Source organism: Flavitalea flava, assembly GCF_054461575.1.
In genome coordinates, this window is record NZ_JBTLQH010000010.1 from 115,344 (window position 1) to 202,210 (window position 86,867).

The 86,867-nt window shown below is 45.6% G+C and carries 74 protein-coding genes and 1 tRNA gene (1 of these 75 only partly in view); 38 read left to right on the forward strand and 37 right to left on the reverse strand.

What is annotated here, in order from left to right; genetic code table 11:
- A protein-coding gene (locus tag ACX0G9_RS11940) for a formylglycine-generating enzyme family protein (RefSeq protein ID WP_459065135.1) crosses the window boundary here: on the reverse strand, positions 1-889 show its beginning. 1,328 nt of this gene lie to the left of the window's left edge; 889 of the gene's 2,217 nt are visible here — the first part of the coding sequence; it begins with the start codon at positions 887-889; its stop codon lies off the left edge, out of view.
- A 157-nt stretch (positions 890-1,046) separates the two neighbouring features.
- Here ACX0G9_RS11940 and ACX0G9_RS11945 point away from each other — a divergent pair, with 157 nt between their 5' ends.
- The 8 genes from ACX0G9_RS11945 (at position 1,047) to ACX0G9_RS11980 (ending at position 15,756) form a co-directional block, all read left to right on the forward strand.
- On the forward strand, positions 1,047-4,346 hold the full coding sequence (locus tag ACX0G9_RS11945; RefSeq protein WP_459065136.1) for a S41 family peptidase: 3,300 nt from the start codon (positions 1,047-1,049) through the stop codon (positions 4,344-4,346).
- Between the two features lie 8 nt (positions 4,347-4,354).
- The gene (locus tag ACX0G9_RS11950) at positions 4,355-4,906 is read left to right on the forward strand and encodes an RNA polymerase sigma factor (RefSeq protein WP_459065137.1); all 552 of its coding nucleotides are present in this window, start codon (positions 4,355-4,357) and stop codon (positions 4,904-4,906) included.
- A gap of 162 nt (positions 4,907-5,068) precedes the next feature.
- On the forward strand, positions 5,069-6,226 hold the full coding sequence (locus ACX0G9_RS11955; protein ID WP_459065138.1) for a FecR family protein: 1,158 nt from the start codon (positions 5,069-5,071) through the stop codon (positions 6,224-6,226).
- Positions 6,227-6,246: 20 nt separating this feature from the next.
- Positions 6,247-9,576: a SusC/RagA family TonB-linked outer membrane protein gene (locus ACX0G9_RS11960; protein WP_459065139.1), complete on the forward strand. Its 3,330-nt coding sequence runs from the start codon at positions 6,247-6,249 to the stop codon at positions 9,574-9,576.
- 10 nt (positions 9,577-9,586) lie between these two features.
- Positions 9,587-11,038: a RagB/SusD family nutrient uptake outer membrane protein gene (locus ACX0G9_RS11965; protein WP_459065140.1), complete on the forward strand. Its 1,452-nt coding sequence runs from the start codon at positions 9,587-9,589 to the stop codon at positions 11,036-11,038.
- A 304-nt stretch (positions 11,039-11,342) separates the two neighbouring features.
- Entirely contained in the window at positions 11,343-13,553 is a 2,211-nt protein-coding gene (locus ACX0G9_RS11970) for an isoaspartyl peptidase/L-asparaginase (RefSeq protein WP_459065141.1), read from the forward strand.
- A 195-nt stretch (positions 13,554-13,748) separates the two neighbouring features.
- Positions 13,749-14,399, forward strand: a complete 651-nt coding sequence (gene upp / locus ACX0G9_RS11975) for a uracil phosphoribosyltransferase (RefSeq protein ID WP_459065142.1) — start codon at positions 13,749-13,751, stop codon at positions 14,397-14,399.
- A 349-nt stretch (positions 14,400-14,748) separates the two neighbouring features.
- Positions 14,749-15,756 (forward strand): PorP/SprF family type IX secretion system membrane protein, encoded by a 1,008-nt coding sequence (locus ACX0G9_RS11980; protein WP_459065143.1) that lies wholly within the window; start codon positions 14,749-14,751, stop codon positions 15,754-15,756.
- A 74-nt stretch (positions 15,757-15,830) separates the two neighbouring features.
- Here the strand turns inward: ACX0G9_RS11980 and ACX0G9_RS11985 are convergent, their stop codons facing one another.
- Entirely contained in the window at positions 15,831-17,147 is a 1,317-nt protein-coding gene (locus ACX0G9_RS11985; RefSeq protein WP_459065144.1) for an ATP-binding protein, read from the reverse strand.
- Between the two features lie 212 nt (positions 17,148-17,359).
- Positions 17,360-17,974, reverse strand: a complete 615-nt coding sequence (locus ACX0G9_RS11990) for a DNA-3-methyladenine glycosylase (RefSeq protein ID WP_459065145.1) — start codon at positions 17,972-17,974, stop codon at positions 17,360-17,362.
- A gap of 94 nt (positions 17,975-18,068) precedes the next feature.
- Between ACX0G9_RS11990 and ACX0G9_RS11995 the strand changes: the two genes are divergently transcribed.
- Positions 18,069-18,827, forward strand: a complete 759-nt coding sequence (locus ACX0G9_RS11995; protein ID WP_459065146.1) for an EI24 domain-containing protein — start codon at positions 18,069-18,071, stop codon at positions 18,825-18,827.
- A gap of 104 nt (positions 18,828-18,931) precedes the next feature.
- Positions 18,932-19,711, forward strand: coding sequence for an SAM-dependent methyltransferase (locus ACX0G9_RS12000; protein ID WP_459065147.1), 780 nt, complete (start codon positions 18,932-18,934; stop codon positions 19,709-19,711).
- A gap of 97 nt (positions 19,712-19,808) precedes the next feature.
- Here the strand turns inward: ACX0G9_RS12000 and ACX0G9_RS12005 are convergent, their stop codons facing one another.
- The 3 genes from ACX0G9_RS12005 to ACX0G9_RS12015 form a co-directional block, all read right to left on the reverse strand.
- Positions 19,809-20,423 (reverse strand): BRO-N domain-containing protein, encoded by a 615-nt coding sequence (locus ACX0G9_RS12005; protein WP_459065148.1) that lies wholly within the window; start codon positions 20,421-20,423, stop codon positions 19,809-19,811.
- A 329-nt stretch (positions 20,424-20,752) separates the two neighbouring features.
- Positions 20,753-21,133: a hypothetical protein gene (locus tag ACX0G9_RS12010; RefSeq protein ID WP_459065149.1), complete on the reverse strand. Its 381-nt coding sequence runs from the start codon at positions 21,131-21,133 to the stop codon at positions 20,753-20,755.
- Between the two features lie 112 nt (positions 21,134-21,245).
- Complete coding sequence (locus tag ACX0G9_RS12015; RefSeq protein ID WP_459065150.1) at positions 21,246-22,640, reverse strand: M20/M25/M40 family metallo-hydrolase; 1,395 nt, start codon at positions 22,638-22,640, stop codon at positions 21,246-21,248.
- Positions 22,641-22,771: 131 nt separating this feature from the next.
- Between ACX0G9_RS12015 and bshA the strand changes: the two genes are divergently transcribed.
- Positions 22,772-23,902 (forward strand): N-acetyl-alpha-D-glucosaminyl L-malate synthase BshA, encoded by a 1,131-nt coding sequence (gene bshA, locus ACX0G9_RS12020; protein WP_459065151.1) that lies wholly within the window; start codon positions 22,772-22,774, stop codon positions 23,900-23,902.
- A 63-nt stretch (positions 23,903-23,965) separates the two neighbouring features.
- Here bshA and ACX0G9_RS12025 read toward each other — a convergent pair whose 3' ends face one another.
- From ACX0G9_RS12025 to porU, 6 genes are all read right to left on the reverse strand, one after another.
- Positions 23,966-25,282: a murein hydrolase activator EnvC family protein gene (locus ACX0G9_RS12025; protein WP_459065152.1), complete on the reverse strand. Its 1,317-nt coding sequence runs from the start codon at positions 25,280-25,282 to the stop codon at positions 23,966-23,968.
- 55 nt (positions 25,283-25,337) lie between these two features.
- Complete coding sequence (locus tag ACX0G9_RS12030; RefSeq protein WP_459065153.1) at positions 25,338-26,096, reverse strand: DUF4292 domain-containing protein; 759 nt, start codon at positions 26,094-26,096, stop codon at positions 25,338-25,340.
- Positions 26,097-26,348: 252 nt separating this feature from the next.
- The gene (dut, locus tag ACX0G9_RS12035) at positions 26,349-26,792 is read right to left on the reverse strand and encodes a dUTP diphosphatase (RefSeq protein WP_459065154.1); all 444 of its coding nucleotides are present in this window, start codon (positions 26,790-26,792) and stop codon (positions 26,349-26,351) included.
- Positions 26,793-26,816: 24 nt separating this feature from the next.
- Entirely contained in the window at positions 26,817-27,296 is a 480-nt protein-coding gene (gene ispF, locus ACX0G9_RS12040; RefSeq protein ID WP_459065155.1) for a 2-C-methyl-D-erythritol 2,4-cyclodiphosphate synthase, read from the reverse strand.
- Between the two features lie 232 nt (positions 27,297-27,528).
- Complete coding sequence (gene porV, locus ACX0G9_RS12045; RefSeq protein ID WP_459065156.1) at positions 27,529-28,704, reverse strand: type IX secretion system outer membrane channel protein PorV; 1,176 nt, start codon at positions 28,702-28,704, stop codon at positions 27,529-27,531.
- 180 nt (positions 28,705-28,884) lie between these two features.
- Positions 28,885-32,373, reverse strand: a complete 3,489-nt coding sequence (gene porU / locus ACX0G9_RS12050) for a type IX secretion system sortase PorU (protein ID WP_459065157.1) — start codon at positions 32,371-32,373, stop codon at positions 28,885-28,887.
- Positions 32,374-32,674: 301 nt separating this feature from the next.
- Here porU and ACX0G9_RS12055 point away from each other — a divergent pair, with 301 nt between their 5' ends.
- Both ACX0G9_RS12055 and ACX0G9_RS12060 read left to right on the forward strand, forming a co-directional pair.
- Positions 32,675-34,216 (forward strand): SUMF1/EgtB/PvdO family nonheme iron enzyme, encoded by a 1,542-nt coding sequence (locus tag ACX0G9_RS12055; RefSeq protein ID WP_459065158.1) that lies wholly within the window; start codon positions 32,675-32,677, stop codon positions 34,214-34,216.
- A 209-nt stretch (positions 34,217-34,425) separates the two neighbouring features.
- Positions 34,426-35,748, forward strand: coding sequence for a UDP-N-acetylmuramoyl-tripeptide--D-alanyl-D-alanine ligase (locus tag ACX0G9_RS12060; protein WP_459065159.1), 1,323 nt, complete (start codon positions 34,426-34,428; stop codon positions 35,746-35,748).
- A gap of 31 nt (positions 35,749-35,779) precedes the next feature.
- Here the strand turns inward: ACX0G9_RS12060 and ACX0G9_RS12065 are convergent, their stop codons facing one another.
- Positions 35,780-36,568 carry a hypothetical protein gene (locus tag ACX0G9_RS12065; protein WP_459065160.1) on the reverse strand — a complete coding sequence of 263 codons (789 nt, stop codon included), beginning with the start codon at positions 36,566-36,568 and terminating at the stop codon, positions 35,780-35,782.
- A 71-nt stretch (positions 36,569-36,639) separates the two neighbouring features.
- Between ACX0G9_RS12065 and ACX0G9_RS12070 the strand changes: the two genes are divergently transcribed.
- Positions 36,640-36,984, forward strand: coding sequence for a DHCW motif cupin fold protein (locus tag ACX0G9_RS12070; RefSeq protein WP_459065161.1), 345 nt, complete (start codon positions 36,640-36,642; stop codon positions 36,982-36,984).
- A gap of 77 nt (positions 36,985-37,061) precedes the next feature.
- On the opposite strand, the gene ACX0G9_RS12075 is transcribed toward ACX0G9_RS12070, so the two are convergent.
- Both ACX0G9_RS12075 and ACX0G9_RS12080 read right to left on the reverse strand, forming a co-directional pair.
- Positions 37,062-37,856, reverse strand: a complete 795-nt coding sequence (locus tag ACX0G9_RS12075; RefSeq protein WP_459065162.1) for a ferritin-like domain-containing protein — start codon at positions 37,854-37,856, stop codon at positions 37,062-37,064.
- A gap of 48 nt (positions 37,857-37,904) precedes the next feature.
- Complete coding sequence (locus ACX0G9_RS12080; RefSeq protein ID WP_459065163.1) at positions 37,905-38,621, reverse strand: ferritin-like domain-containing protein; 717 nt, start codon at positions 38,619-38,621, stop codon at positions 37,905-37,907.
- A 349-nt stretch (positions 38,622-38,970) separates the two neighbouring features.
- Between ACX0G9_RS12080 and ACX0G9_RS12085 the strand changes: the two genes are divergently transcribed.
- Positions 38,971-39,168, forward strand: coding sequence for a Sec-independent protein translocase subunit TatA/TatB (locus ACX0G9_RS12085; protein ID WP_459065164.1), 198 nt, complete (start codon positions 38,971-38,973; stop codon positions 39,166-39,168).
- Between the two features lie 20 nt (positions 39,169-39,188).
- Here ACX0G9_RS12085 and ACX0G9_RS12090 read toward each other — a convergent pair whose 3' ends face one another.
- From ACX0G9_RS12090 to ACX0G9_RS12110, 5 genes are all read right to left on the reverse strand, one after another.
- A complete protein-coding gene (locus ACX0G9_RS12090; protein ID WP_459065165.1) occupies positions 39,189-41,246 on the reverse strand; it encodes an FAD-dependent oxidoreductase in 2,058 nt (685 codons plus the stop codon).
- Between the two features lie 56 nt (positions 41,247-41,302).
- Entirely contained in the window at positions 41,303-42,985 is a 1,683-nt protein-coding gene (locus tag ACX0G9_RS12095; RefSeq protein ID WP_459065166.1) for an ankyrin repeat domain-containing protein, read from the reverse strand.
- Positions 42,986-43,008: 23 nt separating this feature from the next.
- The gene (locus ACX0G9_RS12100; protein WP_459065167.1) at positions 43,009-44,202 is read right to left on the reverse strand and encodes a hypothetical protein; all 1,194 of its coding nucleotides are present in this window, start codon (positions 44,200-44,202) and stop codon (positions 43,009-43,011) included.
- 53 nt (positions 44,203-44,255) lie between these two features.
- Entirely contained in the window at positions 44,256-45,038 is a 783-nt protein-coding gene (locus tag ACX0G9_RS12105) for a hypothetical protein (RefSeq protein WP_459065168.1), read from the reverse strand.
- Positions 45,039-45,293: 255 nt separating this feature from the next.
- The gene (locus ACX0G9_RS12110; protein WP_459065169.1) at positions 45,294-45,785 is read right to left on the reverse strand and encodes a carboxypeptidase-like regulatory domain-containing protein; all 492 of its coding nucleotides are present in this window, start codon (positions 45,783-45,785) and stop codon (positions 45,294-45,296) included.
- Positions 45,786-45,940: 155 nt separating this feature from the next.
- On the opposite strand from ACX0G9_RS12110, the gene ACX0G9_RS12115 reads away from it, so the two are divergent.
- The 4 genes from ACX0G9_RS12115 to ACX0G9_RS12130 are packed head-to-tail and all read left to right on the forward strand — an operon-like array spanning position 45,941 to position 48,512.
- Positions 45,941-46,450 carry a YybH family protein gene (locus ACX0G9_RS12115; protein WP_459065170.1) on the forward strand — a complete coding sequence of 170 codons (510 nt, stop codon included), beginning with the start codon at positions 45,941-45,943 and terminating at the stop codon, positions 46,448-46,450.
- A 38-nt stretch (positions 46,451-46,488) separates the two neighbouring features.
- A complete protein-coding gene (locus tag ACX0G9_RS12120) occupies positions 46,489-46,836 on the forward strand; it encodes a YciI family protein (RefSeq protein WP_459065171.1) in 348 nt (115 codons plus the stop codon).
- A gap of 34 nt (positions 46,837-46,870) precedes the next feature.
- The gene (locus ACX0G9_RS12125) at positions 46,871-47,209 is read left to right on the forward strand and encodes a YciI family protein (RefSeq protein WP_459065172.1); all 339 of its coding nucleotides are present in this window, start codon (positions 46,871-46,873) and stop codon (positions 47,207-47,209) included.
- Between the two features lie 55 nt (positions 47,210-47,264).
- Positions 47,265-48,512 carry an RNA polymerase sigma factor gene (locus ACX0G9_RS12130; RefSeq protein ID WP_459065173.1) on the forward strand — a complete coding sequence of 416 codons (1,248 nt, stop codon included), beginning with the start codon at positions 47,265-47,267 and terminating at the stop codon, positions 48,510-48,512.
- A gap of 18 nt (positions 48,513-48,530) precedes the next feature.
- Here the strand turns inward: ACX0G9_RS12130 and ppsA are convergent, their stop codons facing one another.
- A complete protein-coding gene (ppsA, locus tag ACX0G9_RS12135) occupies positions 48,531-51,134 on the reverse strand; it encodes a phosphoenolpyruvate synthase (protein ID WP_459065174.1) in 2,604 nt (867 codons plus the stop codon).
- Between the two features lie 278 nt (positions 51,135-51,412).
- Here ppsA and ACX0G9_RS12140 point away from each other — a divergent pair, with 278 nt between their 5' ends.
- From ACX0G9_RS12140 to ACX0G9_RS12180, 9 genes are all read left to right on the forward strand, one after another.
- Positions 51,413-51,982 (forward strand): RNA polymerase sigma-70 factor, encoded by a 570-nt coding sequence (locus ACX0G9_RS12140; RefSeq protein WP_459065175.1) that lies wholly within the window; start codon positions 51,413-51,415, stop codon positions 51,980-51,982.
- A 106-nt stretch (positions 51,983-52,088) separates the two neighbouring features.
- A complete protein-coding gene (locus ACX0G9_RS12145; protein ID WP_459065176.1) occupies positions 52,089-53,306 on the forward strand; it encodes a FecR family protein in 1,218 nt (405 codons plus the stop codon).
- A 241-nt stretch (positions 53,307-53,547) separates the two neighbouring features.
- On the forward strand, positions 53,548-57,045 hold the full coding sequence (locus tag ACX0G9_RS12150) for a SusC/RagA family TonB-linked outer membrane protein (RefSeq protein WP_459065177.1): 3,498 nt from the start codon (positions 53,548-53,550) through the stop codon (positions 57,043-57,045).
- Between the two features lie 18 nt (positions 57,046-57,063).
- A complete protein-coding gene (locus ACX0G9_RS12155; RefSeq protein WP_459065178.1) occupies positions 57,064-58,590 on the forward strand; it encodes a RagB/SusD family nutrient uptake outer membrane protein in 1,527 nt (508 codons plus the stop codon).
- Positions 58,591-58,613: 23 nt separating this feature from the next.
- The gene (locus tag ACX0G9_RS12160; protein ID WP_459065179.1) at positions 58,614-59,315 is read left to right on the forward strand and encodes a fasciclin domain-containing protein; all 702 of its coding nucleotides are present in this window, start codon (positions 58,614-58,616) and stop codon (positions 59,313-59,315) included.
- A gap of 25 nt (positions 59,316-59,340) precedes the next feature.
- On the forward strand, positions 59,341-60,333 hold the full coding sequence (locus tag ACX0G9_RS12165) for a hypothetical protein (protein ID WP_459065180.1): 993 nt from the start codon (positions 59,341-59,343) through the stop codon (positions 60,331-60,333).
- Positions 60,334-60,368: 35 nt separating this feature from the next.
- Positions 60,369-61,649, forward strand: a complete 1,281-nt coding sequence (locus ACX0G9_RS12170) for a DUF3472 domain-containing protein (RefSeq protein ID WP_459065181.1) — start codon at positions 60,369-60,371, stop codon at positions 61,647-61,649.
- A 168-nt stretch (positions 61,650-61,817) separates the two neighbouring features.
- Complete coding sequence (locus ACX0G9_RS12175; protein ID WP_459065182.1) at positions 61,818-62,156, forward strand: ArsR/SmtB family transcription factor; 339 nt, start codon at positions 61,818-61,820, stop codon at positions 62,154-62,156.
- Positions 62,153-62,665 (forward strand): SRPBCC family protein, encoded by a 513-nt coding sequence (locus ACX0G9_RS12180; RefSeq protein ID WP_459065183.1) that lies wholly within the window; start codon positions 62,153-62,155, stop codon positions 62,663-62,665. The genes ACX0G9_RS12175 and ACX0G9_RS12180 overlap by 4 nt, the downstream gene beginning before the upstream one ends.
- Positions 62,666-62,733: 68 nt before the next feature.
- Here the strand turns inward: ACX0G9_RS12180 and ACX0G9_RS12185 are convergent, their stop codons facing one another.
- Positions 62,734-63,522: an SDR family NAD(P)-dependent oxidoreductase gene (locus tag ACX0G9_RS12185; RefSeq protein ID WP_459065184.1), complete on the reverse strand. Its 789-nt coding sequence runs from the start codon at positions 63,520-63,522 to the stop codon at positions 62,734-62,736.
- 164 nt (positions 63,523-63,686) lie between these two features.
- Between ACX0G9_RS12185 and ACX0G9_RS12190 the strand changes: the two genes are divergently transcribed.
- Positions 63,687-65,078 carry a lipopolysaccharide biosynthesis protein gene (locus ACX0G9_RS12190; protein WP_459065185.1) on the forward strand — a complete coding sequence of 464 codons (1,392 nt, stop codon included), beginning with the start codon at positions 63,687-63,689 and terminating at the stop codon, positions 65,076-65,078.
- Between the two features lie 4 nt (positions 65,079-65,082).
- Here the strand turns inward: ACX0G9_RS12190 and ACX0G9_RS12195 are convergent, their stop codons facing one another.
- The 4 genes from ACX0G9_RS12195 to ACX0G9_RS12210 all read right to left on the reverse strand — a co-directional run bounded on the left by ACX0G9_RS12195 (position 65,083) and on the right by ACX0G9_RS12210 (position 68,998).
- Positions 65,083-66,144 (reverse strand): glycosyltransferase family protein, encoded by a 1,062-nt coding sequence (locus ACX0G9_RS12195; protein ID WP_459065186.1) that lies wholly within the window; start codon positions 66,142-66,144, stop codon positions 65,083-65,085.
- Positions 66,119-66,916, reverse strand: coding sequence for a hypothetical protein (locus ACX0G9_RS12200; RefSeq protein ID WP_459065187.1), 798 nt, complete (start codon positions 66,914-66,916; stop codon positions 66,119-66,121). Before ACX0G9_RS12200 ends, ACX0G9_RS12195 begins: the two co-directional genes overlap by 26 nt.
- A gap of 297 nt (positions 66,917-67,213) precedes the next feature.
- Complete coding sequence (locus ACX0G9_RS12205; RefSeq protein ID WP_459065188.1) at positions 67,214-68,215, reverse strand: NADP-dependent oxidoreductase; 1,002 nt, start codon at positions 68,213-68,215, stop codon at positions 67,214-67,216.
- Positions 68,216-68,230: 15 nt separating this feature from the next.
- Positions 68,231-68,998: an SDR family oxidoreductase gene (locus tag ACX0G9_RS12210; protein WP_459065189.1), complete on the reverse strand. Its 768-nt coding sequence runs from the start codon at positions 68,996-68,998 to the stop codon at positions 68,231-68,233.
- Between the two features lie 165 nt (positions 68,999-69,163).
- Here ACX0G9_RS12210 and ACX0G9_RS12215 point away from each other — a divergent pair, with 165 nt between their 5' ends.
- Together ACX0G9_RS12215 and ACX0G9_RS12220 are read left to right on the forward strand one after the other, a co-directional pair.
- A complete protein-coding gene (locus ACX0G9_RS12215; RefSeq protein WP_459065190.1) occupies positions 69,164-69,571 on the forward strand; it encodes a winged helix-turn-helix transcriptional regulator in 408 nt (135 codons plus the stop codon).
- A gap of 443 nt (positions 69,572-70,014) precedes the next feature.
- Positions 70,015-70,653, forward strand: coding sequence for a hypothetical protein (locus tag ACX0G9_RS12220; RefSeq protein WP_459065191.1), 639 nt, complete (start codon positions 70,015-70,017; stop codon positions 70,651-70,653).
- Here ACX0G9_RS12220 and ACX0G9_RS12225 read toward each other — a convergent pair.
- Positions 70,644-70,919: a DUF6596 domain-containing protein gene (locus ACX0G9_RS12225; protein WP_459065192.1), complete on the reverse strand. Its 276-nt coding sequence runs from the start codon at positions 70,917-70,919 to the stop codon at positions 70,644-70,646. The two genes, ACX0G9_RS12220 and ACX0G9_RS12225, sit on opposite strands and share 10 nt — an antisense overlap.
- A gap of 182 nt (positions 70,920-71,101) precedes the next feature.
- Entirely contained in the window at positions 71,102-71,365 is a 264-nt protein-coding gene (locus tag ACX0G9_RS12230) for a hypothetical protein (protein ID WP_459065193.1), read from the reverse strand.
- A gap of 511 nt (positions 71,366-71,876) precedes the next feature.
- On the opposite strand from ACX0G9_RS12230, the gene ACX0G9_RS12235 reads away from it, so the two are divergent.
- Together ACX0G9_RS12235 and ACX0G9_RS12240 are read left to right on the forward strand one after the other, a co-directional pair.
- Positions 71,877-72,788, forward strand: a complete 912-nt coding sequence (locus ACX0G9_RS12235) for an amidohydrolase family protein (protein ID WP_459065194.1) — start codon at positions 71,877-71,879, stop codon at positions 72,786-72,788.
- Positions 72,789-72,975: 187 nt separating this feature from the next.
- The gene (locus ACX0G9_RS12240) at positions 72,976-73,458 is read left to right on the forward strand and encodes a hypothetical protein (RefSeq protein WP_459065195.1); all 483 of its coding nucleotides are present in this window, start codon (positions 72,976-72,978) and stop codon (positions 73,456-73,458) included.
- 17 nt (positions 73,459-73,475) lie between these two features.
- Here the strand turns inward: ACX0G9_RS12240 and ACX0G9_RS12245 are convergent, their stop codons facing one another.
- The 4 genes from ACX0G9_RS12245 to ACX0G9_RS12260 form a co-directional block, all read right to left on the reverse strand.
- Positions 73,476-74,726, reverse strand: coding sequence for an RNA polymerase sigma factor (locus ACX0G9_RS12245; RefSeq protein ID WP_459065196.1), 1,251 nt, complete (start codon positions 74,724-74,726; stop codon positions 73,476-73,478).
- The gene (locus tag ACX0G9_RS12250) at positions 74,716-75,069 is read right to left on the reverse strand and encodes a YciI family protein (protein WP_459065197.1); all 354 of its coding nucleotides are present in this window, start codon (positions 75,067-75,069) and stop codon (positions 74,716-74,718) included. The genes ACX0G9_RS12245 and ACX0G9_RS12250 overlap by 11 nt, the downstream gene beginning before the upstream one ends.
- A 53-nt stretch (positions 75,070-75,122) precedes the next feature.
- Positions 75,123-75,914: an SDR family NAD(P)-dependent oxidoreductase gene (locus ACX0G9_RS12255; protein ID WP_459065198.1), complete on the reverse strand. Its 792-nt coding sequence runs from the start codon at positions 75,912-75,914 to the stop codon at positions 75,123-75,125.
- Between the two features lie 339 nt (positions 75,915-76,253).
- On the reverse strand, positions 76,254-76,751 hold the full coding sequence (locus ACX0G9_RS12260; protein ID WP_459065199.1) for an LIC_13387 family protein: 498 nt from the start codon (positions 76,749-76,751) through the stop codon (positions 76,254-76,256).
- A gap of 462 nt (positions 76,752-77,213) precedes the next feature.
- Between ACX0G9_RS12260 and ACX0G9_RS12265 the strand changes: the two genes are divergently transcribed.
- Positions 77,214-78,353: an ATP-binding protein gene (locus tag ACX0G9_RS12265; RefSeq protein ID WP_459065200.1), complete on the forward strand. Its 1,140-nt coding sequence runs from the start codon at positions 77,214-77,216 to the stop codon at positions 78,351-78,353.
- Positions 78,354-78,425: 72 nt separating this feature from the next.
- Here the strand turns inward: ACX0G9_RS12265 and ACX0G9_RS12270 are convergent, their stop codons facing one another.
- The 5 genes from ACX0G9_RS12270 to ACX0G9_RS12290 form a co-directional block, all read right to left on the reverse strand.
- Positions 78,426-78,992 carry a dihydrofolate reductase family protein gene (locus ACX0G9_RS12270; RefSeq protein WP_459065201.1) on the reverse strand — a complete coding sequence of 189 codons (567 nt, stop codon included), beginning with the start codon at positions 78,990-78,992 and terminating at the stop codon, positions 78,426-78,428.
- Positions 78,993-79,321: 329 nt separating this feature from the next.
- Positions 79,322-79,408: transfer RNA gene (locus ACX0G9_RS12275), tRNA-Ser, on the reverse strand.
- Positions 79,409-79,476: 68 nt separating this feature from the next.
- Positions 79,477-80,250: a TatD family hydrolase gene (locus tag ACX0G9_RS12280; protein WP_459065202.1), complete on the reverse strand. Its 774-nt coding sequence runs from the start codon at positions 80,248-80,250 to the stop codon at positions 79,477-79,479.
- Between the two features lie 347 nt (positions 80,251-80,597).
- On the reverse strand, positions 80,598-81,224 hold the full coding sequence (locus ACX0G9_RS12285) for a polysaccharide deacetylase family protein (RefSeq protein WP_459065203.1): 627 nt from the start codon (positions 81,222-81,224) through the stop codon (positions 80,598-80,600).
- 65 nt (positions 81,225-81,289) lie between these two features.
- On the reverse strand, positions 81,290-82,381 hold the full coding sequence (locus tag ACX0G9_RS12290; protein ID WP_459065204.1) for an ARPP-1 family domain-containing protein: 1,092 nt from the start codon (positions 82,379-82,381) through the stop codon (positions 81,290-81,292).
- 145 nt (positions 82,382-82,526) lie between these two features.
- Here ACX0G9_RS12290 and gltX point away from each other — a divergent pair, with 145 nt between their 5' ends.
- The 4 genes from gltX to ACX0G9_RS12310 are packed head-to-tail and all read left to right on the forward strand — an operon-like array spanning position 82,527 to position 86,785.
- Positions 82,527-84,083: a glutamate--tRNA ligase gene (gltX, locus tag ACX0G9_RS12295; protein WP_459065205.1), complete on the forward strand. Its 1,557-nt coding sequence runs from the start codon at positions 82,527-82,529 to the stop codon at positions 84,081-84,083.
- Between the two features lie 59 nt (positions 84,084-84,142).
- On the forward strand, positions 84,143-84,604 hold the full coding sequence (locus tag ACX0G9_RS12300; protein ID WP_459065206.1) for a cobalamin B12-binding domain-containing protein: 462 nt from the start codon (positions 84,143-84,145) through the stop codon (positions 84,602-84,604).
- Positions 84,605-84,624: 20 nt separating this feature from the next.
- Positions 84,625-85,446: an enoyl-CoA hydratase/isomerase family protein gene (locus tag ACX0G9_RS12305; RefSeq protein WP_459065207.1), complete on the forward strand. Its 822-nt coding sequence runs from the start codon at positions 84,625-84,627 to the stop codon at positions 85,444-85,446.
- Between the two features lie 16 nt (positions 85,447-85,462).
- Complete coding sequence (locus ACX0G9_RS12310; protein ID WP_459065208.1) at positions 85,463-86,785, forward strand: DEAD/DEAH box helicase; 1,323 nt, start codon at positions 85,463-85,465, stop codon at positions 86,783-86,785.
- Positions 86,786-86,867: the final 82 nt, after the last annotated feature.

Consider the following 86,867-nt stretch of genomic DNA (forward strand, 5'->3'; position numbering starts at 1 on the left):
CATTATAACCGACTCCATTAAAGAAGGCATATTGCAATTCGTCGGTCTTATCGATGGCCCAGCGGTTGGTGACATGAACCTGGTGCCGGGGTTCCAGCCATTTATAGACACTTACCCCGGGGCTATACGTATAGTCCCAATAATAGCCCCAGCTCATCTGATTCCATTCCGCCATTTTCAAATCCCTGATATTATTTTCCGGTTGCAACACGACGGCATATCCCAGGCTGTCACAGGCATTTCGGAATTCTTCGGTCACCCCGCCCATCGTATCTCCTATCAGTCCGTCCGCGTCCAATTCCTTCATTTCTTTAACCAGGGCAACCGGCATCGATAGCGCTATTTTCCGTGTACCATGATCCCAGTACATGATGGGAAAAAATACGCGCACACCCCTTTGTTTAAAATCAAGGATCATTTTCCTGACCCCTTCTATCCCCCCCGGCATGCCGGTAACCAGGTCATATTGGTTGCGGTCATCGATCCCGATATTGGGGTAGGTTGGCCAGATCAGTACGGCGTCCAATCCGCCATATCTTTTTTTCAGGTCATTCAGATATCTGTCCACTGTATATTTCCGTATAACAGGATCATAGAGAAAACGTTCGTGCGCCATTACCTGCGCATAAATAAAACAATCTTTCATCCAGCCGAGTTCCGGCCGAATGTACCCGCGGTCTGAATATTGGAGTTTTGTCTTTTGATCCGTCCTCCATTTTTTCATGCCTTCGAGCCAGGCCTCCCTAAGGACAGGAGTGGCAGGTCCCGCAAACAATTCTTTTAAATTTCCCTGGAATTCAGGGGAAGGGTTCTGAGCATGGAGACAGGTGCGGGAAATGACATTGAGCAGAAATAAGCCCAAAAAGGTCAACCGGATTACTTTTTTCATGCGTGTATATTATAAGGGTTAGATCATCGAAAAGTTGTCCAAATGACAATTGTTCTCAAATTAATCTTTTCCTTCGCATATTTATTTGCCTATTTTTATAATTATGCCTAAAGCCATCCCAAGAATGATAAACTAAACAATATTTTATTTTTTCCGTATGCGAAAAGGATGTCTTCTTTTATTGATTTTGATCAGTACCGGTCTGCTCCGGGCGCAGGAAAACCCGCGCTGGCTCAGATATTGCGCTATCTCCCCGGACGGGGGCACCATCGCCTTTGTATACCAGGGTAATTTGTATAAAGTTCCTGCCCGCGGTGGGAAAGCCATCCGCCTAACCTTGGATACCGTGTATAATTTTATGCCCGTTTGGAGTCATAACGGTAAATTCATCGCTTTTGCCAGCGACAGGTCCGGAAATTTCGATATTTATATCCTGCCTGTAACAGGAGGCGTGGCCAAACGGCTGACCTGGCATTCCGCAGACGAATTTCCCTATGATTTTACCCCGGATGATAAAGCTGTCCTCTTCGGTGCTACCCGAATGGATGCACCTGCAAACCGGCAATTCCCCTCTGAATCCTTGCGGGAATTATACCGGATTTCCGTTAGGGGAGGCCGGGCGGAGCAGATCCTCACCACCCCGGCAGAAATGGCGCGGGTCAGTCCGGATGGGCATTTTATCGCTTACCATGATCGGAAAGGGCGGGAAAATCTTTGGCGCAAACACCAACAATCTTCCATGGCCACCGATCTCTGGTTGTATAATACGCAGACCCATCACCATGCCAGGGTTACCTCGTACAAGGGCGAGGACCGCAATCCCGTGTTTGGGGCTTCCGGCAGGGAACTCTATTATCTTAGTGAAGAAAGCGGGAGTTTTAATGTTCATCTCCTGGTTCCGGATGAACAACTTTTCCATGATCAGCGCCTGTCCGACAAACAGGAAGACTCCCTTTTGCAAAAGGTCCCTTCTTCCCAAAATGAGGCATCCTCCCGCCAAATCACCTTTTTTAAAAAACATCCTGTCCGGTTCCTGAGCATCAGCCGGGATCAAACCCTCTGCTTCGGATATGATGGAGATATCTATCTGCAAAGAAAAAATGGGTCGCCTAAAAAAGTTCAGATCGGAGTAATACCCGAAAGACTGGTCGAAAAAAATAATCAGGAAACCAAAAATAATCAGGAAACCAAAGGTATAAAAACAATCCCAATCGGAGCAATAGACGAAATGGCGCTTTCACCATCCGGCGAAGAGCTGGCCTTTATCTTCCGCGGAGAGGTTTTTCTTTCCCGTATGAAAAGCGGCAAAAGGGGTGACAATACTATCCAACGGATCACCAACACGCCGGGCCAGGAAGCCGGGCTTAGTTTTTCCCCCGATGGCAAATCTTTATTATATGCCAGCGAACGGGCGGAAAGGTGGAGTATTTGTCAATCGCCCATTATTCGGGAGGCCGGTGATCAAAGCAGAGAAAATGATAAAAGTAGAGAAAGTGATCAAATCAGAGAAAGTGACCAAATTAAAGAAACGGCCCTGATCGCGAATGAAAAGGAAAATTACCAACCAAAATACTCCCCCGATGGAAAGGAGATTGCCTTCGTCGAAGACCGTACAACGCTGAAAATTTACAACCTGGCCACCCATGAAAGTCGAATTATCCTGGGCAGCGGTCAACTGGTCAGCAGAAAAGATAACGACCAGGTTTTTCAATGGAGCCCTGACGGAAAATGGCTGTTGGTGCAATTTGCCGAACCGGGTGCAGGGAACGATGAAGTGGGAATCGTAAGCACGGATGGAAAAGGAAAACTAATCAATCTGACGCATAGCGGTTTCAGCGATATTCATCCCCAATGGATAAGGGGAGGAAAAATGATCACCTGGCTTAGTGACCGAAACGGTCTTCACAGTTATGCTAACGGAAGCGTAAGTCAATATGAAGTTTACTGCTTGCCCCTCACCGACAAAGAAGGAAAAGAGATCCAAAAAAAGGAACCTGAAAAACTAAGCGCCCAGCCTTCCTTGTTAGCCGATGCGCTGGTAAATGCCGACGGTACTAAATTATTTTTTTTGGCCAGGTCAGAAAAAAAACTGGATCTGTGGGTGACAGATCTGCAAAAAAAACAAACCTCCTTATTAACCCCGCTTCAGGCCGAAGAGGCAACGATGCAATGGGATGCCCGGGAAAAAAATATTTTCCTGCTGGCGGATGGACATGTGCTGCGTATAAATACAGGAACACGGCCAATAGGAACAATCCAGACACCCGATACCATTTATCTTTCCGGCGAAATGAGCTTCCAGCCTGCCGCAGAACGAATGGCCATGTTCGACCATGTCTGGCGAACTACGCGGGAAACTTTTTATACACCGGGTTTGCATGGCGTCGACTGGACGGGGTATAAAAAAAGTTATCTGAATTACCTGCCTTTCATCAACAATAATTTCGATTTTGCCGAGATGCTCAACGAATTACTGGGAGAACTGAATGTAAGCCATACTGGCTGCACTTTTTCCAATCCCCGCAAAGACAGTGAAATAACCGCATCGCCGGGTGTCTTTATTAATTCAGCTTTTAAAGATACCGGACTACAGGTTGAAGAAATAATTCCAGGCGGGCCCCTGGACGATCCTTCTTTTTTTATCAGGAAGGGTTCGATCATCACCGCTATCGATGGCGAACCTGTTTTACCGGATATTGATTTTGCCTATTACTTCAATCATAAGGCAGGAAAAAAAATCATGCTCACTATCCGGGATAGTATCAGGGGAAATGATAATCCTGTTTACCGGCAGATTCAGATCACTGCCCTTTCTCCTGCTCAGGAAGAACCTTTATTATATAACCGTTGGGTGAAAAGGAATCAGGAGGAGACAGATAGTCTGAGTAAAGGCGAATTGGGTTATGTTCATTTGTACCGCATGAATGATGCCGCTTACCGTCAAACTTATGAAACCGTCCTGGGCAGGTACGCCGGACGCAAAGGGATCATCGTAGACACCCGGTTTAACCGGGGCGGTGATCTTGCCTCGGAATTGATCCAATTCCTCAGCGGCGTGCGGGTAAGGGATAATATGGCCGGTACTTTCCCGCTCAATAGCGAGCCCTCCTTCAGATGGACAAGACCATCCATCGTGTTGGCAGGCGAAGCCAATTATAGCGACGGACATTGTTTTGTCTATGATTACCTAATCCTGCGCCTGGGGAAATGGGTCGGCATGCCTGTACCCGGCAGTTGTACCTTTTTAACCGGGCAAACGCTGCAGGATCCCTCCCTTCATTGGAGCCTGGCTACCTGGGGGGTAAAGACCCTGCAAGGGAATTTTCTTGAAAATTACCAAACCGAGCCGGATATTCGTATCCGGAACACCATGGATGAGGTCAGTAGCGGTAGGGACCAGCAATTGGAAGCAGCATCCAAAGAATTAATGCAGGAATTAAAAGCCGGCGGGCAATAACACAGGTTATGACAGATGAAGAGTTGAACAGGCTTTATTGGGAACGTATGCGCGAAGGAGACAAGGAAGCCTTTTTCTCCCTCTATAATAATAATTATTTTCACCTGGTGCGGTTCGGTTTGAAGATTACTGCCAATGATGAATTGGTGAAAGATTGCGTAACCCAGCTTTTTTTCCAGCTATGGGATAAACACGCCAAACTTAATCCGGTTACCCAGGTCAGGCCTTACCTGTTCACGGCCCTCCGAAGAACTCTTTTTGACCAGCTTGCCTATCATTCCAAAACCGATGCTGCCATCAAAAGCCTCTCCGGCAAAGAAGATCCGAATGAGCTTTCCTACGAGGAGATCATCATTGGCGTTCAAAACGATGAAGAACTGAAAAAAAAACTGCATAAGGCGCTCGAGCAACTGACTCCGAGGCAAACCGAATTGATCCGCCTCCTCTTTTTTGAAGGTCTGACCTACGAACAGGTTGCCGCCCGAACGACCCAATCCGTCAAAACAGCTTACAATACCATCTACAACGCTATCAAATTACTGCGCTCGATTTTGAAATAGGCGATCTCCCGCCTCCTATACATATACAAATTCTGAAATAGATGCATTTGCCACTGAATATCAGAAATTCAGGCAGTCGGGATATTATTTTTTCAAAAAATTTTCAAATTCTTTGGGAAATTCCTCCGGAAACTCCGTCTGTATCCTAAAGACCCCTATCTGATGGACATTTCCAATTACACAACAGAGGATTTTGTTTGTGATGAATCTTTCCGGGATTATTGCACTGGCAGCGAGCCGGATGCTATTCAATTCTGGACAAACTGGATAAAAAACCATCCGGACAAACAAGCTGTACTGGAGGAGGCAAAAGCTCTTATTGCCATTCTAAACGCCAAACAGGGAAATCTCGTTGAACAAACCGACCAACTCCGTGACGGCGTTCAGCGGTATGAATTGCTCAGGCAAAGGTTAACCGCTCAAACGGTAACAGCAGGAGCAACCGTAACAGAAGGGGCAGCAGTAACAGAAGGAGCAAATGTAGCAAACGCAACAACCGGACTAAGAGAGGGTAATACTTCTCTTTTTAAGTACGCGACAGGTATCGCCGCCTCGCTCCTTGTAATTTCCATAACCGGTTATTTGCTGTTCTTCAGGAATAAAACGACGCCGTCATCCGATATTGCAGCTTCCCCCATTTCCTTTATCCAATCAGGAAACGAACCTCGCAAGACCGCCATGCTACCAGACGGCTCCGTCGTTACTTTACATAGCAACAGCAGGTTGACCCTGGCCTCAGGTTTCAACAAAACAAACCGGGAGCTGATCTTGTCCGGCGAAGCCTTTTTCGATGTGTCCCAGGATGCCTTGCACCCTTTCATCGTTCATACCGACCATGTAAACATCGAAGTGTTGGGTACCCTGTTCAATGTACAAGCCTATCCCGGGGATGCCCACACCGAAACCTCCCTGTTCAAAGGGAAAGTGGCCGTTTACGTCAAAGGTCATCCCGATCAGCGGGTAATTCTCCTTCCCAGTCAGAAATCAGTGATTGCCAACCATACAGAAAAGAAAGTACCTGTCACCGACACCGTTATCGCCGTGGTTCCACTCGCAGCAGACCCGGTCAGCCATAAGGCAAAGGAAATCGCCTGGGTACGCAATCGCATCAAGATCGTGGACGAGCCGCTGGAAACTATCGCAGCCCGTTTACAGGATTGGTACGGTATATCCATCATTTTTACAGACAATGAAGTGAAGGCCTACCGCTATTCCGGAACCTTTGAGAGTGAAACAGTGGTAAAAGCGCTGGATGCCCTGCAACTCTCCTATCCATTCAGTTTCCGTGTGGAAAATGAAAAGATTATTATTAGTAAATGATTTAAAACCAAACTAACAGCATGAAAACAAAGCTTATTATGAAGATGACTACGCTATTCCTGTTGGTAGCATGCGTCGAATTAAATGCAAAGGGGTTCGGGCAGACGAAGATCAGCCTGCAACTCCGGGAAACCAGCATCAGCCGTTTACTGGATGCCGTAGAAAAACAAACACCCTACCGGTTCGTTTATCATACAGGTACTATCCCCGAAGACAAAAAGATTACCATCACCGTCAGAAATGCCAGTCTTGATGAAGTGCTCTTAAAGGCATTCAGCGGTCTGCCCCTTACGTATACGCTTAAGGACGATAACCTGGTCGTTATCTTTTCTACAACGTCCCGCAGTGTTCCGGACAGAGTAATTAAAGGAAAGGTCACCGGTTCCGATAACGCTCCACTGGCAGGGGTATCCGTAAAAATTACCGGAACCAGCCTTGGAACGACGACTGATGCCAACGGAGGATACAGTCTCACCATTCCTGACAATGCCAGCACGATCGAGTTCTCGCTCGTCGGCTACCTGGAAAAGAAAATGGCAATTGGCCAGCAACAGGTCATTAATATAACCCTGGAAACAGCTGCCAAAAATCTGAACGAAGTAGTAGTGACCGGCTATACCGGTTATACACGCAATAAATCCGCATCAGCCGTAACTGTGGTGAATGCCGATAAAATCAATGAAGTTCCTATTGCTTCTTTTGAACAAGCCTTACAGGGACGTGTACCCGGGTTATCCGTATCTGCTGTTTCCGGCCAACCCGGTACCAGCGCCTCCGTTGTATTGCGGGGCGTAGGAACCATTACCGGAAGTTCTTCTGTTCTCTACGTAATGGACGGGGTACCCATCGAATCCAATGAATTCCAGGCGATCAATCCCGCCGATATCGAGTCGGTAACCGTATTAAAAGATGCGTCCGCTAAGGCACTATACGGATCCCGCGGATCCAACGGGGTCATTGCCATCACATCCAAAAAAGGCAAGTCGGGTAAAGTAGTTGTGGATTATTCCTCCCTCTACGGCGTCTCTACCCTGACCAATTCCAAGGTTACGATGATGAATACGGCACAGCGCAAAGAGTTCGAGGAAGGAATCGGATTGGAAACGGGTGCGGAAGCAGGCCCTTTCTGGACCTATTCCAAACAGAACCCCGACTATTCAACAAAGACTCCGGAAGAAAAAGCCCAGGCCGATCATATCGTCGATAGCCTGCTCACGGTAAATACCAACTGGAGAGATCTTTTCCTGCGTAAAGGCAGTTTTATGGAACAACAGATAAGCGCCAGCGGGGGTAATGAAAATATCCGTTTTTATTCTTCCCTGAATTATTTCAATCAACAAGGTATAGCCAGGACTACCGGTATGAAACGGTATACCCTGAAAAACAATATTGATTTTACTTCCGGGAGGCTGACGGGTAACCTGAACCTGAGCCTGGGAAATTCAAATTCCAATTTTATTCAGAGAGAAGGTTCTTCCAGCGGTCAGAACCCCCTGTCGGCGGTGTACTACGCCCTTCCTTATGAATATCCCTATGCCCCTGACGGCAAACTGGTGACCACCGGCGATGGCGCCGATTACCCGGTACTCGACCAGCGCGAAGGCAGCGATTCCTATGAAAGAATGCTGAATACCACGAACAAAGAAAATCAATTCAAGACCATCCTGGGTACCTCGCTCAGTTACAAACTACTTAATAATCTGGTTGCCAAAACCAGATTGGGCATCGATTTCAGTCACCGGTCATCGGAACTCTGGATCAATCCTGATTCCTATGCCGGACGCCGGGTCTCTAACGGCCGTCTGGGTTATCTTACCGAAGGATTTCTGGAGCGTTATTCCCTGGTCTCTACTTCCGGTCTTACCTATAACAATGTATTCGCCGGGAAGCACGAGCTGGAAGTTTCCGGCCTGTTCGAGTATTTGCAGAACAAATACAAATCCTTCGGTTATACCGGCTACGGGCTCGATAGCCGTTTGCCGCAAACGCCGGCGGGCATCGGCGATCCCGGAACCTATACACCGGATCTGACCGGGTCCAAAACCCAGAATGCCACGGTCTCTTATATCGCGCTCGCACGTTATACTTTTAATAACAAGTATACCCTAAACGGCAGCTACCGATATGATGGTTCTTCGACCGTCCCTTCCAAGTCCCGCTGGCATGGTTTTTATTCCGCAGGGGTTAGCTGGGAAGCAAAAAAAGAAAACTTTTTACAAGACGTCGAATTCATCTCCAATCTTCGTATACGTTCGAGCTACGGGATCACCGCCAGTCCTTTCGCCAACAATTTCGCCTACCTGCCCACCTTTACCCGTGCGTCCTATGGAGGGAACCCTGCGATCGTTCCCAATACTCCCGGTAATGCCAATTACGATTGGGAATATGCCAAGGAATTTAATATCGGATTCGATCTGGGTTTGTTGAAAAGTAACCGGATCCGGCTGACAGCAGAGTTCTATAACAGGATCACCTATAATCTCTTTTTCCCACGTACCGTTTCTGCCACGGCAGGTATCCCTTCAACGGATGACAACGATGCCAATACAATCCCCCTCAGTTCCGGAAAAATGCGCAACCAAGGGGTGGAACTTGATCTCCAGGGTGATGTGATCCGTAGCAAAGACCTCAGCTGGACAATCGGAGCCAATATGGCCTATAACAAAAATAAGGTGCTCGACCTGGGAGGAAATGATGAATTCGAATATGGCTATACGGGTATTATCCGCGTCGGTCTTCCATTCGGCGCACAATATGCCCCCAAATGGGCAGGGGTGGACCCGGCCAACGGAGATCCCTTGTATTATGACCGCGATGGAAAAAAGACAACCGACTATAATGCCTCTACCATGAGTGTTGCCGATTTTGGAACCTATATCCCCGTCATTACCGGGGGTTTTAATACCAATCTGACCTACAAAAAATTCTATATGAATGCCTTATTCGTTTTTACGGCTAAGGTTACCCGCTATAATAATGAGGATTATTATAATGAAAACCCCAGTTTCATCACCAGCAACCAATCCATCCGCCTCTTATACGACCGATGGAAAAAACCCGGTGACATCGCCATCCTTCCCAGGATCGACGCCCAACGGAATTTTTCATCCAAAGATTTCCAGGACGCCTCTTATCTGCGTTTCAGGAATATCAATATCGGCTATAATTTTTCCGGCCCTCTTATCGGCGGTTTAAAATATATACGGGGAATGAAGCTCTATGTACAGGCAGAGAATTTATACACCTGGACAAAATGGCGCGGCTTCGATCCCGAAAATGGCAACGAGTATGCCCGCTTCGCCTATCCTACCCCAAGAACCTATACACTCGGCCTGAATGTTAACTTTTAACTCTACTAGTATGAACCGGAATAATATACCGACCATTTTTTTTACAGCGCTGAATGCTGCAAAACGCCCCTTCTTTATCTTTTTACTGAGCTTTCTTTTCGTTGCCTGTAATAAACAACTCGATCTGAAACCTACCGATACCATCGACCCTTCCAAGGCGTTTCAAAAGGTAGACGATCTTAACCAGGGCCTGGTTGGGGCTTATGCCTCCCTCAGCTATCGTTCCAGTATTTATTTTACCTCTATTGTCACGGACGAATGTATGCTCCCTTCGGAAAACAATACCGGTTCGGGCGTCGCCACGCATAAATGGCAGTACGACGGCAGTTTCGATCATGACGGATGGGAAGGCAATTATGTAGCCATCGATCGCGCGAACCGTGTTCTCGCGGTCATGGACCAGGTAAAAGCCAAACCCGGGGAAGAAGCCCTGAAAACACAGTATAAAGGAGAGTTGCTGGCCTTACGGGCCTATTGTCACCTGGAACTGATCCGGAACTTCGCCGAAAAATATGAGCCTGGTGCCATGGGTGTTCCTTATATGGAAGTCTCCGAGATCAGCAGCCCCGCACGTCTCAGTTTCAGTGAAACCATGGCCAAGATCAACGCCGATCTTGTTCAGGCCAAATCCCTGATCCCAGCCTCTTTTGATGATAATACCCGGATTACGCTTGCCGCCGTTTCGGCCATACAGGCCAGGGTAGCTCTTTATGAAAAGAATTGGGATAACGCTATCACTTATGCGAAGGAAGCGATAAACGCACTCCCCCTGGCCTCGCAGTCTGATTTTGTACAGATATGGAAAGATCAAAGCAACAGCGAAGTATTCTGGAAATTAAAAAGAGTAACAGGCGATGAAACACTGGGCGACGTTTATACCCAGGCCGGCTACCTGGACGATCCTGCCGGTTCCCGTCTTTATTATGCCGCATCTTATAAACTGACCAACCTGTTCGACCAGACTAACGATATCCGTTTTGGGTCTTATATCACCATCGATGCAGGAAGGCTTGCCGCCGGCAAAACACCGAATGTCGTGGTGAAATATATGAGCGACGATGCCTCCAATCCGAACCTGGTTGACATTAAATTATTCAGAACCGGAGAAATGACGCTCATCCTGGCCGAAGCATACGCCTATAAAAACAATTTGCCCGCAGCCTCGGATGCGCTGAACGGTTTACGCGCCGCAAGGATTACCGGTTATACGGACGAATCATTCGCCGACCAGCAATCGCTGATCGATGCGGTCATCACCGAACGTTTCAAGGAGCTGGCTTTCGAAGGGCACCGGCATTTTGATCTGAGAAGATATAATCTGCCGATTTCCCGCAACCCGGAAGATGCGGTGAATGCCTTGGGCGCCGTGTTGCTGAAACCTACTGACGCTCAATATGTTTTCCCAATCCCGAACACGGAATTGCGGGCGAATAAGAATATGAAACAGAACGACGGGTACTAATATCGTGGCGCATTTTAAATAACGGAGCGAAGCGAACGTTAGGAACGAGGTGAAGCGAGGAACGAAGCTTTAACGAAGTTCGGCGCCATGATATTAGTACAAATTTGCGTCGCGACCGGGGGGCTGCCCCCCGGTACCCCCCGATGGGTGAGGACTTGCGTAGGTTTGAAGACATGGTGTTTGTAGAGAAATGGATATTTGTGGGGTTCATGTGGGGTTCATGTGAAATGGGTACTTGAGAAGACATTAATTTGTCAGGATTTGACGCATTTAGATTTTATTGGAGTAGATAAATTATTAGGAGATGATAACCGGAATAAAACGACAGCCTGTTTTTTTGAAGAGCGTGATTCTTTCGTTCTTCGCCTTTCTTTTTCTTCATTCGACTACCCAGGCGCAGGTTTCGTCAAAAGTTCCTTCGCCTGCAAAATCAACCGGCAAAATCCTAGCCGGGCAATCGACAGATAATGCTAATCCCGTATCAACCACTGGAAAACGAATCGCGTCCCTTGGTGTTACCGGCGATCCGACCGATGTAAAGACAAAGACCAGTGGCGGGGTAGCCCTGATCGGAGGAGGAGGTGACGTAGAAGGCGCCTTTAAATGGATGATCGACAGGAGCGGTGGCGGAAATGTGGTGGTAATCCGTGCTTCGGGAGATTACCTTTATAACGAGACCATTTATAAGCTGGGGAAGGTCAGGTCCGTTGAAACCTTGAGGATCGATTCAAGAGAACTGGCCAATAACGAAGAAGTAGCCCGGGTGATCCGGAACGCCGAAATGCTGTTTATTTCCGGCGGCGACCAATCCAATTACATGAATTTTTGGCGGGGCACCAAAACAAATGATGCTATCAATTACCTGTTGAATGTAAAAAAAGTGCCTGTTGGCGGCACCAGCGCCGGTTGCGCTATTCTTACCGGTCTTTATTACAGTGGGGAAGGCGGCAGCGCAACCGCGGAAATTCTGAAAAACCCTTACGATACCATCGTGAAATTGTATAATAACGATTTTCTGAAACCTCCTTATTTGAGACAGGTCCTCAGTGATCAGCATTATATCAAAAGGAACAGGCCCGGCAGGCATGTCACCTTTCTCAGCCGTATCATCACCGATTGGCATATTTTCCCCAAAGGAATTGCTCCGGATGAAAAAACGGCCGTATGCATTGACGAAAAAGGACAGGCGCAGGTATTTGGCGCAGGTAAAGCCTATTTTCTGCTCACCGATCCGGCACATGCTCCTGAAAGCTGTCAGCCCGGAAAACCGCTTCAATGGATGGCTGGTAATAAAGCGATCAAAGTATATGAATTGCAGGGAACCGAAACGGGCAATGGAAGTTTCTCGGTGGCCGATTTTTCCGAAACCAAAGCTAATGGAGGGAAATGGTCCTGGTGGTGGGTAGATAAGGGAGAGCTTGTTAAAGAAGGAGAAAACGGAACTGCGGCAATCATAACGGAGGGAGCCCCGGCAAAGACGAATACCGAGAGCGTTAAATATGTGATGGCCATACACGGAGGCGCGGGCACCTTATTGAAAAAGAATATGACCCCGGAAAAAGAAGCCGCCTATCGGGATGGTTTGCAAAAAGCGCTGGAAAAAGGATATTCCCTGCTTAAGGAAGGTAAATCCGGAATCGAGGCCGTGGAAGCGACTATCCGGATCCTGGAAGACAATCCCTTATTCAATGCCGGCAAAGGTTCGGTTTTTACGCACGATGGACATAATGAAATGGATGCGGCCATTATGAATGGCAAGACGCTTGCGGCAGGTGCGGTTGCCGGGGTTCGTACCATCCGCAATCCCATTACCGCTGCCAGGGCTGTCATGGAAAGATCGGAGCATGTACTGCTGACCGGAGCCGGAGCAGAACAGTTTGCTAAAGAAGCCGGATTGGAATTTGCCGACCCTTCTTATTTCCGTACCGGGCAGCGCTGGCAAGATCTGCAACAGGCATTGAAGGAAGACTCCCTCAAAACCGCAGCAGGACAGCCAATACCAGGACGCACACCAGCATCAAATTCCGTGTCCGATCCTCAGGCAACCATAAATTCCAACCTGCTGCCAAACGGGAAATTCGGAACTGTCAATGTCGATAGTAAATTCGGAACCGTCGGTTGCGTAGCCCTGGACAAAAACGGCGACCTGGCCGCAGGTACTTCCACAGGAGGCATGACCAATAAAAAATATGGCCGCATCGGAGATTCTCCCCTTATCGGAGCAGGCACCTATGCGAATAATGAAACAGTTGCTGTCTCCTGCACAGGCTGGGGCGAATTTTATATCCGCAGTGTGGTGGCTCATGACCTTTCCGCATTGGTAGAATACAAAGGGCTTTCCGTCAGGGAAGCAGGTAGAACGGTGATCGGAAAAATGGGCAGACTGGGCGGTGACGGAGGCCTGATCGCCCTCGATAAGAATGGTCATCTTTCTATGCCTTTTAATACGGAAGGGATGTACCGGGGATGTGTAACTGAAGATGGAAAGATCGAGATTTATATTTATAAGGATTAGGTTATTCCTAAGGGGATGATGAGTAGCACTGCTTTGGATCAAAATTTCCTGAAAATCTCTCCCATTTTTGGACTGTAGATGGATTCACCGGGGTGAAGGCCCGTCAAATCGGTTCCTACGATAAATTTAATCCCCGAAAGGGGTTCCTGAGCCGTTTTTTAATGTAGGTTTGTTCCGTCAAATATACTCTTCGATATGGTCGTAAACCTAAGTGAGGAATATTCCCTCCTATGCAACTGGATCAGCGAGATCCGCGATGTGGACATCCAGGCAGACCGGATGCGTTTTCGCCGGAACCTGGAACGAATTGGGGAAGTCGCTGCTTACGAGATCAGCAAAACACTGGCTTTCGAAGAAAAAGAAATTCAGACCCCGCTGGGAATGGCTTCGGCCAAATTGCTCCGCGATCAGCCCGTAATCGCTACTATCCTCCGCGCCGGACTGCCCCTGCACCAGGGTCTGCTGAATTTTTTTGACAAGGCCGACAACGCTTTTATCTCCGCCTATCGCAAACATCAGCGCGACGGAAGTTTCGAGATCAGCCTGGATTACGTGTCCTGCCCGGAACTGGAAGGACGGGTCGTGATCATATCCGATCCCATGCTCGCTACCGGCGCTTCGTTGGTTAAGACCATTCAATTCCTGCGGGAAGAAGGACATCCTTCCCAGATTCATGTCGTTGTTGCCATCGCCTGTACCGTCGGGATCGAATACGTGCTGCGCAGCGAGCCCAATTGCCGGATCTGGTGCGGTGATATCGATGATGAACTTACTGCAAAAGGTTATATCGTTCCAGGATTAGGCGATGCCGGAGACCTTGCGTTCGGAGTTAAGGTACAAATGTGACCCTTTCATTTAATATAAGCGTTTCTACCATAAGATGTGGTTGAATTTACAGATATGTCGTATTCATTTTGAACCACTTATAAAAAAAAGACCGATTTTTACCCGGCAGTTGGCAGGTTTCATTTTTTTTGTCTATTTTTCGACAATATATCCTCTAAATCCTTGTTGACAGCCAACCGTTAGATCATTTTTCACGTCTTATTACTTAGTGCCGGCAGACTTGTATAATTCTGCAAACCTGTATTATTCTATTGATAACGAGAGACCTTAACTGTTTATGACAACCACGTCGCAAGAATCCCAAAAAAAGGCAAATAATCCGGTAAGGAAAAGAGGGACACTTCTTCTATTGCTAGGCATATTTTTGCTGGGAGAAAATTCCATGGCCCAGGATCCGGGATTTTCACAATTTTTCGCCTCCCCGCTCACACTGAATCCCGCACTAACCGGTAAATTCAATGGAGTAGTCCGCGTAGCCGGTAATTATCGAAATCAATGGCCAACCATCAATAACGCCTTTATCACTTCGACCGTTTCGGTGGATGCCCCTATCATGAAAGGGCGCCTTCCCGATAACGATACATGGGGCATCGGGCTGATGGCCATGACCGATAGGACATCCAGCGGCATCCTGACCAGTAATTTCCTTTCCTTTTCTACGGCCTATCATAAAAGCCTGGACGAGGACGGGCTACACCAGCTAGGCGTTGGCTTTCAAGGTTCTTATGCCAACAAAAGTCTTGATGGCACACGTCTTACCTTTGAAGATGGGCTGCAATTAGACGGCACCTGGCTGCGCTCCCCATCCGAACCGATAAATTCCCAAATGGTCAATGTTCATTATTTCGATATGAATTTAGGTGTTCTCTATAATGCCTCGACGAACGGGAACAATAACTACTATTTCGGCGCCTCCGCCTACCATCTTAACCACCCCAAAGAGTCTTTCCTGGGTGTCGATACGATCAATGTTCCTACCCGGGTCACCGCTCATGCAGGCGGTTATTTTCCTGTAACGGGGACCTCCAGCACCATCTATTTCAGCGGCATGTTCAACTCCCAGGCCGGAGCGCATGATTTTGTCCTTGGAGGCGCCTGGCAGGTCAATGCCAATAACGACGAAACAGATCCGGTAAATTTTTATGCCGGCATGTGGGCCCGGTTCAGCAATGTTACTGATGCGGTCATTCCCTATGTTGGGCTGGACTATGGCAGCTTTAACCTGGGTCTGACCTATGATGTGAATGTCTCCTCCTTAAAAACTGCATCTCAGAGCAGGGGCGGTATCGAACTCTCGTTGATCTATATTAAAAAAGCTTCCGATGGACGCAAGGGCGTGCCTTGTCCGAGATTTTAGGGGATGTTCTCTGGAATTTTCTCCGACCTTCTTACAGTTTTCCCGACTTTTTTCCTGACGCCTTTTTCAAGTGATCAGGAAAACTTTAAAAGTCTTTCCGTATAATCGATCATAAATAAGGGGATATTGAGCAGACCCTCGTCTTTTTTGAGATTTTTTAAGGAATAACGAATCCGTACAGGAGGATGATAAAGTTCGTTATACACCGTAAGGCTCTTGCTGCGTATATTATCATCCGATTTTACTTCAATAGGAATTATCTCGTTTTTTACCTGAATAATAAAGTCCACTTCGGCCTGATTTTTTGATGCCCAATACCGGGGGGCCCCCTCAAAATTCGCAATCAAATGCTGTAACACATAGTTCTCGCTCAATGCCCCTTTAAATTCTGTAAATAAACGATTCCCTTCACGTACCGCAATGGGATCAAGTAAGGAAAGCCGCCGGAGCAAACCTACGTCAAGCAGATAAAGCTTAAAGGCCGTAAGGTCATCATACGCAGAAATAGGCAACCCTGGTTTGGAGATCCTGGATACCCGCTGTACCAAACCCGCATGGGTAAGCCAAAGTAAAGCATCTTCATATTCACGGGCGCGTGCTCCATCCCTTACTGTCTGATATAGAAATTTTTTATTATCCCTCGCTAATTGAGAAGGTATGGAAGACCAGAGATGGTTAATCCTGGGAACGTCTTTATGCTCCGCATATTTGGAGAAATCAAGCGTATAAGCATTGTTTATATTAAATAGCACCTGTTGTGTTTTGTCCAGGTCTTTTTTTTCAAGCAAGGCGACTACGGCTTCCGGCATTCCTCCGCAAATAAAAAACATTTTAAGTTTGTCCAGCAAAGTATTGAAAAAGATATCCGGCAACGGTTCGATCCGGTTAATACCCTCCAAATAAGAAAATAACTTCGGATCTTCCGCAGACAAGAACTCCGAAAAACAGATAGGGTTTACACGTAGAAAATCGACCTTCCCTACCGGGAAGGCGGTCCCTTTTGACATAGCCACCCCCAATAAGGACCCTGCACAGGCTACTGCATATTCCGGAGCGTTTTCACAAAAGTACTTCAGGGTGTTAAGGGCATCATTACATTCCTGGATTTCATCAAATATGATCAATGTTTTTTCCGGCAAAATCTCCTTTCCATGTACCAATGATAAATTCTGTATGATGCGTTTCACATCCTTGGTACTTTCAAAAAACTGTTTCAGCTCCGGCTGCTCCTCGAAATTAAAATAGGCAGTACTCTCAAATGCCGTGATCCCAAAATGTTTTAATAGGTAGGTTTTACCTACCTGCCTTGCCCCCTGTAATATGAGCGGCTTACGCCCCGGGTCACTTTTCCAGACTGCTAATTTGATTTGTATCGTCCTTTTTAAATCCATATTTCACAGGTTATCTGCCAATTATGTGATAAAATTCACGAAAAAGGCACATAAGTCGTGTAAAATTAAGAAAAAGATGAAATAGAGATCCTTTTTTATTGAAAAAATGGACCATTAAGGCCAAATTTCACGAGTTATCTGCCAATTATGTGATAAAATACACTAAAATGGCACATAAGTCGGGAATCCAAAATATAAACGGCCTTTTGAGGCTATTTTATTTTTCCGCTCACATATTTATTACCCTTCACATAAAACCGGTATGGCAGCAGGGCATCTTCCGCCGCATAATCCACACCGATACGGGGAGAGATCCCGATCTCCGCTTTCCTGTAACGAAAACCATCATCAGCAATATAGACATCTTCCTCCAACAGGCTGGTCCCCGTATGCGGAACGCCAAGCCCCAAGGCCCTGGATAAATTCCCCGGTCCACGGGTCAGGGTATGATCCAATTTAATTTTGCCCGAACGCTCCAACATAATGGGTATACCTTCCAGGGGTTCCAATGCCCGGACCAGGATGGCATGGGGAACGTCTTTTCGGTTAGTCACTACATTGAACAAATGATGGATACCATAACAGAGGTATACATATGCTCTTCCGGGCTCACCATACATGATCTCCGTACGGGCAGTCCGCCGGTTCCCATAGGCATGGGATGCTTTGTCCACGGCTCCGTTATATGCCTCCGTCTCCACGATACGGCCAGAAGTAAATTGATTGTCAAAACTGGTTATTAAGATTTTCCCTAATAACTCGCGGGCGACCTTTGCAACGTCTGAGCGACCATAAAAAGAATAATCCAGTTTTTTTAGGTCAGCCACCAAATAATTATTTTAAGTTTGACGATAGTAGCCATTGTCAGGAATTAGTTAAGCCATTGTTTGTCATAACAAAGTAAACAAAAAGAAGTCCACCTTGCTCAAAGAAATTATCATAGCCATCCAGTCCTATTCCAAGGCCCATCACTTTATTACCAAACACAAGCTATGGAAATGGATCATTATCCCGGGAATACTTTATACCATCCTTTTCTGTATTGGCATGTATTTCTTCTGGAATTCCTCCGATACCGCCGTTACCTGGCTCAGCCATGTGATCGGGATCGAAAGATGGCTGCACCACCAGCAAAGCGCCACCCTGAGCTTTTTCTTTCTTATGGGGGGCATAATGGTCAGGCTGGTCCTGGTTTTTTTCTATTTTTCCCTTTTTAAATATTTATTCCTGATCATCGGATCACCCCTGTTCGCCTACCTCAGTCAGCAAACGGAAGCCATTATCAACGGCAAAGAATTCGTCTTTCAATCCGATCAACTGTTGAAAGACATGGCGAGGGGCATTCGCCTGGCCCTTCGTAACGGTCTCTGGCAAACTGTCTATACGGTATCCCTGGTCCTTCTTTCTTTTTTTCCCCTCATCGGATGGATCACACCGGTAATTTCCACTTTTGTGGAATGTTATTACTATGGATTCTCCATGCTTGATTATAGCTGTCAGCGGCATAAATTGTCACCTGCGGCCAGTATCGCCTATATCAGCCAGCACAAGGGCCTTGCCATCGGAAACGGGTTGGTCTTTTACCTCATGCATTTCGTTCCTTTCGTAGGCTGGGTACTCGCTCCTTCCTATGCCGTTGTAGCCGCTACCATCAGTCTTTACCACCAGAATCTGGAATAATTTATAATGTTCAGGAACTCCGGATAAACCCGGACCTTTGGGTTAAATCCATGCCGGAGAATTACGGCTATGCGGTATTTATAACGAAAAAGCATAAGCATATAATGGTTCCTTCAAAATCGACTCTTTACCTGATCCCTGCCTTTCTTGACGAACACTCCTTAAAACCCCTCCCCGCGTATCTATTGGATGCCGTAAAAGAATGCAAGGTATTTTTCGTAGAGAACGAACGCAGCGCACGCAGATATTTGAAATCCCTCTGGAAAGAAATGATCATAGATGATTATGAATGGTTCACGATTCACAAGGCCGAAGACCAGGTTAAAGCAGCGCTCCGCCAGAAATTAAAAGAAGGAAAGACGATCGGCATCATCAGCGAAGCCGGATGCCCGGGCATTGCTGATCCGGGCCAGGCATTGACTGAAGTGGCTCATCAGGTTGGGGCTACGGTCCGGCCTCTCGTTGGCCCCAGTTCCATCCTGCTGGCACTGATGGCCAGCGGAATGAACGGTCAGCAATTTCGATTTGCCGGTTATATTCCCGTTGACAATGCCGCCAGAGCAAAGGCCCTGAAAGACCTGGAACAGGACTCCTTTCAAAGAAACTGTACACAGATCTTCATAGAAACACCCTACCGCAATAACCCCCTCCTGGAAACGATCCTTCAGACCTGCCGGCCAACCACCCAACTTTGTATTGCCGTCAACCTGACCTCTCCGGAGGAATATATCCGGACCAAAACCATCGCAGAATGGAAACAGGATGCAACTCCGGGAAGTGCCGGCAACTCTGGGAATAAGGGATCCCAGGGAGGCGGAAAAGACAGAGGCAAGCTGCCGGATCTCCACAAAAAACCCGCGATCTTTTGTTTGCTGGCGAAATAAGGCAATGGCTCAGAGAGAAAACACAAATACGATGAAAATAAAAACAGCTTATCACGTTTAATGATAAGCTTCTCTTTTAGAAATCCATTTGTTAAAACTATCCCTTCTTCAATTTCCTTATTTTAGCCTCTGGCAATCCCTTGTAATTTTCTTTGCTAACGACCTTTTGTCCTGATTTTTTTTCCAAATCCTCCCTTGCTTTACCAGCCACATCCCCACCATCCCGGGCTGCCTTTTGGTTATCGATAAAACCCTGTGCATCCTTATTCCGGGCAATTTCCGTGGTAGAGGCTTCTCCCAACATGGTAAAGATCAACTCAAGGTCCGTCATGTGGTCTCTAAGATTCGCTGAATATTTAGCCAGGCCTTTATGATCTTTGTGCTCGGAAGGCGTAATCCCAAAGGTAGCCTTGCTGATCTCGGCTGTTAAAATGCTATACTCTTTGCCTTCTTTTACTCCTCTGTTGCTCCATTCCCCGGTTAGGACATCGCGCACCTCAATGCTCCTAGCTCTTTTTTCGATCCACTCATCGCTGTAACCTTTCGCTTTGTAAAGATTCCGCATCCTAGCCTGCGCCAGCTCAGGGTTTTCAATTTCCTGGATCCGTTCATAGCCTACCTGGGAAAGCCAAAGTTTAAAAGGTTCAGCCTTTGGAGAAGGAATGGACTGTATTAAACGCAGTAATTGCTGAGTATCAGCAACATCAGTCAAATAAAATTTGCCATCTGCCGATTCAAGCTTCAGTTGACTACAAATTGTAGTCAACTGACTACCTTCATGCTTAAGTCTTGTTTTTAAAACGCTCCAATACTTTCTCGGATTGGGCTCTCCGTCAAAATCTCTACGACATCGACAATACTAAAAAACCATTTCTGCTCTTCTTCGTTCCAAACAGAACGGACTTTTTTTGCTTTCGAATAATTTTATATTGCTCATATATTGAAAATTGAGCAACTAAAATACTATCATTTTTAGCATAAAACTAATTATACTAGCATGTATTTTGTCCAATATTTATCCCCAGCCAGAAATTTAAAAAATTATTGTTTGGAAGGATCCGTGATGGCAATTATCTTGTCCACCACAAACTCGCTATAACCACGCCAGGGAAGAGCGCCGATATATTCTTTATAATGAAGCTCGACATTTTTACCGCTGTTCAACATGAGTATCTGTGCCACCGAATCATCAGCAATGGAGAATTCAAATTCATAGGATTGTATCGTATTGGGCGCCTTTGACCGCAATCCATTCTGAATGAGTTTGCCTTCATAGGTCTTGAATATATATCCTTTCTTTACTACATAATTCAACTCACCTGCTTTTACGCCTTCGCCCAGCACAAAATAATACCGCACAAGCAGGAAGATCAACAAACCGCCAACTAATAACAGTAATGCAATACGAAGAAATTTTTTCATGGAATTTTTATTAGAATTTTATCAAATATTATTAATGCGGTTACAAATTACTTATGCCGGAATCTTATCCGATTTTCCCTTGAGTCCAAAAGTTATCGTCCTTACTCCCCCTTTAGGGGGTGGGGGGCGCAAACTCATATTTATCCACCAGGTAGATGAGTGCGGCAATATTTACAGCACCCAGTTCCAATTCCCGTTTGTTCACATTTTCAAGAACATCGTTCGCAGCGTGGTGATAGTCAAAATACCGCTGCGTATCGGGTATCAATTCTCCCACGGTCACGCCAGTCTGCTCTCCGATGGCTGCTACATCGGCGCCTCCGCCTCCCCTGGTAAATTCGTATACGCCATAGGGTTGTAATAATTTCAACCAGGGACGAATGCCGGCCAGCTTTTCTTCCGACAGGGAAAGACGAAAATTACGGGGAGTAAAACCACCCGCATCGCTTTCCAGGGCAAATACATGCTTCTCCTTTTTCAACACCGCCTCTGCTGCGTATTTTTTCCCTCCGCTGCCGCCCTGCTCTTCATCCGCAAACAGCACTACCCGGATCGTATGACGGGGTTTGTACCCGATGGCCTTCAGGGCGCGTAATACTTCGATCGAATGAACACAGCCTGCACCATCATCCTGTGCACCTTCCGCAGGATCCCAGGAATCCAAATGGCCGCCGACAGTAATATACTGATCGGGAAATTCGCTTCCGGTAAGCTCGCCTATCACATTATGGCCAACCGTATCGGACAGCTTTTGAGCCAAAAGGCGGATCCAGACATTTACATCTCCTGCCCCTTTTTCCCTGTTAACCAGTAACCGCTCCAGTTTTTCGGCATCCCTCAGACCCACCGCAGCTGCAGGGATCCTGGGAAAGGAATCATTATAATACATGGCCCCCGTATGCGGATTATTGTCCACCGAATGAGACATCGAACGTACTAACACACCCACCGCTCCATAACGGGCTGCCCGGCTGGCGCCAAAGACACGATAGAGTACCGCATCTCCGTATGCCCGGAATGTCTCGACTAAACGCTGGTTGAAAGGGTAATTATAAAAAACGATCTTTCCCTTTATTTCATTTTTATGCTGTTCTAATTCGTCAAAGGACCGGATCATGATTACAGGCGCCTTTAATCCTTTAGACCCCGTACCTACAGACCCGCCCAATGCCAGGATATTAAGCGAACCCTTTTCACATCCCGCTGTATCCTTCCCGCCTCTTATCCAATGGGGGATCATACATTCCTGCAAATAGACCTTATCCGCACCTGCATCCCGTAAAGCCTCCTGCCCCCATGTTTCCGCCTTGTAGAACTGAGGACTCCCGGACAGTCTCCCCCCGATAGTCTTGGTCAGTTTATGTAAATTACTGTATGCCTTGCCCTTTAACAGGATATCGTCCGCCAATTGGCGGATCAACAGGGAATCCGATTGGGTAAATCCCGACTGCCAGGCTATTATACCTGAAAATAAAAATAAGCTTAGCCTGAACAATCTACGGTCCATGAATGTTAATTTTCGCTAAGTTAAGGATTTTGACCTGTGCGGGAGAGCTTTTAGAAAAGGTTTACCTTCGGGCGCATTAAGGATTGCCAGAAGACTCATTATCAATAAAATCTACCATTTAATCTTACGATATGCGGATTGGAATTGTTTGTTACCCTACATTTGGCGGAAGCGGCGTCCTGGCGACGGAACTAGGAAAGGCACTGGCTGATAAAGGCCACCAGGTCCATTTTATTACTTATCAGCAACCGGTCAGGTTAAACGAATTCAATGCGAATATCTTTTATCACGAAGTGCGAGTGACCAATTACCCTCTTTTCGATTACCCTCCCTATGAAACGGCTCTGGCCAGCGCCATGGTGGATGTGATCGTCAATCATCAACTGGATCTTCTTCATGTACATTATGCGATTCCCCACGCATCGGCTGCCTATATGGCTAAAAAGATTCTGGAAACCCAGGGCAAATGGATCCCGGTCATTACCACTCTTCATGGTACCGATATTACCCTGGTCGGCAGGGATAAGACCTTTGCACCCGTAGTTGCCTTCTCCATCAATCAGAGCGATGCGATCACAGCCGTTTCGCAGAACCTTCGGGATGAGACGTACAAGATCTTTACCATTGAAAAAGAGATCCGGGTCATCCACAATTTTGTCGACACGCACCGGTTTCACAAAAAACCTATCGATGCTTTTCGCAGAGTGATCGCACCGAACGGTGAAAGGATCCTGATGCATGCCTCCAACTTCCGCAAAATAAAAAGGGTCCAGGACGTCGTACGCATCTTCGATATCGTCAATAAAAAGATGCCCTGTAAATTATTATTCGTAGGCGACGGGCCTGAACGGCCAGGAGCGGAAGACTTATGCCGCGAACTCGGCCTGACCAACGATATGCGTTTTGTCGGCAAACAGGAACAAATGGAAGAGATCCTTGCCATCGCCGACCTTTTCCTGCTCACTTCCGATTATGAAAGTTTTGGATTGGCAGCCCTCGAAGCCATGGCAGCCGGAGTGCCCGTAATCTCCACCAACGCCGGAGGTCTTCCTGAGATCGCCGTACAGGGAGTGACCGGTTATTTAAGTGATGTGGGTGATATTGAAGGAATGGCCGCTCATGCCATTTCGATCCTGGAGGACGACGAAGTATTAAAACGTTTCAAACATAATGCCTTAAACCATGCGAAAAAATTCGATATTCATAATATCGTGCCGCAATATGAGGCTTTGTATAACCGGTTCCTGGCGACTGCGCACTGATACTGATCCACTAATTACAGTCTTATTGTTACCATTATCTTATAGTTATCAGTAAAAGCATTCCTATCTTTTCAGCCATCTCTCCGGATCGAACATATGATCTTTTTCATCGGAAAGAAGAAATTCCAGTTGGGCGATTTCTCCCACGCGTCCCAGGATCTGGCCTGTCTTGACCTGCTCTCCTTTAGTAACGGAGACCGTGGATAAATTACTATAGGTGGTAAAGTATTTCCCGTGACGGATGACTACCGCATTAACATCGCCCACACTGAATACACTCTGTATTTCACCCTCGAAAACCGCTTTGACAACGGAACCTGCACTGGCATCGATGGTAACGCCCTGGTTATTGTGAATAATCCCTTTGATATATTCGTGAGGTCCGAAGGCCATTGATATGGTTCCGGATATCGGCCAGGGCAGGTGCCCTTTGTATTTTTCAAAATTGCCGGATATATTCATATCTTCTTCACTGGTAAAGACTGTCTTCGAAGACGATTTGATGGGAATCATCGGGTTTCCCGGATTATTGCCGGCCACCGGATTATTCTTTGGAGCGGAGGTCTTTGCCGATGCCGCCTTTTCCGCTGATCCGGCTTTATCTGCCGATTCTTTTTTCTTAGCTTCCTTGATAGCCGCATCCCTTGCCCGGCGTATGGCCGCAGAAATAGCCCCGTTGAGGATCTGATCCTGTTTTTGTTTGGCGACCATCTCTTTTTTCAATTGTTTCTCCTGGGATTTCAACTTGGTTACGACTGCATCTTTTTCCTTTTTTTCGTCTTCCAGGATGGTGCGTTCTTTATTTTGTTTTTTCAGGGCCTCATCCTTTTCCCCCCTTGTTACTTTCAACCCATCTATCTTACTCTGCAATAACTGCTGTGTACGTGATATATTTTCCGCCCTTTCCTCCCGGTAAGCCCGGTAGGATTTGAGATATTCGATCCTTTTCATGGCATCGTTAAAACTGGTAGCGGAGAAAATAAAGTTCAGAAAATCATAACTGCTCCTGTTTTTATAAGCGAATACGATGCTCTCTGCATACTGAGTACGCAGGGTATCCAGTTCCCGGCGCAATTTCAGGATCTCCCTCCAGGATTCGTTCATATCATTCTGGATATAATTGATCTGGGAATTAATATTCTGAATGGCCGATTCCCGCAGGCGGAGGCGGCGTTGCAACAGGGCCAGCTGACCCAGTGTCTCCTTCTTATGGTTATGCGTCTCATCAAGGGACCGCTTGACATCCTCGATCTCCTTCTGAATAGCAGCCCTTTCCTTTTCCAGGTCGCTACGACTCTGGGGAGCCTGCGCAATTACCCGACCGGATAAGAAAGCCAATATCAAGATGAAAACTGAGCCTCTGAGCCATGATTTTAACATAATCCCTTTTGTTTGATTAAGTTACCCATTTAATCTGAATATACTCCTGTAACGCTTATTTACGTTTATAATTTTTGGGGATGGTAAAAGAAAAACTTAAAGGCTCGTTAAATTTGTATTGTTTGTAGGCTAATTCGATATCCAGTTTGGATTTATCCGCCACAGAGATCTTCCGGTAAGTGGAAAAGAGCAGGCCATCCCGTTGTTCGTAATCCCCGTAAGTGAGATCGCAACTCCGGGGCCGCATGAGATCATTCACATCCAGTTTGCTATGTTTCAAGGTTTTGTCGTTTGCATTTAGCGTAAGGTAATTATTGAATAGGGACCCTACGCTCATTAATGAAAGGCCGGAGGGTTCCGACCGATAGAAAAGGATATTGCTGGTATCCATAAAAACAGGATTGCCGATAAGCAGATCCTGCAAGGTTTTGAAATCCAGAGGAAGATGGATCTCCTCCTGCAGGAAACTAACAGAACGAAGCCGCACAACTTTTTTCTGTTTGTCCAGGATCTTTACACTATCCGGCGTTATCAGCATCCGGAATACTTCGATCCCCACTACCGCCACTATATTGACAGACATCCAGATCATGCTGTCCTTCTTCATATGAATAAAGGTCTTCAGCTCATAGTCCTTTCCGTCCCCTCCCTCATAATGTACTTTCATCTGCGCGGAGAAAGTCTGAAAATCAATTTTGTTCTTTTCCAGCTGGACCAGGGTTTGCCGGATCAATTTCAGGGAATCCGCCCGCAGGTCTTCCGGAGGAGCAGTTTCAATAATTTTTACAGTATCCTTTCTGGCAGGGGTTGCCATGACCTTCCTGATCTTTTTGGTCGAACGACAACCTTCAGTTATCCCGATCAATAGAAAAATCAGAACTATACACGTTAATCCACGCCCCAGCCCCCTAAAGGGGGAGTTTGGAAACATGCTGCGATTATTGTTATTCGTATTCATTTCTTTTTTTCTTAAGGAACTGCTTTTATCTTTTCGCTTCTACCCATTTCTTTAGATCTTGCTCACTTTTGCTCTTGTCCTTTACTCCCCCTTCAGGGGGTAGGGGGGTTACGATTTTCCCGTATGACCGAATCCCCCTGCATTGCGGGCTGTAGCAGTAATCTCCTCCGCAGTTTCCCAACCGATCTGTTCCACCCGGGCAATCACGATTTGTGCAATCCGGTCTCCGGGCTGAATCGTTTGTTCTTCCTGCGATAAATTGATAAGAATAACCCTGATCTCTCCCCGGTAATCGGAATCGATAGTTCCCGGAGAGTTGAGGACGGTGATCCCTTGTTTGGCAGCTAGTCCGCTACGGGGTCTTACCTGGGCTTCATATCCCTGGGGTAATTCAATATAGAGTCCCGTCGGCACCAAATGCCGCTCTAAAGACTTCATTACAAGCGCATCGGGAATATAGGCCCGGATATCCATGCCAGCCGACCCCTCGGTCGCATATTCGGGATTGGCATTAACAGACTTATTAATGATCTTTACATTGATTTTTGACATGGCGCGAAGGTAAGGAACTCCCGACTATTTTTTCGCCAATAACACGGTAGCATATGCAACCAGCCCTTCTTTGCGCCCCACAAACCCCATGGTTTCCGTAGTCGTGGCCTTTATAGAAATATCATCAGCGGGGATCTCCAGGATAACAGCCATGGCCGTTCGCATGGCGCCTGCATATTTCATGATCTTCGGCTCTTCCAGGCAAACGGTACTATCGATATTGACCACCCCATACCCTTTGGCGCGGATGAGATCATAGGTCTTTTGTAATAAAAGCTTGCTGTCTATATCTTTATAGGCCGGGTCGGTGTTCGGAAAATGGAGACCTATATCACCCAGGTTCAATGCCCCAAGCAGGGCATCGCAAACCGCATGCAGCAACACATCGCCGTCGCTATGTCCGAGGGAACCCTTTACATGAGGGATCTGTACTCCCCCGATCCATAAAGCCCTGCCTTCTGCCAACTGATGAAAATCCACTCCCGAACCAATACGATATGACATAATCCTTTTTTTAAAAAATAAACGGTCCGGAAAAATCCCGGACCGCCTCAAAATTATGTGATATTGTTTAATAACAATTTTTGGAAAACGAGCCGGCAAGTGGCAAATTGTGCCACAGGCACAATGGCCCATCATTAGCCCAGGGATCAAGGTAGGCCACGGGCCTACCGGCCGAAGGCCCATTATTATTGAAATTTTATCCGGGTTACTTTTACCAAAACCCGGATAAAATTTACTCGGTCGATTTCTGCGTGCTGCTGCCGCTATTGTCCCCGTTCTTATCCAGATCAAACGACAGACCGAAACGTAGGGTGTTGGACAGAGGGTTGCGGCTTGTCCCGCTTCCCGACGGTACCAGGTAAGAAAAATTCAGCCCCATGACATTATATTTTAACCCGACCCCTACGCTGAAGTATTTGCGATTGCCCTGATTCTTGCTTTCAAAATAATACCCTGCCCGGAAAAAGAACTGATCCTGATAGGAGTATTCTCCGCCCAGGGAAGCCTGCAAACCGTTGTTCCCGCTAAAGGATTTGAACCAGCTACTCACAACGGTCTGATTGTGATAATCATACATACTGGCCGAATCCGTTGCCTGATCCCCGGTAAGGCCGGGAGGTTTTGGCACCAATAATTTATTAAGGTCCAATCCGAAAGTTAGCCGGTTATCTTCATCGAAGACGGCGGTATAGGTTGTTCCCAAGGCCAGATTGGCTGGTATATAATCTTTTTCCTGGGCATTGTTCGTATAACCGATCTTACCTCCCAGATTGGAGATATTCGCTCCGAAATTCCAGCCCCCGGCATCATCCGTTGCGCCATGGTAGAAAAAGGAGATGTCTGCCGCAAAAGTCTTTCCCGGTTGATAGGTTGAACCGGTCGATGCGTAACCTGATGCCAGATTGGAATAGATATAACGGGCAGCGAGACCTACAGAGAGCTTTTCGCCCAATTTCCGGGAATAGCCCACGTCGATCCCAAGCTCACGGGGACGACCATTCCCGATCGGGTCGCCATTCTGGTTGGTGAACTGGATGTTACCCAGGCTAAAATAGCGGAGTGAACCGGATATAGCCTGATCCGCATCAATTTTAGTATACCCGGAAGCAGCTATCATGTATACATCACCGAGTCCAAGATCCTTGAGCCACGGAGTATAAGTCAAACCGATGCCGATATCTTTTTTTGCAAATGGGGTTTTGGCGAGATTGTAAAAGGAAGAAGAAGCATCCGGAGAGGTCGCTACACCAAGATCCCCCATCCCTCCTGCCCTGGCATCCGGAGAGATCCGGAGAAAAGGTACAGCCGTCGTGGTGAGATTGATGGAGTCCTTCTGTGCGAACAAAACATTGGTCCCTGCAACACAAAACACTAATAAAGCAGCTAATCCCTGGTAAAATACTTTCATGAGTTTTTTAATTTTCTTTTACAATCACGCAAATTTTGACAATTTGGTTTCCTCCGAGCGATCAGGTTTATGTTAAAAGCCGAAGGCGCTTACCATGAAAATGCTCATGGACGATTTAAATTAAGAAAAGTAAATTTGGCTAATAGGCTGCTAAGTTAGTGATTATCAATTATTTAAAAATTAAAGGATAAACAATTTTTCAAAAGTATCCGCTGTTGATCCATCCGGGCTGCGTACCCGGAGATGATAAAGATAAACTCCTTTCCCAATTTTCGCGCCATAATCATCCTTACCATCCCAATCAATTTCACTCGAACGGTTTCCGGGTGAGTTTATTGTATGCCGTAGGGATTTTACCAGCTTACCGGATATGGTAAGCACCTGAACCAGGACCTGCAGATCTTCCCCCGGGCGGTTGTGTTCAAACCAGAAGGTAGTATGGGTCGTGAATGGATTGGGGTAATTCAGCACATGTTTAAGGGTGAGATGCTGGGATTGAATGACCCGGAAAGTCAGCTGGGTCTGGCTTGAAATATTGGCCACATTCCAGGCCCGGATCAGCAAACTATGTTCTCCATCCTGCATTTGTGGTAAAGGAAACCGCACCGTCCCTTTTTTATAGGTATTCAGATCCGCTTCATAAAAGGAATTCAATACGATAGGGTTCTGGGTCTTATTATCCAGCACAGCGGTAATATCATGGCCGATTCCCAATCCGGTAATATTAATGCCCAATGAGTCCTGTAGATGAAGGATCAAAACCGGAGATTGATTGGTGATCCCCCCATCAACGAATTTTTCATCATTCAGAAAAGCCTGGAGGGAAGGCCCTGTCCCCGATCCTGCCCCTCCTCCCGAACCGCCTACCAGGAACCCGGTAAAAGCCCCGTTCCCATCCTGCAAGGCACTGGCCCCACCGGCTCCTGCAGCTACTCCGGAGCCGGCATAGTAACTTATCTTCCCTTTTCCATATTGATAGTTTATATCCTTGGGGACGACAAAGGTGTAATTATAGTTCCCCTGGACCACCGGCACTTTCCCTTTATATAAAACATTATCCAATACCTGGAATTCGGCTTTATTACTGTTTGGTTTATTTCCAAGAGTACTAAGGGTCCTTGACTTATCGAAAACAGTCATATACAAAGTGCCGTTAAAGGATGTAAGGACAGCTCCGCTGTTATCTGTCACATTCCCCGCAACCGTATACCGGTTCAAGGCTTTCAGGGTATCCTGTGTAGTCGTTCCCGGAATATTCACCATTTTTCCGTTAATGGATACCGTTTGCACTTTTAACTTCGGATAAGCGAGCGTCAGCGCAGGATCTCCGATCAGGGTGAATTTGCGGTTGTTCACCGCATCGGTCTGGCTCCGGTAAGTGTTATTCTTGGTCAGTCGTTCCGCATCTCCCAGAGAATAATAGGATCCATCCGGATTGGGCTGGAGAGCAACCTTCAGCCATGCATCGTTGATCGCCTTATTACTGAAGGCAAATACCAACCTTGTGGTTGTCATCAGGGCTATAGCTCCGGTATTCGGCCGGACAAGGAGATTGGCACCGATGGAGTGGATAAGCGGGTTATCATAAGGGGCAAAATCACAGGTAGCGGTTATAAAAAGGGGAAGTTTATCCTGGTTGGAAAAACTATTGATGGTGGACTGGTCCAAAATATCGTCATTCGATAGACGGGCATTGCTGCCATGCCCCGTATAGTTCAGGATGAGGGTACCTTTGTACAGATGGCTGTTGATCGCCAGGTTTACATCCGGATACCGGCCTCCTGCCGGCGTGATCTGTTCCTTATAAGCATCCAGGTAGATCTTATCGATGTTGGAAACCGGCGAAACAGCCGCTACTGTAGCGGCAAAAGTTTCTGCGTCTCCAAGATGCAGGTTCTGATCTCCATCGTCGGCAATAAAACTGATCTCGTTGCGCCAGGGACCCTGTGTTTTAACATCAGCGTAATGGACTATTTTATCCACGGCAGCAACCGCTTCGGCAGGGGTACGGGCAGGTATGCGGCCAATCCCAATATCAAGCAGGTTGGTCGAATTGATCGCATTCACATTTTCGTTATCATCCAGGAAACCATAAAAATCATCCGAGGTATAGGTATTCAGCGGATCCAGGGAAGAGGAGCTTTCATAAGCCGGCACCAGGTTATTATTGCCTGTGAGCCTGTCTTTATAATCGAACGAGCCGGCACCGAAGAGTAATAAATAACGGGGTCTTTTGGTGGAATCTCCGTTCGACCGGTCATAGAACATCTTTACGTAATCCCGCAAGGCTGCAGGGTCAGGATTTCCTCCGGAAAATTCGTTAAAGACCTGGGCCGACGTCACCACTAATGAGGATAAATGGTCCTGCGTCTGGTGAAACTGGGAGAGCCTTTGGGCCTGAGCATACCACCCCGGATCCGTAATGATGAGCAGATCAGGATTGGACGGCCGGTGAAGGTTTTGATTGTCCACCTTTCCTACGCTAACCGGGGTAAGAAAAACACCCTTGTCACCAGGGCCAAAAGCCACGTATTCATGAAGCCTGTTGCAATCATTTACAAAGGTAAATACCGTACCGTTCAGTGTTCCCTGCATATCGAGCGGAGCGGAAAGATCGGTGATGTCCCATACCCGGCAATCACTTTGCGCCCCTGATACCTGAAACGAACCGGTAAGACCACTCCCCACACTGTTCCAATCCCGGAAAAGCAACTGGGATCCCTGATCCACTGATAAAAGCCCCCTGCCGGATATCTCCAGCCAATCCAACCACCCTTGTGCATTATAACTTCCCGGAGAAAAGGTAAAGACCGCAGAAAGTGCGGATTTATTGACAGAAAAAACCCCGTCGGTCTGAACAGCCTTTCCGAACACATCGTAATTCCCATCCGTTACAGAAGGTATTTCCAGGGCAGGCAGGGAAACAGCGTTGACGCTGATGTCAAAATGGCTTCCGGTCCCTATCGAACGGGCCATACACCTTGTCGTAAGTGTTAATGGCCGTGTGCTGTCCAGATGGGGCAAAATTATTGGAAAAGTCCTGACTACCTGGCTTCCGGGGATATTTGCAAATTCTTCCCCGTACCATTCCTTGCCGCTGCTGAGAAAATTGACACTGTCCAGTTCATGAAAGATCCGGAGATCGTAAGAACTGACAGACATATTGGGATTCCGGGGAGAGGAGAATTTGTTGATCCGTTTGGGGGCATTCCCGCTCCCTGTTCCGGATACATTCAGATAATAAAATGAGGACCCGCTGTATAAGTTTTTGACATGGTGGAATTGTTTGTTCAGGGAGTCATTTTCCCAATAATCAGGGCCTGAGGCATAAAAGAGAAAATAATCGTTTCCATTCAGGATGCCGTCCCCTCCGTCGGCTATGTCCAGGGCATCCTCCAAAAGATCGTCCGTCCGGATTCCGTTGCAGGCTTCCGGAAGCATTTGTCCCCCATTTCCATACAGGCGGATGGTTCCGGAAGAAAGGTTGTCGGTATTGACTCCCAGTGATTTGAGGAAAGGAATATCGACCCTGACCACACCAGGACCCGAAACGGCTATTTTATACCAGGTTCCGGAAGCCAGAACCGAACCAGCCTTATAGGTTCTTTGGGCCAGGGCAACAGGGCCCCGGATCCACCAAAACACCATAAATAGGCAAATCATTCTCATACAACGACTTATGGAATAAAACAGGAACGGTACGAAAGTTGCAGCATTGTCCCGGCTGTTCCTTCTCCCGAATAAGAAGGCCCTTCATCCAAGGGCCTCCATCAGGTCAAATGTAGGAATTTAAGAGGAGGTCTGCAGGGTTTATACGTAGGTGATTTACGGCAAAGGAACTATATTCGCGAGATGGGCAACTGTGGATAAATTCCACACGTATTTTAATACAATATATACTTAAAAAACACGTTTATCCAGTTTACAATTCGTTATGATTTGCTCTCAATTACGGCTTAAAGCGTTAACTATGAATCTGAAAAACCTAGCAATTCTGGCAACCTGCCTTTCCTTAGTCGTATCCTGCAAAAAAAAGCCGGATCAATCCAGCGCAACAGGTTGGAATTATAACGACAAGAAAATGGGCGGTTTCCAGGTTTCAAAAGAAAAAGAACAACGCACCGGTCCGGGATTGGTATTTGTTCAGGGCGGTACCTTTACGATGGGGGCTACCCAGGAAGACGTTATGCGGGATTGGAACAACATTCCAAGGCGTGTGACGGTCAACTCCTTTTATATTGACCAGACCGAAGTAGCCAACATTCATTACCGGGAATACCTTTATTGGCTAAACCTGGTATTCGACGCCGATGAATTCAAGAACGTCCGCGAAGCCGCTCTTCCCGATACGTTGGTTTGGAGATCCGAACTGGCTTATAACGAACCGCTGGTAGAATACTATTTCCGCCACCCTTCTTATAACTATTACCCAGTTGTCGGGGTTACCTGGAAGCAGGCGCATGATTTCTGTCTGTGGAGAACGGACCGTGTCAATGAAAAAGCCTTGCTGGATAAAGGCTTTATCAATCAAAATGCCGTAAAGAACCTCCAGGGCCTGGGCCAGGAGAATTTTAATACAAAAGCTTATTTACTGGGGGAATTCCAGCCTACTCCCGGTTCCAAGGCTAAATCGAAAAGTAACAAATTGACCAATCCCAACGGAACGCCCCGTACTAAGGTTACCTTCGAAGATGGTATCCTCTTACCGGGTTACCGCCTGCCCACCGAGGCAGAATGGGAATATGCTGCCTTGGGTTATATCAACCAGAACCCTTTACCCGGCAAAAACGATAAGAAACGCGGAGAGGAATTGATCGCCAATAAACAGGTATATACCTGGAGCAATAACGTGAACGGCCTTCGTGATACCCGTCATGGATCCTGGCAGGGAACTTTTATGGCCAACTTCAAAAGAGGCGCAGGGGATAATATGGGTGTTGCCGGCGGTCTGAATGATAATGCTGTTTATACGGCACCGGTCAACTCCTTCTTCCCTAACGGGTTCGGTATTTATAATATGGCAGGAAATGTGAGCGAGTGGGTAAATGACGTTTACCGTCCTTTGTCTACTGAAGATGTGGATGATGTAGCCCCTTACCGTGGTAATAAATTCGAAACCGTTGACCTGGGCAAAGAGAATAAGGCGGAAAGAGACAGTCTCGGCCGCATCAAAATGCGTAACGTTACGGACTCCGAAAGCAGGGCACGCCGCAACTACCAGAAAGGTGACGTTATCAACTATCTGGATGGTGACTCCTCGATCGCAGGGATAGCTTATGGTTATGGCAAAACGACCCTGATCAGCAATAAATCACGTGTAGTGAAAGGGGGTTCCTGGAATGACCGCGCTTATTGGTTGAGCCCTGGCGCCCGCCGCTTCCTGGAAGAAGATCAGGCGAATAGTACCATCGGATTCCGTTGCGCCATGGACCGTTTAGGCAGCCCAGCCGGTAACGGAAGACAAACCGGGATCAACTATAAAACAAGAAGACAGAATACAAGAAAACAATAATAAAGACCTTATTTTTTTTGAAAAGAGGCCGCCCAAACCAGGCGGCCTCTTTTTTCGTTACCGGGCTTACCGGTAGTACTCAAGACCCCAAGCCGCAGTGTACAGACATTATGAGGTTCCGGCAAAGGATTATATTTCCTAAATCCTTTGCCGGAATCCTAACCATTTTTTTCAGTTTTGACTATTTTTGACCCATGAATATCGGATCTATGAACATTGAGCAGCTTTACCAGCTTTTCCTTCAATATCCTTCCATCCAGACCGATACCCGGAAACTGAAGGAAGGAGATCTTTTCTTTGCCCTGAAAGGCCCTAATTTTAACGGCAACCTTTTTGCAGCCCGGGCCCTGGAACTGGGAGCAGCCTATGCGATCATCGACGAAGATCCGGCAGCCTCCGGCCGGGAACAAGCCTCATCGGACGAAGCCGGAAGAATGATCCTGGTGAAGGATGTATTGCAAACACTCCAGGACCTCTCCCTTCACCACAGACAGCAATTCGACATTCCTTTTATCGCCATTACCGGAAGCAATGGCAAGACGACGACCAAGGAACTGGTCTACACCGTTCTTTCCAGTATGTTTATTACTTATACCACGCAGGGAAATCTGAATAATCATATCGGTATCCCGCTGACCATTTTATCTGTTAAGAAGGATGCCCAATTCGCTGTGATTGAAATGGGAGCCAATCATCAGGGAGAGATCGAGGGATATTGCAGGTATACCCTTCCCACACACGGTATCATCACCAATGCAGGAAAGGCGCACCTGGAAGGATTTGGAGGCCCGGAAGGCGTAAAAAAAGGAAAAGGGGAATTGTACGGCTTTCTCCGCGAACACCATGGTACCGCCTTTGTTATGTGGGATTATGATTATTTGCAGGAAATGAGCCGGGGCATTCCCCATATCATCAGCTATGGCACCCGGGGAGCCGATATCACCGGAACGGTAACGCAAAGCGAGCCCTTTTTACAGGTCAGCATCGCCAGTGGAGCTTCAACGGGTACCATTTCCACCCAACTGGTCGGAGATTATAATCTTCCCAATGTGCTGGTAGCCGTTGCCGTTGGCAAACATTTCGGGGTACCGGACAGCAGTATCCGCACCGCCATTGAAAATTACACACCCTCTAACAGCCGCTCCCAGCTGATCCGCCGCGACGGCAATTCCATTATACTGGATGCCTACAATGCCAATCCTTCGAGCATGAAGGCAGCCATCGAAAATTTTGCCCGGATAAATGCCACCGGCAACGGTAAGATCCTGATCCTTGGCGCCATGGCCGAACTGGGTCCGGAAAGCCTTGAAGAACACCGGCAAATCGTTGACCTCATCGGGCAATATCCCTGGCAACAGGTAATCCTGGTAGGCGGTGATTTTCAACGTATCGACCATCCTTACCTGCGTTTTGAAAACTCCCTTGAGGCCGGCGGATGGCTAAACGGTTTTTTGCAACAGCCCCGTGAAACGGGTATCTATATGTTAATCAAAGGTTCAAGAAGTATGAAAATGGAACAGGTGCTGGACTAAGGACCCGGGCAGCCGGTCTTAAATGCCGTTCTCAAAGCCGCATCGATAGCCCCACCGTTATATTCAACGTACTCATATCCTGGGGATAATTCCTGGTATACTGATAATATGAAATAGAAGATGCATTGGAAAGTGAATATAACCCTGAAATGATGAGGTTATTTGCCTGGGCCAGGGTCTGTGTTAAATTTTTAAAGGTTGGCCTTAAATACCAATAATCCACATTAGCCACCAAGGACCACCTGTCGGTCAATTTGCAGGAGGCCCCAATTTTTATAGAGGCCGAAAAAGTAGTGGCATTCACCTTTTTTGTTTCGGCATGGATAAAATCTCCATGTCCGGGAATAGCCGCTGTATCCCGAAATCCCATTACAACGATATCCGGCAAATATGCTTTGGCTATCCCCGCCATTAATTGCCCTTCCAGGTTTACCCGCTTTGTAATGGGAAAACTGTAGGATCCCCCTATCATCACTGCTCCAACCTTCCAGGACTTTTTGATCTGCGATTGCGACCAATCAAAATCCGGGAACTCTTTTTCGAAAGGGTCCAGAAAGGCAGAAGAATTAAAGCGGTTTTCCCGTACCCTGATCGAGGCAACCAGCCCGTAATTCGAATGCCGGATCTTATAAACATAGGACAGATCTGCCATTCCGCCGATATCGGCCAGGCCGGATTTTGGATCAGAAGCGTCCTTGTTCCCAAATTGACCTATCGGGAACGATGGTCCTATTGAAAGCGATAAATAGCCTGCTTTTTGTGAATAGCAGGCTATTGCAGAAAGAACAAGCAGGATCAGCAGGGAAAAAAATCTTTGCATGGATTCTTGGTTTTGGGTACCATAAATATAACAAATTCTCTTTTTCCATTCAGGCATACGTATATTTAAGGGTGAGTCATATCCCCTTTCAAACAGTCGACTGGTCTTCGATTGAAAAAATTGAACATAAGGGTGCCACCGGCACTTCATTTTGGCAGACCCTGCAATTTGAGGGGTTAAGGGTTCGCATCGTTGAATATTCAAAGGATTATTTGGCGGATCATTGGTGCCGGAAAGGGCATATTGTTTATTGCCTGGAAGGCGAATTTGTAAGCGAACTCCAAAATGGAGAAAAATTCACCTTGTCCAAAGGAATGAATTATATCGTTTCGGACGACCTGAGCTCCCATCGTTCCATTTCAGAAAATGGAGCGACATTGCTGATAATCGATGGGGATTTTTTGAAGCTGTCTTAAATAGTCATACCAGCGTAAATATCAAAAACCGTCCGGATGTTACCGGACGGTTTTTGATATTTACGGAAGATGATATACTAAGGTTTTATAAAAGGTCCGGCTATGGCCAGCACTTCAGCCATAGACAGCGGTTCATCGAAGGCTTCCGTAATGGATGCGGGAGGAACCGAGGTAATGGTTTTAACATCCACCCCGCCTTCAAACGTGGTATCCTCCCCTGCATAAATGGCAGCAGGTAATCCATTCGCTTCGGCATTGGTAATCCATCCTTTCAGTCCACGCAATCTTCTGACTTCGGAAGCATGACGGGCTTCTACAGAATGAATGTCCAGTGCGGCGGTAAGAACAGCACCTGAGCCCATCAATCCGACCGCCTGTCCTTTGTAAGCCCTTACTCCTGTGTCTTCAAACGCGTTGGACAGAGCCAAAAAGGTCTGGTAATTGGTAAATACAGTCGGAAATGCTCCCCCGGCAGTAAAATCAAAAGTAGGCTCAGCTACAGGAGTATCCCCCAGGGAAGTAATCGTTTGTTTCAGCAAAGCGACATGGGCCGTCTCATGTTTGCTGATCTGCATCATCACCTTCAAATCAGAAGCAGGGATCAGGCCCGAAGTGCTAAGCCCCATCTGGTAAAAAGCAGCTTCCAGATATTCCAGCTTAAGGGCAAAATTCAGGATATCGGTAACCGCTGAGGGCGGTGGGGGTGTTGCCTGTGCTTTATTATTCATAGCATCGAAAATTCCGAAAGGGATGGCTGCCAGTGCAGCCTTAAGACCAAACCCTAAACCCTTGGTCAAGGCTTCCCTCCGGGAAAAGTTTTTTTCGATAACGTCTTTATTATATGCTTCTTCAATTATTTTTAGCGCTTTCATGTTTATTATTTTAGTATACTAATTAATAATTCCGGAACCGGAGACCGGTTAAGGAAGCTTGGTAGCAGATATCTTTGTCTTTAGGAAGGTATTGGCTGTCGCCACAATGCTGGCCCCGCCTATCGTCGAATTAGGAGTCCGGGAAAAGTCAAGACCTGTGGTTGCGGATACGACATCATCTCCTGCAAAATCACCAGATCCGGGATTAATAAGGTCTCTTATGGCTGCCGCGTGTCTGGCCTCCACGGATACGATCTTTCCAGCCAAGGTAAGATAGTCGCCATTCTGAATGTATTGTCCTGCGCCGTTGTAAGCGGAAACTCCGGTATCTTCCAATGCCTTTGCCGTACCGAGCACACTGGTACGGCTGGTAAAATCAACGGAAGAGAAATCGAACTGCAGGGTAGTAATGGCCCCCGAGCCCAGGGCTGTCTTAAAAAAATCGCGATGGGCGATCTCATGGTTCATGATATCGCTAAGGATAGCCTTTTCGGCCGAAGTTGCGTTGGTATAAAAGGAGGCATTGACCTTTATATAAAATGCAGCTTCCAATTGTTCCAGTGCATAAGCAAAATTTAAGATGCCCGGATCACCCGATCCCACATCGATCGTAGTTCCGGAGGAAGGGCTGTCATTCTTTTTACAGGCCTGCAACCCGAATAACAAAGCACCGCCGCCCATAGCGGTATATTTCAGAAATTTTTTTCTATCCAGGGGAGCGTACAGCGACTCCTGAAGAAAGTTCTGTAATTTTTCGTCTTTCATAATTTGCGTTTTTTAGTTTGCGTTTATTATTTAGCTACGCAAACTTGTATAACAACAGATTTATAAAAGAAGAAAAAGTTATTCGGCCCAACTCTAATGTTTATTTTCACCTCAAATCGGGGAAGAAAATTCCCAATTCCTATTCATTTTAAAAAACAATAACTATACCATCTCAATAGCAGCAAGCCTTTCAGGAATTATGGCAGATCCTGAATTATTACAGGCAGCATAATAAAGCAGCATAATAAGGAGGTAATAGTTAAGGAAAATAAAATAATACAAAACAAAAATCCTTATTCTCACCTGCTCCGTAAATTATATAAATTTTTATTATTGTAAAACTATTATCATGACGAGTTATTTTTTAATGTCGATGCCGGGCGGAAGTGAATGGATTTTAATTATTGTGGCAGTATTGGTATTATTTGGAGGACGGAAAATCCCGGAATTTATGCGCGGCCTTGGGAAAGGTATCCGGGAATTCAATGATGCCAAGTCGAATGTAACCAAGGAACTGAACGAGGGAATGAATGAGAAACCTCAATAAAATTTGCATACGGATAGCTCTTACCTAACGGGTACAAAAAGCACCGCATCGGCCGCTATCACTCCATCGGCATTTTTATTGGAGATCTCAACATATGCTTTCCTGCCTGGTAATAAGGTATACAAACCTAATGAAACCCATTCCCCGGAGGTCTGGCCCTCTACCTGCAGATAGGATGAGTTGATACTCTTTTCTATAACCTTCCTGCCATCAAAAATGCTGATATAGGTTTTTGTGGAAGCATTCAGCAGCTTTGGAAAATACGCATAAACCTGATAAGCTTCCTTTTTTAAGATTTCCGGGATAAACCGGACTGATTCAGGCGTCCTTGCTTTGGAATCAGCCAACTCTTTGGAATCAGCCTGTGTTTTGGAATCAGCGAAAAAGAAACTGGGACCATATCCTCCATTTTTTTCAGTTTTCCAATTTCCTTTTACCAGAACAAAACCGCTGTCCTCATTATCAACCAATATTTCCGGTATGCTTCCGTCTGCGAGCGGATTGTTCTTTAATACCTTTTGTACCTCATTTACATTCACCTGCTGCACGGGTACTTTTTCATCAATAGCCTTGCAGGCAGCAATAGCAGCAGATTGCCCCAACACCATGAATACCGGCTCCATACGGATGGAACCATAAGCGATATGTGTTGCCGATAAACAGACGGGCACTAATAAATTCCCGGCTTCCTTTTCTTTGGGAATTAAGGCCCTGTAGGATATAGAATACGGCGCGAATCCGTGTACTTCGACATTGCCTTCATTTTTTACTTGTCCATTTTCCACCAGCCTCTCGCAATTATGAGAGTCCATCCCGTATGCAGCCATTCCTACCCCATCCTTTATCAGTTCCTTTCCCCGGCAATGATGATCTGTCATTACCAGCTCTCCGATCATGCGTCTGGCTTCACGCACATACAACTGATGAGACCAATTCCCATTATCCATATATTCATCCTTAGGATATCCCCATTGTTTTATTTCGCTCCGGATATAGTCAGGTATCCGCGCATCATTGCCGACAAAATATAGCAGGCCTTTCGTATAATCCTCATGCTCCTTCCATATTTCAGCCCTTTTATCATAACCAGCCTCGGGGTATTCCCAATTCATTCCTATCATATCCGTAGAAAAACCGCCCTTATTATTAATATCGGTCTTTCCATTAGGCATCATACTCCAGATAAAAACATCCTTAAAAGTTTTCCACGGTTGTTTTTCCTTTAAACGAAGTAATAATTCATACTTGTCCGGGGAATAATTTTCAGGCATGGAGACAGGAATACGGTTTTCCGGAACATTCGTCAGGGTGATACGAAAGTTGTAAGCCTGCACTTCTTTATCCCCGGTACCATTGGTTGGCAATGATTGATTACCGATGCCCCATAATAAACCGCTTTTCGGATCGCCGGGCACCCTGTACGGTGAAATGTTATCCGGAAACTGGTGGCCCTCCATAAATTCAACCCCATTGATCGTCTCATTATACTGACTATTGGCTTCCCGTCCTACTGAATAAGAAACCCCTGAACGGGCCATCAGATCCCCCTCATACGTGCAGTCCATAAATACTTTCGCTCGCACTGTTGTATTTGCGACGGCGGCAGGATTATGCGAATTCTCCAGGATAATTTCTTTTATCTGATTCCCTTCTTTTTTGACTTCTTTAAGGCGACTCTCCCGCAAAACAGTAAATCCCGCCCGTTTCACATAATCCATAATGATCCCCTCTGCCACCTTCGGCTCGAATATCCATTGTTCAAATTTTCCATAATGCGCGCCAATACGGCGGTAAAAATCCCTCGCCAGGCCTGTTACCACATATTTATTCCCTATATCCGTATAACCAAGCCCCCCGGTGGTCATTCCGCCTAAATGTCTTCCCGGCTCGATCAGTATGACCTTTTTCCCGGATTTAGCAGCCGTATAGGCTGCAATTACGCCGCTGGAGGTGCCGCCATATATACATATATCGGCGGCATAGACGGCTGCGTTTTTCGTTGCGGGTACAGCTTGTTGTGCAAAAACGGCCTTATGGCAGGCAAACAGACAAATTAATGGGAGGATATATTTTTTCATTCTTTCTTTTTCAGCCTGGCAAGATAGGGAAAAAGAGAGAAAAGAGGAAGGAATGGCTATCTGGCCCCATATTGAAGGAGTACTCTTTCAATGGCCTTAAAACGATCGAGGTAATCCTCCTTATCTTTATCACTTCCATAGTGGGGATCGGTAAATAATTTTCTGGCGGCCGACAACGGTGTATTTCCATTACCATTAACGGCATTAACAGCTGCGCCTCCTTTAAGCAGCATAATAATATCCTCCAATTGTTCATTTAAGGAGGCTGGCCGGTAGTTGTGCCCACTAAAAACGGCATGGTGCAATGGGGTATTCCCATCCTCCCCTTTTTCATTCACATCAGCACCTGCTTTTAGTACTGTTTTTATGATTTCCCTGTTTTCAGGATGACTGGCGGCGGTAAGCAATACCCCTCGTCCATTGACATTGGCCCCTGATAAAATAAGAAGTCGTACCATTTCCGTCTTTTGGTTTTCCACGGCTAAGAGTAAGGGGGTTCTTTTAAGCTTATTCTCTGCTTCCCTATCAGCATTAGCCTTTAGTAACACTTTGGCGATCTCTGTATTTCCACTTTCTGCCGCATAATGTAATGGAGTATTTTTTTCCAAATCCTTCAAATTGACGTTTGCTCCTGAATGAATAAGGTAAACAACAGTTTCATAATCTACACTATCGGCGAGTAAAGCCTTGTTTAAAGGCGCAAGCCCCTGGTAGTTAAGGGCATTTATCTGCGCACCAGCGCTCATCAGCAATTTAATACTTTCCAAATTTCCGGAGCGGTCTACCGCATGATGAAGCGGTGTATCTCCCAAAGCATCCTGCGCATCGAGACTGGCTCCGGCTTTTATCAAAAGGGTACAGGCTTCCAATTTCCCCCAAAAGGCAGCTAAATGCAAGGCAGTTACATAATGCATGTCTACATCATCAGGGTTATTACAGGAGGCGAGCAATTTTTTAACCTCGCCCGTGTCGCCATTCATGGCAGCAATATGCAAAGGGGGAATATCCAATTCCGGCAGAGAGAAAACGCTTAATTGTACAGGATATCCCCATTTTTGGACCCGGCTTAGTATCAGGTTCATATTTATCGCCCTTCCAAATGGGGGCTGATCGGCTGTCGTCATCCCTACCAGGCTTGCTCTTGCGTCAATCAAAGGCCCGCCGGAATTCCCCCCGCTTATCAAGGCCGATTGAAATACAATTTCTTTTTCACTGACCTGGGAAACCCGGTCCGGCTCAACCGGCTCTGCCCAGGAATCACCATTCGGGTTTCCAACCGGAAAAACAGTATCCCCGCGTTTCAACTCATCGGTCACTCCCAAACGATCGTATGGAAATGCACAGACATTGATACCTTGTTGAGCAAGGTTCTCAATACTTAATACCGCCAGATCTAAATTCTCTACTTTTCCATTCTTTAATAAAGTAGCTTTTACTGGTTTACCCCCGGGCATCGTCTTTAAAGTAACCCAAATGTCAACCGGTAGCATTGCCCCCTTCTGAACGACATGGTTGGCAGTGGCAATAAACAGGCGGTCTTTATCATGACCGAAGATAAAGCCTGCCCCCACTTCCGGGGTACCCTCTTTGTAATCCACTTTCAACATGACGATAAGCCGGGCAGTGATCTCAAACTGTTTTTCAAAGAGGGACTTCGTAATCAATTCCTGAGCCGATGCCGCGTACGGGCCGATACCAATCAGGGAAGCATATATAAGAAGGGATAATGATCTGTTCAAAATGTTAGCGTTTACAGAGTTAGCTATAAATTTATAGTTGAAGCCTTCCACCATCGCCATACCCCGAAAATCAGACCGAAAAAATAAAGTGTGGTGCCCCATAACAGACTAAGTCCGTGCCGAGCTTTCAGCCATTCCAGGTAAGTAGGCATTATACTATATTGGTGTTCTTCCACACCAGTCGTCATTCCCCGGACACGACCATGAAAGGCGAAGCGGATATGATCATCCTGCAAAGTAAGCGTTCTGATCTCTCCTTTTGACCAGTCAAAGTCAATCTCTTCGCCCGGCCGGAGGCGACGTTCCTGCCCTCCCAGTGATTCGAAGTACACCGTTCCCGAAAGGATCGTTGAAACACGGCGCATTATGGTGTGCTCCGGGTCGACATGTTCATCAATGCGAAAAAAGGAAAGACTATCTACCATGAGCTGACAGGAGAAAGTGTTTTTATCTGCATGTAGAAAACCAAGGTCCATATCCACAATATTTTGACCGGACTGCAAGAGGATCGATCTGGGGCTTGTAAAGCTAATTTTCTCCTGCGGCATTCCAGGCAGCCCCATACCTATTTGTCCGTTGACGTCAGCACGTAATTGAAGTGCCGTACTTTTGACGGATAAACGATACTGAAGAGGAATCTCCGTTGGACGGAGCCATACCCGCGTTCCCTTTGGCAATATGATGGTGGCGAGGGAAACCGTACCCTTATTTACGCTATCTTCTTTATCCCATAATTGTATAGAAGTTCCGGAACCGGAAGAATCTGAACCATCAGCCTGACCAATCGTGCGGGCATCCTGATTACCCATCCGGGGCAGCCGGATATTCTCTAAACCAGAAACTCCAAGCGTAGAGAGTTTCATAACATCGGCAAAAACCTGTTGCCTGGCAAATTGAAAGCCCACCTCCGAAAGGGTCAGGTCCAGTTCGATCTCTGTTGCCGGGACGCGGGCGAAAAGCAGCACACTTACGATGGCTAAGGTTGCGGCTAAGATGGCTATTACCGGCCATCGTTTGCGACGGGCCGGAGGGGCAGAAGAAGAATAAAGGTTAACAAGTCGCTGCAAATGCTCCAACGATTCAAGTTTATCCGGTAAGACCTGACCCCCGGTCTGAACAGCCTCATCGTATAACGCTTTAGCCTGCCGGTATAATAAATCCCGGAGTTTGTCTTGCCCGTTATCATTTTTATTACCCTGCATTTTATTACCCTTCATACGGCAGCTCTTTTTAGTAAAGATTCCAGAAAAGGATTCTGAAAAAATAGTCCTTAGTCTGTCGCTTTATAGAACCAAAGTTCAATGGTCGACGTCCCTCCGCTTCTTAAGGTTGCGCCGATTTCCATAAAGTATGTTCCCTTTCCTTTCAGACCGGATACCGGGATTTCAATTCCACGTTCCGCAGGGTAATAACCAAACCCTAATTTCTCTCCATCTTTGATAAATTGCCGGGGCTGCCCGTCCGGATCCGTCAGTGCCATACTAATATAAACCTCTGACAACTCTACTCCGGGGAGAAGGACAAGTTTGTAGGTGCCTGAATGAATGTAGCTTCCCTGCTGTTTGATGCGTAAGGGTAAATAAACATCCTGTTCCATCTGCCCTACAGCATATCGCGTCAGGCCAAGGACCCCGATGTCGCCAGGTAAGATATTCAGGGAGGCAAGAATGTTCGATGGCCAGTTAAATGATCCGGAGCCCGCTGGCTGGAAAGTATCCATGCGGTAGTAGAGTCTGCGTTTGATTCCCTGGGCCCGAAGACGTGTAACCCCATTACCTGGCGGTCTGTCCCACTCCATCTGAAGCGCTTTACCCGACCCGTTATTATATTGTTCAAAGAACTCGGTCAGGGAGACGATCTGGAGTGTAGAGCTGCCTACCTCTTTAATATAAAGACCCTCACAACGGTCACCCCGGTTGCTATAACTCAATGGACTCCCCGTATTCTTAAGGAGGGATGAGTCGCAGGGAACCTGTGCAGAAAGATGGGTAAGAACTCCCAGGCTTAGATGGAGTATAAGTGAGGCGACCGGCAGGAAGACCCGCTGTTTCATTAGCTTATATTTTCCCCTTTATTACAAAGAATTAACTGTCTTTATAAAGTTAAGGCCTTTGAGATTCAATTTTACCTATTTTTACATAACAATTTACCACCCCTCTCCCCCCACCTTTCCCTGCTTCGATGCTAAACCGGAAATAATGCCTATTCAAGGCGCTGCAAACTCAATACGACGATCTGAATAAATTGTACAACGGCGTGCAAAACGATCTCAAGAACTGCAATACCCGGGACCTTTCTAAGGGCATCATCATAACTGGTAATAACCTGCTATTTGAATATCTCTGAGGAAATGGTGTTGTACACCTGAGGGGTTCTCCATATTCTTCAAGGGCATTTTCGCCACATATTCACCTCCTTTATTAAACCTGTTGCCCGAAATCACAACTTCTTTCAGTTCCAGGGTGTTTTCATTAAGCACCACTTCCGGAACGATAGTGGTTTCATTAGTTTTAACCTCGACCCTTAATTCCCTGGCGGTATGACCGGCAAAAGAGGCCAGTAAGATATATATACCCGGCTTTATCATTTTTATTTCAAGGTTCCCGGTCTTATCGGACAAGGTAACCATGGCAGTACCCTTTATGGCGACGCTCACCGATTCGGCGGGATATCCGTCAGCAGTGCGGATCATTCCTTTTATAGCTCCGGTCAGTTTGGCTGCAGGTTGGTTGGTTCCGGTTTGGGAAAATGCGGTTGCGGAAAAAATAAAAATGACCAAAAAAAATAATATGTATCTCACGGCGATAATTTATTTCGCCGCAAAACAATTGAAGCACAGTATGAAAGGCTATTGAATCGGAAAATCCATTTACGAAAAGAAAAATATCTTCAAAAATTTGTCGAATCCTAAAAGCTCAATCGTCATTAGTTTTTAACAATCAATAATTCAAACATATGCGGAAAACTATCAGTTTTATCAGCACAACTCAGGGCGGTTTTTGGCAGGTTCTGCTGTTATCGTTCCTATTTTTTAATTGCCAGGCACAACAAACAAAGGCGCAACAAACAACTAATGCCAGCCTGGAAGAGGCAAAAAAGGCAATAATCTCGAGTAACAAGATTTATTTCCAGGCCTTAGCCAAAGGGGACTCATCCCTGTTTATCGACCGTTATGCAAAAGAATGCTGGATCATGGCGCCAAATGCTCCGGCACTTTGCGGTGCAAACGCCCCGTTGGATTTTTTTAATTTGGCTTATCATAAGTTTGGCCTCAGAAACGGTAAATTTATCACGGTCGATGTATTTGGGGATGGTGTAGAATTTGTTACAGAAGTAGGGTTCTGGCAATTACTGGATGCTAACGATAAACTATTTGATAATGGCAAATTCCTGGTACTATGGAGGAAGACCCAGGGTGGGTGGAAAATGTTCAGGGACTCCTTTAGCAGCGACCGGGGTAAATAGGTTAATTAGTTTTTAACAATTAAATTTAAAAATTGATCATGGAAAAATTTATGTTCTTATTCAGAGGTAGTGATGTCTATCAACCAGGTCAGTCTACCGAAGCAATACAAGCTCTTAAACAAAAGTTGATGCATTGGGTAGGGGACCTTTCTAAAAAAGGGCTGCATATAGCCAGTGAACCATTACAACCAACAGGCAAACAGGTTAGCGGCTCAAAAAAAACTGTAACTGATGGCCCTTTTGGAGAAACAAAAGAAAATATAGGGGGTTGTACCATTGTGCAGGCCAAAGATATTAATGAGGCGGTTGAAATTGCAAAAGGCTGCCCTATTTTAGAATCGAATGCAAACATTGAAATCCGCCCTCTCCAAAAAGCAGGCCTATAACACTGATTATTTAACAATCAAAAAATTATACAAAATGAAAGATTTCTTATTGGTATTCAGAACAGATTACAATACTCCTAAGAGTTCGCCCGAACAATTGCAAGCTACGACGCAACGATGGATGGACTGGATAGGTGGCATTGCAGCCCAAAACAAATTGACCGATCGGGGAAATAGTTTGGTTCCCTCGGGCAAAGTTGTAAAATCCGACAATGTAATTGCCGATGGACCCTACACGGAAATTAAAGAATGTATTATAGGTTACAGTATTGTAAAAGCTGATTCCATTGAAAATGCTGCTGAATTAGCAAAAGGGTGTCCTGTTCTGGCAATTGGTGGAAATGTGGAAGTCAGAGAGATTCGTGTAATCTAACTGTAATTCAAAAAATCGTGAATGTCTTTGTATTTTTGCAAAGGCATTTATTTTTATGAGAGAGACAGAACTAATTCCTCATTTATTCAGAACAGAGTACAGAAAAATAGTTTCTGTACTCTGCAAATTATTTGGCATTGAACATATTGAAATTGCAGAAGACATCGTAAGCGATACTTTTCTTTTAGCCTCGGAGTTATGGGGTTTAAAAGGTCTGCCCGAAAACCCAACAGCCTGGCTATATACCGTTGCAAAAAATAAGACCAAAGATTATTTGAAACGAAATTCGCTTTTTGCTCAAAAAATTTCAAAAGCAATAAAACACCATGCGCCAGATTCGGAAGAAATAGAAATTGATTTGTCGCTCAAAAACATTAACGACAGCCAGCTCGCCATGATATTTGTCGTTTGCCACCCTTGTAATCCACCAGAAGCACAAATTGGATTAGCGTTAAACTTGCTTTGTGGTTTTGGTGTCGATGAAATTGCCAACGCCTTTCTGACCAACAAAATAGTTATTTACAAACGGCTTCAGCGGGCTAAAGAAAAACTCAGAACAGAAAAAATAAAAATCGAGCAGCCCACTTTATCTGAAATTAACGACAGGCTATCCCCCGTTTTAATGACTTTGTATTTGCTTTTTAATGAAGGCTATTATTCTTCCAACCAAGACATCTCCTTACAGAAAGATCTTTGCCTGGAAGCCATGAGATTAACATATTTGCTTATTGAGAATGAACAATTGAACAAACCATTTGCAAATGCGTTGCTTTCTCTGATGTGTTTTCATTCGTCAAGATTCGACTCGAGGCATAACCAAAACGGAGAAATAATTTTATATCAGGACCAGGACACAGAGCTATGGAATCAAGAACTGATTACCAAGGGAGAATATTTTTTAAATCAGGCGTCGCAAGGCAATAAAATTTCAAAATATCATTTAGAAGCCAGTATCGCATACTGGCACACTATTAAAGCCGACACAGCAGAAAAATGGGGGAATATTTTACAGCTTTACAATCAATTACTCCTGATTGAATATTCACCCATCGCAGCCTTAAACAGAACTTATGCGCTTGCCAAAGTAAACGGAAAAAAAGAGGCCATACTGGAAGCTGAAAAGATAAAACTTACCGGCAATCATTTATTCCATTCGCTTTTGGGAGAGCTTTATACCGATTTTGACAATAGCAAAGCAATTTCACATTTACAAAATGCCCTGGAGCTTGCAAAAGCAAAGGCTGACAAAACGCTTATTTCAAACAAAATTAAATTGCTGACCAATAATAGCACAAGCAAATAATAGCAAAGAAAGGGTAGATTAAGATAAAATTTCTACATATCCGTCCCTTCCATTCACCCGGATTCTCTGTCCGTCTTTTATCAGCCTGGTAGCATTCTCTACCCCGACAACTGCCGGCAAGCCATATTCACGCGCGATAACTGCTCCATGGGTCATCAGTCCGCCAACTTCGGTGACCAGGCCTTTTATGGATACAAACAAAGGTGTCCAACTGGGGTCGGTAAAGGCGGTTACTAATATGTCTCCATCTTCCAGGTCAGCATCTTCCATATTTAAGATGACACGTGCCCGCCCTTCTATAATTCCGGAGGAGACAGCCAGGCCTACAATAGCATCAGCCGGAAGATTTTCCCGGTTGTAACTACCTGAAAGGATTTCACCATCAGAGGTAATAACACGTGGAGGAGTGAGTTTTTTACATAATTTGTACTCTTCTTTTCGTTTGCTGACGACCTGGTAATTCAATTTATTGGTACCCAGGACGTTGCGGAGTTCCTCAAAACTGAGAAAGAAAATATCCTCCCTTTCATGAATAACGCTGGTCTGTACGAGTCGTTCGGCTTCTTTTAGTAAAGCCTGTTTATAAACGAAGTACCGGCTAATGATACCATATTTTGGATATTCACGAAAACCGGCGTAGTTCCGGACCAGGTCGATCATCCGTTTGGTTTCATTTGCCTTTTGTTCACCGTCTGGTAATACCGCCAACCGATCCAATAACTCCTTTTCTGTGTTAAAAGCTTCCTGTCGCCCCTGTTCAAACCTGCGGCTGCCGGCATTAGGCTCAAAGTTTTTGATATTACTAAGGATCAAAGGGATCAAGGTAATCGGCTTTTCGCTCCAACGTGTTCTCGTAATATCGATCTCTCCCACACAGCGCATCCCGTATTTGTCGAGATATGCAGTAATTGCCTCGCGGGTTTCCTTCCCACCATCAAACTTAACCAGTTCATCTAAAAAGTTATCCTCTTTTACCTGTAGTAAATATTCGATCACCCTCGGATATGGACGGATCACATCCGCAACATCCAATAATTCCAGGCCCATTTCGGAAGTAATATTGTTCGGTGCAGATTGAGAAATTTTGTCTGCGGCATTCCGCTCACCCAACCAATCGTTCATTTTTTCATTGATCCATAGTGAAGCATTCATACCCGTAAAAATTACCCCCATACTTTTTGGGTCAGATACGGTTCGCTTTAATTGCCGGATATCTTCCAGGATAAAATCAAACAGATCCGACCCTGATCTCTTTTGGATGTTTTGTTTTAACGCTTCGATCGATGTTTGACTATGCCTGATCAGATCAGCAACGATTCTTGGATCGTATTCGTTCAGGGCCTGATAATTCGGAAGGGACGCTGCTTTATTGGGTCCTTTTTTTTCATCCGGTAATGATTTGATAAAATTCCCCCGTTCTATGATGGTTGTAAGTGCATCTTTCACGAGCGGATCGAATTTCCCCAAAGTATCTATGATCGTATTTCTACTGCCAGGTGAAGCCAGCATATGTGTAACATCAGCAAACAATCTTCCACCGGCTATACGCATGTGTGCCGGAGTTATTAACAACCAAAAAGACAAGCCCAGTGGTTTCATAGCGTCGGTCATCATTTGTTGGTGGCCGACAGATATGTAAATGTGATTCTCCTGATCATCCGCTACAGGGATCGGGTATAAGGTAGTGATCGGCCGGCTCTGAACTATGTAAAATGTATCCTCAGCCAAACACCATTCAATGTCCTGGGGTCGGCCGAAATGTTCTTCGATCTTTCTGCCCATGCGCCAAAGCTGTAAGATCTGCTCATCCGTCAGCGCTGGTCTGTTCTGCTGCTCAGGCCCGATCTCCTGTTCTTTTGTGCCACCTTTTTTTAAGGCATAAATAGCCAGTTTCTTGGCGGATATTTTCTTTTCGATTACCCTGTCGTTACATACTTTATAGAGATCCGCATTCACCAGGCCGGAGACCATGGCCTCACCAAGACCAAAGCTGGCATCAATGGACATCACTTTCCTATTGCCGGTGATGGGATCGGCAGTAAACAAAATGCCTGCCGCAAGCGGGAAGACCATTTTCTGAACAACTACCGATAGGTGGACTTTACGGTGGTCAAAACCGTTTTGAAGGCGATAAATAATTGCTCTGGCAGTAAACAGCGATGCCCAGCACTTGCTGATATGTTTTAGAATGGTCTCCTTTCCTATAATATTCAAATAGGTATCCTGCTGGCCTGCAAAGGATGCCGACGGCAGGTCTTCTGCCGTAGCACTGGACCGCACAGCAAAGGCATTTTTTTCACCAAACCTGGTGAGCTCATCCGCAATTTCTTCTGCTATTTCCTTATCAAGGGGTATGCTTTCGATTTGCCTACGGATCTTTGCACCGATCTCGTTGATCTTTTCTCTATCTTCCGTCTTAAGCTCCGTTAATTCATCCAGCAAGCTGTTAAGCTCCTGGTTATTCCCGGTTATTTTTTTATAGGCTTCGGTGGTAATGCAAAAGCCTTCCGGTACCCGTATCCCTTTGATTCCGGATAGTTCACCCAGATTAGCGCCCTTGCCTCCTACAGTCATAAGTTTCGATCTGTCGATCTCCTGCAAAGAAACTACATAGGTGTTCATAATTTTTCATGGCTTTTTTTGAGAGGTGCAAAACCAAAAATATAAGGTATTACGTATCAAAACATCGTTTGCCAGCTATATTTTTTGCACACAACAATTATAGAGGCAGGGATGTTGTAAATACAAACAGAGGGGTTGGATAGGATTGCCGAAAGTGATCCCGCCTCATCAGCCAGACGGTCTGGAAAACTTGCGCAAACGTTTGCATGGTATTGTGCAGGATGTCATTAGGTAAATTTCGGTATCTTCATTTCGAGGCTCTCCTATAACTGCTATACATGCTTACAGATACCAACCAACTGCTGCGCCGGATCACGGTAGAGGACGATAGAAATGCGTTTACTACGTTATTCGAAATAATGCACAAGAGTCTGTACGATTTTGCACTCGCTATTATAAAATCAAAAGAACCGGCTGAAGAGATCACGGCAGACGTCTTTATCCGTCTGTGGGAACGCAGGCGTAAAGTGGATTATGCACGGATTCGAAGTTGCAGGCACTATATGTTTATGTGTATTAAAAATGCATCCCTGAACTATCTCCGCGACAATAAACGAATAGAGCAGATCGATTTGGAGCATATTTCCATGTCCAACTGGCGGCAGGAGGCTAATCCGGAAGAGCTGATGATCACCGCGGAAATGGCCAGCAGACTGAATAAGGCGATAAGCGATCTGCCGGCAAAATGCGGGATTATTTTCCGATTGGTGAAGGAAGAAGGCTTAAGTTACAGAGAAGTATCGGAGCTGCTGGACGTATCTGAAAAGACCGTCGAGAACCAAATCGGCATCGCCCTTAAAAAGATCAGGCAGGTTATCTATTTCAAGGTGACTGCCGGGTACGCCTGATGCTTTGGCAATCTATATTCATTCCCCACCATTCCCCGTTTCCCACCCCCTTTATATTCCCTTCTAAAAAAATTAATTTCTTTTTTGGGGGTAAGACCCAAAATTCGTGTCATATCTATTACCTGACACAGGGACTTCTCATCAGGTATACAAGAACATGGAACAGGAAAGGTTATGGATACTATTGGGGAGGAAGCTGGCAAACGTAGCGACCGAAGAAGAATTGCAGGAGCTGGAGCTTCTTCTGCTGGCCTATGGGGAAGACGCTGGTGTAATTGAGATCATGGAGAGGATGTGGAACAGCCGGCAAACCCCGGTAGATGATGATAACGATGCTATCCGCAACCGGGTAAATGAAGGCATGGAGAAGAGCGGTAAACATCGCCATCTTTGGGTATTCTGCGGAATTCTGGCCTGTTTGGCTGCCCTGGCTGGGTTTCAGGTTTTCCGGAACCCTCATGGGGTAGAGAAAGCAGAAACCATGAATGTGGTTTTCACCAGAAAAAAGTCGCATTCAAATCTCCAGTTCCCGGATGGGACGGTTGTCGTGCTGAATGAAAATAGCCGGCTGTCCTATAATGCTGATTTTGGGCAGACTAAACGGGAGATCATCCTGGAGGGAGAAGCCTATTTTAACGTGGCTAAAAATGCGGGCACTCCATTGATCATTCACGCAAAAAACGTAGACATAAGGGTATTAGGAACCTCCTTTAATATAAAGGCCTATCCAAAGGATAAAAGTGTGGAAACCTCTTTGATCAGGGGAAAGGTGGAGTTGAGTCTGCATAAATTCCCGGAACGACCGGTGGTCCTGCGACCCAATGAAAAGATCGATATCCGGGTGGCCATCGCCGACACCTCGCTTGAAGCTGCGGGCATTGCGGACAGCCGGCAGGGGTCGAGGGAAGAAGAACCTGATACCGGGGCGGGTTCCGAGCCCTGGAGAGGAAATCAGCCGGCATCTAAAGGCACCAGCCAGGCCCAAACCAATCAGGTGCCCGACAAGAACAACAACAATCTGTCCGATACTATAACCTATCATTTGCAACCCTTGCAGGCAGAAAGATCCAGCAACCTAATCCCGGAAATTGCCTGGATGTACCGTAAGCTGGTATTTAACCAGGAGCCTTTCGAATCTGTAGCCGAGAAGATGGAAAGATGGTATGATGTGCATATTTATTTTGAGGACGATGACCTGAAAAAAGAGCTGTTCACCGGCTCATTCGGTAAAGAAACGCTCGGGCAGGCATTAAAGGCCATGCAGTTCAGCTATTATTTCGATTTTATTATCAAACAAAAGGAAGTATTTATTAAAAGGAAATGATCTATTTTATAATACTCAAAAAATATAGCCTATAGCCGATCCAACAAATCATAGAACCCTCCAAGGAAAAGGGAGATGCGCTAACATCCCCCTATAAGATGAAAAATAAGAAGACCATGCAGAACGTGGAGTCCTGAGTCTTCCCATTTATTAACCATCATGCGATAAAGGTATGTCAAATTTCGTATTGCCAAAACTATTTCACGCGGCTGCTTATCCGCGAAAAAAAATTCTGCTTATCATGAATTTCCTGGGCATTTTTCTGACGGTGGTCTGTACGCAGATCTACGCTATGGGCCTTTCCCAGGAAAAGGTCTCGCTTGAGTGCAAAGACCTCACATTCAAACAGACGCTTACGGTCATCGAGTCCAGAAGTTCCTATCGGTTTCTTTACCATGACAGCGTTTTATTCTCCTTGCCGCAGATCAGTATCCATGTTCATAACAAGCCGGTACTGGCTGTTATCGATCAGCTGATTGCAGGCACCTCTCTTCATTACCGCGTGCTGGAGAATAATCTGGTCGTATTCGGTGAAGGAAATTATCCCGCAAAGGACAGCCTGATCAGGGGGAGTGTCATCGATGACAGCGGCCAGGCTATTGCGGGCGTAACTGTCCGCGAATCAGGGAGCAAGGGGGGAACCGTCACCAATGAAAAGGGAGAGTTCTCGCTTCGGGTAAAGGATGTCGATGGGGTCATCGAGCTAAGCTCAGTGGGTTATATCTCCCAACGGGTCAGGGTGAACAAAAGGCTGGTGCTGGAAGTCCATTTAAAAGGCGAGGACAAAAGCATGCAGGATGTGATAGTGGTGGGAGCCCAGTCGCAGAGCAGGAGAACGACTACATCGGCTGTTTCCACCATTAGCGGCAAACAGATTGAGAATTTACCAGCGCCTTCCTTTGATCAATTGATTCAGGGGAGGTTAAGCGGTATCAATGTCCAGGTAAATTCCGGAGAACCGGGAACCGCCCCCTCTCTGGTCGTAAGGGGTAATACCAGGGTCAGCAAAAACATCGGAACCTCCTCTCTCGACGCGGCCCGTGCGCTCAGTGGACCCTTATATGTCATAGATGGGATACCCGTTAACCCTGAAGATATCACCAACAGCATCGATGCTACGGGAACGAACTACCTGGCAGGTCTCAATGTCAATGATATAGAATCTATTTCCGTTCAAAAGGATGCTACAGCGACCGCAGCCTGGGGGTCAAGGGGCGCCAACGGCGTTCTTTATATTACCACGAAAAAGGGACGCAGTTCCAAGCCGGAATTCAGGGTCAACTGGTACAGCGGCGTTTCCATTAAACCGGAATTATTACCTACCGTCACCGGCCAGGAGGAAAGAAGACAAAAGCTGGACCTGTTGAATGTCTATGCCAACGGCAATGCCGCCTTGCTCAGACAGATCCCTCAAATGCTGACCGACAGTCTGAACCCCGCTTTTAATAACGCTACCGACTGGCAGGGCCTTTTCTACCGGAATGCCTTTGTACACAACGGGGATATTTCCATGGCCGCTGCTTCGGATATCGTCAGCTACCGGCTGAGTATGAATTATTACAATGAGGAAGGGATTATCAAGGCATTTGGTTATCAGCGATATTCCCTGAGGGGTAATTTTGACTTTAAGCTCAGCCCCAAACTCAATGCTCAATTTATCGCAGGAATATCCCGGAGCGATCGCCAGCGGGGACGAAAATATACCAACAGGAGCCTTAACGGTACCCAGGTAACTACCAATGATGAAAACACGCCTGTCAGCGGCGCGAATATCCCTTCTTCCCTTTACAGGCTCAATTCCTTTGATTCTTTGAATTTTAATGGTCTGTATGACAAGCTCCGGAATCAGAATATCAATAATCAGTATACGGCTTCGCTGACCTTGAATTACAAGATATTTAAGGACCTGACCTTTGTAAGCCAGGCTTCGATCGATGCAACCGCGTCCAATAAGGATTATTTTCAGCCATCCAATATCGACGCGGTGGCCTTTCAGGTCCAGCAAACTTTGCAGCCATCCTATGCGGAATCGGACCGGGGGAATTTTACCAATTATTTCCTGTCAAACAGGCTGAATTATTCAAAGGCCTTTAATTCCGGAGATAATATTAAACACCATATCACCCTGACGACATCCCAGCAATTCAACAGGAATATTGCGACGTTCACGCAGGCATCCGGCTATAATGTACCGTCCAATGATATACAGGTGGTCTCCGGTGTGCCGCAATCATCGCTGGGCGCCAATTCTTCCTACCAGGCTTCTTCTCTGTTATCCTATGTGGGGCAATTGCAGTATGATATCAACCAGAAATATATCGCCTATGTCTCCGAACGTACGGATGCCTCTTCCCGTTTTGGCACGAAAAGCAAATGGGGAAATTTTGGCGCAGCAGGCCTCGGATGGATCGTATCGGACGAAAAGTTCATGCTCCATACCAGCCGATGGCTTAGTTATCTGAAATTGCGCGCCAGCTATGGACAGTCCGGCAACCAGTCAGATGATTATTACGCACCTTATAATTCCTATACTTTAGCCGGCACCTATATGGGGAACCCGGCCATTCAGCCAAGTTATACGAATGGGCTAACCAAGGATAACCTCACCTGGACTTCTACTACCCAGAAGGATCTGGGAGTCGATCTGAACCTGTTCAACAACCGGGTGTCGATCGTTGCGGATGTATACGACAAGCTGTCCAAATCAGACTATTTTAATTTCAATCTTCCCTTTTTTACCGGTTACCAAAGTGTAAGTTTTAATGCGACGGATCTATGGGTCAGCAACAGGGGACTGGATCTGACCCTGATCACTCATAATCTCGCTCCCCGTAATCCGCTCCAATGGACCTCCACGCTGACCCTATCCTTTAACAAGAACATGATTGCCAAATTGCCAAATGGCAACAGGACCTTTCTGCAGGATGACTATTATGGCGTAAGCAGGATCTATAGCGTGGGACAGCCTATCTATAAGATGTTCCAGATGCAATACCAGGGAGTGTATAATAATTATTCGGAGATCCCCGTCAATCCGTTAACGGGACAATATATCACTTATTTTAAAGGCAATCACCCTGTAAAACCGGGTGATCCGATATGGAAGGACCAGAATAAGGATTATGATGTGTGGAGCGATGAAGACAATGGGGATTCGCATGGGGACAGGGTGCCTACAGGCAATCCTAATCCCCTGTTCACTGGAGGTTTTGTCAATGATTTCAGTTACAAGAATTTCTATATGTCGGTGGTTTGCGTTTTCACCTGGAAAAGGGATATCATCAATACGTTCAGGGAAGGTCAGTTCGACAATATATTCGACTTCCCCACGAATAGTACGCTCTATGATTTTGCCGCCAAACGTCTGCCTTCCCTGGCTGGTTTGAATTATTGGAGACCGGACCGTTCGGTGAAAGATCCAAACTACAAGGCTTCTTTCCCTGCCTTGAACCCCTTTGTCGGGCATTATTATGAGTACCTGCCTTTTTCCACTATGTTCAATGAGGATGGCAGTTATTTTAAGATCAAGAACATCGTGTTTGGGTACAAGGTCCCGGATAATATCGTCAAACGGGCGAAGATAAGCGGTCTCCGGTTTTACGGGGTCATGGATAATGTACTGATCTTAAAGAAGACTACGGTGCCCGATCCCGAAGCGGTAGACAACCTGGGTGTTTATACGGGAGGCCAGTTCCCTGTACCCCGCAAATTCACTTTAGGCCTGGAAATACAATTTTAGGGTTAATCAAACTGAAGCATGAAACATTATCATTCAACAATCAATAGCTGCCTGCTTATCATAAGCATGATCCTTGCAGGCATGTCCTGTAAGAAATATATCTATGAAACGCCCATTTCTTCCACCTACGACAGTAAGTTCTGGACCTCGCAGCAGTCTGTCGAGCAGGCAGCCGTCGCCTTATACGGGCAATTGCGCGCCTGTCTGAGACAGGATGCCTCATATTTCGCACTTGGGGATCTCACGGCAGGTCAATTTGCAACGACTTATAACTCTTACTGGAACTACAATACCATTCAGCCTTCCGAGGGCTCGGATTTTTCTTATGTTCCTTACCTGGAAGGGAGCTTGAAGAACTGGACACGGTTCTATCAGCTGGCAGCCCAATGTAATCTGATCCTTACCAAGGTGCCGGCCATGCCTTTGTCCGCTTTCAGTAATGATTCGACGATACGGAACCGGTATCTGGGAGAAGCCTTATTCATGCGTGCCTATCTTTATTTCTATGTCACCAGGGTTTGGGGGGATCCCGTATACATTACCCGTATCTATGATAATGTCGATTATGGGAATATACCTCCCGTAGCCCGGACCCCGGAAGCGGACGTATTAAAGGCCTGTATTGACGATCTGCAGAAGGCTGCCGGCTATCTTCCTTTTTCAAACGGCGACCTCAATAAAGGGCTCCGGGCCAATAAAGGCAGCATCTATGGCCTGATGGCGCATATCTATGCCTGGGGCCATGATTATGCGAATGCACACAGCGCCTGTCAGCAGGTGATCAACAACGGTGGATATTCCCTGGAGCCGATGGAGAGCTATACCAATATCTGGTCGGAGCAGTTGTCTCCTGAAAATATCTTCTCGCTTTCGATGACCCTTAACAGCAATGACAATAATTTTTTGAATTCCGGTGATAACAGTTCCTGGAGTGAAGCCCATTATGATTTCTTTTCGGTTTGGCTAAAGGATTCGATTATCGATTACCGGAATTCAAATTGCTGGGTGGCTAACCCTACCTTGTATGCCGACTCCGACCAGCGATTTACCACCATGTTCCATCAGATCGATGCGTCCGGAGGGGATGAAGCGGGCTATGAATTATTAAAATATGCCGGTTTCAAGTATAATAATCCAGCCAGCAAACAACAACCCCTGATCAATAACAATCTTGTCCTCCTGCGTCTCTCGGACATTTTTTTACTGGATGCGGAAGCGCAGGCCGTGCTAGGCGATCTGGCGGGTGCGGTAAATTCCCTTAATCATACCATGGAACGAGCCGGTATCGGAGATTACAGCGGGGCCTTAACCCAGAATGACTTGATCCAGGAAATTCTTAATGAACGCGGGCGGGAGTTGATAGGCGAAGGGACCTGGTTCTATGACCTGATCCGGACGGAACCCTATGTACACAATTTGAGGGATGTTTTGGGGTATTCACAAACGCGTGTTACCAACAAAGGGTATTACTGGCCCATCGATCTGAACACCTTGTTCCAGGGGGATCCCCTGCTGACACAAAACCCTTATTGGACTGCTCATTGATTTTTTAATTCAAAACAAACGGTATGAGAACCAGCTATTTCTTTTTTTGGGTGATTGCCGCGGGCCTTGCCACAGGGTCGGTGTCCTGTAAGAAAAACGACTATCTGTCGGGAGGGACGATCAACAACCCCAAAGTGAATATGACCACTTATGATTATTTAAAGAATAATTCGCTTAACCAGTTCGATACGGTATTGCAGATAATCGACAAAGCAGGCATAAAGGATCTGATCAACCAACAGGGGGTCACCTTTTTCGCGCCTACCAATACGTCTGTCCTTATTTATCTGAATGCCAGATCGACGGAGCTGCAGCAAGTGAATCCGGATGCCAAGTATACTCTGGATACTTTGTTCAAATACGATCTTCAGCGAATGGCAGATTCCATGAAGATGTATGTGGTTAATCAGCCGCTTACCTATGATAAACTGACAGCTAATGGGGTAAAGTATCCTACGCAGCTGCCGGGAGATACGGTAGTGGTTGCTTTTATACCTACCAATAATCCGGTGCTGGGATATTTTGACCAGATATCGACAGTGCCCCAGATCCTGCTCTATATTCAGTTATGGTACCCTATCGATGACCCCTTCAACGCTTTTGATATTCCCACCAGCCTCGCGGCGGCGGCGATCTGTCAAACAACCGGTGTGCAGACGACAACGGGCATATTGAATGTCCTGGCCAACGGGTTCCCTTTATTTTTTTACGGCACAAAAAAATGATCCTCCTCATCAAAAAATGCTCGTTATGAATTCCTTTCAATATAAAAGATATACCATCATCCTTATATTTTTATGGGGTGCAGTCAACCTTGTTTCATCCTGTAAAAAATATGCGCAAGGCTTCCTCGGGCCGTATGCGCAATACCCCAAAACCAATTACAGCGTTCCCAGGGGGCAATTGTATACATCGGATGCCCTTAACCCCGATGGTTCTTCAGGACCGCTGACCATCAAACTGCTGCATGCCTATGATGATTCGGGGAATATGGTGGACAGCTTATTTACAAAAACCTATCCCGTCGTCACCTGGACATCCGCCTTTGATTTTCTGACGGATTCGACCGATGCATTGATAGCCGCCAAACAAAAGGTGGTGCAGATGCCCGCCATTATCGTCAATTCGGCCAATGGAGCAATAGAAGGCAACAGCGCGAGCTTGTACTTTCCTATGGGGACTTATACATTCGACCTTCAGCTGAGCAACAATTCGGGGACAGAGGTCCTGAAGAAGATCGTTTCCATTACGGTGGAAGACCAGGCGCCTTATCAGGCGACAGTTGGTTACAACCGGCTTTTTTTGGTAGGCAATGAGTCCTCGTATATTTCCGGCGCAACTCCCATCATGGACATCAACTGGGTACCCGATACATCCAATGAGGTCATTCTAAAAATCGTGGATAAGAACGGGATGGCTTTTAATCCGTTGGCGGGAGAGATCCGGAAGCGACCCAATAAGGGTGTGAACCCGATTCCCCCTTTCCTGCAGACCCTTGAAGATTATACAAAAAATTACAGTTATACGGATACTACGATGATCTTCCGCTTTTTTGCTCTGCCTTTTCCTTTTTCTACGCTGGGTAATGGGTTCAATCTTTATTACCGTATCCCCACGCAGTTTATCCATATTGATGGAACTGCTGACGATAGCCGGAGCGCAAACCCCCGGATATCCCTTCAGGTGTTTCAATTGGGAAAGTATGCGGTAACGATCATGCTTCCCGATATTGTCCATCGATGAGGCATTGGAGTTACACACGTTTGAAAATTAAATTTATGAAACGATTTTTGTTGATAATCATATCGGCTATTTTTTTTTGGGATTATGTTAGGGCCGGGATAGATTCGGCGGTTGTTGTCACGTTGTATAGCAACGGATATATTTATCCTGAGCAGCGATCCTGGAAGGACGACAACATTGGTGAGAAAGGCCTGGTGCGTTGGAGCAACCCCGCCGTAAGCACCCGCACATTTTTTTATCCAAATAAAGGTGCCCTCACCATAGGCATAAGGCTGCGTTGTCCTGATGGCAATAGCCGGATAAAGGTGCAATTGGACGGTGAAGGAGAAGGACATGAGCTATCCATACAGCAGGAAGATACCTTTGTCACGCTGCCAGCCGGAGACTTCCCTATCAGCGATTTACGGTATCATTTTATTGCTATAACAGGTCTTTCCAAAACCGGTAGCTATTTCCCGGATATCGAGGCGATAGTGCTTTCGGGACCGGCGGCGCAGCAAATAAAATACAATACGAGTCAATATCGGGGAGCGCCTTCCACGCATTTACGATATGTAGTTCCGGGTGATAGTGCCGTCGCGTGGTTTTATACGGAAGTTTCGGTGCCGCAAGGGGTGGATGCGCAAAATGCTTATTATGAAACAAATGGATTTGCCGATGGTTATATGGGTATCCAGGTAAATTCTCGGACGGAGAGGAGGTTTATCTTTTCTGTGTGGAGTAATTTCCGGACGGATGATCCCAAAACCATCCCTTCCGAATATGCGGTAAAGCTCCTCAAAAAAGGGAAGGGCGTATTTTCCGGGGATTTCGGCAATGAGGGTTCCGGCGGTCATACGCATTTGGTTTTTCCCTGGAAGAATGGAACCACCTATAAATTGATCGTTGGCGCAAAGCCTGCGGGTGACCATACGATCTTCACAGCCTGGTATTTTGCACCTGAGAATAGTGAGTGGCGCATGATCGCGAAATGGGATAAGTCAAAAACAGGGGGCAAACTGCTGTCTCATCTGTATGCTTTTGTGGAGAACTTCGGCCCCAATGGCAATGATTATTTTAAGTGTGACTATGGCAATCAATGGGTTTGCACCCCCTCGGGGACCTGGATGGAAATGACGGATTGTAACCTGACCACCACGGCGGACCCTGTTAAACATCCCCGCTATGATTATGGTGCCGGCGTGGAAAATAACCAATTTTATATGTACAGCGGCGGTTTTAAGCAATTGAACAATCTGCCCCCTCATTCTGTGATCCGTCGGCAGGCTAATGGGGTGATGCCTGCGGTTGATCTGGCAAAGCTGCCGGAGAATTAGCGGCCCTTACGCTACAAAACCCGAACTCTTTTATGGTTGATTTGCATTCTGCGGCGGGTTTAGAGGCCTGAAGCTATATTTTTTGAAAACATTCACGATTTTTCCGACAATAAATTTGCGTAATCAAATGATTACATTTATAATTGTGTAATCAAATGATTACGCAATATGGCAGCAGAAGCGAGACGAGATGTTTTCCAGGCAATCGCCGATCCCACCAGGCGTGAAATACTGAGTTTAATTGCCTTCCAACCGATGAATTTAAATGCCATTGCTGATAAATTTGATATCAGCAGGCCGGCTATTTCAAATCATATAAAAATTTTAAAAGAGTGCGGCATGGTCATTATAAATCAGCAGGGCAGGGAGCGCTATTGCGAGGCAAAGCTGGATACCCTGGGCGATGTAAACGACTGGATAAACCAATACCGCCAGTTCTGGATAGAAAGATTTGATTCGTTAGATAAATACATTAATAAAGTACAAAATAAAAATCGACCAAAATGATAGATCAAACAAAACCAGGGCTAAAAATAGTGCGTAATTTTAACGCCCCAAAAGAAGTAGTATTTGAAGCCTTTGCAAACGCCGACGCTATGGCCGAATGGTGGGGACCGAAAGGGATGTCGTTAACCGTTAAAACTTTCGACTTTAAGCCCGGCGGCAAATTTCTTTATAAAATGGAAGGCGGCAACCAAACTTTGTGGGGGTTGTTTAAATATGTCAATATAAATAAATATGATCTGATCGAATTCATTAGCTCCTTTTCAGACGAAAAAGGCAATATTTGTACCTCGCCGTTCCCCATGGACTTCCCTTTGGAGATCTTTAACCAAATGACTTTAACAGAGGCTAACGGACGTACAACCCTGACCCTGCAAGGCCATCCTATAAACGCTACTGCCGCGCAAGAAACAACGTATAACTCTATTAAAGAAAACATGCAACAAGGCTTTGCCGGTACGTTTGATAAATTGGATAAATATATTCAGAAACAGAAAACTAAATCATCGTAATAACATGAAAAAGACAAAATATTCCATTATATGCACCATTGGGGTAGATGCATCGATTGGTGAACACGCTAGTCATCCAGGCTGCCCATGGTCAAATTGACGGTAGTTCCCGTCATCCCGCTCGCCTTATCGGAAGCCATGAAGGCGGCAACGTTAGCCAACTCCGCAAGTTCCATGACCCGTCCAGGGTGGGTCGAGCTTGCCAGAAAATCCCCGAACTGTTTGTAGGTTATTTTTGAGGCCTTGATCTGGTGGAGTTCTTTCATCATAGACGTCTCCGGCATGCCGTGAGGTCGCAGACCGACGACACGAATGCCATGTGGTGCAAGCTCGGCTGATAGATCCCGGGAAAGTGCCTCCTTGGCCGCCTGCGCCGAACCGTAGCCACCATTCGATGTAGAGCCCTTCCGCGAGGGGAGGGCGGTGATGGTCATGATGACCCCTGATTTGTTCGGGATCATCCGCCGGGCCGCCAGACGTGCGGTCAGGAAGTATGATGTTGTGAAGGTGTTGATCGCCAGAGAGAATTTTTCGGCATCCAGGTCAACAAGAGGCACACCCAGAATCTGCGAATTCGGGATCCCAATGGCGTTGAACGAGATATCCACGCGGCCCGCCCTATCGATTACGTACTGAAGATGGTTGCCGACAGCCTGCTCGTCCAGAGCATCGACCTCTGCCGCTTCGGCGTATCCGCCATCGGAAAGGATGTCCTTCGCGACCGTTTCGACCGACGCCCGGCGGCGTCCGATAAGAAACACCATGGCGCCTTCTGCAGCAAAGACTCGTGCGACAGCACCGCCGATCGCACCTCCGGCTCCGTAGATCACCGCAACTTTGTTTTCCAGTTCTTTCATTGCTTTAAATTTTATGGTTATTCCATTATAACGATTGAGCTTTCAGAATGGAGACAAAAGGTTGCTCAATATTTATTAACTTTGCGCGGCCCCTGAGAAGGTCTTCAGACGGTCTTTCCAGGGTATCCAAGATGTCAACCAATCAAAAACTAATACGGGATACTTTGCTTTATGCGACCGGCCCTGTTTTAAGCAAAGCTGTTTCCTTTTTATTGATCCCTTATTATTCTTTCGTATTAGCCAAAAATGACTTAGGCTATTATGATCTTATCCTGACAGGCAGTCAATTAATTACAGCCATTATCACCTTAAAAATTTCGGATGGTTTGTACAGGTGGTTACTGGAAAGCAAAGGCGACCGGAGGAAACAGATAGTTGCCATTACCAACAGTTTCGTCATAATTCCTGCCAGCGCATTACTTATAGGGTTATTTGCGTTTGCTCTTCCATCCAGCAAATCCTTCCCCTATAAGAATCTTATCTGTATCTTCATTATCAGTGCCATACTATTGGCATATTTACAACAATTATTGCGGGGATTAGAACTGATAAAACAATATTCTTTTCTTGCTATTTTAAACGGCATACTCCTTCTTTTTTTTAATATTATTCTTTTAGGAATATGGCATCTAAATATCCAGGGAGTTTTGCTTTCTTTAATTCTTTCCAATACGGTTTGTATATTATATATTTCTTTTAAGATCAATTTTTTCAGTTTTCTGAAAAGATCTGAAATAAACAGTACTTCATTAAAATCGATAGTTCTTTACTCAGCTCCCTTGGTATATAATGCTATCAGCTGGTGGCTGATGGGGGGATTTGACAGGATTATCATCGCCTTTTTTTTGGGATTGGAAGCAAATGGCATCTATGCCATTGCCGCAAAGTTTGCTGCGATCATCATTTTTCTAAATTCCTTTTTTATACCCGCATGGCAGGATCTGATTTTAAAAAAGAACGACCTGCAGGGCTTGAAAGATCAATTCAGCAAGATGCTCAATCATTATATCTGCCTGCTATTCAGCCTGATCATCCTTTTTTCTTCCATTTCAAAAATAGTGGTAGGACATTTTGTTGAGGCAAGCTATCACGAGGCATGGAAATATATCCCGGTTTTATTGGTTGGTGCATCACTTCTTGCGTTAACCTCTTTTATGGGAGCCTTGTTTATTTTGGAAAAAAACACACACCATATCTTCCGAACTTCTATCCTGGGAAGCATTGTAAATATAGCCGTAACGCTGTCACTTATCACCAAAACAAATCTTTACGGGCCCGGTATGGGTATGGCCTGTGGTTTTCTGGCCATTTTTCTGATAAGATATACATATTATAAAAAGAGAATCCCACTCCGGGTAAATTTCCGCCCCATCCTTGGTCTAACGGCCATATTTCTTTTCATAATTGGCTGTTTGTACTTTGCCAATCCCTCTTTATATTATTTATCGATCCTGGTAGCGGTCTTAACCTTTTTGATGACCAACCGGAAGCCTGCCCTGGAAATTGCATTTACTATCAGGAGTATTTTTTTAAAGAGGCGCAATAACCCGGTGTAAGCAATCAACGCATTCCTTTTCCAGAGATCTTTCTTAGTTTAAATATGGCCCTTACCGGCAATGAAAGGCGGATCTTAAGTTTGAATTCCAGCCACCGGCAGTAGATCGGGCTTAGCGGAAGGCCCCTTATCCCTTTTTGGTAATCGACTATCGTCTGTTGATATAATTGAATAAGCTGTTCCAGAATCCTGGTGAAAGAAGCATGTTCCCTGATCCATTCAGCATTTAAACGGTTATTGTCTCCATTGAATTTCCTGATTTCCTCAATGATGTGATCTTCGTCGAAATGCCGTGTCAGGGTTTTCATTCCAAAATTAAATTTTCGCAAATACTCCAGTCTTTCCGGAGCAACCATTTCCCCAAGCCCTGAATAATCGCACAAAACAACAGCCGCTCCTGTAGACAAGGCTTCCATGGCCGCTTTTGCTTTAGCAAAAACAAGATCGTACTTCAGCAAAACCTGTTCCGGCTGTTTAATATAATTGCCTGTTCCGGCCCCTATAACATCAAGGGTGATTCCATATTTCCTGCAGGCACTGGCAATAATATGGTAATGATTATTTGATTTGGCATAATTACTGAAGACCAGAGCCGACGAAGGTCGAACCGCAAAATCTTTTCTACACTTAAATCTATCGGTATTTACCCAATTATAAATTACACTCGTATAATGGCAGGGTATTTTCGCTTCGATAAGCAATCTGTCCAAACAGTTATAATCTACAGCAATATATTTTAAGATCCTGGGGTTTTTTACCGGAATGTCATAGAAGTATAACCTGTCATGCAAAAAAAACAGCACAGGCACATCTTTAAACCGCTTCAGTACATCGATGGATGTCAGGTTATGATGAGCATGGATAATATCCGGTATATTTATTAATTGTCCAGGGTCATCAGTTACCTGAATACCCTCCTTTATCAAATCCATTGCCGTCTCACCGATCTTCCTGGTGTATACCTCCACATTATATCCCTTCTCCTTTAGCCCAATTGCCAGTTCAAATACGTATACTACCGTCCCGCTTCGGTGACCTAATTCAATATTGGTTATCAGTATATTCATGTATAGGCGTTCCGGTAACTAAATGGGTAGAAAGATGGCGGATCAAAGGCAATACATGTTCCTGAAAAGAGATAATTTTTTTATACACTCCATTTTTCACTTTTTCCAGGGCATATTCTTCATAATAAGGAACCTCACCTTCCCAAGCGATATATTTATTGGGATTAACTACTCTTCTCAAACATTCGACCATGAATGGGCTTTTCCCAAATTTCCGGATAACACTTTGCAATTCCTGTGCAAGTTCCGTATATCCTTCCGCAGCTTTAAGTTTGCGTTCAAAACCGGCTTCATCTAGCCTGACAATCAATGACGCATCTTCTTCATTCATTAGCCCCTCCAACAGAAAATCAAAATTCTGCATTTCTTTTCCGCTTTTTGCTTCCTCCGCAACGACGATCAGGTTAATCAGGTAACGACAAAGATCATGAGCTGGATTAAAGCCTTCAATGGCATCACCGGCAACAACCCGGATATTATGTTCATGAAAATCCAAAAGGATATCCTGTGCCAAAGCAGTCAGTGACGAATAATCCCTTTCTAAAATAATGCGATATATTTCCTTATCGGTAAAATATCCCATTACCGGGGAGATGCTTGCACCACAATCTTTAAGAATGCCAATCGTATTATCCAATCTGGATGTGCCTGACGAACCGGAACCATCTGTTAATATATATACTCTCGGTTTATACAATTCTACGAAATGAAAAACCCTTAGCTCATGCCCCGGATGGGCTATTATAAGGGCGACGTTCTGAAGTTGTGGCATATTTAAGACGGATATTCGTTGTTTATAAGGGTATCCTTTTCGGACTTCTTTGTGAGTGCATAATAAAATGCTTCGCAATATACTATAAGTCAATATATTATACAAAAATATCCCAAATTATCCTAAAGCCTTTTTAAGGGTAGGTTTTTATAAATAAAAAGCGTTGAGTTCGAACGAATCTGAAGCCTTCCCATTGTAATCCGTTAGTCGAGGAGCGCCGGTTTGACAATGGTGTAGTGTTCCTGCGGTACACCGTCAGCAGTTGATCGGAGAGAAGTACTTATCCGGTAGGTTTGCTTATTTAACCTTGATGACGACCTTACCCTTTGCGCGCCCACTCTCGACATAGGCTAATGCCCCTTCGATTTCATCGAAAGGGAAGACCTTATCAATAACCGGGCTTATTATTCCTGAATCAATAAGAGCAGCGATCTTACTCAACTGGCTACCTTCTGCCCGCATAAAAAGGAAAGAATAGCCTACGCGCTGGTGTTTTGCTCTCCTGCGTACGCCAAAGCTCAGCAGCCACATGGCCATTTTCAGCAGCCAGCCCAGTTGGGTATCTTTTGCAAAACCAGGGTCCGGAGGGCCGGAGATCGAGATAAGCTTGCCACCCGGTTTTAGCACCCGGAGGGACTTTTCCAGTGTTTTGGTATCCTGGCTGTTCAACACCACATCGTAATCACGCAGAATGGTTTCAAAATCTTCTTTTTGATAATCGATCACTACATCCGCACCCAGTGTTTTCACCCATTCTACGTTTGTCGTACCTGTCGTGGTTGCTACCGTAGCACCAATGTGTTTGGCCAATTGAATGGCGATTGTTCCCACACCGCCTGAGCCTGCCTGGATGAAAACTTTTTGCCCTTTTTTCAGGTCTGCCTTTTCAACAAGCGCCTGCCAGGCGGTCAGGGCCACCAGGGGGATGGACGCCGCTTCTTCCATAGTAAGCTTTTTGGGTTTAAGGGCTACATCGGCTTCATCGATCGCAATCAGCTCGGCAAAAGTGCCGATGCGATGATCTGCCGGTCGTGCATACACTTCATCGCCCACTTTAAAGCGGCTGACCTTGGAGCCTACTTTTGTGATCATACCTGCTACATCATGGCCTAACACAAAGGGGGGCTTGTAGGGCAGTATAAGTTTGAATTCACCATTTTTAATTTTTGAATCCAATAAGTTCACGCCGGCCGAATATACCTGAACTAATACATCATTTTCTTTTACAACCGGTTCCGGGATTTCTCGCAAGTGCAGTTTCTCTTTTTTGCCGTATCGGTCTATGATAAAAGCTTTCATTTTAAAAATTTTTCTTTATGGTTTCAAAGACCGGTAAGTTTTCTTAGTGTTAACCAGGCCGAAAGCTATTATCGGGAAAAGCCGGTTGATCATATACAGCAATTTTGTATTGCCCACACGGATAGTATATTGGTCTTTTTTAAGCCCGGCGATCAGGCCATTTACCAGCGCTTCCGCGCTCATTTTTTTATCGTCCCTGTTCGAGGTCATTTCTGTTTCCACAATTGGAGGTAACAATTCAAATACTTTCACCTTACTGTTCAATATACGTAAATGCTCCCTCAGCGACCGGGTATAAAAAGCCAAAGCCGTTTTGGAAGCCGAATAAGTAGCCTCGATCAGCGAAGGTAAATAACTGAGTATTGAGGTAGTATTTATAATTGCCGCCTCCTTCCTGGATTTCAACATATCCATAAAAAGATTGTTCAGCCGGATCACCCCCAGGTAGTTGACGTTCATTTCATAAGCGGCGCCTTCCCAGTGTTTGTCGTTGGCAAGTCCCAAATTTAGTGGCGGGACGCCAACACCTGCATTATTGTACAATATATCGATGCCGCCAAGACCTTTTACCTGGCTGAATAGGGAAGCGGCATCCCCGGCGTCTGCAACATCGCTGTTGATCGCAATCAAAGCGGGATATGATTTTTTGGCAGCGTCCAATTTCGCCTGGTTCCTGCCCGTAATAATAACTTTGGCGCCACCGGCTAAAAATTGCTTAGCCGCTTCCAGGCCAATGCCTGAAGCTCCGCCTGTTATCAATACTGTTTTTCCATTAATATTCATTTTATTATTTTTAATGTGTAAAAGTTGAATTGTTTTTTCCTGAAGAAGCCCTAGGCAATAAAATTGTTTGTTTCATCTTGCGTTGTATTGTACCTTTACTTGCAATTTGCAAGTGCAAATATAACAAGTTACTTGCAAATTGCAAGTATTTTTAAAATATTCTTTATGCCTAAAGCCAAAAAGAGGTCGGATTGTCCGGTTAGTTGTTCGCTAGATATATGGGGAGATAAGTGGTCTCTGTTGATTATCAGGGACTTGATATTTGCAAAAGAGTGCACTTATGGGGACTTTTTAAAATCAGCGGAAGGAATAGCCACTAACATTTTAGCCGCAAGGCTGAAAGTGCTGGAAGAAAACGGGCTTATCAAAAAATTAAAACATCCTGAAAGTAAAGTCAAAATGCTATATAAGTTAACCCGAAAAGGGATTGATTTACTTCCCTTAATGATTGAAATAAATTTATGGGCTGAAAAATATTATTCCATTCCGGAAGATAGACAAGCGATGTTGAAAGAGGCGAAAAAGGACAAGGCCGGGTTTATTAAAGCAATGACAAAAGAATTGGAACGTTGAATTAGTGTTTGAAAATCACGTCGCCCTGGAACATTTACTTCATCCAATAAATGCGCGAAATAGTCGGTTCAATCTTTTGGCTTTTAGACAGAGTGGGTGGTAATCAAACCCTACTCAGAATTTTCTTTGAAATACAAATAAAGCCTTGCTCAATTAAAGACAAAGGAAGCGATTAGGATTAGCTTCGCCCGCTCTCTCGGGGAAATCCGGCAAATATCCGAAGAGCAAAAGCAGCATTTTACCCAAGTTGATTTTTATGGCACGCTGCCTTAATGAAATAATCTATGACTATTTAAGATATTGCTAACTTAGTACCAGTCGAACTACCTAAAAAAAGAGGGTCATATAAGAAAATACCCGAAAGTAAATAATTGCTACTTTAATTCCGCCGCAAAGCAGCCAATGCGCCAACGTGGCCTGCAAGCTAAAACAACACTTTGTACATGAATAAAATTCTCATTCTTTTTCTGACGATTTTCATTTCAACTGTTTCATTTTGTCAAAAAATTGAAACGGTTTATTTAGACAAAAATGACAGTACTGCAAATATGTACATTGCTGTTGTACTACAAAATGGACAAATAAATTCGTTTATGTTTTTATTAGACGGATTTGGAAATTATTCACCACAAAACCTTTTAATTGAAACAGACCTACCTAAATATGTGTTTTCAAATCCAAGTAAGGTAAACGAAGAGGTTACTTATATGATAGGCAGAATTAAAAAAGAAATGGCTGGAACACCTGAAACTGCATTAGAAAATTTTTACAATAACTCGCCCTATTCTTTTTCAGACACAACACAAATAGCAATAAAACCTCTGATCAAAACACCAATCATGATAATATCAGAACCGGACATTCAATGGTGGCTTAGCCAAAGAGGTTATGATTATTCTTATATCAATATAACAGACCAGGCGGCAATGATTAACGAGTTGCAAAAATTAGGCAATGACAAAGCCGTTTTAATAACGACAATTAATAAAGGTTACAGAAAACCCAATAACAACAGACATCCACATTCCTGGAGCATTGCAGACACAGAGCAAACCTTCAAGTGGTTGAAATCTCAAAAATGACAAAAGCCAGGTATGCTCTGGCTTTCTTTGCATGTATCTAAACGCCGTTGCGCATATGATTGGGGGGGGGTTACTAAAGCAGGTTGTTCGATGAGTAAATTTATAAGTCGCAAGGCTTCCTGACAAAGCTCCATCCGCACTAACGCCTCAAGTGAGGATCCATGATACCCTTCGTTGAAAAGCAAATATAATGCTTGCAGAACGGAGGAAAACCTGGAGGAAAAATCCGCATCGGCGAGATCAAAAAGTTTTGTGGATTCCGCCAATATTTTCTTTGCCCGGGTAATGCGTTTTCCAATAGCGGCATGACTAATAAAAAAGGGCTAGGATAGAAATCCAGGCCCGTTTAAAATCCAATATCCTATGAAAAACCAAATGCTATAAATTCAAGTATTGGGCCAAAGGCTATAAAGACAGAGTATAATATGTAATATAATGTAAGTTAATCCTACCGAAGATTATTGATAATTTCATCTACTCTAGTTTGGGGATTTGTTCCCGAAGTATTTGTAGAATTTTTCCCCCAAACTAAGGTCCTTAGTTCGGCTTGTTCCTTTTCTGCAATCAGGTCAAAAATCCTTCTAAGGCGATATTTCATTGATTGTAATTCCTCTGTAGGTCGGCAATCCAGGGCTACAATAAATATTTTTATTTCTTCAATAAGAAGATTTCGCAAAACAGTAGCCGACAGTTCCTCCAGAGCCCTTTCCATTTTTTCATATTAAAAACAGGGTAAAAGCACAAGAATCATTCCAAACTGCGGTTATTTCAGTGAAAAAATAACCCTTACCGAATATATCCCGTAACAAAGCATATACCGCCATCAATATTATTGGGCAGGCATCACCAATTGCATTTTATATTATGAACCGGTGGTTGCTGAATTTTGCATATAAAATAACTGTTAATTGGTGGGTTTTTGTATTAGCGTGTCTGGGGGGCTGTAATGTTTTCGGGCTTCATTGCTGTTTTCATTTGCTCATTGTGCGCTTCCACCAATTGCCGCAAGGACATTATCATTTACCTGGAAAACTGGGCAATCGTCTTAACCCTTCCTGAAAAACATATCGGACAATCTGCGGATTAGAAAAGAAGATTTTATTGTAATTTAGCCTGGTACAACCGGACGATTATGAATAGTTTAAGCATAGATCAGAGTTGGCAACTCTACCAACGAGCTTATAAAAAAAGCGTTCGATTGCGAAATTATAAAAAGACCTCCAATGGACAGACAAATTATAATAATACTTATATTTATTCCGAGGTTTTTGTTTGCACAATCCCAAACAAAAATTATCGACATGCACATTCACTCATATACGGACAGTGATTTCGGTAAGCAGAAAGGTGCAACCGATTATTATGGAACAAAAGGTTCTACAAATGCGGAAGCTCATCGAGAAGCAACCTTAGCAGCGTTCAGAAAATTTAATATAGTGAAAGCTGTAGTAAGTGGAAATCCTGAAAGTGTGGAAAACTGGACAGCGAAAGATAGTGGTAATATTGTGATCAGGGGAATTTTGATGTACACTCCAAATGATTACGGAATGGACACGATCAAATTCGAGCATATGGTTAAAGACAAAAAAATTGAAGTATTTGGAGAACTTGCCCCGTATTATAGTGGAGGTACATTAAGTGACTCTATCTGGCAGCCTTATTTACGCATCTGTGAAAAGTATGATATTCCGGTAGCTGTCCACACCGGTGGTGGCGACCCTGGAGGGACCTATTCATGGTCACCTAAAGCAAGACTAAGGTTAGCGGACCCTTATTTAATTGAAGATGTTTTAGTGCAATATCCTAATCTTAGAATTTATATGATGCATGCTGGAGGAGAAGACTGGCCGGAACATGCAATTAGACTTATGGCCTATTATCCAAAACTCTATACAGATCTCGCAGTGATGCTCTGGGTGGAACCTAATACACAACGATACATCAAAGATTTCCTCCGAAATATCAAGGAAGCCGGATATCTGGATAGAGTAATGTTTGGTTCTGACCAAATGGTATGGCCATATGCTATTGAGAAATCAATTCACTTTCTGAATAGTTTGACCTTTCTTACTAAACAAGATAAGGAGGATATACTTTACAATAACGCAATGAGATTTTTACGACTGAAAAAATGATAATTTCCAACAAAAGCGTTGTTTCATAACTTCAGGAATATATCTTCTATTGGGCATTTGCTAAATTCCCATTTTCAGTTGCAATTACATTTGTCAATTTTTAAAGGACTTCCCGATATACTAAAATTCTTGTACTTCGGTAGCGACACAGCATCACAGCAATCTCTAAAAGAGTTAATAGAATTGGTTGCTGCAAAATATAAGCTACAAGGAAAAGACTTTTATATTGGCGGGTTTTCAATTAGTGGGACTTGTGTTTTCAAATCCAAGTCAGGTAAACGAAGAGGTTACATATATGATAGACAGAATTAAAAAAGAAATGGGAGGAACACCTGAAACTGCATTAGAAAATTTTTACAATAACTCGCCCTATTCTTTTTCAGACACAACACAAAGAGCAATAAAACCTCTGATCAAAACACCAATCATGATAATATCAGAACCAGACATTCAATGGTGGCTTAGCCAAAGAGGTTATGATTATTCTTATATCAATATAACAGACCAGGCGGCAATGATTAACGAGTTGCAAAAATCAGGCAATGACAAAGCAGTTTTAATAACGACAATTAATAAAGGTTACAGTAAACCCAATAACAACAGACATCCACATTCATGGAGCATTGCAGACCCAGAGCAAACTTTCAAATGGTTGAAATCTCAAAAATGACAAAAGCCCGGTATGCCCTAGCTTTCTTTGCAAGTATCTATACGTCGTTGCAAGAAATTACGTTCCATAGGATTGCGTGCCAACGAAAGCGCTGTGGAGAAGTGCGTTTTCGCAACCGGGTAATTTCCCCGACGGAGTTCAAGTTCACCAAGCGTAGCCGGGTAAAACGGGTAAGAAGAAAGGCGATGAAGGTCATGGATGATGCGTATCTCCTGCAATCCCCGTTCCGGGCCATCCAGTTGTGCGATGGCAATCGCACGGTTAAGTGCAATGACCGGAGAAGGATGGATAGCCATAAGCATATCATAAAGCGATACTATCTCTTTCCAATCGGTATCTTCGCTTCCAGCGGCACTATTATGCATTGAAGCAATAGCCGCTTCAATATGATATTTTGTCAGTTCTGTACCAGAGGCAGAAAGGTTAAGAAGCGTTTGTCCTTCTGCTATGAGGTTATGATTCCATAAAGACCGATCCTGTTCAAAGAACGAAACAAGATTACCCGAACCATCTAAACGAGTTGGCAGACGGGCCGCGTTGAGATACATCAACGCAGCAAGCGCATATGATTGGGGGGTTACCAAAGCAGGTTGTCCGATGAGTAAATTTATAAGCCGCATGGCTTCCTGACAAAGCTCCATCCGCACTAACGCCTCAGGTGAGGATCCATGATACCCTTCGTTGAAAAGCAAATATAATGCTTGCAGAACGGAGGAAAGCCTGGAGGGGAAATCCGCATCGGCGAGATCAAAAAGCTTCGTGGATTCCGCCAATATTTTCTTTGCCCGGGTGATGCGTTTTTCAATAGCGGCATGACTGCTCATGAAGGCCTGTGCAATCTCCTTTACATTGAATCCGCATAATATGTGCAATATAAGTGCAATTTGAGCCTCTTCAGAGAGGCGGGGATGGCAGCAGGAAAACATCATACGTAGCTGGGAATCGTTCACAGCGGTAGCACTAAAAGCCTCCTCTACCGTCGGAACCAGCGTCCATTCCGATTCAAGAAACCGCGCTAGTTCTGGCTCAGACACTCTGGCCGTGCGCTCCCGGCGCAAGATATCCACGGCACGGTTCCTGGCAGAAGCCATCAGCCATGCGGAAGGATTTTTCGGCAGTCCGCGTAACTTCCACGTCTCCATCGCACGGCAGAAGGCGTCCTGAGTGACGTCTTCTGCCAATGCGAAGTTACGGACTCCGAAAAGCCGGGTAAGCGTGGCAACAATTCTTCCGAATTCATGCCGGAAAAAATGTTCCTCAATATCCATCGCCTGATTCTATCTGTCCGATTTGACGTACCTCCACAGAACCGCCATCCTCGAAAATGGGACATCCCAGGGAAAACTCCAAAGCCTGTTCGATATCCCTGGCCGCAATAATACTATAACCTCCGACCACGTCTTTAGCTTCGGCATAGGGACCGTCAATGACCTGCTTTTTTGTGCCTTTGACTACCTTGCCCCCAGGTTGCAAAGGCTCTCCGAGAGATTTCACATGGCCTTTGTCACTGAGATCCTTAAGCCAGGTCATCCATTTGGCCGTTTTCTTCTGCATTTCCTCAGGAGATGCAGGTAGTTCGTAACCTCGATAGAAATATACAAATTCATTCATAGTAGTTTTCTTTATGTTGATGTTTAAAAAATATAGGTTTTTGTCAGCAGATACTAGTCGTCCAGGGCTCCCATGGTCACATTGACGGTCGATCCCATCATCCCTCCTGCCTTATCGGAAGCCAGAAAGGCTGCTACATTAGCCATCTCTGCGAGTGTCAGGAAGCGCTTGGGATGGTTCATGCCTGCAAGATAACCTGAGAACTGTTCCCAGGTCAGGCCCGCTGTCTTTGCCCTCCATTCAAATATTTCCCTTATTGTCTGTGTTTCCGGCATGCCATGCGGCTGCAGACCGACAACGCGGATGCCCTGAGGAGCGAGTTCAACCGACAGGTATCGCGTAAGCGCTTCCTTGGCAGCCTGTGACGGACCATAACCTCCGTTTGGCGTGCCTATTCTTGCGGGAGGCGCAGTAACGGTCATGATCACCCCGGATTTATTCGGGAGCATGCGTCTTGCCGCTAAACGCGCAGTCAGAAAGTAGGATGTGGTATAGCTCATGATTGGCATGGAGAATTGTTTAAGATCCATATCGACCAGCGATCCTCCCAGATATTTGGCTGGCGAGTTCCCCATCGCATTGAACGAAATATCGATACAGCCTGCATTAGCTACTACATACTGTAGATGCCTGTCTATAGCCTGCTCATCAAGGGCATCAACCTCTGCTGCCTCGGCAACGCCGCCAGCAGACAAGATGTCCTTGGCAACCGCTTCCACAGGCGCCAGGCGGTGCCCGGTAAGAAAAAGCCTCGCTCCTTCGCGTGCGAATGCACGTGCGACAGCGCCGCCGATTTCGCCGCCCGCCCCATAGATTACCGCCACTTTGTCTTTCAATTCATTCATAATTTTATTTTTTTATGTTTAGAAATTACACGTGAATCCTTCACGCTGCATAACTAAGACGTATTGGGTTAACGTTCCGGACATTTTCCGGACATTTTATTTTCTGTTTATGAAAGGAGCAAATGTTTCACAGATCTTGACCTGGTGGACCAGGCGGCTGAGATAAATGGCCTATGCTGTTCCCGATAGGTCATTCTTCATAAAATTATCTTTTTATTTCTGGATTCTGTGGACATTCAAAACGAAAGATAATTAGTTTGATGTTCCCCGAAAATTGGTGTTTGACGGATATCCATCAAGATGGGCGAAGAAAATTTAATGAATGTGTTATTACATGGTTTAGGCTTTTTTTAGCAGTTGCACGGTCGCTATCAGCAGAGTTATGAACATAACACACTCCATTATTAACGGCGGGGTGTAAAAATAGCGAAAAGAGAAATAAGCGCCGATAAGGCAGGTCGCGGAGATGACTACGGTAATGGTGCCTACGCGTCGTGGGGCAAGAGGGGCAAGATCTGACAACAGCCAGAGGATAATTGCCACCGTGATCATAAGGACCGCGATCCAGAGCCCCCATCCAAAATAAAGATTCCAATAACTTGAGCGTTCTCCAAAGAAAAGAAAATCGACAGATTTCATCGAACCTACGAGTTGTAATTCCCGAGGGGTATGCGATGTCCAGGGGTATCCCCACAAATGTCCGATCGTTAACCCAACAAACAGAATAGAGCTGATGCGAATTAATGCAACCGGCGAGATAAAAAAACCGGATAGGCTAATACCAGATTTGTTTTTGGAGATCATCGAAGATGAGTTCTCAGGATTTTCATTTGTCATTATTTCTAATTTTTTTATGTTGAGAAATTACACGTGAATCCTTTAAGCTGCATAACTAAGACGTTTGGGGTTAACGTTCCAGACATTTTCCGGACATTTTATTTTCTGATTATGAAAGAAGCAAATGTTTCACAGCTCTTGACTTGGTGGACCAGGCGGCTGAGATAAATGGCTTATGTTGTTCCCGATAGGTCATTCTATCTGATAGAGAAGGAATTGCAGGAAAATAAAAACGGCACAAGCGAAGAATATTTCGACTTGTGCTATAAGGCGGCCCTTACGATACAATTCTCGAACCGCATTTCTTTATTGATTTTTAAAACAACCAGCAGACATATATTATTATCAATTAACCCTTTGCGAGTCATTTCTATTGTATAACGGCTCAATTTACTTAGATTAGGCCTGCTTAATGACTGAATTAAGCTAAATTAGGTCACTAAAATGGCCTAATTTTGACTTATGGATATACCTAGAATCTTGGAAGAGACGCTGGAAAAGCAATTGAGCAAGCAGAAAGTAATTATGCTTTATGGTACCCGCCGGGTTGGAAAAACGACCCTTATTCAGAATATTGCCGAAAAGCACAAGGACGATGTACTGTTATTACAGGGAGAAGATATGCAGGTCGCGGCTATCTTACAACAACGGACGATTGCCAATTACGAACGCCTGATTCGGAACAAAAAAATTGTAATAATTGATGAAGCGCAGGCCGTTCCCGACATTGGACGGGTTTTAAAATTAATGATCGATAGTATAAAAGGAATAACCATAATTGCCACCGGCAGCAGTAGTTTTGATCTTGTTGCAGCCGCGGGAGAGCCTCTGGTTGGCCGCCAGTTGGTTTATCAACTATACCCTATTGCTCAGGTAGAACTTACCCAATTAGAGAACCTATTGGCTACGACATCCAACCTTGAACAACGGTTAATCTACGGTAGTTACCCCGAATTGTGGCACCTTCCTACAACCGAAGAGAAAGAAGTGTATCTAAAATCACTGGTAAATAGCTATCTACTTAAGGATATTCTTATATACGAAAATGTAAAGGGAGCGGACGTACTCTATAAACTTTTACAGTTACTTGCTTTTCAGGTCGGAAGCGAGGTAAGCACCGTGGAACTGGGCAATACACTGCAATTAAATAAGGGTACAATAGATCGCTACCTCGACTTACTTGCCAAGGTCTTTATTATATATCCCTTGTCCGGTTACAGTAGCAATTTACGTAAAGAAGTAAGCAAAAGTAAAAAGTGGTATTTCTATGATAATGGTATTAGGAATGCCTTGATAAATAATTTTAGCCCGTTGCAAAATCGTAATGATATTGGGCAATTATGGGAACAATATTTTCTATCAGAAAGGATAAAATTTAATAGTTACAGAGGCTATAACCCGCAATATTACTTTTGGCGAACTTACGATCAGCAGGAATTGGACCTGATTGAAGTTAACAACAGACAGGAACTGGCAGCTTTCGAATGCAAATGGAAGCAAGGAAAGATCAAAATTCCTGTTGGTTTCGCAAAAGCATACCCCAATGCTACATTTGCGGGTATTACACAATACAATTACCTGGATTTCATTACATCAATTTAAAAGGATATTTTTTTCATGCTAACGCGTTCAAAAAACAGGAGAAGAAAGACCGTGATTTGCCAGCATTCCGGGTTAACGGATTGGCTGATATTCGAGGATAAGAACCCCGTTGTCGATCGCGCGCGCGTGTTTGAGCCCGAATTTCTTCAATTCCCGGTTGTCATCGAAAAGCCTCAACCCGCCGCCGATCGAGACAGGATATACCAACAGCCGCAGTTCGTCGATGAGGTCGTGGTGTAGCAGTGCCTTGGCAAGGGTGGCGCTCCCATAGACGAGGATATCACCACCATCGGTCTTCTTCAGCGCGGCGACGTCTTTGGACACGTCGCGAAGGATATGGCTGTTGTTCCACTCCACCTTTTGCAGGCTCCGGGATACGACATATTTCGGCAGCTGGTTGATGCGGTCGGCGAACCCGCCGCCGGTCTGTCCGGGCCAATATTCGGCAAACATTTCGAATGTGGTTTTGCCCAACAGCAAGGTATCCACGCCAGCAAGCTCATCAACCTTGTACTTGCCGGTTTCCGGAGCGCTGTATTTGGACTGCCAACCCCCATGAGGATGAGGGGTTTCATTGCCGCCGGGCGCTTCGACAACACCATCGAGGGTGATGAATTCGGTAACGATAATTTTTCGCATATTTTTTTTGTAAAACTAGCGAACGTTGTTTGGTCAAACGGGTGGCGAAAACGACATTCAATAGGGGCAAATACGCCTTGTTAACGCAGATTAACAGACCACTGATATGCTTTTGCATTGGAGCGGAAAATCGTCCGGTTTCCTAACGACACACGTTTAAGGGGATTACTTCCGCTTCGCTCCAGTGATCCCGGAATGGGGGGCGTCAAAAGAATCAATCGCCGGCACTTCGTGCCTTCCATTTTTATGCCCGTACGCTTAGGCAAGCTCGCTTGCCAAGCTTCCGGGCATAAAAATGCCCCGCTATTGCGGGGCGATTGATTCATTTGCGGAGAGGGCGGGATTCGAACCCGCGATAGGATTTCTCCTATACACACTTTCCAGGCGTGCTCCTTCAACCACTCGGACACCTCTCCTGTTCTTTATTTTATTACCAATCAGACCTTTGGTCCGCTTGGGGGCGGCAAAAGTACAATTTCCAGATTTAAATGCCGAATATTTTTTGGGCATTTTCTGTGGTGATCCGGGCGACCTCCTCTACAGGTATCCCCTTAGCCTCCGCCAATTTGGCCGCTACATATTTAATATAGGCACTTTCATTCCTTTTGCCACGGAAAGGTACAGGGGTGAGATAAGGAGCATCTGTCTCCAGGACCAGGTGCTCCAGTCCTATTCCCTCCTGCTGCAGCAATTCAGCAAGGCCAGCCTTTTTATAGGTGATCACCCCGCCGATCCCCAGGAAAAATCCCAGATCAATAATCTCCCTGGCCATCTCATACGTGCCTGAAAAACAATGAAAGATCCCGCGGAGTTTTCCCTTTTGATGTTCCCGGATTACGGCAATACTTTCTTTCATGGAATCCCTTGAATGGATAACAATCGGGATATCATATTGTAAAGCCCATTCCGTTTGCCGGTGAAAAGCGTCAAATTGCTGTTTCTCAAAACTCCTGTCCCAATAAAAATCCAATCCAATCTCACCTACGGCAGACCAGGAACGACGCCCGAGCCACCCTTCCACCAGAGAAAGCTCTTTATTGTAATCTTCTTTTACCGAACAGGGATGAAGCCCTATCATCCCAATGCACTTGCCGGGATATCGCTCTTCCAGGGCTAAAAGATCCGCCAGGGTACTGCTTTCCACGGCCGGCAGATAGAATTTCTCAACTCCTTCTTTTTCAGCCCGCTGTATTGTATCTTCTATATCCTCTTTAAATTCCTTCAGGTATAAATGACAATGGGTATCGATCAATCGCATAGTAAAGTTGTGTTCAATTAAGTGGGTATTTTAATGTCGGTTCCTGGTTGCAAATATCCCAAAAAAACAATCGATCCCCTGAACATTGCGCCCATAAAGGAAATTACTTTGCATAAATCAAAAAAAGGTTTACCTTTAAATCAGTTTTCATAGGGTACGGATTAAAAACGGGCCAGGGTGTCTACCCAGGCCCAATTTATTTTTAAGCGAAGCCCGGCCGCTCATTCCCCACACGACCCTATCCGTTATAGTTGATCCAACCCGAAGAATCTCTAATAACCGTTCATTTACGTCAGCTGAATTTTTTTACTTATTTATTCAAAAATTGAAACACTTTGGCTTTACGATTAGGGCTGCAGCACTTCAAACCGGTATCCCAGGTCCGAAAAATGTCGCAAAACCCGGGGTAGTGCACCCCGAAGCCGGAGAAAGGCTTTTTCACTGTCATGAAATACAATGATGGAACCCGGCCGCGCATGCCGTATCGTATTCCTGGCGCATTTTTCAGGAGTCAGCGATATATCAAAATCAGCACTAAGGACATCCCACATGATAACTTTATAATGATATGGAGCCTTCCGGAGACGAGAAGACTGGTTGGAAGTAATCCGGCCATACGGAGGGCGGAAAAGATCCGAATCTATATACCTGGCTGCTTCCTTTATATTTTCTATATATTCTCCTTCCGCGACCTTCCAGCCATTCACATGATTATGGGTGTGATTGCCCACCCTGTGCCCTTCTTCCAGTATTCTTTTATATAGTTTCGGGTGTTCCTGTACGTTTTTGCCGATACAAAAAAAACTGGCTTTGGCCTGGTATTTCTTCAATTCGTCCAATACAAACGGGGTGGCGACGGGATGAGGACCATCGTCAAAACTAAGATAAAGTACCTTTTCCCGGACCGGCATTCGCCAGATCAGACCGGCATAAATCCGTTTTAACCACCAGGGTGTTCTTACCAGATAGAACATAATATGGCAATTTACATAGATTCTCCAATGTTACGGTTACAGGAGGGTTATCCTATTAATAAAGGCTATGGGGTTTCCTTCTTCGCGGATTCTTTAAGGAAAGTATGCACATGCACCACCTGACCCTTCTGTCGGAATATCCGTCCATTTTTACGGGCAAATTCCTCCTGGCTGGGTTCATTTTTTAAAAGGCTGTCCATATATCGGTGGAGAGGCGGGTCAGGAAGACTGACCGGCCCTCCGAATAAAAGAGCATCATCAATATAACTATGTAACAGCGGTTCCAGTTGAGGGTAAAACAAACCGGTACCCGCAAATATATCGCTGCCGATCACTTTATAACCCGAGACTGCAACAAAACCCACGATCGTACTGTCCGAATTCCTGAACTTTTGTTGGAAAAACCGAAAGTATTCCCCGTCCGCCTCCATATGTTTTTTGTCCAGGTTCCTGGACAGATAGGCTTCTGTCGTGTTCTTATAAGCACCTGCGGCTAATTGTTTCTCGATTTCCTTCCAGATCAATACCTGGTTCCGGGTGGAATCCAGTACTTTCCTCAAATGGGGATTGGCATAATTGCTATAGGCGAATTTTTTTTCCTTTTCACTCCAGCGGCCTTCTTCCACACACATTACGGGAACGTATTGATCTTTGGACGAAGGCTCCAGGATCGTATCCCGGATAACCATCCTATCCTGTCTGCCGCCGGCAATGATCTCCCCTCCCCCAATCAAAATGGATTTTTCCGAATGAGTATTAAACCGTAACCAATGTACATTGTCGAAGGAAGTACTTCCGCGTTCACTGACCGTAACCAATCCCTGGTTAAGGGCATCCTTAAGGGTTACCGGGTTACCCGGAACACCGCCTCCCGGTATTCCTCCACCTCCTTTCATCCGGATTGGAATGATCTTTAAGTTTTTATACTGCCAGGCGCTGTCATAATCAACGGTTAAGGTCTGGTATGTAAGCTGGGCAGACGCAGGCAAAAGGGAGATGACACAAAGAAATGAAAAAAGGAACTTCACAGTCTGGTCTATTGTTTTAAAATTACCATTCCTAACGCCAAAATCGTACCCATTAGTACTTTTCCCGGCCCTCAGCCTGGCCATTAACAAAAAACGGGAGCAACGGGCGCCACGGCAGATGCTAATCATTAGCCACAAATTCTATATGGGTAACTTAAAAGCACCCCCGCCATAACCTAAAGGGGGCGCCACGGCAGAATGCCAATCATTAGCCACAAATTCTATATGGGGTAACTTAAAAACACCCCATATAGAATTTGTACCTTTGGGAGCTATGAGCAAAAAAGTCAGGTTAAGATTTGCCCCCAGTCCAACGGGGGGCTTGCATTTGGGAGGGGTCAGAACGGTGTTATTCAACTACCTGTTTGCCCGTCAGCATCAGGGGGATTTTGTCCTGCGAATAGAAGATACCGATCAAAGCCGTTATGTTCCGGGGGCCGAAGAATATATTCTCGATTGTCTGAAATGGTGTGGACTGGAGCCGGACGAAAGTCCGGTAAAAGATGGGAAATACGGACCTTATCGCCAAAGCGAACGAAAGGCCCTGGGAATTTATGAAAAATATGCCCGGCAATTGCTGCAGGATGGATTTGCCTATTATGCCTTCGATACCCCTCAGGAATTGGAAGAAATGCGGGTAAAATACAAAACAGCCGAAAATCCTTCGCCGCAGTATAATCATTCGCTCCGGGAAAAAATGAAAAACTCCCTGACCCTGCCTGCCGAAGAGGTGCAAAGACTATTGGCAACCGGCACACCTTACGTCATACGGATCAAAATTATTCCCGGGGAGGACGTAAGATTTACCGATATGATCAGGGGGGAAGTTCATTTTTCCTCTTCCGGTCTCGACGACAAGGTGTTGCTGAAGGCAGATGGAATGCCTACCTACCATTTGGCCGTGGTCGTAGATGATCACCTCATGGAAATCACGCATGCTTTTCGTGGAGAGGAATGGTTGCCCAGCGCCCCTGTCCATATTTTATTATGGAAACACTTGTTTGGGGTGGATCATATGCCCCAGTGGGCCCATCTTCCCTTGATCCTGAAACCGGAAGGAAACGGAAAACTGAGCAAACGGGATGGAGACCGCCTGGGTTTCCCTGTATTTGCCATGAACTGGACAGATTCAAAAACAGGAGAATTGACCAAAGGCTTCAGGGAGATCGGTTTTTTACCGGAGGCCTTCCTTAATATGCTGGCCATGCTGGGCTGGAATGACGGCACAGGTCAGGAATTGTTTACCCTTGATGAACTGGTAAAGGCATTTTCAATTGAGCGGGTTCATAAAGGCGGGGCTAAATTTGATTTTGAAAAAGCAAAATGGTTTAACCAGGAATGGATCAAAAAAACACCCGTAGCACACTATCAGCAACAGGTTAAGGCTTTATTTGCGGAAAAGGGCATTGTGGTTGGCAATGAGGAGATCAGACACCATCCCAAATTCGAAAAAGTACTGGAACTGGTAAAAGACCGCTGTCATCTGCTTACGGATTTCGTAACCCAGGCGGCCTTCTTTTTCCAATCTCCGGAAATAATCGACATATCTCCGATCCAGCCAAAATGGAATGAGGCCAAACAGCAATTTTTCGTAGAGTATATCCGGCAGTTACAACTCCTTTCACAATGGGAAGCATTTGAACTGGAAAAGGAATTCAAAGAGATGGCAGCAGCGGCACAGATCAAACCGGGCGATCTGTTAATGCCACTGCGGATCATGCTGGTTGGCGGAAAATTCGGTCCGGGTGTTTTCGACATTGCCGCACTTATCGGCCGGGAGGAGACCATCAAACGCATTCACCACACCCTGAGCTTATTGCAGAAAGGGTAAGGTGGAGGAGATTGCTTATTTTTACAACTCAACGATTACGAACGATAACGATACCTTGCATGGATACAAGCTCACAGGATCTTTCGTCACAAGCCTCCGGAAAACAGGGTCCCCGGGGACGCCCTATCCGGGTATTAGTAGCCAAGGTCGGCCTCGATGGTCATGACCGGGGAGCCAGGATCATTGCCACCGCCTTGCGGGATGCCGGCATGGAAGTGATATATACCGGCCTTCGCCAGACCGCTGAAATGGTGGTCAACGCCGCTCTTCAGGAAGACGTGGATGCTATCGGTATCAGTATCCTGAGCGGAGCGCATATGACGGTATTTCCCAAAATAATCGAATTGATGAAAGCCCGGGGCATGGACGATGTATTACTGACCGGAGGAGGAATCATTCCCGATGAGGACAGACTTCAATTGCAGGCTTTGGGAGTAGGCGATCTGTTTCAACCCGGCACGCCAACAACAGCCATCTCCAAATATATCACGGAATGGGTCGGTGAGCATCGTGATTTTTAGTCTATCAATAAACTCCTTTTATGTACACAACATTATTAACCGGTCTTTCGGATCATATTTTCACGATCACCATCAATCGCCCTGACAAACTCAATGCCCTGAACAAAGCTGTAATGAGTGAACTGGATGAAGTGATCAGTGAAGTTTACGAAAACCGGGAAATTAAAAGCGCGATAATTACCGGCGCGGGACCAAAAGCATTTGTCGCCGGCGCAGACATTTCCGAATTCCTCGGATTAAGCCAGGAAGAAGGGCAGGCTCTTTCCAAAAAAGGACACGATATTTTTTTTCGTATTGAAAACTCTCCTAAACCTATAGTGGCGGCAGTAAATGGCTTTGCACTTGGAGGAGGAAACGAACTGGCTATGGCCTGTCATTTACGTTTTTGCAGTGCCAATGCCAAATTCGGTCAACCGGAAGTCAACCTGGGGCTGATACCCGGTTATGGCGGCACTCAGCGGCTGACCCAACTTATCGGGAAAGGCAAAGCCCTGGAATTAATGCTCTCCGCTGCGGTGATTGACGCACAGGAAGCTTTGCGATTGGGATTGGTGGGCCAGGTCACGTCAGCTGAGGAATTGTTATCCAAAACCCGGGAGTTCCTGCTGACGATCCAGGCCAAGGCCCCTGTCGCAGTAGCCCGGATCATCGAATGCGTGAATATCGCCGCCGGAAGTCCGGCAGCGTCGGCAGCGTCACCATCGTCGGCAGAAGGCGCAAAAGCAGGCAACGGCTTTATTTTGGAGCAGCAAGCTTTCGGAGAATGTTTTGCTACGGAAGACATGAAAGAGGGCGCCGCAGCCTTTCTGGAAAAAAGAAAGCCCGTATTTACAGGTAAATAGGGCGTAAATTTGCAAAATGCAAAAGGATTCACCGTCGATTGACCAGATACTTTCCAATTTCAAGATCGACGCTCTAAACGAAATGCAACTGGCTTCCCTGGAAGCCAATAAGACGGGCAAAGATATGATCCTGCTGGCTGATACAGGATCAGGGAAGACCCTTGGGTTTCTCCTGCCGGTCAGGGAATTGCTGGATCCTTCCCAATCCGGAACACAGGCCCTGATCATTACTCCTTCCCGGGAACTGGCCCTGCAGATCGAACAGGTTTTTAAGACCATGAGTACCGGATTTAAGGTCACCTGTTGTTATGGCGGGCATAAACGTGAAATAGAAGAAAATAATCTACTGGAAGCCCCTGCACTGATCATCGGAACTCCAGGGAGACTGGCAGACCATATTCGCAGGGGAAATATTAAACTGCCGGGGATCCGGACACTGGTGCTGGATGAATTCGACAAATCCCTCGAACTGGGTTTCCTGGAAGAAATGTCCTTTATTATCGGCTCTCTTACCTCTTTGAACAAAAGGATCCTTACCTCAGCCACCGAAGCAGCGGACATTCCCGCCTTTATCGGTTTGCACGAACCCGAACGGATCAATTTTTTATCCGGTGAAAAATCTGCAGCGCTGGCCATTAAATGGGTAAGGAGCGAGGATAAAGACAAATCAGATACGCTTTTCCGGCTGATCTGCTCCCTGGGTAACCGGTCTACAATCGTATTTTGCAATCACCGGGAATCCGTGGACCGGACCAGCGCCATATTGAAAGAAAAAGGGATTGTAAATGTATTTTATCATGGAGCGCTGGAACAGCCGGAAAGGGACAGCGCCTTGGGCAAGTTCCGCAATGGCAGCTCCAATGTCCTCGTGACCACGGATCTGGCGGCCAGGGGATTGGACATACCGCATATCCGGTATATCATTCACTATCATTTACCAAATACGGAAGAAGTTTTCACCCACCGGAACGGAAGGACGGCGAGGATGGAAGCCAGCGGCACCGCTATCCTTATATTGTCTCCTGAAGAGAGACTTCCCGCCTATATCGATCCCGGAATCGAGGAAATCGAGCTTCCGGAAAGCAGCGTAATTCCGGAAAAACCTAAATGGACCACTTTTTTTATTGCTGCCGGTAAAAAGGACAAAGTCAATAAGATCGATATTGTAGGGTTTTTAGCGAATAAAGGGCAATTGAAACAGGAAGATATCGGCCTGATCGAAGTAAAAGACTTTATTTCTTTTGTTGCCGTTCGTAAATCCAAAGCCAGCGCTACGTTGCAGCTAGTGAAGAACGAAAAGATCAAGAACAAGAAGGTGAAAATCGATATCGCTAAGTGAACCTGTGAGGTGTGATGATCTTGCCGGACAGTGGAGTTGATAAGGTGATTTAATTATGGTTTATTGTATGCATTGATGCCTA

Coding starts and splice junctions, on each gene's coding strand:
- ACX0G9_RS12140 (WP_459065175.1), top strand. CDS start 51,413: ATGCTTACAGATACCAACCAACTGCTGCGCCGGATCACGGTAGAGGAC.
- ACX0G9_RS12235 (WP_459065194.1), top strand. CDS start 71,877: ATGGACAGACAAATTATAATAATACTTATATTTATTCCGAGGTTTTTG.
- ACX0G9_RS12155 (WP_459065178.1), top strand. CDS start 57,064: ATGAAACATTATCATTCAACAATCAATAGCTGCCTGCTTATCATAAGC.
- ACX0G9_RS11970 (WP_459065141.1), top strand. CDS start 11,343: ATGATAACCGGAATAAAACGACAGCCTGTTTTTTTGAAGAGCGTGATT.
- ACX0G9_RS11960 (WP_459065139.1), top strand. CDS start 6,247: ATGAAAACAAAGCTTATTATGAAGATGACTACGCTATTCCTGTTGGTA.
- ACX0G9_RS11950 (WP_459065137.1), top strand. CDS start 4,355: ATGACAGATGAAGAGTTGAACAGGCTTTATTGGGAACGTATGCGCGAA.
- ACX0G9_RS12030 (WP_459065153.1), bottom strand. CDS start 26,096: ATGGCAACCCCTGCCAGAAAGGATACTGTAAAAATTATTGAAACTGCT.
- ACX0G9_RS12245 (WP_459065196.1), bottom strand. CDS start 74,726: ATGGATATTGAGGAACATTTTTTCCGGCATGAATTCGGAAGAATTGTT.
- bshA (WP_459065151.1), top strand. CDS start 22,772: ATGCGGATTGGAATTGTTTGTTACCCTACATTTGGCGGAAGCGGCGTC.
- ACX0G9_RS12015 (WP_459065150.1), bottom strand. CDS start 22,640: ATGGACCGTAGATTGTTCAGGCTAAGCTTATTTTTATTTTCAGGTATA.
- ACX0G9_RS12300 (WP_459065206.1), top strand. CDS start 84,143: ATGGATACAAGCTCACAGGATCTTTCGTCACAAGCCTCCGGAAAACAG.
- ppsA (WP_459065174.1), bottom strand. CDS start 51,134: ATGAACACCTATGTAGTTTCTTTGCAGGAGATCGACAGATCGAAACTT.
- ACX0G9_RS12290 (WP_459065204.1), bottom strand. CDS start 82,381: ATGATTAGCATCTGCCGTGGCGCCCGTTGCTCCCGTTTTTTGTTAATG.
- ACX0G9_RS12000 (WP_459065147.1), top strand. CDS start 18,932: ATGGTTCCTTCAAAATCGACTCTTTACCTGATCCCTGCCTTTCTTGAC.
- dut (WP_459065154.1), bottom strand. CDS start 26,792: ATGTCAAAAATCAATGTAAAGATCATTAATAAGTCTGTTAATGCCAAT.
- ACX0G9_RS12285 (WP_459065203.1), bottom strand. CDS start 81,224: ATGTTCTATCTGGTAAGAACACCCTGGTGGTTAAAACGGATTTATGCC.
- ACX0G9_RS12120 (WP_459065171.1), top strand. CDS start 46,489: ATGGAAAAATTTATGTTCTTATTCAGAGGTAGTGATGTCTATCAACCA.
- ACX0G9_RS12305 (WP_459065207.1), top strand. CDS start 84,625: ATGTACACAACATTATTAACCGGTCTTTCGGATCATATTTTCACGATC.
- ACX0G9_RS12170 (WP_459065181.1), top strand. CDS start 60,369: ATGAAACGATTTTTGTTGATAATCATATCGGCTATTTTTTTTTGGGAT.
- ACX0G9_RS12175 (WP_459065182.1), top strand. CDS start 61,818: ATGGCAGCAGAAGCGAGACGAGATGTTTTCCAGGCAATCGCCGATCCC.
- ACX0G9_RS12195 (WP_459065186.1), bottom strand. CDS start 66,144: ATGAATATACTGATAACCAATATTGAATTAGGTCACCGAAGCGGGACG.
- ACX0G9_RS12065 (WP_459065160.1), bottom strand. CDS start 36,568: ATGCAAAGATTTTTTTCCCTGCTGATCCTGCTTGTTCTTTCTGCAATA.
- ispF (WP_459065155.1), bottom strand. CDS start 27,296: ATGTCATATCGTATTGGTTCGGGAGTGGATTTTCATCAGTTGGCAGAA.
- ACX0G9_RS12230 (WP_459065193.1), bottom strand. CDS start 71,365: ATGGAAAGGGCTCTGGAGGAACTGTCGGCTACTGTTTTGCGAAATCTT.
- ACX0G9_RS12025 (WP_459065152.1), bottom strand. CDS start 25,282: ATGTTAAAATCATGGCTCAGAGGCTCAGTTTTCATCTTGATATTGGCT.
- ACX0G9_RS12220 (WP_459065191.1), top strand. CDS start 70,015: ATGAATAAAATTCTCATTCTTTTTCTGACGATTTTCATTTCAACTGTT.
- ACX0G9_RS12215 (WP_459065190.1), top strand. CDS start 69,164: ATGCCTAAAGCCAAAAAGAGGTCGGATTGTCCGGTTAGTTGTTCGCTA.
- ACX0G9_RS12200 (WP_459065187.1), bottom strand. CDS start 66,916: ATGCCACAACTTCAGAACGTCGCCCTTATAATAGCCCATCCGGGGCAT.
- ACX0G9_RS12255 (WP_459065198.1), bottom strand. CDS start 75,914: ATGAATGAATTGAAAGACAAAGTGGCGGTAATCTATGGGGCGGGCGGC.
- ACX0G9_RS12115 (WP_459065170.1), top strand. CDS start 45,941: ATGCGGAAAACTATCAGTTTTATCAGCACAACTCAGGGCGGTTTTTGG.
- ACX0G9_RS12085 (WP_459065164.1), top strand. CDS start 38,971: ATGACGAGTTATTTTTTAATGTCGATGCCGGGCGGAAGTGAATGGATT.
- ACX0G9_RS12270 (WP_459065201.1), bottom strand. CDS start 78,992: ATGCGAAAAATTATCGTTACCGAATTCATCACCCTCGATGGTGTTGTC.
- ACX0G9_RS11945 (WP_459065136.1), top strand. CDS start 1,047: ATGCGAAAAGGATGTCTTCTTTTATTGATTTTGATCAGTACCGGTCTG.
- ACX0G9_RS12210 (WP_459065189.1), bottom strand. CDS start 68,998: ATGAATATTAATGGAAAAACAGTATTGATAACAGGCGGAGCTTCAGGC.
- ACX0G9_RS12125 (WP_459065172.1), top strand. CDS start 46,871: ATGAAAGATTTCTTATTGGTATTCAGAACAGATTACAATACTCCTAAG.
- ACX0G9_RS12100 (WP_459065167.1), bottom strand. CDS start 44,202: ATGAAGGGTAATAAAATGCAGGGTAATAAAAATGATAACGGGCAAGAC.
- ACX0G9_RS12260 (WP_459065199.1), bottom strand. CDS start 76,751: ATGACAAATGAAAATCCTGAGAACTCATCTTCGATGATCTCCAAAAAC.
- porU (WP_459065157.1), bottom strand. CDS start 32,373: ATGAGAATGATTTGCCTATTTATGGTGTTTTGGTGGATCCGGGGCCCT.
- ACX0G9_RS11955 (WP_459065138.1), top strand. CDS start 5,069: ATGGACATTTCCAATTACACAACAGAGGATTTTGTTTGTGATGAATCT.
- ACX0G9_RS12105 (WP_459065168.1), bottom strand. CDS start 45,038: ATGAAACAGCGGGTCTTCCTGCCGGTCGCCTCACTTATACTCCATCTA.
- ACX0G9_RS12265 (WP_459065200.1), top strand. CDS start 77,214: ATGGATATACCTAGAATCTTGGAAGAGACGCTGGAAAAGCAATTGAGC.
- ACX0G9_RS12160 (WP_459065179.1), top strand. CDS start 58,614: ATGAGAACCAGCTATTTCTTTTTTTGGGTGATTGCCGCGGGCCTTGCC.
- upp (WP_459065142.1), top strand. CDS start 13,749: ATGGTCGTAAACCTAAGTGAGGAATATTCCCTCCTATGCAACTGGATC.
- porV (WP_459065156.1), bottom strand. CDS start 28,704: ATGAAAGTATTTTACCAGGGATTAGCTGCTTTATTAGTGTTTTGTGTT.
- ACX0G9_RS12250 (WP_459065197.1), bottom strand. CDS start 75,069: ATGAATGAATTTGTATATTTCTATCGAGGTTACGAACTACCTGCATCT.
- ACX0G9_RS12205 (WP_459065188.1), bottom strand. CDS start 68,215: ATGAAAGCTTTTATCATAGACCGATACGGCAAAAAAGAGAAACTGCAC.
- ACX0G9_RS12310 (WP_459065208.1), top strand. CDS start 85,463: ATGCAAAAGGATTCACCGTCGATTGACCAGATACTTTCCAATTTCAAG.
- ACX0G9_RS11985 (WP_459065144.1), bottom strand. CDS start 17,147: ATGGATTTAAAAAGGACGATACAAATCAAATTAGCAGTCTGGAAAAGT.
- ACX0G9_RS11965 (WP_459065140.1), top strand. CDS start 9,587: ATGAACCGGAATAATATACCGACCATTTTTTTTACAGCGCTGAATGCT.
- ACX0G9_RS12280 (WP_459065202.1), bottom strand. CDS start 80,250: ATGCGATTGATCGATACCCATTGTCATTTATACCTGAAGGAATTTAAA.
- ACX0G9_RS12130 (WP_459065173.1), top strand. CDS start 47,265: ATGAGAGAGACAGAACTAATTCCTCATTTATTCAGAACAGAGTACAGA.
- ACX0G9_RS12055 (WP_459065158.1), top strand. CDS start 32,675: ATGAATCTGAAAAACCTAGCAATTCTGGCAACCTGCCTTTCCTTAGTC.
- ACX0G9_RS12180 (WP_459065183.1), top strand. CDS start 62,153: ATGATAGATCAAACAAAACCAGGGCTAAAAATAGTGCGTAATTTTAAC.
- ACX0G9_RS12075 (WP_459065162.1), bottom strand. CDS start 37,856: ATGAAAGCGCTAAAAATAATTGAAGAAGCATATAATAAAGACGTTATC.
- ACX0G9_RS12165 (WP_459065180.1), top strand. CDS start 59,341: ATGAATTCCTTTCAATATAAAAGATATACCATCATCCTTATATTTTTA.
- ACX0G9_RS12185 (WP_459065184.1), bottom strand. CDS start 63,522: ATGAAAGAACTGGAAAACAAAGTTGCGGTGATCTACGGAGCCGGAGGT.
- ACX0G9_RS12010 (WP_459065149.1), bottom strand. CDS start 21,133: ATGAAAAAATTTCTTCGTATTGCATTACTGTTATTAGTTGGCGGTTTG.
- ACX0G9_RS12060 (WP_459065159.1), top strand. CDS start 34,426: ATGAACATTGAGCAGCTTTACCAGCTTTTCCTTCAATATCCTTCCATC.
- ACX0G9_RS12150 (WP_459065177.1), top strand. CDS start 53,548: ATGAATTTCCTGGGCATTTTTCTGACGGTGGTCTGTACGCAGATCTAC.
- ACX0G9_RS12080 (WP_459065163.1), bottom strand. CDS start 38,621: ATGAAAGACGAAAAATTACAGAACTTTCTTCAGGAGTCGCTGTACGCT.
- gltX (WP_459065205.1), top strand. CDS start 82,527: ATGAGCAAAAAAGTCAGGTTAAGATTTGCCCCCAGTCCAACGGGGGGC.
- ACX0G9_RS12090 (WP_459065165.1), bottom strand. CDS start 41,246: ATGAAAAAATATATCCTCCCATTAATTTGTCTGTTTGCCTGCCATAAG.